Source organism: Comamonas sp. w2-DMI (assembly GCF_040187735.1).
Lineage (GTDB): Bacteria > Pseudomonadota > Gammaproteobacteria > Burkholderiales > Burkholderiaceae_C > Comamonas > Comamonas terrae.
Genome location: NZ_JBANEL010000003.1, coordinates 56,690 through 168,691, shown reverse-complemented (window position 1 = coordinate 168,691; position 112,002 = coordinate 56,690). Strand labels below are relative to the sequence as shown.

Annotated in this window: 102 protein-coding genes, 3 tRNA genes, 1 pseudogene and 1 riboswitch (1 of these 107 running past the window's edge); of the genes and pseudogenes, 40 read left to right on the top strand and 66 right to left on the bottom strand. The window is 66.4% G+C overall.

Annotated elements, in window-relative coordinates:
* The first annotated feature begins 80 nt into the window (after positions 1-80).
* Positions 81-1,472, top strand: coding sequence for an aminotransferase-like domain-containing protein (locus tag V8Z74_RS05245; protein ID WP_349708447.1), 1,392 nt, complete (start codon positions 81-83; stop codon positions 1,470-1,472).
* 402 nt (positions 1,473-1,874) lie between these two features.
* Here V8Z74_RS05245 and V8Z74_RS05240 read toward each other — a convergent pair whose 3' ends face one another.
* From V8Z74_RS05240 to tolB, 7 genes are all read right to left on the bottom strand, one after another.
* Positions 1,875-2,153, bottom strand: coding sequence for a hypothetical protein (locus V8Z74_RS05240; RefSeq protein ID WP_349708338.1), 279 nt, complete (start codon positions 2,151-2,153; stop codon positions 1,875-1,877).
* A 629-nt stretch (positions 2,154-2,782) separates the two neighbouring features.
* A complete protein-coding gene (locus V8Z74_RS05235) occupies positions 2,783-2,938 on the bottom strand; it encodes a hypothetical protein (RefSeq protein ID WP_349708337.1) in 156 nt (51 codons plus the stop codon).
* Between the two features lie 441 nt (positions 2,939-3,379).
* A tRNA-Lys gene (locus V8Z74_RS05230) sits at positions 3,380-3,455 on the bottom strand.
* A gap of 55 nt (positions 3,456-3,510) precedes the next feature.
* Positions 3,511-4,344: a tRNA threonylcarbamoyladenosine dehydratase gene (locus V8Z74_RS05225; protein ID WP_502879451.1), complete on the bottom strand. Its 834-nt coding sequence runs from the start codon at positions 4,342-4,344 to the stop codon at positions 3,511-3,513.
* Positions 4,344-5,105 carry a tol-pal system protein YbgF gene (gene ybgF / locus V8Z74_RS05220; protein WP_349708335.1) on the bottom strand — a complete coding sequence of 254 codons (762 nt, stop codon included), beginning with the start codon at positions 5,103-5,105 and terminating at the stop codon, positions 4,344-4,346. The genes V8Z74_RS05225 and ybgF overlap by 1 nt, the downstream gene beginning before the upstream one ends.
* Positions 5,105-5,632, bottom strand: coding sequence for a peptidoglycan-associated lipoprotein Pal (gene pal / locus V8Z74_RS05215; protein ID WP_349708333.1), 528 nt, complete (start codon positions 5,630-5,632; stop codon positions 5,105-5,107). The genes ybgF and pal overlap by 1 nt, the downstream gene beginning before the upstream one ends.
* A 60-nt stretch (positions 5,633-5,692) precedes the next feature.
* The gene (gene tolB, locus V8Z74_RS05210) at positions 5,693-7,012 is read right to left on the bottom strand and encodes a Tol-Pal system beta propeller repeat protein TolB (RefSeq protein WP_349708331.1); all 1,320 of its coding nucleotides are present in this window, start codon (positions 7,010-7,012) and stop codon (positions 5,693-5,695) included.
* A 351-nt stretch (positions 7,013-7,363) separates the two neighbouring features.
* Between tolB and msbA the strand changes: the two genes are divergently transcribed.
* Entirely contained in the window at positions 7,364-9,268 is a 1,905-nt protein-coding gene (msbA, locus tag V8Z74_RS05205) for a lipid A export permease/ATP-binding protein MsbA (RefSeq protein WP_349708330.1), read from the top strand.
* Positions 9,269-9,361: 93 nt separating this feature from the next.
* On the opposite strand, the gene V8Z74_RS05200 is transcribed toward msbA, so the two are convergent.
* The 6 genes from V8Z74_RS05200 to mltG all read right to left on the bottom strand — a co-directional run bounded on the left by V8Z74_RS05200 (position 9,362) and on the right by mltG (position 14,409).
* Positions 9,362-10,105 carry an ankyrin repeat domain-containing protein gene (locus tag V8Z74_RS05200; protein ID WP_349708328.1) on the bottom strand — a complete coding sequence of 248 codons (744 nt, stop codon included), beginning with the start codon at positions 10,103-10,105 and terminating at the stop codon, positions 9,362-9,364.
* Entirely contained in the window at positions 10,102-10,920 is an 819-nt protein-coding gene (locus V8Z74_RS05195; RefSeq protein WP_066470805.1) for a TatD family hydrolase, read from the bottom strand. Before V8Z74_RS05195 ends, V8Z74_RS05200 begins: the two co-directional genes overlap by 4 nt.
* A gap of 112 nt (positions 10,921-11,032) precedes the next feature.
* Positions 11,033-11,389: a PilZ domain-containing protein gene (locus tag V8Z74_RS05190; RefSeq protein ID WP_349708326.1), complete on the bottom strand. Its 357-nt coding sequence runs from the start codon at positions 11,387-11,389 to the stop codon at positions 11,033-11,035.
* 127 nt (positions 11,390-11,516) lie between these two features.
* Positions 11,517-12,572, bottom strand: a complete 1,056-nt coding sequence (locus tag V8Z74_RS05185) for a DNA polymerase III delta subunit-related protein (RefSeq protein WP_349708324.1) — start codon at positions 12,570-12,572, stop codon at positions 11,517-11,519.
* Positions 12,569-13,255 carry a dTMP kinase gene (gene tmk / locus V8Z74_RS05180; RefSeq protein ID WP_349708323.1) on the bottom strand — a complete coding sequence of 229 codons (687 nt, stop codon included), beginning with the start codon at positions 13,253-13,255 and terminating at the stop codon, positions 12,569-12,571. The genes V8Z74_RS05185 and tmk overlap by 4 nt, the downstream gene beginning before the upstream one ends.
* Positions 13,256-13,413: 158 nt before the next feature.
* Positions 13,414-14,409 (bottom strand): endolytic transglycosylase MltG, encoded by a 996-nt coding sequence (mltG, locus tag V8Z74_RS05175; protein WP_066470809.1) that lies wholly within the window; start codon positions 14,407-14,409, stop codon positions 13,414-13,416.
* Between the two features lie 45 nt (positions 14,410-14,454).
* Between mltG and ygfZ the strand changes: the two genes are divergently transcribed.
* Positions 14,455-15,426, top strand: a complete 972-nt coding sequence (gene ygfZ, locus V8Z74_RS05170; RefSeq protein WP_349708321.1) for a CAF17-like 4Fe-4S cluster assembly/insertion protein YgfZ — start codon at positions 14,455-14,457, stop codon at positions 15,424-15,426.
* Positions 15,427-15,586: 160 nt separating this feature from the next.
* On the opposite strand, the gene V8Z74_RS05165 is transcribed toward ygfZ, so the two are convergent.
* Positions 15,587-16,450, bottom strand: a complete 864-nt coding sequence (locus V8Z74_RS05165) for a YbgC/FadM family acyl-CoA thioesterase (RefSeq protein ID WP_349708319.1) — start codon at positions 16,448-16,450, stop codon at positions 15,587-15,589.
* Positions 16,451-16,489: 39 nt separating this feature from the next.
* Positions 16,490-17,422 (bottom strand): alpha/beta hydrolase, encoded by a 933-nt coding sequence (locus tag V8Z74_RS05160; RefSeq protein WP_349708443.1) that lies wholly within the window; start codon positions 17,420-17,422, stop codon positions 16,490-16,492.
* Positions 17,423-17,736: 314 nt separating this feature from the next.
* On the opposite strand from V8Z74_RS05160, the gene gbd reads away from it, so the two are divergent.
* Positions 17,737-18,873: a 4-hydroxybutyrate dehydrogenase gene (gene gbd, locus V8Z74_RS05155; RefSeq protein WP_349708317.1), complete on the top strand. Its 1,137-nt coding sequence runs from the start codon at positions 17,737-17,739 to the stop codon at positions 18,871-18,873.
* A 71-nt stretch (positions 18,874-18,944) separates the two neighbouring features.
* Here gbd and V8Z74_RS05150 read toward each other — a convergent pair whose 3' ends face one another.
* From V8Z74_RS05150 to V8Z74_RS05130, 5 genes are all read right to left on the bottom strand, one after another.
* Positions 18,945-21,440 carry an AI-2E family transporter gene (locus V8Z74_RS05150; protein WP_502879449.1) on the bottom strand — a complete coding sequence of 832 codons (2,496 nt, stop codon included), beginning with the start codon at positions 21,438-21,440 and terminating at the stop codon, positions 18,945-18,947.
* A 138-nt stretch (positions 21,441-21,578) separates the two neighbouring features.
* The gene (locus tag V8Z74_RS05145) at positions 21,579-22,688 is read right to left on the bottom strand and encodes a patatin-like phospholipase family protein (protein WP_349708315.1); all 1,110 of its coding nucleotides are present in this window, start codon (positions 22,686-22,688) and stop codon (positions 21,579-21,581) included.
* A 32-nt stretch (positions 22,689-22,720) separates the two neighbouring features.
* Complete coding sequence (locus V8Z74_RS05140) at positions 22,721-23,563, bottom strand: HDOD domain-containing protein (RefSeq protein WP_349708314.1); 843 nt, start codon at positions 23,561-23,563, stop codon at positions 22,721-22,723.
* 77 nt (positions 23,564-23,640) lie between these two features.
* Positions 23,641-24,882, bottom strand: a complete 1,242-nt coding sequence (locus tag V8Z74_RS05135; RefSeq protein ID WP_349708312.1) for an alpha/beta hydrolase family protein — start codon at positions 24,880-24,882, stop codon at positions 23,641-23,643.
* A gap of 96 nt (positions 24,883-24,978) precedes the next feature.
* Complete coding sequence (locus tag V8Z74_RS05130) at positions 24,979-27,357, bottom strand: Tex family protein (RefSeq protein ID WP_349708311.1); 2,379 nt, start codon at positions 27,355-27,357, stop codon at positions 24,979-24,981.
* Between the two features lie 174 nt (positions 27,358-27,531).
* Between V8Z74_RS05130 and V8Z74_RS05125 the strand changes: the two genes are divergently transcribed.
* Together V8Z74_RS05125 and V8Z74_RS05120 are read left to right on the top strand one after the other, a co-directional pair.
* Positions 27,532-28,584, top strand: coding sequence for a DUF72 domain-containing protein (locus V8Z74_RS05125; protein WP_349708310.1), 1,053 nt, complete (start codon positions 27,532-27,534; stop codon positions 28,582-28,584).
* 10 nt (positions 28,585-28,594) lie between these two features.
* On the top strand, positions 28,595-29,635 hold the full coding sequence (locus V8Z74_RS05120; protein ID WP_349708308.1) for a P1 family peptidase: 1,041 nt from the start codon (positions 28,595-28,597) through the stop codon (positions 29,633-29,635).
* Positions 29,636-29,756: 121 nt separating this feature from the next.
* Here the strand turns inward: V8Z74_RS05120 and V8Z74_RS05115 are convergent, their stop codons facing one another.
* Positions 29,757-32,252 (bottom strand): DUF1631 family protein, encoded by a 2,496-nt coding sequence (locus tag V8Z74_RS05115; protein WP_349708306.1) that lies wholly within the window; start codon positions 32,250-32,252, stop codon positions 29,757-29,759.
* Positions 32,253-32,300: 48 nt separating this feature from the next.
* On the bottom strand, positions 32,301-33,962 hold the full coding sequence (gene ettA / locus V8Z74_RS05110) for an energy-dependent translational throttle protein EttA (RefSeq protein ID WP_066470837.1): 1,662 nt from the start codon (positions 33,960-33,962) through the stop codon (positions 32,301-32,303).
* Between the two features lie 289 nt (positions 33,963-34,251).
* On the opposite strand from ettA, the gene V8Z74_RS05105 reads away from it, so the two are divergent.
* Together V8Z74_RS05105 and V8Z74_RS05100 are read left to right on the top strand one after the other, a co-directional pair.
* Complete coding sequence (locus tag V8Z74_RS05105) at positions 34,252-35,973, top strand: DEAD/DEAH box helicase (protein ID WP_349708303.1); 1,722 nt, start codon at positions 34,252-34,254, stop codon at positions 35,971-35,973.
* 209 nt (positions 35,974-36,182) lie between these two features.
* The gene (locus tag V8Z74_RS05100; protein ID WP_502879448.1) at positions 36,183-37,931 is read left to right on the top strand and encodes a M14 family metallopeptidase; all 1,749 of its coding nucleotides are present in this window, start codon (positions 36,183-36,185) and stop codon (positions 37,929-37,931) included.
* Between the two features lie 105 nt (positions 37,932-38,036).
* Here the strand turns inward: V8Z74_RS05100 and V8Z74_RS05095 are convergent.
* Positions 38,037-38,113, bottom strand: a tRNA-Arg gene (locus V8Z74_RS05095).
* Positions 38,114-38,515: 402 nt separating this feature from the next.
* Between V8Z74_RS05095 and V8Z74_RS05090 the strand changes: the two genes are divergently transcribed.
* The gene (locus tag V8Z74_RS05090; protein ID WP_349708299.1) at positions 38,516-40,120 is read left to right on the top strand and encodes a methyl-accepting chemotaxis protein; all 1,605 of its coding nucleotides are present in this window, start codon (positions 38,516-38,518) and stop codon (positions 40,118-40,120) included.
* A gap of 249 nt (positions 40,121-40,369) precedes the next feature.
* Here V8Z74_RS05090 and V8Z74_RS05085 read toward each other — a convergent pair.
* The 12 genes from V8Z74_RS05085 to aceA all read right to left on the bottom strand — a co-directional run bounded on the left by V8Z74_RS05085 (position 40,370) and on the right by aceA (position 53,335).
* A tRNA-Pro gene (locus V8Z74_RS05085) sits at positions 40,370-40,446 on the bottom strand.
* Positions 40,447-40,476: 30 nt separating this feature from the next.
* Positions 40,477-40,947, bottom strand: coding sequence for a MerR family transcriptional regulator (locus V8Z74_RS05080; protein ID WP_349708297.1), 471 nt, complete (start codon positions 40,945-40,947; stop codon positions 40,477-40,479).
* A 124-nt stretch (positions 40,948-41,071) separates the two neighbouring features.
* Positions 41,072-41,398, bottom strand: coding sequence for an integration host factor subunit alpha (locus V8Z74_RS05075; RefSeq protein ID WP_066470852.1), 327 nt, complete (start codon positions 41,396-41,398; stop codon positions 41,072-41,074).
* Positions 41,399-41,427: 29 nt separating this feature from the next.
* Positions 41,428-43,881, bottom strand: coding sequence for a phenylalanine--tRNA ligase subunit beta (pheT, locus tag V8Z74_RS05070; protein ID WP_349708295.1), 2,454 nt, complete (start codon positions 43,879-43,881; stop codon positions 41,428-41,430).
* Between the two features lie 161 nt (positions 43,882-44,042).
* Entirely contained in the window at positions 44,043-45,095 is a 1,053-nt protein-coding gene (pheS, locus tag V8Z74_RS05065) for a phenylalanine--tRNA ligase subunit alpha (protein WP_066470857.1), read from the bottom strand.
* Positions 45,096-45,210: 115 nt separating this feature from the next.
* A complete protein-coding gene (gene rplT / locus V8Z74_RS05060) occupies positions 45,211-45,570 on the bottom strand; it encodes a 50S ribosomal protein L20 (protein WP_066470859.1) in 360 nt (119 codons plus the stop codon).
* A 26-nt stretch (positions 45,571-45,596) separates the two neighbouring features.
* On the bottom strand, positions 45,597-45,800 hold the full coding sequence (rpmI, locus tag V8Z74_RS05055; protein ID WP_005795135.1) for a 50S ribosomal protein L35: 204 nt from the start codon (positions 45,798-45,800) through the stop codon (positions 45,597-45,599).
* Positions 45,801-46,019: 219 nt separating this feature from the next.
* Complete coding sequence (infC, locus tag V8Z74_RS05050; RefSeq protein ID WP_083526445.1) at positions 46,020-46,637, bottom strand: translation initiation factor IF-3; 618 nt, start codon at positions 46,635-46,637, stop codon at positions 46,020-46,022.
* A gap of 80 nt (positions 46,638-46,717) precedes the next feature.
* A complete protein-coding gene (gene thrS, locus V8Z74_RS05045; protein WP_066470868.1) occupies positions 46,718-48,649 on the bottom strand; it encodes a threonine--tRNA ligase in 1,932 nt (643 codons plus the stop codon).
* Between the two features lie 327 nt (positions 48,650-48,976).
* Positions 48,977-50,203 carry a cytochrome-c peroxidase gene (locus V8Z74_RS05040; RefSeq protein WP_349708440.1) on the bottom strand — a complete coding sequence of 409 codons (1,227 nt, stop codon included), beginning with the start codon at positions 50,201-50,203 and terminating at the stop codon, positions 48,977-48,979.
* Positions 50,204-50,334: 131 nt separating this feature from the next.
* Complete coding sequence (locus tag V8Z74_RS05035) at positions 50,335-51,801, bottom strand: metallophosphoesterase (protein ID WP_349708293.1); 1,467 nt, start codon at positions 51,799-51,801, stop codon at positions 50,335-50,337.
* A gap of 202 nt (positions 51,802-52,003) precedes the next feature.
* On the bottom strand, positions 52,004-53,335 hold the full coding sequence (gene aceA / locus V8Z74_RS05030) for an isocitrate lyase (RefSeq protein WP_066470870.1): 1,332 nt from the start codon (positions 53,333-53,335) through the stop codon (positions 52,004-52,006).
* 386 nt (positions 53,336-53,721) lie between these two features.
* On the opposite strand from aceA, the gene V8Z74_RS05025 reads away from it, so the two are divergent.
* Positions 53,722-54,636, top strand: a complete 915-nt coding sequence (locus tag V8Z74_RS05025; RefSeq protein ID WP_349708292.1) for a DMT family transporter — start codon at positions 53,722-53,724, stop codon at positions 54,634-54,636.
* On the opposite strand, the gene rraA is transcribed toward V8Z74_RS05025, so the two are convergent.
* Positions 54,633-55,184: a ribonuclease E activity regulator RraA gene (gene rraA, locus V8Z74_RS05020; protein ID WP_349708290.1), complete on the bottom strand. Its 552-nt coding sequence runs from the start codon at positions 55,182-55,184 to the stop codon at positions 54,633-54,635. The two genes, V8Z74_RS05025 and rraA, sit on opposite strands and share 4 nt — an antisense overlap.
* A gap of 323 nt (positions 55,185-55,507) precedes the next feature.
* Here rraA and V8Z74_RS05015 point away from each other — a divergent pair, with 323 nt between their 5' ends.
* Positions 55,508-55,807: an SWIB/MDM2 domain-containing protein gene (locus V8Z74_RS05015; protein ID WP_066470891.1), complete on the top strand. Its 300-nt coding sequence runs from the start codon at positions 55,508-55,510 to the stop codon at positions 55,805-55,807.
* A gap of 69 nt (positions 55,808-55,876) precedes the next feature.
* Here V8Z74_RS05015 and V8Z74_RS05010 read toward each other — a convergent pair whose 3' ends face one another.
* From V8Z74_RS05010 to V8Z74_RS04990, 5 genes are all read right to left on the bottom strand, one after another.
* On the bottom strand, positions 55,877-57,280 hold the full coding sequence (locus V8Z74_RS05010; RefSeq protein ID WP_349708289.1) for a sulfite reductase subunit alpha: 1,404 nt from the start codon (positions 57,278-57,280) through the stop codon (positions 55,877-55,879).
* Positions 57,277-58,389: an FAD:protein FMN transferase gene (locus V8Z74_RS05005; RefSeq protein WP_349708288.1), complete on the bottom strand. Its 1,113-nt coding sequence runs from the start codon at positions 58,387-58,389 to the stop codon at positions 57,277-57,279. Before V8Z74_RS05005 ends, V8Z74_RS05010 begins: the two co-directional genes overlap by 4 nt.
* An 82-nt stretch (positions 58,390-58,471) precedes the next feature.
* The gene (locus V8Z74_RS05000; protein WP_349708287.1) at positions 58,472-59,272 is read right to left on the bottom strand and encodes a DUF4198 domain-containing protein; all 801 of its coding nucleotides are present in this window, start codon (positions 59,270-59,272) and stop codon (positions 58,472-58,474) included.
* A gap of 152 nt (positions 59,273-59,424) precedes the next feature.
* Entirely contained in the window at positions 59,425-59,946 is a 522-nt protein-coding gene (locus V8Z74_RS04995) for a DUF2271 domain-containing protein (protein WP_349708286.1), read from the bottom strand.
* A gap of 25 nt (positions 59,947-59,971) precedes the next feature.
* Positions 59,972-60,643 carry a PepSY-associated TM helix domain-containing protein gene (locus tag V8Z74_RS04990; protein ID WP_349708285.1) on the bottom strand — a complete coding sequence of 224 codons (672 nt, stop codon included), beginning with the start codon at positions 60,641-60,643 and terminating at the stop codon, positions 59,972-59,974.
* Between the two features lie 493 nt (positions 60,644-61,136).
* Between V8Z74_RS04990 and V8Z74_RS04985 the strand changes: the two genes are divergently transcribed.
* The 8 genes and pseudogenes from V8Z74_RS04985 to V8Z74_RS04950 all read left to right on the top strand — a co-directional run bounded on the left by V8Z74_RS04985 (position 61,137) and on the right by V8Z74_RS04950 (position 68,516).
* Positions 61,137-63,329, top strand: a complete 2,193-nt coding sequence (locus tag V8Z74_RS04985; RefSeq protein WP_502879459.1) for a TonB-dependent receptor — start codon at positions 61,137-61,139, stop codon at positions 63,327-63,329.
* Positions 63,330-63,455: 126 nt separating this feature from the next.
* On the top strand, positions 63,456-64,136 hold the full coding sequence (locus tag V8Z74_RS04980) for a Fe2+-dependent dioxygenase (protein WP_349708283.1): 681 nt from the start codon (positions 63,456-63,458) through the stop codon (positions 64,134-64,136).
* A gap of 141 nt (positions 64,137-64,277) precedes the next feature.
* A complete protein-coding gene (locus V8Z74_RS04975) occupies positions 64,278-65,423 on the top strand; it encodes an alpha-hydroxy acid oxidase (RefSeq protein ID WP_349708282.1) in 1,146 nt (381 codons plus the stop codon).
* A 185-nt stretch (positions 65,424-65,608) separates the two neighbouring features.
* Complete coding sequence (locus tag V8Z74_RS04970; RefSeq protein WP_083526448.1) at positions 65,609-65,905, top strand: (2Fe-2S)-binding protein; 297 nt, start codon at positions 65,609-65,611, stop codon at positions 65,903-65,905.
* A gap of 159 nt (positions 65,906-66,064) precedes the next feature.
* Positions 66,065-66,777: pseudogene (locus tag V8Z74_RS04965) on the top strand (energy transducer TonB).
* Between the two features lie 24 nt (positions 66,778-66,801).
* Entirely contained in the window at positions 66,802-67,524 is a 723-nt protein-coding gene (locus tag V8Z74_RS04960; RefSeq protein WP_349708280.1) for a MotA/TolQ/ExbB proton channel family protein, read from the top strand.
* Between the two features lie 3 nt (positions 67,525-67,527).
* Positions 67,528-67,950 carry an ExbD/TolR family protein gene (locus V8Z74_RS04955; protein WP_349708279.1) on the top strand — a complete coding sequence of 141 codons (423 nt, stop codon included), beginning with the start codon at positions 67,528-67,530 and terminating at the stop codon, positions 67,948-67,950.
* 341 nt (positions 67,951-68,291) lie between these two features.
* A complete protein-coding gene (locus V8Z74_RS04950) occupies positions 68,292-68,516 on the top strand; it encodes a hemin uptake protein HemP (protein WP_066470939.1) in 225 nt (74 codons plus the stop codon).
* 100 nt (positions 68,517-68,616) lie between these two features.
* Here V8Z74_RS04950 and V8Z74_RS04945 read toward each other — a convergent pair whose 3' ends face one another.
* Positions 68,617-69,024, bottom strand: coding sequence for a GlcG/HbpS family heme-binding protein (locus tag V8Z74_RS04945; protein WP_066470944.1), 408 nt, complete (start codon positions 69,022-69,024; stop codon positions 68,617-68,619).
* Between the two features lie 189 nt (positions 69,025-69,213).
* On the opposite strand from V8Z74_RS04945, the gene V8Z74_RS04940 reads away from it, so the two are divergent.
* From V8Z74_RS04940 to V8Z74_RS04925, 4 genes are all read left to right on the top strand, one after another.
* Positions 69,214-69,903: a Bax inhibitor-1/YccA family protein gene (locus tag V8Z74_RS04940; RefSeq protein ID WP_066470952.1), complete on the top strand. Its 690-nt coding sequence runs from the start codon at positions 69,214-69,216 to the stop codon at positions 69,901-69,903.
* Positions 69,904-70,101: 198 nt separating this feature from the next.
* Entirely contained in the window at positions 70,102-70,461 is a 360-nt protein-coding gene (locus V8Z74_RS04935; RefSeq protein ID WP_066470954.1) for a hypothetical protein, read from the top strand.
* A 269-nt stretch (positions 70,462-70,730) separates the two neighbouring features.
* Positions 70,731-71,300: a DUF2325 domain-containing protein gene (locus tag V8Z74_RS04930; RefSeq protein ID WP_349708277.1), complete on the top strand. Its 570-nt coding sequence runs from the start codon at positions 70,731-70,733 to the stop codon at positions 71,298-71,300.
* Positions 71,297-71,449 (top strand): hypothetical protein, encoded by a 153-nt coding sequence (locus tag V8Z74_RS04925; RefSeq protein ID WP_349708276.1) that lies wholly within the window; start codon positions 71,297-71,299, stop codon positions 71,447-71,449. Before V8Z74_RS04930 ends, V8Z74_RS04925 begins: the two co-directional genes overlap by 4 nt.
* Before the next feature lie 51 nt (positions 71,450-71,500).
* On the opposite strand, the gene rlmD is transcribed toward V8Z74_RS04925, so the two are convergent.
* On the bottom strand, positions 71,501-73,012 hold the full coding sequence (rlmD, locus tag V8Z74_RS04920) for a 23S rRNA (uracil(1939)-C(5))-methyltransferase RlmD (RefSeq protein ID WP_349708275.1): 1,512 nt from the start codon (positions 73,010-73,012) through the stop codon (positions 71,501-71,503).
* Between the two features lie 215 nt (positions 73,013-73,227).
* On the bottom strand, positions 73,228-73,542 hold the full coding sequence (locus tag V8Z74_RS04915; protein WP_349708274.1) for a hypothetical protein: 315 nt from the start codon (positions 73,540-73,542) through the stop codon (positions 73,228-73,230).
* 229 nt (positions 73,543-73,771) lie between these two features.
* Between V8Z74_RS04915 and V8Z74_RS04910 the strand changes: the two genes are divergently transcribed.
* Genes V8Z74_RS04910 through V8Z74_RS04895 form a run of 4 tightly spaced genes read left to right on the top strand, consistent with a single transcriptional unit; the run spans position 73,772 to position 76,132 of the window.
* On the top strand, positions 73,772-74,305 hold the full coding sequence (locus V8Z74_RS04910; protein ID WP_066470961.1) for a GbsR/MarR family transcriptional regulator: 534 nt from the start codon (positions 73,772-73,774) through the stop codon (positions 74,303-74,305).
* A gap of 32 nt (positions 74,306-74,337) precedes the next feature.
* On the top strand, positions 74,338-75,216 hold the full coding sequence (locus V8Z74_RS04905; protein ID WP_349708272.1) for an NAD-dependent epimerase/dehydratase family protein: 879 nt from the start codon (positions 74,338-74,340) through the stop codon (positions 75,214-75,216).
* A 44-nt stretch (positions 75,217-75,260) separates the two neighbouring features.
* Complete coding sequence (locus V8Z74_RS04900) at positions 75,261-75,659, top strand: DoxX-like family protein (protein WP_349708438.1); 399 nt, start codon at positions 75,261-75,263, stop codon at positions 75,657-75,659.
* Positions 75,656-76,132, top strand: coding sequence for a DUF2269 family protein (locus V8Z74_RS04895; protein ID WP_349708271.1), 477 nt, complete (start codon positions 75,656-75,658; stop codon positions 76,130-76,132). The genes V8Z74_RS04900 and V8Z74_RS04895 overlap by 4 nt, the downstream gene beginning before the upstream one ends.
* A 22-nt stretch (positions 76,133-76,154) precedes the next feature.
* On the opposite strand, the gene V8Z74_RS04890 is transcribed toward V8Z74_RS04895, so the two are convergent.
* From V8Z74_RS04890 to V8Z74_RS04815, 16 genes are all read right to left on the bottom strand, one after another.
* The gene (locus tag V8Z74_RS04890; RefSeq protein WP_349708269.1) at positions 76,155-77,498 is read right to left on the bottom strand and encodes a sulfatase family protein; all 1,344 of its coding nucleotides are present in this window, start codon (positions 77,496-77,498) and stop codon (positions 76,155-76,157) included.
* Entirely contained in the window at positions 77,495-78,664 is a 1,170-nt protein-coding gene (locus V8Z74_RS04885; protein ID WP_349708267.1) for an ABC transporter substrate-binding protein, read from the bottom strand. The genes V8Z74_RS04890 and V8Z74_RS04885 overlap by 4 nt, the downstream gene beginning before the upstream one ends.
* A 45-nt stretch (positions 78,665-78,709) precedes the next feature.
* The gene (locus tag V8Z74_RS04880) at positions 78,710-79,543 is read right to left on the bottom strand and encodes an ABC transporter ATP-binding protein (RefSeq protein WP_349708266.1); all 834 of its coding nucleotides are present in this window, start codon (positions 79,541-79,543) and stop codon (positions 78,710-78,712) included.
* A gap of 146 nt (positions 79,544-79,689) precedes the next feature.
* A complete protein-coding gene (locus V8Z74_RS04875; RefSeq protein ID WP_349708264.1) occupies positions 79,690-80,478 on the bottom strand; it encodes an ABC transporter permease in 789 nt (262 codons plus the stop codon).
* Between the two features lie 12 nt (positions 80,479-80,490).
* Positions 80,491-81,336, bottom strand: a complete 846-nt coding sequence (locus tag V8Z74_RS04870) for an ABC transporter permease (RefSeq protein ID WP_349708263.1) — start codon at positions 81,334-81,336, stop codon at positions 80,491-80,493.
* 268 nt (positions 81,337-81,604) lie between these two features.
* Positions 81,605-82,474 carry a TauD/TfdA dioxygenase family protein gene (locus tag V8Z74_RS04865; protein ID WP_349708261.1) on the bottom strand — a complete coding sequence of 290 codons (870 nt, stop codon included), beginning with the start codon at positions 82,472-82,474 and terminating at the stop codon, positions 81,605-81,607.
* 188 nt (positions 82,475-82,662) lie between these two features.
* Positions 82,663-82,878: a TOBE domain-containing protein gene (locus V8Z74_RS04860; protein WP_066471886.1), complete on the bottom strand. Its 216-nt coding sequence runs from the start codon at positions 82,876-82,878 to the stop codon at positions 82,663-82,665.
* A 262-nt stretch (positions 82,879-83,140) separates the two neighbouring features.
* Positions 83,141-84,148 (bottom strand): LLM class flavin-dependent oxidoreductase, encoded by a 1,008-nt coding sequence (locus V8Z74_RS04855; protein WP_349708259.1) that lies wholly within the window; start codon positions 84,146-84,148, stop codon positions 83,141-83,143.
* Between the two features lie 3 nt (positions 84,149-84,151).
* Positions 84,152-85,129 (bottom strand): TRAP transporter substrate-binding protein, encoded by a 978-nt coding sequence (locus V8Z74_RS04850; RefSeq protein WP_502879458.1) that lies wholly within the window; start codon positions 85,127-85,129, stop codon positions 84,152-84,154.
* A gap of 257 nt (positions 85,130-85,386) precedes the next feature.
* Entirely contained in the window at positions 85,387-86,343 is a 957-nt protein-coding gene (locus V8Z74_RS04845) for an ATP-binding cassette domain-containing protein (protein ID WP_349708256.1), read from the bottom strand.
* Positions 86,344-86,477: 134 nt separating this feature from the next.
* Positions 86,478-87,341 (bottom strand): aliphatic sulfonate ABC transporter permease SsuC, encoded by an 864-nt coding sequence (ssuC, locus tag V8Z74_RS04840; protein WP_349708255.1) that lies wholly within the window; start codon positions 87,339-87,341, stop codon positions 86,478-86,480.
* A gap of 27 nt (positions 87,342-87,368) precedes the next feature.
* The gene (ssuD, locus tag V8Z74_RS04835; protein WP_349708254.1) at positions 87,369-88,556 is read right to left on the bottom strand and encodes an FMNH2-dependent alkanesulfonate monooxygenase; all 1,188 of its coding nucleotides are present in this window, start codon (positions 88,554-88,556) and stop codon (positions 87,369-87,371) included.
* A 12-nt stretch (positions 88,557-88,568) separates the two neighbouring features.
* Positions 88,569-89,621, bottom strand: a complete 1,053-nt coding sequence (locus tag V8Z74_RS04830; protein ID WP_066471894.1) for a sulfonate ABC transporter substrate-binding protein — start codon at positions 89,619-89,621, stop codon at positions 88,569-88,571.
* Positions 89,622-89,645: 24 nt separating this feature from the next.
* Positions 89,646-90,668, bottom strand: a complete 1,023-nt coding sequence (locus tag V8Z74_RS04825; RefSeq protein WP_349708252.1) for a sulfonate ABC transporter substrate-binding protein — start codon at positions 90,666-90,668, stop codon at positions 89,646-89,648.
* Between the two features lie 148 nt (positions 90,669-90,816).
* Positions 90,817-91,413, bottom strand: a complete 597-nt coding sequence (gene ssuE, locus V8Z74_RS04820; RefSeq protein ID WP_066471012.1) for an NADPH-dependent FMN reductase — start codon at positions 91,411-91,413, stop codon at positions 90,817-90,819.
* A 28-nt stretch (positions 91,414-91,441) separates the two neighbouring features.
* Positions 91,442-92,491: a sulfate ABC transporter substrate-binding protein gene (locus V8Z74_RS04815; RefSeq protein ID WP_349708251.1), complete on the bottom strand. Its 1,050-nt coding sequence runs from the start codon at positions 92,489-92,491 to the stop codon at positions 91,442-91,444.
* A gap of 142 nt (positions 92,492-92,633) precedes the next feature.
* Between V8Z74_RS04815 and V8Z74_RS04810 the strand changes: the two genes are divergently transcribed.
* The 4 genes from V8Z74_RS04810 (at position 92,634) to mnmC (ending at position 98,749) form a co-directional block, all read left to right on the top strand.
* A complete protein-coding gene (locus V8Z74_RS04810; RefSeq protein WP_066471018.1) occupies positions 92,634-92,906 on the top strand; it encodes an oxidative damage protection protein in 273 nt (90 codons plus the stop codon).
* Positions 92,907-93,237: 331 nt separating this feature from the next.
* Positions 93,238-95,784, top strand: a complete 2,547-nt coding sequence (locus tag V8Z74_RS04805) for a bifunctional diguanylate cyclase/phosphodiesterase (protein ID WP_349708249.1) — start codon at positions 93,238-93,240, stop codon at positions 95,782-95,784.
* A 41-nt stretch (positions 95,785-95,825) separates the two neighbouring features.
* Positions 95,826-95,926, top strand: a riboswitch (glycine riboswitch).
* 168 nt (positions 95,927-96,094) lie between these two features.
* Complete coding sequence (locus V8Z74_RS04800) at positions 96,095-96,760, top strand: trimeric intracellular cation channel family protein (RefSeq protein ID WP_066471896.1); 666 nt, start codon at positions 96,095-96,097, stop codon at positions 96,758-96,760.
* Between the two features lie 30 nt (positions 96,761-96,790).
* Positions 96,791-98,749: a bifunctional tRNA (5-methylaminomethyl-2-thiouridine)(34)-methyltransferase MnmC2/FAD-dependent 5-carboxymethylaminomethyl-2-thiouridine(34) oxidoreductase MnmC1 gene (gene mnmC, locus V8Z74_RS04795; protein WP_349708247.1), complete on the top strand. Its 1,959-nt coding sequence runs from the start codon at positions 96,791-96,793 to the stop codon at positions 98,747-98,749.
* Between the two features lie 172 nt (positions 98,750-98,921).
* Here mnmC and V8Z74_RS04790 read toward each other — a convergent pair whose 3' ends face one another.
* Positions 98,922-99,593, bottom strand: a complete 672-nt coding sequence (locus V8Z74_RS04790) for a pyridoxamine 5'-phosphate oxidase family protein (RefSeq protein WP_349708245.1) — start codon at positions 99,591-99,593, stop codon at positions 98,922-98,924.
* A gap of 96 nt (positions 99,594-99,689) precedes the next feature.
* Between V8Z74_RS04790 and V8Z74_RS04785 the strand changes: the two genes are divergently transcribed.
* Positions 99,690-100,484, top strand: a complete 795-nt coding sequence (locus tag V8Z74_RS04785) for an AraC family transcriptional regulator (protein ID WP_349708244.1) — start codon at positions 99,690-99,692, stop codon at positions 100,482-100,484.
* Positions 100,485-100,550: 66 nt separating this feature from the next.
* Here V8Z74_RS04785 and V8Z74_RS04780 read toward each other — a convergent pair whose 3' ends face one another.
* A complete protein-coding gene (locus V8Z74_RS04780) occupies positions 100,551-100,730 on the bottom strand; it encodes a hypothetical protein (RefSeq protein ID WP_349708243.1) in 180 nt (59 codons plus the stop codon).
* Positions 100,731-101,004: 274 nt separating this feature from the next.
* Between V8Z74_RS04780 and ku the strand changes: the two genes are divergently transcribed.
* From ku to V8Z74_RS04750, 6 genes are all read left to right on the top strand, one after another.
* Positions 101,005-101,889: a non-homologous end joining protein Ku gene (ku, locus tag V8Z74_RS04775; protein ID WP_349708436.1), complete on the top strand. Its 885-nt coding sequence runs from the start codon at positions 101,005-101,007 to the stop codon at positions 101,887-101,889.
* Positions 101,890-102,102: 213 nt separating this feature from the next.
* Positions 102,103-102,279 (top strand): DUF3606 domain-containing protein, encoded by a 177-nt coding sequence (locus V8Z74_RS04770; RefSeq protein ID WP_349708242.1) that lies wholly within the window; start codon positions 102,103-102,105, stop codon positions 102,277-102,279.
* A 14-nt stretch (positions 102,280-102,293) separates the two neighbouring features.
* Entirely contained in the window at positions 102,294-104,876 is a 2,583-nt protein-coding gene (gene ligD, locus V8Z74_RS04765; protein ID WP_349708241.1) for a DNA ligase D, read from the top strand.
* 189 nt (positions 104,877-105,065) lie between these two features.
* Complete coding sequence (locus V8Z74_RS04760) at positions 105,066-105,485, top strand: type 1 glutamine amidotransferase family protein (protein ID WP_349708240.1); 420 nt, start codon at positions 105,066-105,068, stop codon at positions 105,483-105,485.
* Positions 105,389-105,925: a DJ-1/PfpI family protein gene (locus tag V8Z74_RS04755; protein ID WP_349708239.1), complete on the top strand. Its 537-nt coding sequence runs from the start codon at positions 105,389-105,391 to the stop codon at positions 105,923-105,925. Before V8Z74_RS04760 ends, V8Z74_RS04755 begins: the two co-directional genes overlap by 97 nt.
* Before the next feature lie 4 nt (positions 105,926-105,929).
* Positions 105,930-106,634, top strand: a complete 705-nt coding sequence (locus V8Z74_RS04750) for a PA1136 family autoinducer-binding transcriptional regulator (protein WP_349708237.1) — start codon at positions 105,930-105,932, stop codon at positions 106,632-106,634.
* A 111-nt stretch (positions 106,635-106,745) separates the two neighbouring features.
* Here V8Z74_RS04750 and V8Z74_RS04745 read toward each other — a convergent pair whose 3' ends face one another.
* From V8Z74_RS04745 to V8Z74_RS04730, 4 genes are all read right to left on the bottom strand, one after another.
* Positions 106,746-107,546: an amino acid ABC transporter permease gene (locus V8Z74_RS04745; protein WP_349708235.1), complete on the bottom strand. Its 801-nt coding sequence runs from the start codon at positions 107,544-107,546 to the stop codon at positions 106,746-106,748.
* Positions 107,543-108,205 carry an amino acid ABC transporter permease gene (locus V8Z74_RS04740; RefSeq protein ID WP_349708234.1) on the bottom strand — a complete coding sequence of 221 codons (663 nt, stop codon included), beginning with the start codon at positions 108,203-108,205 and terminating at the stop codon, positions 107,543-107,545. The genes V8Z74_RS04745 and V8Z74_RS04740 overlap by 4 nt, the downstream gene beginning before the upstream one ends.
* Before the next feature lie 3 nt (positions 108,206-108,208).
* Entirely contained in the window at positions 108,209-109,111 is a 903-nt protein-coding gene (locus V8Z74_RS04735) for a glutamate ABC transporter substrate-binding protein (protein ID WP_349708233.1), read from the bottom strand.
* Positions 109,112-109,302: 191 nt separating this feature from the next.
* A complete protein-coding gene (locus V8Z74_RS04730; RefSeq protein ID WP_349708232.1) occupies positions 109,303-110,628 on the bottom strand; it encodes a hemolysin family protein in 1,326 nt (441 codons plus the stop codon).
* 306 nt (positions 110,629-110,934) lie between these two features.
* Between V8Z74_RS04730 and V8Z74_RS04725 the strand changes: the two genes are divergently transcribed.
* On the top strand, positions 110,935-111,738 hold the full coding sequence (locus V8Z74_RS04725) for a sulfite exporter TauE/SafE family protein (RefSeq protein ID WP_349708231.1): 804 nt from the start codon (positions 110,935-110,937) through the stop codon (positions 111,736-111,738).
* 7 nt (positions 111,739-111,745) lie between these two features.
* Positions 111,746-112,002 carry the beginning of a nitrite/sulfite reductase gene (locus tag V8Z74_RS04720; RefSeq protein WP_349708230.1) on the top strand. It continues 1,534 nt past the right edge of the window, so 257 of the gene's 1,791 nt are visible here — the first part of the coding sequence; its start codon is at positions 111,746-111,748; its stop codon lies off the right edge, out of view.

Sequence of the window (112,002 nt, the reverse complement as noted above, 5' to 3'; positions counted from 1 at the left end):
GAGTGGCGTTGCAGCACATCCGGGACATACTACGTAAAAGCAATTTCCATACATTGAGAGCAACACTGGGTTTGAAAGCCATGCAAGATGAAAGTTTGCCCCTCTGGTTGCCGCGATTGGCCAGGCATGGCGGACCTCGCTTCTTGCAGATTGCGGACGCATTGCAGGTGGCAGTGGCGAACGGATTGCTGAAACCTGGTGACCGTCTGCCTCCGCAGCGCCGGTTGGCGGCACAGTTGGAGCTCGACCTGACAACGGTCACGCGCGCGTACGACGAAGCCAGGCGCCGCCACTTGCTGGAGGGACGAGGCGCCCGAGGCACTTACGTCGCGGCGCCCAAGGTCGACTTGACAGCCATCCTCGATCTGAGCATGAACACACCACCACCACCGGCTGGCGTGGACTTCGACGACATGCTGAAGCAGGGTCTGTCTCGGGTGTTGATGAGCACGGAAGCTGAACTGCTGATGACTTACCACCTGGGTGGCGGAAGCGACTCAGACCGCAAGGCTGGAGCCCGATGGCTTGAGCCGATGTTCGGACCTCTGGATTCTCGGCAGATTGTCGTCTGTCCAGGCGCACAAGCAGCGATCGCCGCATTGATTCTTGCGCTGACGAAACCTGGCGATGTACTTCTGGCAGAGCCCGCAAGCTACCCCGGCTTGCGCGCCGCAGCAACGCAATTCGGCCGGCGCATCGTTGCAGTGGAAGCGGACAAGCACGGCATGGTCCCCGAGATGCTTGAGCAGGCGTGCCGCCGGCACAAGCCTGGGCTGGTCTACCTCAATCCGACGTTGCACAACCCTACCGCCGTCACCATGGCGGCACACCGGCGCAAGGAACTCGCCAGCGTCGCCAAGCGCTGCCAAATGCGCATCGTCGAGGACGATCCCTACTGGCTTCTTGCCGAGGCACCACCACCCCCTGTTGCCACGTTGGCCCCGGAACAGGTGTGCTACATCTCGACCCTTTCGAAATGCCTGACGCCCGGCTTGCGCGTCGCATTCGTGCTCATACGTGATCCGCACGAACGCGAACGCTTCCTGGACGCCCTGAGATCGTTCGCGCTGATGGCCGCGCCAATGACGGCCGCCCTGGCCACGCAGTGGATCCTTGACGGAACGGCTGACGAACTGATGGAAGGCGTGCGCAGGGAAGCGCGTCTGCGCCACCAGATGGCCAGGGATATTCTGGCGGGGCGATACAGCGGCGCCGGAGACGGCCTGCACGCATGGCTCGAGTTGCCGTCGTACTGGACTCCCTCACAGCTGGCACGCGCGGCCGACCGCGAAGGCATAGCCATTACCCCGGCGGAGGCATTCGCCACCGGTGCAATCAACGGCGTATCCGTGAATGCCATCCGGATCTCTTTGGGCAGCGTCAAGGACCGTGAACGCCTGCAGGCAGGCCTTCAACGGCTGTCTCATCTGCTTGCCCGACGGCCCGAGTCTTTCAGCGCTGCCGCGGTTTAGCGGCCTAGCTGCCCGAGGCGCCTCCTGCTCTTGCGGTGCAGGGTCAGCGTACGCAGACCGGAAGGGGAACCAGCATCGCCACCCACCACCTGGGCCGGTAAATACCTGCCCCCAAACAGGCTGCGAAGATCTGCAGAACATGTCTTCTCTCATCGGCATGCCGTGGCGAACACAGCGGCGCCCTCAAACTCGGCTCTGCAATCGAGGCAGTGAAAGCATTCCAGAGGAGAAATTTCGTCTCCCACGTGTGCGAATGTGTCCGCAAACCCCTTGAGATCCCAAGGGGAGGAGCATTAGCAATCACTTACGTAATGCGATGCCGATGTCTAAAAAGGCCTACAGGCGTCTCCACGCATGATGCCCCCCCCTAGAACGCAAGGCAGGTCACAGGGGTCTGCCTTCTCAACTGAAAGGAGCTAAGCGATGAATCAGCAAACCCATCAGAACCACACCAGCCAGCAACACCAGCAGAATCCCCACCAGAATCAGCCGGGACATCAGCAGCAGCCGCAAAAGCGCACTGACCAGCAACAGCAGCAGAACGCGAACCGCCAGCAGGCTGGACAGAACACCCAGAAACAGAATCAGCATTAATGCGTGATCCGGGCCGGCCTTGCCGAATCGGGGCCGGCTCTTCAAGGATTGATATGTCAACCCCAGCCATCTCTCAAAAACCACCATGCTCGGTGCCAGGCAAACCACCAGAGCGGAATCCGGCTTTCGAGAGTGGCAGCGTGCTATGGGCAGCGCCCCAGCGGCCGGCCTACCCAGGGGATGAGTATGGGGATATTGCCGGGAGCCCTATCCCGTTCAGAAACCAGACACGCCAGACGTCAGCGATCAGCCACCCCGGCAAGCCACACCGCAACACGATTGAGCCATCCCGCAAGGCCTGCAAGCAAAGCGAGAAGTTCTCTCCAAGCCACCGGGCAGCTGAAGCATTTCGCCTGGGGGATTCAACTATCAGTTTCCCGAGGCCAGGATTTCATTGGGCACCCGCATACCTATCGAGGGATGCGCAACGGCGGCGGGATCACTGCCGTACAGGCAAGGACGGCTAGCGGACTTCTCCCATCAGCTGGAATGGCAACACAGGGAGCTTGGGGCAGCCCGGGCAAGCATCGCAGAATTGGAAGCCATGCCGGGCAATCAAGCGCCTCTGCGCTGCCAGATCCCTGGAAAATAGGCCACGACAGACAAATTCCCGTTTCGCTCAACGCGCAAGATCTGTCATCCGCCAGCCCCAATCGGGGCATTACCTTGCAAAGGCGACTCTCAAACGAGCCGCCACTCGCAACTGTCCTGCCCGCTTACATTGGCGAACCGTCGCTCATCATGTACAGCCCGTCTCCGCCGGACCAGCGTTGCATGGTCGCTTGATCCGACGCACGCATGGAGTCACGCGTCGGCATGGCACATCCTGTCAGCATCCCGGCCATTGCTGCAATCAAAAGTAGCGCTTTCATGGAAACTCCTCGAAGTGAAGTCTTTCAGGCTATTCCTGCCAGCCAAGCGTCGTGTAATTTGTTGTTTGATTTGTCCTTCGACTACCCCATTCAAGCAACAGAGCGCTACGCTGAAGCCCGAAATTTCCGAAGCCACCCTCCCAGACCTTTACCAGAGAAAAGGAACAGGCCTCATGCGCCGAACACAACCATCACCGCAAGGCAGGACAGGAAAACTTCTGTGCCACTTCCCACCAAACCGGAAACTTCGCCCATATGTACACAGCCTCGGGCCCCAAACTTGTTCGTGCCGACCGGGCTACTCACTCCAGGCAATGACCGCCAGGCACATGCATCAAGACGCCCGCAGGAAGATGCAACCGGCGGGCTGAGTCACGGAACAGCAGACAAGAAAAAAGCCCTTGCGCTTTTGCACAAGGGCTTGATCCTTTCAGTATTCCTTGGTGGGTCCTGCGAGATTCGAACTCGCGACCAACGGATTAAAAGTCCGCTGCTCTACCGACTGAGCTAAAGACCCGACCTTCGCATCAATGAAGTGATTGCCTCATCAACGGAATGGCGTTATTGTAATACTATTTTTGCCCGCCCATGGACCTGCGGCTGATTTTTTCCATGATCCAGCCGGCCGCACACTGGCCGAAGGTAGCAGTCACCGCCACCGTGGAGCCATAGCCATGGCAGTTGAGCGTACCGTCGCCCTCGATCGCGCATGAGGCGTCGGGCGGTGCCACGGCTTCACGGCTGAAGACACAGGTCACATCCATGCGCTTGCCATCCTTGGGCGCACCATACTCCTTGCGCAGACGGTAGCGCAACTGGGCGAGCAGCGGGTCGTGCGTGGTCGCGCTCAGGTCGGCGATATCGACCAGATGCGCCAGACGCTTGCCCCCCGCGGCCCCTACGGAGATGAAGCACAGCCTGTTTTTCCGCGCATGGGCGGCCATCGCCGCCTTGGCACGGACCTGATCGCAGGCATCGACCACGGCATCGACGCCGCTTGGCAGCAGCGCGGGCCAGTTGTCGGCATCCACGAACTCGTCTATGCAAGTGACCTGGCAGGCGGGATTGATCTGCGCAATGCGCTCGCGCATGGCTTCGATCTTGGCTTGCCCGACGGTATCGGTCAGCGCATGGATCTGGCGATTGATGTTGGACTCGGCCACATGGTCCATGTCGATCAGCGTCAGCCGCCCCACGCCGCTACGTGCGAGCGCTTCAGCAGTCCAGGAACCCACGCCGCCCACTCCGACCACGACGACATGGGAGCCGCGGATGTTGGCTGCGCCCTGCACGCCATACAGGCGCTCCAGTCCGCCGAAGCGGCGCTGCAGATCGGCATCGCCCATAGAAAAAACAGCGCCTGGTTCAGGCGCTGTCATGCCGTTCTCGGTCAAGGTATCGGGCATCACTTCAGGGTCGCCAGCCGGCTCTTGGCGTTGGCTGCGGCTTCCGAGTTCGGATAGGCCTGGATCAGCTCTTCCAGCGTCTTGCGCGCTGCCTTGGCATCCTTGAGCTCCACCTGGCAGTTGGCGATGGACAAGGCAGCCTCGGGTGCGCGCGCGTGCATGGGCGCATTGGTCAGGATGGAGCGGAAGTTGCCGATGGCATTTTTGTAGTCGCGCGTGGCGTACTGCGAATTGCCCAGCCAGAAGCGCGCCGAAGGCGTATAGCCGCTCTTGGGCCACTGGCGCAGGAAGGCCGCGAAGGCTGCTCCCGCTTCCGGGAACTTGCCGCTGCGGAACTGCGCCAGGGCGTCCTCGTATTCGCGCTTCTCGTTGGGATCGGCGTTGAATTCCTGGCCGTCGACGTTCACCGGTGTGGGCTCGAACTGACGCAGACGCTCATCCATGCCCTTGGCCAGATCCTTCTGGCCCCGCTGCAGCTCCGCCGAGTCGCGCATGAGCTGTTCGTTCTGGCCGCGCAGCTTGGCCTGGTCGGCCTTGAGCATCTCGATCTGCGACTGCAGATCCAGCAGGCTGCGGCGCGTCTGCTCCTGGGACTGCTGCAGGCTGTCCAGGCGCTGGCGCAGCTCGATGATGGCGCGGCGCGCCTCGTCATCACCGAACAGGGCAGCCTGCGAACTCACCGCATAGCCGGCCAGGAGGCCGGCTGCCAGCAGCGGGCGCAGCGATACGTGACGAAGAATCAACGAAGCCTGCTTCATCATCAACGGTAGGAGATTTCAACGCGGCGGTTCTGGGCGTAAGCGTCTTCGCTATGGCCTTCGGCAGCGGGCTTTTCCTTGCCGTAGCTGACGGCTTCCATCTGGGCATCGTTCACGCCCAGCAGGCCCAGCGCACGGCGCACGGCCTCGGCACGCTTTTGCCCCAGGGCCAGGTTGTACTCGCGGCCGCCGCGCTCGTCGGTATGGCCTTCCAGTTGCACCTTGGAGCCGGTATGGGACTTGATGAACTTGGCATGGGCTTCGATCTGGGGCTGGGCTTCGGGGCGAACCACGTAGCTGTCGAAGTCGAAGTACACGATGCGGCTCACGCCCTGGGGACCGGCCTTGTCGGCAGCGGAACCGGTCAGGTCCACACCGGACACGCCGCTTTGCGAAGTGCCTGCACCGCCGGCGCCCTGGCTGGTCAGCGAGCCGTCAACGGGCTTGTCGTCAAGCTTCACGCCCGAGCTGCAACCGGCAACCAGAGCCGTCACGGCCAGAGCCAGGGAAAGACGTTTGAAGGTAATCATGGGATTTCTCCGATAGGTCCTTGCGGACATCACACTGTGTAGAGGGAAAGCAAAAAAGAATCAGCGTTTCTGGAACGGGCCCCAGTCGGGCTCGCGAATGTCTCCACCCTGCCCTGCCAGCCGCGCCTTGATCTTGCCGTCCAGCGTGGTGGTCATGAGCGCCTCGCGGCCGCCCTGGATGGTGGCGTAGACGATGAGTCGGCTGTTGGGCGCGAAGCTCGGGCTTTCGTCGGCCGTGGTGTCGGTGACGGAATTCACGGTTCCCGTGGCCAGATCCATGACCTGCAGCTTGAAGGCACCGCCGACGCGCGAGACATAGGCCAGCCACTTGCCGTCGGGGCTGATGGCTGGCGAGATGTTGTAGCTGCCGGTGAAGGTCACGCGCTCTGCGCCGCCGCCCGAAGACGAGACCTTGTAGATCTGGGGTGCGCCGCCGCGGTCGCTGACGAAGTAGATGGTGCGGCCGTCGCTGGAGAAGCAGGGCTCGGTGTCGATGCCGCTGCTTTGCATGAGGCGGCGCGGCTCGCCGCCCTGCGCGCTGATCAGGTACAGCTGGGAGCCGCCATCGCGGCTCAGCGTCACGGCCAGCGTCTGGCCGTCGGGCGACCAGGCCGGAGCGCTGTTGGAGCCGCGGAAGTTGGCCACCAGGCGGCGATGGCCGCTGGCCACGTCGTGCACATAGACCACGGGCTTGCGCGACTCGAACGACACATAGGCCAGTTGCGTGCCGTTGGGCGCCCAGGCCGGAGAAATGATGGGTTCGGGGCTGGACAGCGCCGACTGGGCATTCTCGCCGTCGGCATCGGCCACCCACAGGCGGTAGTGCGCACCCGCCTTGGTCACGTAGGCGATGCGGGTGGAGAAGATGCCCTTCTCGCCCGTGAGCTTTTCATAGATGTAGTCGGCGATGCGGTGGGCCACCAGGCGCAGGTCGCCCGTGGTGACGGCAAAGCCCTGACCACCCAGGTCCTGGCCGCGCACCACGTCCCACAGGCGGAAACGCACGTCGTAGCGGCCGTCGGCCAGGCGCGTCACGCTGCCCACGGCCAGCGAGTCGGCGCCCTTTTGCTTCCACATGGCAACGTCGGGGCGGGAGGATTCGTCCAGCTGGCTGCCCGAGGCATCCACGCCGCGGAACTGGCCGCTGCGCTCCAGGTCGGCCTGGATGATGGCGGAAATCTTCTGGGGCGACTGGCCCTCTCCCTTGAAAGGCGCAATGGCAATCGGCAGCTGGGTCAGGCCCACGCCCGTCACTTCGACCCTGAACTGGGCCAGGGCGGGGATTGCCGATGAAGATGCAAGTGCGGCCAGTACGGTGCGACGCGAGGCGCGCAATCCTGTGGCGCTAGGAGAGAGGGATGGTAGTCGTTCAACAGTCATTGGCAGCCATCAAAAACGTCGGGCAAGCCCGGCACATACACAAGCGCGCATGTTACACATACTGGATGCATCATGATGTAAGACTGTGCACAGTAGGGTGATCCATCAGGCCTTTGTCAAGTCGGACGGAATCCGCTTGCAGCAAGGGCCTGCGGCATGCGCGGGCAGACCGGATGCGGCTTTGGCGCGGCCATCGTGGCACCACACATTCCGGAGCCCTGGTGGCCGCTTTCATGAAACCGCATTGCGGTGCAACGCCTGAAAAGCCGCAAGCTTAGTGCTTCTGCGCGCAGCAGGCAAACGGCCCGGCCTGCGCAGCGCCGCCCGCCCAGCGCCTAGAATCTCGCGCTTATGCAAGCCACTTCGTCCACACCGCCCGAGCCGCCTCCTGAGGCTGCCGCCCCCGGCACGACCGCCAGTGCCGGCCCGGCGCCCCAGGCCGCCCCCCATATTCCGCATGCCACGGCGGCGTCCGACCTGCCGCTGGGCCAGCGCCTGAAGCGGCTGACGCCCTATTTCTCGGGCCAGCGCTGGGCCTGGGTGCTGGCCATTGCGGCCACGCTGGTGGGCGCGGCGACCGAACCGGCCATGCCGGCCCTGCTCAAGCCGCTGCTGGACAGCGGCTTCACCCAGGGCTCGCTGCCGCTGTGGACCGTACCGGTGTTCCTGATCGGCATCTTCATCATCCGCGGCCTGGCCCAGTTCGCCGGCCAGTACGCGCTGGCGCGCATCACCAACGACGGCATGCTGGCGCTGCGCAAAAGCCTGTTCGAGCGCCTGCTGGCGGCCGACATGGGCCTGTTCTCGCGCCAGTCGGCCTCCTCGCTCTCCAACACCGTGGTCTACGAGGTGCAGACCGGCGCGCAGCAGCTGGTGCAGGCCATGATGAGCATCTCGCGCGACGGCTTCACGCTGATCGCGCTGCTGGGCTATCTGATCTATCTGAACTGGCAGCTGACGCTGATCGTGGCCGTGATGGTGCCGGGCGTGGCCTGGATCATGAAGACGCTGTCGCGCCGCCTGTACCGCATCACCAAGTCCAGCCAGGAAGCCACCGACGAGCTGGCCTATGTGGTCGAGGAAAACGTGCTGGCCCACCGCATGGTGCGCCTGCACGGCGCCCAGGCCTCGCAGCAGTCGCGCTTCAGTGCCTTGAGCTCGCGCCTGCGCGGCCTCAATACCAAGGCCACCATCGCCTCGGCCGCCATGACGCCGCTGACCCAGGTGCTGGCCGCCGTGGCCCTGTCCGTCATTCTGTGCATCGCGCTGTGGCAAAGCCGCGAGGCTTCGGAGGCGGCCTCCAGCGTCAAGGATGTGACCGTGGGCAGCTTTGCGGCCTTCATCTCGGCCATGCTGATGCTGATCGCCCCCATCCGCCGCATGGCCGATGTGGCCAATCCCATCACGCGCGGCGTGGCGGCGCTGGAGCGCGGCCTGCACCTGCTCGAAGGCTCGGTCAACGAGCAAGGCGGCAGCTACCGGCCCGCCGCCAGGGTCAGCGGCAATCTGGCCCTGCACGACGTGACCGTGCAGTTCGGCGAGGACAAGGCTCCCGCGCTCTCGCACCTGAACCTCACGGTCAGGGCCGGCGAGGTGGTGGCCCTGGTCGGCCCCTCGGGTGCCGGCAAGACCACGCTGGTCAATCTGCTGCCGCGCTTTCTGTCGCCCACCGGCGGCCGGATTCTGCTGGACGGCGTGGACTTGCCCGAATGGGACCTGGATGCGCTGCGCCGCCAGTTCGCCATGGTCAGCCAGGACGTGGTCATGCTCAACGACAGCGTGGCCGCCAACGTGGCACTGGGCGCCGAGGTGGATGAGGACCGCGTCTGGGCCGCGCTGGATGCCGCCAACCTGAAGGGTTTTGTCCAGAACCTGCCCCAGGGCATGCACACGCTGGTGGGCCACAACGCCAGCCAGCTCTCGGGCGGCCAGCGCCAGCGCCTGGCCATCGCGCGCGCGCTCTACAAGAACGCGCCCATCCTGATCCTGGACGAAGCCACGTCGGCGCTGGACAACGAGTCCGAGCGCCTGGTGCAGGAAGCCCTGAATCGCCTGATGCAGGGCCGCACCACGCTGGTGATCGCCCACCGCCTGTCCACCATCGAGCATGCCGACCGCGTGGTGGTCATGGAGCGCGGCCAGATCGCCGAGCAAGGCACGCATGCCGAGCTGATGGCGATGGATGGCCTGTACGCGCGCCTGCATTCCCAGATCCGCCCGGCCGCCCGGCCCGGCGCCGCAACGAACAAGCCGTAGCAAGAATAGGAGCAGCTTGCGCACAAAGACAAAGGACTTCAGGGTTTATCCTCCCTGAAGTCCTTTTTTCATGAGCGCAAGCCGCTATGAAATTTACCAGCTACCGCGCGGCGCCTGGGTGCGGCGCTCGGCCTGCAAGGCCTTGTTCAGCAAGTCGACCATGTACCGGCGGTCCGCCAGCCTGGCGAAATCCACGGCCGTGAAGCCGCGCTGGTTGCGCAGCACCACATCGGCGCCCTCCTGCAGCAGCAGCCTGACCACGGCCTCGCTGCTGTACTGGGCGGCCAGCATCAGCGGCGTGGTGCCGTTGGGCGAGGCCGCGTCGATGTAGGCATTCTCCTCCAGCAGCAGCTTGACGATGTCCAGCGTCTGCGGCGTATCGGCGGAGGCCGCATAGTGCAGCGGCGCCCAGCCTTCGCGGTTCACGTCGGCCCCGCGCCTGATGAGCTCCCTGGCAATGTCCAGATGGCCCTTGATGCAGGCCATCATCAGCGGCGTCTCGTTCTGGCGCGATGCCAGGTTCACGTCCACGCCCGGCGACTTGAGCAGCACGTCGAACACCTTGAGCGCATCCTGGTGCAGGGCCGAGACCAGCCCCGGGCGCCCGCGCGAATCCAAGGTGTTGGGATTGAAGCCCCTGAAGATCAGGTTGATCATCAGGCTCACGTTGTCGCTGACCAGCGCGCGCGAATAATCGTCGTAGTCGCCGGACCAGGCCGCGCCCGGGAAACCGCCGACTCCCAGCGCCAGCGCGCCCAGGCGCAGCAGGCCCTGGCGGCGGGCAAGGTTTTGACGGCTCGACGTTCCTGCCGTGAACAAGGCCGCAGACGGCTTCATGCACTCCCTCCTGCAGTCACGCCCTTGAACAGGCGGTCGAAGTTGGCACTGGTGGCCTCGGCCACTTCCTCCACGGAAATGCCGCGCACCTGGGCAATCTGCTGCGCCACGAAGGGCACGTAGGAAGGATTGTTGGTCTTTCCGCGGTAGGGCACGGGCGCGAGATAGGGACTGTCGGTCTCGATCAGCAGGCGGTCCAGCGGCACGAAGGCCGCCACGTCGCGCAGGTGCTGGGCGCTCTTGAAGGTCACGATGCCCGACAGCGAGATGTAGTAGCCCATGTCCAGCCCGGCGCGCGCCACTTCGGCCGTCTCGGTGAAGCAGTGGAACACGCCGCCGGCCTGGGTGGCGCTGTCGGCCTCGCCGCATTCGCGCAGAATGGCCAGGGTGTCTTCCGAGGCGCTGCGCGTATGGATGACCAGCGGCTTGTGCGCGATCTGGCCCGCGCGGATATGGGTGCGAAAGCGCTCGCGCTGCCATTCCAGGTCGGCAACCGAGCGGCCGCCCTTGCGGTCTTCCATGCCGTAGTAGTCCAGCCCGGTCTCGCCGATGGCCACCACGCGCGGCAGGGCCGCCCGCTCGACCAGGTCCTGCACGCTGGGCTCGGTCATGTCCTCGGTATCCGGATGCACGCCCACCGTGGCCCAGAAGTTGTCATAGTCCAGCGCCAACTGGTGCACCTCGCCGAACTCTTCCATCGTCGTGCAGATGCACAGCGCACGCGTGACCCTGGCGGCGGCCATGGCCTCGCGGATCTGCGCCAGGTTGGCGCTCAGCTCAGGGAAGTTCAGGTGGCAGTGGGAATCTGTAAACATAGAAATTGGCCCCTCTGCGCGGCTGCGCCGCTTCCCCCAAGGGGACGGCATCTTCGCTGCGAGGCGGCTCCTGCTCGGCGCCTCTCGTATGGAGCGCGCCAGTATTGAAAAATCAGACGGTCTGTGTGGGTTTCTCTGAGCCCAGCGCCGTGCCCAGGATCTGCTCGATCTTGGCCTTGAGCTGGGCGGATTTCTCGTCCTTGGGGAACTGTATGCCCACGCCCTGGGTGCGGTTGCCGGGCGCGCGCTCCGGCGTTACCCATGCCACGCGGCCGGCCACCGGATAGCGCTGGGGATCGTCGGGCAGGGTCAGCAGCACATAGACATCATCGCCCAAACGGTAGTCGCGCTGCGTGGGCACGAAAATCCCCCCCTCGGCGAACAAAGGAATATAGGCGGCGTAAAGCGCTGCCTTTTCCTTGATCGCCAGCTGCATCACGCTGGGGCGGGGTGTGGAGGAAGCGTTCATAGGTGTAGCAAATTCGCAAGTGAAACCGGCTGGCCAGGACCTGTAGGTTAACAGCCTGCCGACAGGCCATAAGGCCGGATAAGGCCGGATACCAGACCGATCCAGGCCTGCAGGACCAGCTCCGCCTTCAGCGCGGCGACCTGGCCCGGGCGCGCTGGCCCGACAGCAGCACGCCGCGCGCCCTGGCCGCCAGGGCCTCCATCATCAGTCCGTTGTTGAACGGATGCTCGGCCGTGCGCGCCGCCTGCACCAGCTCGCGCGACCAATCGGCCAGCAGCGCCATGGACAAGGGCTTGCCCGGCAGGTCGGCCGGCGAGAAATAGCGCGCCGGCGCACCGCTGGCCAGCGCCATCAGGTCATGGCAGATCTTCTGCAGCGCGCTGACCGCATCGGGTGCGGAAAATGCAGCCAGCGCCGCCACGTCGCCCCTGGCCAGGTTGCGCGGCAGCTGCGACCAGGCAGCCACGCCCGCGCCTTCGCGGGCCAGGGCCAGCGCATCGCCCGGACGCCCGCCGGCGGCCTGCAGCGCCGTGGCTGCCATGGCGGCCTCCACGCCCTGCTGCGCCAGCCAGGCCTGCGCCTGATCCGCATCGGGCCAGGCCATGGTGTGGGTCAGGCAGCGGCTGCGGATGGTGGGCAGCAACTGGTGAGCCGCTTCGCTGGCCAGCACGAAGCGCGTGTCGCCCGGCGGTTCCTCCAGCGTCTTGAGCAGGGCATTGGCCGTGATGGCGTTCATCTGCTCGGCCGGGTAGACCAGCACGGCCTTGCCGCGGCCGCGCGCGCTGGTGCGCTGGCAGAACTCCACGGCATCGCGCATGGCCTCCACGCGGATCTCCCGGCTGGGCTTGCGCTTCTTGTCGTCGATTTCGGCCTGGGCCTTTTCGGGCAATGGCCAGCCCAGCGCCATCATCTGCACCTCGGGCATGAGCACGCACAGATCGGCATGCGCGCGCACGTCGATCGCATGGCAGCTGCCGCAATGGCCGCAGGCGCCCTGCTCCGTGGGCTGCTCGCACAGCCAGGCACGCACCAGCGACAGGCCCAGCGCGTACTGGCCCAGGCCCGAAGGCCCCTGCAACAGCCAGGCATGGCCGCGCTGGGCCAGCAGGCGCTCGCGCTGCGCCGCAATCCAGGGCGCCCGGGTTTCCGCAGGCTGCAGGTCCTGCTCCAGATCGGCGCTCATGCCTGCTCCCTGGTGTCCGCCGTCTTGGTGCCCACCATGATGGCCAGCCAGCCCTTGCGCACCATGGCCTGCACGACCTGCTGCCACACGGCATGACGGCTGGCGTTGGCGTCGATGCGGGCAAAGCGCGCGGGCGCTGCCTGGGCGCGGTCGGCATAGCCCCGTGCCACGCGGGCAAAGAATTCGCCGGGCTGGGCCTCGAAACGGTCCGGCACGCGGGCCGTGGCCAGGCGCTCGGCCGCCACGGCAGCGGGCAGGTCGAACCACAGGGTCAGATCGGGCTCGCGCAGCAGGTGCGGCTGGGGCGCGGTGCCGGTCTGCACCATGCGCTCCAGCGTGGCAAGCTGGCCCCGGTCGAAGCCGCGGCCCGCGCCCTGGTAGGCAAAGGTGGCATCGGTGAAGCGATCGCAGATCACCACCTCGCCGCGCGCCAGCGCCGGCTCGATGACCTGCACCAGATGGTCGCGCCGCGCGGCAAAGGCGATCAGGGCCTCGGTCAGCGGGTCCATGGCGTCGTGCAGCATCAGCGCGCGCAGCTTTTCGGCCAGCGGCGTGCCGCCGGGCTCGCGCGTCAGCGTCACCACTCGGCCCTGGTCGCGGAATGCCTGCGCCAGCGCCTCGATGTGCGAGGACTTGCCGGCGCCGTCTATGCCTTCGAAACTGATGAACAGTCCTGTTGTCATTTCAAAATCATCCATTCATTGCGCCGTGCGTTGCCAGCCACGCAAGCAACCGGCACGGCCCCTGCGACGCATGCGGGGCAAGGGCCCGGGCCGGCAGGCATCGCCGCCTGCTTCAGTGCCGCGAGAGCGGGGGGAGACGCGGACGGCTCAGGGGGTGCTCATTGCTGGCCGCGCTGGTAGCGGTTCACCGCCCTATTGTGCTCGTCCAGCGAAGCGCTGAAGTGGCTGGTGCCGTCGCCGCGCGCCACGAAGTACAGCGCCTTGGTCTGCTCGGGCTGCACCGCGGCCATGAGCGCGGCCTTGCCCGGCATGGCGATCGGCGTGGGCGGCAGGCCTGCACGGGTATAGGTGTTCCAGGGCGTATCGGTCAGCAGGTCGCGCTTGCGCAGATTGCCGTCGAACTTCTCGCCCAGGCCGTAAATGACCGTGGGATCGGTCTGCAGCAGCATGCCGATGCGCAGGCGGTTGCTGAACACGCCGGCGATCAGCGCACGATCGGAGGCCTTGCCGGTCTCCTTTTCCACGATGCTGGCCAGGATCAGGGCTTCCTCGGGCGTCTTCAGCGGCGTGTTGGCCGCGCGCATGGCCCAGGCATCGGCCAGGCGCCGGTCCATGGCATGCAGGGCGCGGCGCAGCACGGCCATGTCGGAGCTGCCCTTGGCATAGGTATAGGTATCGGGAAAGAAGCGCCCCTCGGGCACCACGCCCGCGCGGCCCAGGGCCGCCATCAGCGCTTCGTCGCTGAGCGTGGCGCTGTCATGGCGCAGGAACTCCTCGCGTCCCAGCGCCGCGCGCACCTGGCGCCAGTTCCAGCCCTCCACCAGGGTCAGCGCGCGCAGCGACTCCTCCCCGCGCGCAAGCTTTTGCAGCAGCACATAGGGCGTGAGGCCGGTGGTCAGTTCGTAGTTGCCGGCCTTGATCAGCCGGTCCTTGCCCGAGAAGCGGAACCAGGCATACAGCAGCCGGGCATCGACCTGCACGCCGGACTTGACCACATTCGCGGCCACGCCGCGCGGCGTGGTGCCGGGCTCGATCTCCAGCTCCAGCACGGGCTGGCTCAGCTCCAAGGGGTGGTTCAGCCACCACCATGCACCGCCGGCTGCGGCGGCAGCCAGCACAATCAACAACATCAGTGCTCGAAAAATGGCACGCACAACCTTGATCCATGAAAGCCTTGGACCGGCGATCATAATTCAGCCATGACCCAGACCCTGACGACGTCCTCCGTACCCGCTCTTGATGGCATTGCCCCGATTTCCCAGCTTGGCGTGATCCGCGCCGTCGGCGAAGACGCCGCCAGCTTTCTGCACGGCCAGCTGACGCAGGACTTCGCGCTACTCGACGCCCGGCATGCGCGCCTGGCCGCCTTCTGCTCCGCCAAGGGCCGCATGCTGGCCAGCTTCATAGGCTTCAGGCACGGCACCGACGAGATCCTGCTGGTCTGCGACCGCAGCCTGCTGGCGCCCACGCTCAAGCGCCTGTCCATGTTCGTGCTGCGCGCCAAATGCAGGCTCAGCGATGCCACGGCCGATTTCGCCCTGCACGGCCTGGCCGGCAGCGCAGCCGAGGCATTCCTTGCCGCCGGCACGGCTCCCTGGACCAGGACAACCGAGGCAGACGCCACCGTGGTCGCGCTCTACCCTGCCGCAGGCCGGTCCCGCGTGCTGTGGGTGGCACCGGCTGGCACGCCTGCGCCCCAGGGTCCGGCACTGAGCGAAGCCCAATGGCAATGGAGCGAGGTGCAAAGCGCCGTGGCCACGCTGTCGGCCCCGGTGGTCGACGCCTTTGTGCCGCAGATGCTCAACTACGAATCGGTGGGCGGCGTGAACTTCAAGAAGGGCTGCTACCCCGGCCAGGAAGTGGTGGCCCGCAGCCAGTTCCGCGGCACGCTCAAGCGCCGCGCCTATCTGGTGCATGCCGACCAGCCGCTGGCCGCAGGCCAGGAAGTGTTTGCTCCCGATGAACCGGAGCAGGCCACGGGCACCGTGGTGCAGGCCGCCGCAGCGCCCGGCGGCGGCTGGGATGCGCTGGTATCCATGCAGATTGCATCGGCCTCGCGCAATGATTTGTTTGCCCACGCCAAGCTGGCCGAAGGCCAGAGCGCCGATGTCACCCAGGGTGTGGCGCTGCAGGTGCTGCCCCTGCCCTACGCGCTGCTGGACGATATCTGATACAGCGACCTTCCTCGATCCAACCGTGAGGAAAGCGCCCGCGACGGCAGGCACCGCCTCTTTCGCCAGGGGCGCCGAGCAAGAGCCGCCTCGCGGCGGGGGTGCCTAGCCGAAGGCGTCGTCCCCCTGCCGAAGAGAGAGGGGGAAGGCGCAAAGCGCCTCAGGGAGTGAACACCTTTTTCATGGTGATGTGGGGAATGCCTGCCTCTTCATAGGGCTCGCCCACGGGCGTGAAGCCGGCGCGGCTGTAGAAAGGCTGGGCATGGCGCTGGGCGTGCAGCACGACCTCCTGGTCGCCGCGCTGGCGCGAGGCCTCGATCAGGCTGTCGAGCACCATGCGTCCCCAGCGTCCGCCGCGCACGCTGCGGTCCACGGCCATGCGCCCGATGCGGCCCACGCCCGGGCTGTCGCTGACCAGGCGGCCCGTGGCAATCGGCTGCTGCAGCCCGTTGAACACCACCGCATGGCGGGCCACGGTGTCAAACTCGTCGATCTCGATCTCGCGCGGCACGCCCTGCTCCTGCACGAAGACGGCCATGCGCAGGCGCTCGGCGTCGCGGCCCAGGTCGTTCCAGCTGCCCGAGCGCAGGCTCACCACGCTGCGGCCTTCCTCGAAGGCCGTGAGCACGTCGCGCAGTGCCTGGGGCACGGGCTTGGGCTGCTGCGTGGCGGCATCGGCAAACACATAGACCAGCTCCACGGTGTTGAGCAGCTGCAGGCCGCGGAAGATGCCGGCCTCGAACTGCAGCGAGGTATTGCCCTGCCTGATGCAGCGAATGCCCACATCCAGCACGTCGCCCAGCGTGGCCGAAGCGTGATAGGTGGTGCTGGCCTTCTTGACGAACAGCTCACCGCCCAGCGCCGCGAAGCTGCTCTCGTACGGCAGGGCCAGCTGGCGCCAGTAGCTGGTGACGGCCACGTCGGCATACATCAGGTAATGGGCATTGAAAACGATTTTCTGGGCATCCACTTCGGCCCAGCGCACCTCGATGCGCTGAAAGCAGCGAAAGTCTTCACGTTGCATGGTTGGGTTTCCTGTCGTTGGCAAAAAAGGGGGCGGTGTTCAGAGCGCAAACGCTTCACGCAGCGCCCGGGCCATGTCCGCATGGGCCTGGCGCGCCTCGGGAATCGCGCGGCCCATCTTCACGAACTCATGGGTCACGCCGCGGTAGATCTCGAGGTCCACGGGCACGCCCGCCATGCGCAGCTTGTCGGCGTATTCCACGCCCTCGTCCACCAGCGGGTCGCACTCGGCCAGACCTATCCACGCCGGCGCCACGCCTTCCACATCGGGCGCCAGCAGCGGCGCAAAGCGCCAGTCGTCGCGGTCCGCGGGCGTGTTCACATACTGGGCGAAGAACCAGCTGATCACGGCCTCGTCCAGCACCGGCCCGTGGGCGAAGCGGCGGTGCGAATCCGTGTCCTGGTGCGCCGTGGTGCCGGGATAGATCAGCAGCTGCAGCGCCAGCGGCAGGCCCGCGTCGCGCGCCTGGATGGCACAGGCCGCCGACAGCGTGCCTCCCGCGCTGTCGCCGCCCACGGCCAGGCGGCTGGCGTCGCCGCCCAGCCCGGCCGCATGGGCCGCCAGCCACTGCAGCGCATCCCAGGCATCGTTGTGCGCAGTGGGGAATTTGTACTCGGGCGCCAGCCGGTAGCCGAGCGACACCACCATGCAGCCGCCCAGGTGCGCAAGCTGCCGGCACAGCGCATCGTGGGTGGCCACGCTGCCCACGGTAAATCCGCCGCCGTGCAGGTACAGCAGCACGGGCAGGCCCGAAGCAGGCGCTTCGGCGCGATCCACGGGCGCATACAGGCGCGCCGGCAGCAAGGCGCCGTCGCGCACGGGAATCTGCAGCTCCTGCACGCGCGCCAATGCCGGCTTGAGGATCTCCAGCACGCCGGAGCCTGCCTCGTACGCCGCCTTGGCGCCCTGCGCACCCAGCAGGTGCATGGGCGTGCGCGCCGCGCGCTGCATCCGCACCACCACATCGCGCATGTTCTTGGTCAGGGCTTCGGGCAAGGCATGAGCGGCCTTCGGTTCGGCAGGCTGGGACACCGGGATTTCCTCGTTCAAAACAGAGCGTCCGATTTTGCCCGCAGCGCGGCCCCTGCGCGGAGCTCCGATTGACAATCCAGGCCTCTGCAATGCGGTCCTGTCCCCCATGCGACGTGGGATGCCGGCAGCAGGCCGGCTCTCAGGGTTTGCTTTGTTTGCGGTGCAGCATGCGGGGACTAGATTAAAAGCCCGGCCGGGCCGGGACCCTGCTTCCCCTGCCCGGCACCAGAAACTTTCTGCTTACCCGTATTGCCATGGCCTTCATCAATTACGTCACCCAGATCCAGTTCGACTTCGGCGCCGTGCGCCTGCTGCGCCAGGAGTGCCAGCGCGTGGGCATCGGCAAACCCCTGATCGTGACGGACCAGGGCGTGAAGGCGGCCGGGGTGCTGCAAAAGGCATTGGACGCCCTGGGCGATCTGCCCCATGCCGTCTTCGACCAGACGCCGTCCAACCCCACCGAGGCCGCAGTGCGCGCCGCCGCGGCGCTCTACAAGGAGCAAGGCTGCGACGGCCTGATCGCCGTGGGCGGCGGCAGCGCCATCGACTGCGCCAAGGGCGTGGCCATCGCCGCCACACACGAGGGGCCGCTGTCCTCTTACGCGACCATCGAAGGCGGCTCGCCCAGGATCACGGAGGCCGTGGCACCGCTGATCGCCGTGCCCACCACCAGCGGCACGGGCAGCGAGGTGGCGCGCGGCGCCATCATCATCGTCGACGACCACCGCAAGCTCGGTTTCCACAGCTGGCACCTGGTGCCCCGGGCCGCCATCTGCGACCCCGAGCTGACCTACGGCCTGCCGCCGCTGCTGACGGCCGCCACGGGCATGGATGCCATTGCGCATTGCATGGAGACCTTCATGGCATCGGCCTTCAACCCGCCGGCCGACGGCATCGCGCTGGACGGCCTGGCGCGCGGCTGGGCGCACATCGAACGCGCCACGCGCAGCGGCCAGGACGGCGAAGCCCGCCGCCAGCTCATGAGCGCCAGCATGCAGGGCGCCATGGCTTTCCAGAAAGGACTGGGCTGCGTGCACAGCCTGAGCCACAGCCTGGGCGGCATCAACCCGCGCCTGCACCACGGCACGCTCAACGCCATGTTCCTGCCCGCCGTGGTGCGGTTCAATGCCGGCGCCGACAGCGTGCAGCGCGAAGACCGCCTCGACCGCATGGCCCATGCCATGGGGCTGGCCAGCGGCAGCGATATTCCGGCCGCCATCCGGGACATGAATGCCCGCCTGGGCCTGCCCACGGGCCTGGCTGCCATGGGCGTGGAGCGCTCGCAGTTCGCGGCCGTGATCGGCGGCGCGCTCAAGGACCATTGCCACGCCACCAATCCGCGCCTGGCCTCGGCCGAAGACTACGAGCAACTGCTGGCCGACTCCATGTAAAGGAAAAAATGCTGCAAACGCTTTCCCATCAAGCGTTTGCAGCTATTGTTTTTAATAAAGCTCACCGTCTCTCAGGCGGACTCGCTGCCGGCCTCCCTGGCATTGCCGCCCTGCACCGTGCGCACCTGTTCCATCAGCTGGTCGGCCATGGTGCGCAGCAGCGCCAGCTCGTCCGCCGTCATCTCGCGCGGCTGGTCTGCCATGATGCAGAAGCTGCCCAGCACCTGGCCCTGCCGGCCCGTGATCGGCACGCCCGCATAGAAGCGCACCTGCCGCTGCTGCAGCACGGGGTTGCGCGCAAAGCGCGGGTCCCGCGCGATATTGTTGATCACCACCGGCTCCCGGCCGTGGACCACATAGGAACACACGGCCTGATCGCGCGCCATGCCGGCGGCCTGCGGCTGCTCCCGGTCGACGATGAACAGGCTTCCCGGCGTGTGCACGCGGTCCGCATCCACCCACGACACCTGTGCCCACGGCACGTGGAAGGCATTGGCCGCCTGCTGCACGGCATCGTGGTAGGTGGACAGCAGGCCGGCATCGAGCACGCCGCTGGCATGCAGCGCCTGCACCCGCTGCGCGTCGTCCTCGGGCAACGGCGCCGCGATGCCGCCCTGGTTGCCGTCGGCGACCTGCAGGGCGCTGACCCACAGCTGCAGCTCGTGCAGGCTGCTCACACAGGCGTGGGCGCCGCACTGGGCCGCGAAATCGGGCTCCTCGCTCCCCGCGCCGGGCGCAGCGGCATTCCATAGCGCCAGCACCACCTTCAGGTGCGGCCAGCGCTCCCGGATGCGCCGCACCATGCGCCGCGCCACGGGCTGCGGCCGCGCACCGAAGAGGGAGAGCACCAGCAGATCGGCCTGCGGCATGGCGCGCACCCATTCTGGCTCCAGGCTGGCGCCCGTGCTGTTCCACTCCATGCCGCGCTGCGCCCACTGAGGATCGACGGCCACCGCCCAGGTGGAGCAGCTCGCGCGATGGCCGTGCAGGTCCTGCACATGCGCGACCATGGCGGCGGCCAGCGCATCGACTTCCCAGCGCGCGCCCGCGCAATGGATGCGCAGGCGGGTGCCGCCTTCGGGCACCGCGCCCTCGGCGCCATAGTGCTCCTGCAGCTCCTCGATCAGCGTATCCATGCCGCTGGACAGGCGCAACCGGTGCTCGGCCGTGGCCGATTCCAGGTGTTGCTGGGCGGCCAGCCGCAGTGCCGGAATGGCCACCTCGTCATAGAAGCCCGCCACGGCGGCGGCCCGTCCCTCCGCGCCGGGCCTGGCGGCCACCCGGGACTGGATGTTTTCCAGCGCCATGGCAATGGCGTCATCGGTATCGTCGGCCAGCAGGCGCTGGTACAGCCGCTGCTGCAGTCCCAGCACGGGGGCGCTGCCCAGCAGCACCTCCATGAACTGCAGGGCCGGAATATAGCGCCCCAGCACCAGCAGGCAGACGGTGAGCGGCGTGGAGAGGATCAGGCCGATGGGGCCCCACAGCGCCGTCCAGAACGTGGCCGCGACGATGATGGACAGCGTGGACAGGCCGGTGCTGGCGCCATAGAGCCAGGGCTCGATCACGTTGTTGCTGACCAGCTCCAGCGCCAGGATCAGGCCCAGGGTCAGCAGCAGCATGTGCCATCCAGGATCGACCGCGAATGCCAGCGCCAGCGGGAAGACGGCCGAGATCATCGGCCCCACGTAAGGCACGAAACGCATCAGCGCGCCCAGCGCACCCCACAGGATGGCACCCGGCACGCCGATGAACCACAGGCCCACGCCCAGCGGCAGGCCGTAGCTGACGTTGACGATGAACTGCATGCGCAGGTATTTGCCAATGCGCTCGGAAGCCTCGTCCAACGCATCCGTGGCCACATGCAGATTGCCGCCCATCAGGCGCAGCAGCCGGTCGCGCAGGTCGTCGCGGTCCAGCAGGATCAGGATGACGAACAGCAGCACGATGCCCGCCGTGGTCACGGGCTCGGCCACGCGGCTGAGCCACTGCAGCATGCGCGTGGTGGGCTTGGACTCGGGCGTCTGTATCTCCACCTTCTGCACGCGCGGCGCCGCCGTGCCGCTGGTGATTTCCTTTTCCACGGCGTTGTAGGTCTTGACCGCGCCATCCCAGGCGCTGGGCATGTTGATGCTCTTGCGCAGCGAGCGCAGCTTGCCGCGGATGGTGCTCTGATAGGTGGGCAGGTCGGCGCTGAGCTGCTGCACCTGGCTGCCCAGATACACGCCCAGGCCCGCCAGCACGCTCAGCGCCAGCGCCACCACCACGATGGCCGAGGCCATGCGCGGCAGCCCCCAGCGGCGCAGCCGCGAGACGGCAGGGTCCAGCAGGAAGCCGAACAGCAGCGCCAGCGCCAGGGGAATCAGCAGTTCGCGCCCGAAGTACAGGCCGGCGATCACGATGGTGGCTATCAGCAACCCTACCAGCAGGCGCAGCGCGGGCACCATGCCGGCCAGTTGCGCCAGCGGCGCCAGCTCGGGTACGGGCAGGCGCGCGCGCCTTTCGGGGCCGCTCCATGGGGCGGCAGGCCTGGCGTTCTCGGAGGTGGGAGGCAGGGGCTCGGACATAGGCGGAAAATCACGAAAATGCTCGACGCTACCGCAGCAGCGGCCTCCATCATGCCGGTGTCCCTGCAGGACATAAGGCGTTGCATTCGCAACAGCCTGTCAGCCATCAGCCCGGCAGCCTGCCGCGCCAGGGCCTCCCTAGAGCGGCAGCACGCGCGACGGATCGGGCCGCTGCAGCCACTGGGCGAACTCGTCGGCCAGCTGGCGGCTGGCCGAGGTGGCCGCGTTCCAGGCCCTGGCACGCGCCGCATGGTCCGTACCGTAGTCCAGGAAATCGTGCCGGTCGGGCAGCTTGCCGCGCGGCAGGCCGGCCACCCAGGCCGGGTCCGGGGCCAGCACCACCATGGAGTCCAGGAATCGGCTGGCGCGGTGGCGCCAGCGCAGGCTTTTGTCGAGCCAGCCCGGCACGACGGCGCGCTGGAAATGCGGATACAGCACGATGCCGTCCCCGGCCTGCGATGCCGCATAGTCCAGATGCATGTGGTAGTCGGTGATGCCGCCGTCCCAGTAGGCGCCGCGCGGCGCGCCGGCGATGTCGTGCACGGCCTGCAGCACGAAGGGAATCGAGCAGCTGGCGCGCAGGGCCTGCATGAAATTGGCCTCGTCCAGCCGCGCCTGGCGCGTGCGCAGGTCCGCCGTGGCAAACGGCAGCCGGTGCGGCGCTTGCTGCGGCCCGTGCGGCGCGGTGGAAAACACCACGCGCTCCAGCCACCAGCCCAGCGCCGGCCGGTGCAGCGCATTGCTCATGAAGGCGCCCAGGTAGCCCAGCGGTGTGCGCCAGCCCGACTCGCGCGCCAGCAGGCCGCGCCCGCGCGCGGCCACCACATGCAGCCGGTAGCGGCGATGGGCCAGCACCTCCGCCACCCGGCCGCCATAGAAGTCCTGCAGGCTTTGCGCGAAGCGCTCGCTGACCAGCCAGGCCGGCGTGCGCCTGTGCCCGGCCGGCGGATCGAAGCGCTGGGCGATGTAGTCGCGCTCGAGCCGTGCCAAGGCCTGCTCGGGCTGGGCAAGACAGGCCGTGGCCATGCGCCAGGCGCCAATCGAGGCGCCGACCAGATCCACGGGCTGGTCGGACTGCGCCAGCCAGTGGCCGAAGATGAAGCGGTCCAGCGGGCCGAGGATCAGCCCCTTGGGCCCGCCCGCCGCAGCCGGTATCACACGGACATGGCCGGGCGCCAGGCCATGCCGGCGGATATGGTCCAGGGCCTTGGGGCCGGCATGGATGCGCAGTGCGGGGACATGACTCATGGGCGCCATTGTGCCGGCGCCGGGCCCGGCCGTCACAGCTGCACGTCCAGCCCGCCGGCCGCATGCCAGTCGATCGATGCCTGCCGCAGCACCATGTCGATGTCCATGCGCAGCGCCAGCCCCACTTCCGCGGGAAAGCTCACGGCCAGCTTGCGGTCGTCCCAGTTCGCGGCCCGGGCGCGCACGCGCCAGCAGGCCAGGTGCAGCACGCCCGTCAAAGGCTCGAACTGCGATTGCTGCATGGGCGCATGCAGGTGTAGCAGCGCCTGCACCATCAGGGGCGGCAGATTCCACGAGCCGGCCAGCGCCGCGCTGACCTGGCTGTAGCTGTAGCCGTACACCTGCATTTCGAGCCGCGCGCGGTTCGGATGCAGCACGGCCACCGTCTCGCCCAGGGCCGCCGCCCGCTGCGCGTCCGCGCCGTGCAGCAGGACCTCGCCCAGCCCGTGCAGCAGCCCCAGCGCATAGGCCGTGGCCGCAGGCGCCTGTACCGAGGCCGCCAGCGCGCGCGCCAGCTTGGCCACCTCCACGCTGTAGCGCCAGAAGTCAGGCAGTTCCAGCCCCTGCAGCCAGCCTGTGCCCAGACCCAGCGGCGCCTGCGCCACCAAGTCGCGCAGCTCCGCCTGACCCAGCACGACCAGGGCCTCGGGGATGCCGGACACGCGCTGCTCCAGCTGGTGCTCGGCGCGGTTGGCCGCGGCCAGCAGACGGGCTGCCAGCGCCGGATCGGTGGCAAACAACTGGTCCAGCCTGCGCATGCCGGGCTGCGGCGTGCGCAGCTCGCTCAGCAACAGCGCCACCATGCGCGGCTGGCTGGGCAGCGCCACCGGGGCCTGCAGCAAGGCGGACAGATTCAGAGGTTTTGCGCGGCTCATTCCCATGCACGGCCCGGGGCCGCCTTTCCTTTGCTCGATCAATACGGCGGCCTTCGCGGCCCCGGCGCCTGGCGCCTTTACGGTTTTTCTTCCCGTTGCAGCTGCACCGGCTGCCCCATGGCCAGCTGGCCCGCAATCCGGCGCGTCAGCGGCTGCAGCACGGAAAAATGGTCCGCGCCCTGCACCGAAACGCAATGCACATGCTGCGATTTGCGCGCTGCGCAGAGCGCTTCCAGGCTGCCGATATTGCTGGGGCGCCGGTTGCCCTCGATGATCCAGGTCGGGCTTTTGATGGCATGCAGCCAGTGCACGGGAGAGCGCAGCCGCATTTCGTCTGCGGGCAGCTGGCTCCACCTGACCGGCCAGCCATAGCCGCCCACCTCGTCCACCGGACCGAAGGCGAAAACGCCCTGCACCGGCAGGCCCGCCGTGGCGGTCAGCAGCGCCAGCGTGGCGCCCGTGCTGTGGCCGCCCAGATAGATGCGCGAGGCATCGACATAGGGCAGACGGGCCGCCTGCAGCATGGCGGCGGCCACATCCTGCACCTCGCCCCAGAAATATTCGCGCTGGCCGGGATTGTCGTTGCCGCCGCGCAGCGTGGGAAACAGCATGGCCATGCCGGCCTTGCGAAAGGCGCTGGCGCTCTGGTCGTCGGCCGCCGCGCCTTCGCTCCAGAAGTCGCCGAGGCTGTTGGTGTCGCCGCCGGTCAGCCACACCATCAGCGGCTGCTTGCTGCCGTCCCCGGGGTTGGGCGTCACGAACGCCATGAGCCGCAGCTCGCCGCTTTGGTAAGCCATGGGCACGAACAGCTGCGCGGGCGGTTGCGGCAGGGCCGTGGCAGCCGTGCGGGCACCGGGCAGCAGCGCGGCGGCGATCTGCGTGCTTTTGCCTTCGCGCGCCTGCATCAGGTTCTGCAGGCCGATGGCCCCCGTGGCGATCTGCTGCTCCACCGCCTTTTCGATCTGCGCCTGCTCGGCCGCACGCGCCTGGCTCTGGCGCAGGGCCGCTTCACGCTGCAGCCTGGCTTCCTCGTGCCGGCGCAGCGACGCCTCGTACCCGGCCATGGCCTCGCGCGTGATGCAGCGGCGGGCCATGTCGATGGCCAGGCCCTCTTCCTGGGCCTTGTTCAGCTGCGCCGGATCGAGCCTGACCGTATGGCAGACCGCATCACCGGCCGCGGCCGTTGCCGGCGGCCAGACCAGCGGCTGCTGCTGGGCTTCGGCCTTGTGCCTGACCCGGTCCAGCGACACCCAGCCGCGCGAAGTCATCTTGGCGCCGATGAGCGCCACCAGCAGCACCACGCCGAGAGCGGGCAGCATCCTGCCCGCCGCTCCTGTCCTGGCCTTGCGCATCCTCTTTCCCTCCCAACGGCCGCCTGTGAATGGATATGAATGGGCGGCGGCCCAAAGGGGTGATTATTTCTTGAGACCTTGCAGCTTGGCAAAGGCCGAGGCCATGGCGCTTTGCGGCTCGGGCTCGCCACGGCGCTGCGGCTGGCCATATGCGCCGCGGCCGCCGCCATAGCCGTTGCCCCGCCCGGCGCTTTCAAAGCGGTTCTCGCGCGGGCCGTCGCGCCTTGCCGGCGCCGCATCGAGCTTCATGGTCAGGCTGATGCGGTTGCGCGCCACGTCGACCTCGAGCACCTTGACCTTGACGATCTGGCCGGTCTTGACGACCTCGCGCGCATCCTCGACGAACTTGTGGCTCATCTGGCTCACGTGGACCAGGCCGTCCTGGTGCACGCCCAGGTCCACGAAGGCGCCGAACTGCGCGACGTTGCTCACCGTGCCTTCGAGGACCATGCCTTCCTTGAGGTCCTTGATGTCCTCCACGCCGTCGTTGAAGCGCGCCACCACGAAGTCCGGGCGCGGGTCGCGGCCGGGCTTTTCCAGCTCGCCCAGGATGTCCTTGATGGTCACGGCGCCGAATTTGTCGTCGGCGAACTGCTCGGGCTTGAGCGATTTCAGCACCTCGCCACGGCCCATGATCTGCTCGATGGGCTTGCCGGTCTTGACGATGATCTGCTCCACCACCGGGTAGGTCTCGGGGTGCACGCCGGTCATGTCCAGCGGGTTGTCGCCGCCGCGGATGCGCAAAAAGCCCGCCGCCTGCTCGAAGGTCTTGGCACCCAGGCCGGCCACTTCCATCAGCTGCTTGCGGTTCCTGAAGCTGCCGTTGGCATCGCGCCAGCGCACCACCGACTTGGCCACCGCGCCCGACAGGCCCGAGACGCGCGACAGCAGCGGCGCCGAGGCCGTGTTCAGGTCCACGCCCACGGAGTTCACGCAGTCCTCGACCACGGCGTCGAGCTGGCGCGCCAGCTCGCTCTGGTTCACGTCATGCTGGTACTGGCCCACGCCGATGCTCTTGGGGTCGATCTTGACCAGCTCGGCCAGCGGGTCCTGCAGGCGGCGGGCGATGGACGCCGCGCCGCGCAGGCTCACGTCCACATCGGGCATTTCCTGGGCCGCGAACTCGCTGGCCGAATACACCGAGGCGCCCGCCTCGCTGACCACCACCTTGTCGATCTTCCTGTCGGCCTTGGCGGCGATCTTGATCAGGTCGGCCGCCAGCTTGTCGGTCTCGCGGCTGGCCGTGCCGTTGCCGATGGCGATCAGGTTGATGTTGTGCTTTTCCACCAGCCTGGCGAGCACGGCCAGCGAGCCGTCCCAGTCGCGGCGCGGCTCGTGCGGGTAGATGGTGGCGGTGTCCACCAGCTTGCCGGTGCTGTCCACCACGGCCACCTTCACGCCGGTGCGGATGCCGGGGTCCAGGCCGATCACGGCGCGCTGGCCCGCGGGCGCGGCCAGCAGCAGGTCGCGCAGGTTGTCGCCAAAGACCTTGATCGCCACCTTTTCCGCGTCCTCGCGCAGGCGGCTGAACAGGTCGCGCTCGGTCGAAAGGCTCAGCTTCACGCGCCAGGTCCAGGCCACGCACTTGCGGATCAGGTCGTCGGCCGGACGCTTGGCATGGCTCCAGCCCAGGTGCAGTGCGATCTTGCCTTCGGCCAGGCTGGGCTGGCCGGGCTCGGGCTCCACCGGCTGCACCAGCTTGGCCTCGAGGATTTCGAGCGCCCGGCCGCGGAACACCGCCAGCGCCCGGTGCGAGGGCACGCGGCCGATGGGCTCGTCGTAGTCGAAGTAGTCGCGGAACTTGGCCACCTCGGGGTCGTTCTCGTTCTTGGACTCGACCTTCTTGGACCTGAGCAGGCCCTCGTCCCACAGCCATTCGCGCAGCTTCTGCACCAGGGCCGGGTCCTCGGCCCAGCGCTCGGACAGGATGTCGCGCACGCCGTCGAGCACGGCGAAGGTGGTCGAAAAATCGGGGCCCGGCTTGCCGTCGTCCAGCGTGGTGGCGGGCTGGCAGAAGGCCTCGGCCTCCTTGTGCGGATCGAGCGTGGGGTCGGCAAACAGCTTGTCGGCCAGGGGCTCGATGCCGAATTCCCTGGCAATCTGGCCCTTGGTGCGGCGTTTCTGCTTGAACGGCAGGTAGATGTCTTCCAGCTCCTGCTTGGTCGGCGCACCGGCGATCGCCAGGCGCAGCGCATCGGTCAGCTTGCCCTGCTCGTCGATGGCCTTGAGCACGGCCTCGCGGCGGTCTTCCAGCTCGCGCAGGTAGGTCAGGCGCTCGTCCAGCGTGCGCAGCTGCGTGTCGTCCAGGCCGCCCGTGGCTTCCTTGCGGTAGCGGGCCACGAACGGAACCGTGGCGCCGCCGTCGAGCAACTCCACGGCCGCACTGACCTGCTGCGGCTTGACATTCAGTTCTTGAGCAATCTGACCAATGATTTTTTGCATGCGAGGCGCCCCAGGGCGAGAAATCCGGAAAGCCGCCGAGTTTGCCATACCACCTGCACCCCGTCCGGTTTGCCCGGGCACTCAAATGCAACAGAAGCTAAAAACTATGTTTTTCATAGCTGCTTGCGCTTGATGGGTATACACAAAAGCCTTATTTCATTCAGAATCCCCGGCATGCAGGACGATTTGTTTGGCCCGGCTTCGCCCGAGCCTCCCAGGAAACCGCAGGCAGCCCCATCCGCCCTCCGCGCCCCCCGGCCCAAGGCCCGCAGCGGCGAGGTGGCGCTGGCGCCTGCGGCAGCCCAATACCAGGCGCTGGCCGCGCAGCTGCCGGCCAACCTGCGCATGGGCGTGTCCACCTGGTCCTATCCGGGCTGGGAAGGGCTGGTATGGGACGGGGCCTACGACGCCAGCGTGCTGTCCAAGAAAGGCCTCACGGCCTACCACCGGCACCCGCTGCTGCGCACCGTCTGCGTGGACCGCACCTTCTGGCGCCCGCTCACGGCCAGCCAGTACGCGGCCTATGCGGCCCAGGTGGATGCGGATTTCCGCTTCGTCGTCAAATGCCCGGCCGGCGTGACCGATGCGCAGGTGCGCGGCGAGGACGGCAAGGCGCGGGAAACCAATCCGGCCTTTCTGGACCCCCGCCTGGCCGTGGAGCATTTCGTCGAGCCCACGCTCGAAGGCCTGGGCGACAAGCTGGGCGTGCTGGTCTTCCAGCTCAGCCCGCTGCCCTGGGGCTGGCTCAGCCGTCCCACGCTGCTGCTGGAGCGCCTGGGCACCATGCTGGCCGCCGTGCGCGAGGCGCTGGCCGCCCGCCCGCAGGTCATCGTGGCCGTGGAGGTGCGCGACCCCGAACTCCTGATCGCCCCGCTGGCCGATACGCTGCAGGCCCATGGCGCCACTTTCTGCCTGGGCCTGCACGGCAAGATGCCGCCGATCGAGGTGCAGCTGCCCATCCTGCGCGCGCTGTGGCCCGGCCCGCTGGTCTGCCGCTGGAACCTGAACCGCATCTTCGGCGCCTACGGCTATCCGGATGCGCAGAAAAAGCACGATCCGTTCAACGAAATCCGCTCCGAAGACCTGCACACGCGCGAACTGCTCGCGCGTACCATCCGCGGCATCACGGGCGCGGGCCAGCCGGCCTTCGTGACCGTCAGCAACGATGCCGAAGGCTGCGCGCCCTGCTCGATCGCGCTGCTGTCCCAGGCGATTGCCGCACTGTAGAAAGCCCTTCATGACCGCCTCCCACACACTGCCCGCCAGCACGGCGGACCTGCTGGCCCACACCGGCCACATCGGCCTGGTGCAAGGCATATCGGCAGGCCATTTCACCGATGCGCGCCGGCCCACGGGCTGCAGCGTGGTGCTGTGCCCGCAGGGCGCGGTCGGCGGCGTGGACGTGCGCGGCGCCGCACCCGGCACGCGCGAGACGGATCTGCTGCATCCGAGCAACCTCGTGCAGCAGGTGCACGGCATCGTGCTGGCCGGCGGCAGCGCCTGGGGGCTGGATGCGGCCGGCGGCGCCGTGCGCTGGCTGGAGGAGCAAGGCGCCGGCCTGGATATCGGCGTGGGCCGGATTCCGCTGGTGCCGGCTGCCGTGCTGTTCGACGTGATGATGGGCGACATGCGCATACGGCCCAACGCCGCCGCCGGCTACGCCGCCTGCCAGGCCGCCGGCAAGCTGCGCCCGGCCGAAGGCAGCGTGGGCGCCGGCGCGGGCGCCGTGGTGGGCAAGCTGTTCGGCCACGGCCGCGCGATGAAGGGCGGCATCGGCACGGCCAGCTTCACCGTGGACGGCGTGACCGTGGGTGCGCTGGTGGCCTGCAATGCGCTGGGCGATGTCTACAACCCCTATACGGGCGAGCTGCTGGCCGGCGCGCGCCAGGCCGACGGCAAGGCCCTGCTCGATGCGCGCCAAGCCCTGCTGGCAGGCCAGGAGCCGCGCCCCGTGCTGGCGGGCAGCAACACCACCATCGGCGTGGTGGCCACCGACGCCCGGATCACCAAGGCCCAGGCGCACCGGCTGGCCGTGGTGGCCCACGACGGGCTGGCGCGCGCCATCAACCCCGTGCATACCATGAGCGACGGCGACAGCCTGTTTGCGCTGGGCACGGGCCAGTCCGGCAAACAGCTCGGCATGATGACGCTGAGCACGCTGGCCGCCGAAGCGGTGGCGGTGGCCACGGCACGCGCCATTTTGCTGGCCCGGCCCATGCCCGTGGCCGGCCAGCCAATCCTGCCCTGCGCCAGCGACTTGCGGCAGCCGGGGCTTTAGCGCGGCAGGTTTTTGCGCCGCAATGCATCAAAAACAGGAGCTGCCTTCGCATGCCAGCCCTGGATTTGCAATACGTATCGGCCTGAACCACAGCAACAGTGGGCGCAGACAGCTCCTGTTTTCACTCCAGGCTTTCGTCCTCGATGCGGCGCAGCTGGCCTTTGGCCACCAGCTTGTCGCGCATGCGCCGCGTCATCGACTGGGTGCTGCCATCGGCCGCCGTGAACAGGAACAGGCTTTGCTGCGGGCTCATCCAGGTCAGGCGCGTGCGCAGCTGCTGGCGCTCGTTGCACAGCTCCACCCAGGTGCCCAGGGGCCAGTCGCCCGCATCCGCGGCCGGGCCCGACGCCGCCGGCCCACCGTCCGCGCCGGCGATTTTCTGGTCCGGCCCGGCCTGTACGGCTGCTTCGGCTTGCGGCGCGGAATGCATCCAGCTCTCTGCCGAGCGCTGGCCTGAAGGCCGGGGCTGCCGCGTGCGCGCTCCCCCATTTCCCAGCGCGACGGCCAGCACCTCCTGCGCCTCGGCGACGGCCAGAGCCGCTTCAGGGGCAGGGCTTTCCTGCACCCGCGACTGCGCCAGCGGCGCGTGCTGCGTCTCGTGCGCGCCGTCCAGCGCGGCCAGCATGCTGGGCAGCAGGTCCAGCGCATCGGGCTGGCCGGGCGCTGGGGCCTGCCGGGCCATTCCCGCATCGAGCGCATCCTGGTGCAGGGCCGCCAGCCGTGCGGCCAGCGCGCGGATTTCCCATTCGGTACGGCCCACGCTCCGCAGCCCCGCCGCCAGCCGCGCCTGCAGCCGCGGCGCCAGGGCGGCCAGGCGCCGGGTGTCGGCACTGGCCTGGGGCGAGACGCTCCACAGCAGGCTGGGCACCAGGGCCAGATAGCCGCCGGGGTCGCTGTCCGGCAGTGCCTGGCCGCCAGCCTCCAGCCTTTGCGCATGGGCGATGACCTGTGCCCAGGGGCCGGTCACGAAGTCCAGCATGTCCTCGGGAACGCCTCTGGCACTGGGCAGGCGGCGTATGGCATGGGCGATGTGCGATGAATCGGGCGGCACGGCATCCGGCTGTACGCCATCCGGGAGAGAGAATTCCCGAGGCAGGGAGCGGCTCTGGCCTTGCGGCTGTCCGGGCTCTTCATCGGCAGCCACGCCATGGTCGGCGCCAGGCGGGCTCCAGCCGTCGCGCAGGTGCTGCAGCACCTGGGCAAATGCCTGCGCATCCACCGCGGGCCAGGCCGCCAGCTGCCTGGCGGCGGAGTCGGCCGTCTGGATGAATCTTGCAAATCCCGGCGCGGCCTCGTCGGCAAACCAGAGGCTGCGCGCCGTGAGCTCGTCGAGCAGCTGGCGCGCCGGATGCAGGCGGTCTTCGAAAAAACGGGCATCCTGCTCCACCAGCTGCAGCAGCGCAGGCTCGAGCAGGCGCAGCACCTGCTGCACGGACGGCAGCAGCTGTGCATCCTGCGCCATGTGCTCCATCATGCGCTGCAGGGTGCGTGCTGAACGGGACAGCCCGGCGGCAGCGGCGGGTGGACGGGATGGCAAGCCTGCCGCCCCCGGCCGGTGCAAGCCGGACGCCAGCGCCGCGGTCGAATAGGAACTGCTCCAGCCCGGACCCGGCTCCCCGGCCGCGGCCGGCATGGCGGCTGCTGTGCCGAACGCCGCAGCCTGGTTGAAGCCGCCCAGGAGGGAATGCACGGTGGACGGTTGCGCCGCTTCGGCCTCGGCCAGATGGCCGAGCATGGAATCGGTCAGCGCCTGGGGCGCGGTATAGCAGCTGTCCTCGATCCAGCGCGGATCGGACAGCAATTCCTGCAGCAGGCACAGCGTCAGCAGGCTTTCGCGTTGGGCCGCATAGGCACGGCTTTGCGCAACGGCATTGCCGTACTGCTCCGGCGCCTGCCAGCGCGCGCGCGAACCTGCAGGGTCGCCCTGCCGGCGCCGGGCCACGCTCGATGCCTGGGCGGGCGGCGCGGCATAGAGCGCCGGCACCACGCCGAGTTCGCGCAGCAGCTTGGCGGTGCGCGCATATTCGGAGACCAGCAGCGGCCCCAGGTGCTGTGCCATGGCTTCGAGCCAGCAATGGGCGTGCGCGGGCTCAACCTTGGCTGCGGCAATCAGCTGCACCCAGGCCTGCACATAGTTTTCCGGCCGCAGCGGATTGCTTTCGGGATGCACATAGGCCATGCCCTGGGCTGCGCTGACCAGCGCGTCCAGGTCCGCGAGCGCCAGCTCCACCATGGGCGCCACGGCCTGCTGCAGGCGCTGGCCGTCGAGCCAGCTTTGCTGCCGCGCCGCATCCTGCGGGCAGCCGCCGCAATCCAGCAGGCCGAAATCATCGGCAATGGCGGGAGAGGAAAAGGAAAATGGCTGCCTGGCCGATTGCGCCAGGGTTTCCAGCAGGGCCTGCGGATAGCCCTTGAGCAGTTCGCCCTGGTGCAGCCGCAGGCTGCGATGGGCATCGGCAAGAAGGCCGAGCCGCTCGGCATCCTGGATGGCGGGATCGGGCTGCTGCAGCGCATGCTCGATACGCTGCAGCAGACGCAGAGCCAATGTCTCGGCGCTGCGCACCGCCTGCACAAGGCAGGTGCGCAATACCGACACGGGAACGGGAGAAAGGCTCATAGGCGCCAAGAATACCCGCTCCAGCGCCGGCTGGAGACATTCTGATGCTTACTTCAACGCCTTGTAACGCACGCGCTTGGGGGCCGCGCCTTCTTCGCCCAGGCGCTTCTTCTTGTCGGCCTCGTACTCCTGGTAGTTGCCGTCGAAGAAGTACCACTGCGAATCGCCCTCGGCCGCCAGGATGTGGGTGGCGATGCGGTCCAGGAACCAGCGGTCGTGGGAGATCACCAGCACGGTGCCCGCGTATTCGAGCAGCGCATCTTCCAGCGCGCGCAGGGTTTCCACGTCCAGGTCGTTCGAGGGTTCGTCCAGCAGCAGCACGTTGCCGCCCTGGATCAGCGTCTTGGCCAGGTGCAGGCGGCCGCGCTCGCCGCCCGAGAGGTTGCCCACCTTCTTCTGCTGGTCCTGGCCGTTGAAGTTGAAGCGGCCGGCATAGGCGCGCGAGGCCATCTGGAACTTGCCGACGTTGATGATGTCCAGGCCGCCCGAGATGTCCTCCCACACGGTCTTCTCGTCGGCCAGCGCGTCGCGCGACTGGTCCACATAGGCCATCTTCACGGTCTGGCCGATCACGACCTCGCCCGAATCGGGCTTTTCCTTGCCAGCGATCAGCTTGAACAGCGTGGACTTGCCGGCGCCGTTGGGGCCGATGATGCCGACGATGGCACCGGCCGGAATGTTCATGCTCAGGTTGTCGATGAGCACGCGGTCGCCGAAGCTCTTGGTGACGTTGTGGAACTCGATGACCTGGGTGCCCAGGCGGTCGGCCACGGGAATGAAGATTTCCTGCGTCTCGTTGCGGCGCTGGTATTCGTAGTCGCTCAGCTCCTCGAAGCGGGCAATGCGCGCCTTGCTCTTGGCCTGGCGGCCCTTGGCGTTCTGGCGCACCCACTCCAGCTCCTTCTTCAGGGCCTTGGCGCGGGCTTCCTCGCCCTTCTGCTCCTGCTCCAGGCGGTTTTGCTTCTGCAGCAGCCATTCCGAGTAGTTGCCCTTGTAGGGAATGCCGTGGCCGCGGTCCAGCTCCAGGATCCACTCGGCCGCGTTGTCCAGGAAGTAGCGGTCGTGGGTGATGGCCACCACGGTGCCGCTGAAGCGGTGCAGGAACTGCTCCAGCCAGTCCACGGACTCGGCGTCCAGGTGGTTGGTGGGTTCGTCGAGCAGCAGCATGTCGGGCTTGGACAGCAGCAGCTTGCACAGCGCCACGCGGCGCTTCTCGCCGCCCGAGAGCTTGCCGACCACGGCATCCCACGGCGGCAGGCGCAGCGCGTCGGCGGCGATCTCGAGCTGGTGCTCCGAGTCGGTGCCGGCGGCGGCAATGATGGCCTCCAGCTCGCCCTGTTCCTTGGCCAGCGCGTCGAAGTCGGCATCTTCCTCGGCATAGGCCGCATACACCTCCTCGAGGCGGGCCTTGGCATTGTTCACCTCGGCCATGGCTTCTTCCACGGCCTGGCGCACGGTGTGCTCGGGGTTGAGCTGGGGCTCCTGCGGCAGATAGCCGATGGACAGGCCCGGCATGGGAATCGCCTCGCCCTCGAACTCCTTGTCCACGCCGGCCATGATCTTCAGCAGCGAGGACTTGCCCGAACCGTTCAGGCCCAGCACGCCGATTTTGGCGCCGGGAAAGAAGCTGAGCGAAATGCCTTTCAAGATCTGCCGCTTGGGCGGCACGGTCTTGGTCAGCTGATTCATCGAGAAAACGTATTGAGCCATGTACGAATTGCTTTGAGTTGCTTGAATTTACGCAAAAAAATGTGCCGCTTTGAGTGGCGAGCCAGCCATGATTATCGACGCATGCGACAATACCCTTCGCAACAGGCGTCCAGTTGCCTGTCGCAGCAGCACTTCAGCTGGGGACAATGGGTGGTTTCGGCAGACAACCGAAGCGGCCGCTCCGGGCTCCCACACACGAAACTTTATCTGCCTACAACTGGCCAGGCAGCCCCACGGGCCGCCATGACAGGCTGATACCCCGCGCCCAGGATTGGCGCAACTGATCACAATGACATTTGAAGAACTGAATCTGGCTCCCGCCATTCTCAAGGCCGTACAGGAACAGGGCTACGAAACCCCCACCCCCATCCAGGCCCAGGCCATTCCCCTCGTGCTGGCCGGCCATGACCTGCTGGCCGGCGCGCAGACCGGCACCGGCAAGACTGCCGCCTTCACGCTGCCCATGCTGCAGCGCCTGTCCGGCGGCACTGCACCCAAGAACCGCTTCGGCGGCAAGGGCATCCGCGCCCTGGTGCTGACCCCGACCCGCGAGCTGGCCGCCCAGGTCGAGGAAAACCTGCGCAACTACGCCAAGTACCTGGACATCAACTCCACCGTGATCTTCGGCGGCGTGGGCATGAAGCCCCAGATCGCCCGCATCGAAAAAGGCGTGGATGTGCTCGTGGCCACGCCGGGCCGCCTGCTGGACCTGGCCCAGCAAGGCTTCATGGACCTGTCCACGGTCGAGGTGCTGGTGCTCGACGAAGCCGACCGCATGCTGGACATGGGCTTCATCCACGACGTGAAGAAGGTGCTGGCCCTGGTGCCCCAGAACAAGCAGAGCCTGCTGTTCTCCGCCACCTTCAGCGACGAGATCCGCGAGCTGGCAAACGGCCTGCTGCGCAATCCGCAATCCATCCAGGTCACGCCGCGCAACACCACGGTGCAGCGCATCAAGCAGGTCATCCACCCGGTCGGCCGCGCCAAGAAGAAGCAGGTGCTGCTGCACATCATCCAGGAAAACAACTGGAGCCAGGTGCTGGTGTTCACGCGCACCAAGTTCGGCGCCAACAACGTGGCCGAATTCCTGACCAAGAATGGCGTTTCCGCCATGGCTCTGCATGGCAACAAGAGCCAGAGCGCCCGCACCCAGGCCCTGGAAGGCTTCAAGACCGGCGAACTGCGTGCCCTGGTGGCCACCGACATCGCTGCACGCGGTATCGACATCGACGAACTGCCCAACGTGGTGAACTACGAGATCCCCAATGTCTCGGAAGACTACGTGCACCGCATCGGCCGCACCGGCCGTGCCGGCCGCGAGGGCAATGCGGTCAGCCTCGTCTGCATGGACGAGGAAGGCTTCATGATGGACATCGAGCGCTTCACCAAGCAGGAAATCCCCGTGCAGGTGCTCGAAGGCTTCGGCCCCGACGAGGGCGAGAAGGCCGAGCCCATCGCCATGGGCCGCCAGACCATCTGGGGCGGCGCCGGCAAACCGCCGAGCCGTGAAGTCATGCAGGCGGCCGCCAAGGCCGCGCGCCAGGAAATGATGGAGCGCATCCGCACCAACAAGGCTGCCCAGGGCGATCGCGGCCGTGGCAACCGCCGCCCTGCCGAAGCCGGCGCCACCGACGGCGCCCAGGAAGAGCGCCCCCAGCGCCAGCAAAAGCCCCGCAACCGCTTCAACAACCAGGGCACGCCCCGCGGCGCCAACGGCCAGGGCACCGAGCGTGGCCACCACCACGGCCGTGGCGAGCAACGCGAAGCCCGTCCGCAGAACGATCCGCAGCGCGCTCCCAAGCGCGGCCCGCGCCAGTTCGGCGAGCGCAACTCGCGCTATGAAGACCAGCCGCCGCGCCCCGATGCCCATCTGGGTACCCAATTGGGCCATGCGCGCAGCAAGGCGCCGCGCGGCAACGGCGGCCAGCCCGACCCGATGCGCACCAGCGTGGATACCATGGCCGAACGCGGCCGTCGCGGCGGCTTCGGCCGAGGTGGCTTCGGCCGCTGATGAATCGCCAGGGAGGCTCGGACACTTCCCGGCTTCCCGATGAAGGGCTGCAATCATTGCAGCCCTTCTGCTTTTTTTCGCCCGCTTCTAGCTGTGGGCTGACAGCGACCCGCAAGGCTCCAGGGCTACCATGCCTGCCAAATATGCGAAGCTAGGCCAGGCTGCCGTTTCGGCCTGCTTTCCGGATCAGCTCTTTTCCTATTCGACCTATGACTCTGCCATCCACATCCGCGCCACCCCATGCCGTACGCCACGCCCGTGCATGGCGGTCGGGCGTCCTGCGGCTGACTGCAGTGGGGGCAGCCGCCCTGGTCACGGCCTGCGCCAACGTGCAATTGCCCCCCTGGCCCGGCAGTGCCCCGCAGCCCCAGGCAGCAAGGCCGGCCACACCGCCGCCGGCGCAGCCTGCCACCGGTGCGACGGCGCAGCCCGTGGTGCCGGCGCCGCAGCTCACGCCCCTGCCCTACAACCCCGCCATCGAGGCGCGCTTTCCCGACCCGGCGGTCCGCTACGACACGCCGGGGCTGAACAATCCGCGCCAGCAGTTCACCACCCAGGCCGAGATGTCGTCCTGGCTGCAGGCGCTGGCCGCCAGATCCCAGGGCAGCGGCACGACGCTGGGCCTGCTGAACATTGGCAGCTCCCAGCACGGCACGCCGATACAGGCCCTGGTCGCCACGCGCGCGGACAACATCCAGGCCTCCTCCCTCAACAGCAGCGGGCGCCCCACGGCCCTGCTGGTGGCGCAGCAGCATGGCGACGAGCCGGCCGGCGCCGAGGCACTGCTGGTCATTGCGCGCGAGCTCGCGCCCGGCGGCCTGCTGGCGCCATTGCTGCAGCAGATCAATGTGGTCGTCGTGCCCCGGGCCAACCCGGACGGAGCAGCTACCGCCAGCCATCTGACGGCCGACGGCACCGATCTGGCGCATGACCATCTGCTGCTCAGCACGCCCGAGGCTCGCGCCCTGGCCACGCTGGTGCGCGACTACCGGCCCGCAGCCGTCGTGGACCTGCATGAATACGCGGCAGCAGGCCAGTTCCTGCAGAAATACCAGGCCGTGCAAAGCTACGATGCGCTGCTGCAATACGCATCCACCGCCAATGCGCATGAATTCGTGACCAAAGCCGCGCGTGAATGGTATGTGCAGCCGGTGCGCAGCGCCCTGAGCCAGGCCGGACTGAGCAACGAGTGGTTCTACAGGACCAGTGCCCAGCCCGATGACAAGTCCGTCTCCATGGCCTCTCTGGTGCCCGACACGCTGGCCAACACCAGCAGCCTGAAGAATGCGGCCGCCCTCTTCGTCAGCAGCCGTGGCTCGGATCTGGGCGCCACGCATATCCAGCGCCGCGTGCACACGCTGGTGACCGCAGCCACCAGCGCCTTGCGCGCCACCGCCGAAAAAGCCAGGAACCTGAACCAGGTGGAAGAGTTCGTCGCACGCGATGTCTCCTCGCTGGCCTGCCGCCAGCAGCTCACCGTCCAGGCCGAGCAGACGCCCGAGCAGCGCAGCATCGCCATGCTGCAGGCCGGCACCGGCGCCGAGCAGCAGGCCCGCCTGGACTGGAATTCGTCGCTGCAGATCAAGGCCAGCCAGACACGGGCGCGCCCCTGCGGCTACCTGATATCCGCCGAGGCGCGCCAGGCCGTGGAGCGCCTGCGCCAGCTGGGCCTGCAAGTGCAGCAGATCGCCGAGCCCGGCCAGGTACTGGCCGACTCCTACCAGGAAGCTCGCCATGCCGGCAGTACCGCGGCGCTGGTGCTGACACGCGGCTCCCTCGATGCGCCGGCCGGCAGCTATTACCTGTCGCTCAACCAGCCCAAGGCCCATCTGGCGACCGCGGCCCTGGAACCCGATACGCCCTACAGCTATGTGAGCAAGGGGCTGATCGCATCGACCGCCGACATCGCCCGCGTGGTGGCCACACCTTCCGTGGTGTTCGACGAGGACGACGACTGAACCGGAATCTGCGCCCGCACCCCAGCCCATGCCGCGAATGCCGCATGGGCTTTTTTACGGCCCGGCCCCACAACGGAGGCCGGAAATGGCGGGAATTGAAAGGACTGGCCTGCCCGGCAGGGATCGAACCTGCGACCCACAGCTTAGAAGGCTGTTGCTCTATCCGACTGAGCTACGGGCAGATGTTTGAATGCACGGGGTTCTTCGGTTTCGCGAGCCCCTGCAGTGACGCGAAATGCGCTGCGATGCGCATTTGCCGGCCGGCCGTTTCCGGCGCGACGCCATTATGCACGGCATTTGGGCGGGCTTGCGCAATAGGCGCCTGCAGCCTGGCTGCTAAAGCAGGCCCGATGAAGCCCATCCAGCAAAAAGTGCTCAAGTCCGGCCTCTTTATGTCGATACATAAAGAGTTTCAACCGGTGCCCATGGCAGATGGATCAAGACCTTGCAGGCCTTGCCGCCCATGAATGCCCTCGCTTTCACCTTCGACCGACGCTCCCGGCCAATACGCGACTTTCCGTAGCCGCCGCATTGGCCGCCAGCGTCCTTTTGCAATTCATTTATCCAGGACAAGAGCACAGCGAATGAAATTCAATCAATGGCGCGTATCAACCAAGCTGTGGTGCACTCTCGGCGGATTGCTGGCAATGATGCTGGCAGTCTCGCTGTGGGCGCAGTACACCGCCGCCCAGGCAATGCAGGCCGGCATGCGCACCCAGGCCGACTACGATCACCGCATCAACCTCGCTCTTCAATGGAAAGGCGCCACCGAGACCACGGGCGAGCGCGTGCTCACCAGCAATGTCACGCCCGACGAGGAACTGACCGCGCTGATGGACGAGCGCGTCAAGGCCGGCGTGGGCATCAACTCCGAACTGCAGGCCCAGGTCGTCAAGCTGGCCCAGAGCGATGCCGACAAGCAGGCACTGGAGCGCATCGCAGCCGTGCGCGCCGAAGTGCTGGCCCTGAACAAGCAGGCGCGCGAGATCAAGCTGACGGGCGACATCACTGCCCTGCGCACGTTCATCAAGCAGCAATACATCGGCGCCATCACCCGCTATGTGGGCTCGCTGGAGGCCTTTGTGCAGCTGCAGCAGCAGCAACGCGATGCCGCCAACCTCCTCACCCAGCAGGCGCAGCAGCGCGCGGCCTGGCTCGCATGGGGGGTGCAGGGCGTGGTGCTGCTGGTGGGACTGGGCCTGGCGCTGGCGCTGACCCGTTCCATCACCCGCCCTCTGGCCGAAGCGGTGGAGCTGACCAATGCCATCGCCGAAGGCGACCTGACCGTGGCGGCCAACAGCCAGCGCCAGGATGAATTCGGCCATCTGCTGGGCTCCGTCTCCAGCATGGCGGCCCGCCTGCGCGGCCTGGTGACCGATGTGCGCGACAGCGTGCACTCCATTTCCACCGCCTCCTCGGAAATCGCCTCGGGCAACCATGACCTGTCCTCGCGCACCGAGCAGACGGCTTCCAACCTCGAGGAAACAGCCGCCAGCATGGAGCAGCTGACCGCCACCGTGGCCCAGGCGGCCGACACGGCGCGCCAGGCCACGCACCTGGCCGGCAATGCCGCGCAGGCCGCCCAGCGCGGCGGCACCGTCGTGGAATCGGTGGTCAGCAGCATGAGCCGCATCAGCGAAAGCGCACACCGCATCTCCGACATCATCGGCGTCATCGACTCCATCGCCTTCCAGACCAACATCCTTGCGCTCAATGCTGCCGTGGAAGCCGCGCGCGCCGGCGAACAGGGCCGCGGCTTTGCCGTGGTGGCCAGCGAGGTGCGGGCCCTGGCCCATCGCAGCGCCGAGGCGGCCAAGGAAATCAAGGCCCTCATCGGCACTTCCGTCGATGCGGCCCATGCAGGCGCCGAGCAGGTCTCCCAGGCCGGCCAGGTGATGGAAGACATCGTGAGCAGCGTGCGCAAGGTCTCCGACATGATCGGCGAGATCAGCGCTTCCTCCACCGAACAGCGCGACGGCATCAGCCAGGTCAACCAGGCCGTCAACCACCTGGACCAGATGACGCAGCAAAATGCCGCGCTGGTCGAGGAGTCGGCGGCCGCCGCCGTTTCGCTGCGCGACCAGGCCCAGCGCCTGTCGGGCATGGTGGCCGTGTTCAAGGTCAATGGCGCGGGCTCTGGCGCAAACGCGCTTTCCCGCACCGAGCCCCTGGCCGCCTTGCCGGCCTGATCCAGGGCATGGCCACCCTGGCCGCGCCTTCGGCAGATGAAAACATCTTTGTATGCCCGCTCTTGCAGCGGGCATTTTTGATTGCAAGGCCGCCCGACGGAAAACACCGCCTCCCACCTCACGGAAAGCATGGCGCGTGACGCAGCGCGATTTTTTGAAAAGGCTCGCCTGCCTCGGTTTTCGGCAGGCGGCTTGAGGCAAAGAAAAACGGGTTACAGAAAACTCTGTAACCCGTTGTCTTGGAATAAATGGTCGGCGTGGCGGGATTCGAACTCGCGACCCCTTGCACCCCATGCAAGTGCGCTACCAGGCTGCGCTACACGCCGAAGACTTAGATTATACACATCTTTCGGCACTCACAGCGAAAGCAGCGAGCGGATCTGCAGCAGCTCTTCGCGGATCTCCTCGGAGCCCAGTGCCGGCACCGCGCCAAAGCGCAGGCCCGCGAAAGCGGTCTCGCCGCCCCCGGCTTCCTGCGCCAGGCCATCCACCGGACCCGAAGGGCTTGGCAAAGCGGCTTCGCCCGCCGTGCCCGCCTGCGGCAGGGTGCCTGCAGCGGCGCGCGCGCTGACACCGGTTTCGCGCAGGCGGTTGCGGGCACCGCTGATGGTGAAGCCCTGCTCGTAGAGCAGTTCGCGGATGCGGCGGATCATCAGCACCTCGTGGTGCTGGTAGTAGCGCCGGTTGCCGCGGCGCTTCATGGGCTTGAGCTGCGTGAACTCCTGCTCCCAGTACCGCAGCACATGCGGCTTCACATCGCACAGCTCCGCCACCTCACCGATGGTGAAGTAGCGTTTGGCAGGAATGACGGGCAAGTGTGAAGCCATGGCGTTGCAGTCGGTATCGGCCCAAGAAAGCGCATTGTGATGCGCGCAATATAGCGCTCAAAGAAGGCAGACCTGAAACTTCATCCACAGCGAAGTAACGCCATGAAGCCCGGGCCCGCCGCCTTCAGGCCGCAGGACGGTCGCCCTGTATCAGCTCCTTGAGCTTGCTGCTGGCATGGAAGGTCACCACGCGGCGCGCTGCAATCGGAATCAATTCGCCCGTGCGCGGATTGCGGCCCGGGCGCGGCGCCTTGGTGCGGATCTGGAAGTTGCCGAAGCCCGAGAGCTTGACATCCTCTCCGTTCACCAGGCTCTGCGAGATCAGGTCGAAGAACGCATCCACCATGTCCTTGGCTTCGCGCTTGTTCAGGCCGATCTCGTCGAACAGCAGATCGGCCAGCTGCGCCTTGGTCAGCGCTGGGCTGTCGATGCTCTCTACTGCCAGTTCCATGGGACGATCTCCTTGTGGATTGAACATGATCAACGCAGGCGGGCTGCCACCCGCTCTTGCAGCTGCGCCAGCACCGCCTGCACGGCCTGCTCGATCTGCGCGTCGGCCAGCGTGCCTTCGTCGCTCATCAGCGTCAGGCGCACGGCCAGGCTCTTCTCGTCCTGGGCCAGGCTGCCCGGGGCGGCTTGCTCTCCGGCCTTGAGCTTCTTGGGCCGGAACACGTCGAACAGCGTGGCGTTGCGCAGAATGCCTTCCGTACTGGCCGCGAAGACCGCCTCCATGACCTGGGCATGGGTCACGGCCTCCTTGACCACCACGGCGATGTCGCGCTCCACGGCCTGGTGCTTGGCCACGGGCTGGAATACCGGCACATGGCGGGCCAGCACGGCGTCCAGCTCCAGCTCGAACATCACGGGCGCCTGGGGCAGGTCCCACTCCTGGCGCCACTTGGGATGCAGCTCGCCGACAAAGCCGATGGCCTTGCCGTCCAGCAGCACGCGGGCGCAGCGGCCCGGATGCATGGCCGGATGCTCGGCCGGCTCGAATGCAGGCTTGAGCGGCGCCAGCAGCGCTTCCACATCGCCCTTGACGTCGTAGAAGTCCACCTTGGCCTCTGCCCTGCCCCATTGCAGCTGGTCGGCCGCGCCATAGGCGAGACCGGCCACCCGCATGGGCTGGTAGAAGCCCTTGACGGTGGTGTCGGAGTCGACGACCGAGGCATCCTTGAAGAACACGCGGCCCAGTTCGAACACGCGCACGCGCTGGGCCTTGCGGTCCACGTTGAACTTGAGCACCTGCAGCAGCGAACCCAGCAGCGACGAGCGCATCACGCTCAGGTGGCTGGCGATGGGGTTGAGCAGCTTGACCGGGTCGGCGTTGCCGGCCAGCTCGGCCTCCCACTTGGCTTCGACAAAGCTGAAGTTGATGGTTTCCTGGTAGCCCAGGTCCGCCAGCTCGCGGCGCACGGCAAACGGGCTGCGCTGGTTCTCGGCACGCAGCTTGGGCGAAATGGGCGCCAGCGGCTTGGAAGTCGGCAGGTTTTCGTAGCCGATCATGCGGGCCACTTCCTCGATCAGATCCTCTTCCAGGTTGATGTCGAAGCGGAAGGTGGGCGCGGTCACGCTGATCACGCCCTCGCCGGCCACGGTCGCAGGCAGGCCCAGGCCGTTCAGGGCATCCAGGCATTGCTGCTGGGTCACAGGCATGCCGATGACCTTGGCCGCGCGCGCCACGCGCAGCTGCACCGTCTTGGGCGCCGGCATGTTGGGCTGCTGATCATGAATGGCGCCGACCTGGGTCTCGGGCGTGCCGCAGATCTCCAGCACCAGTGCCGTGATGCGCTCGATGTGCTCCACCGTGTGCTCGGGATCCACGCCGCGCTCGAAGCGGTGGCCGGCATCGGTCGAGAAGTTGAAGTGGCGCGAGCGGCCGGCCACGGCCTTGGGCCACCAGAAGGCCGCCTCGATGTAGATGTTCCTGGTGTCGTCGGACACGGCCGTGGCGTCGCCGCCCATGATGCCGGCCAGCGACTCGACCTGCCGGTCGTCGGCAATCACGCCGACCTTGATGAAGTCGTCGATCTTGATGGTGTTGCCGTTGAGCAGCTTGAGCGTTTCGCCCTCCCGGCCCCAGCGGACCTGAAGGCCGCCGTGGATCTTGTCCAGGTCGAAGATGTGGCTGGGGCGGCCCAGCTCGAACATCACGTAGTTGGAGATGTCCACCAGCGGCGACACGGAGCGCTGGCCGCAGCGGGCCAGGCGGTCCACCATCCACTGGGGTGTCTTGACCTGGGTGTTGACGTTGCGCACGATGCGGCCCGAAAAGCGCCCGCACAGGTCGGTGGCCTCGATCTTCACGGGCAGCGTATCCTGGGTGGCGACGGCGGCTGCGGGGAAGGACAGAGCCTTCAGCGGCGTGCCGGTCAGCGCCGACAGCTCGCGCGCGATGCCGTACACCGACAGGCAGTGCGCGAGGTTGGGCGTGAGCTTGAGCGTGAACAGCGTGTCGTCCAGGTTCAGGTACTCGCGCACGTTCCGGCCCAGGGGCGCATCCAGCGGCAGCTCCAGCAGGCCGCCGTGGTCGTCGGCAATGCCCAGCTCCTTGGCCGAGCACAGCATGCCGAAGCTCTGGACGCCGCGCAGCTTGCCCACCTTGATCTTGAACGGCTTGCCGTCCTCGCCCGGCGGCAGCTCGGCGCCCACGGTGGCGCAGGGAATGCGAATGCCCACGCGCGCATTGGGCGCGCCGCAGACAATGTTCAGCAACTCGGGGCCGCCGACATCGACCTGGCAGATGCGCAGGCGGTCGGCGTCCGGATGCTGCACGGCCTCCTTGATCTCGCCGACCACGATGCCGGTGAAAGGCGGCGCCACGGGCTCCATCTCTTCGACCTCGAGGCCGGCCATGGTCAGGGTGTCGGCCAGCTCTTGGGTGGTCAGCTGCGGGTTGCAGTACTCGCGCAACCAGGATTCGGGAAATTGCATAGTCAGACTCTTTGGCGTTCATGCCGGCGCTGGCGGCGCAGCCCGGCTGTATGGCGATCTTGCTTTCAAAAGAGGAGCTGGCTGCGCTTAATATTTCTGGTTTTCAGGTTGTTTTATTTTGAAAACCAGTGATATCAAGCGCTGGAAGCTCACTTTTTCAATTACTGAAACTGCGACAGGAAGCGGATGTCGCCATCGAAGAACAGGCGCAGGTCGTTCACGCCATAGCGCAGCATGGTCAGGCGGTCGGGGCCCATGCCAAAGGCAAAGCCGATGTATTTCTCGGGATCCAGGCCCATGTTGCGCACCACGTTGGGGTGCACCTGGCCGGAGCCGGCGACCTCGAGCCAGCGGCCGGCCAGCGGTCCGCTCTGGAACTGGATGTCGATCTCGGCCGACGGCTCGGTGAACGGGAAGAAGCTGGGGCGAAAGCGCAACACCAGGTCGTCCTGCTCGAAGAAGGTCTTGCAGAAGTCGGTGAACACGACCTTCAGGTCCTTGAAGCTCACGTTCTCGCCGATCCACAGGCCTTCGCACTGGTGGAACATGGGCGAATGGGTGGCATCGCTGTCCACGCGGTAGGTGCGGCCCGGCGCGATCACGCGGATCTCGGGCATGCCCTGGCCGGCGTCGATTCGGTTGCGGTATTTCTTCACGTGCTGCACGGCATGGCGCACCTGCATGGGGCTGGTGTGCGTGCGCAGCAGATTGGGCGCATGCTGCGTGCCGCCTTCCACGTAGAAGGTGTCGTGCATGGAGCGTGCGGGATGGTCTTCCGGCGTGTTGAGCGCCGTGAAGTTGAACCAGTCGGATTCGATCTCGGGGCCTTCAGCCACGTCGAAGCCCATGGAGCCGAAGATGCCTTCGATGCGCTCCAGCGTCAGCGACACGGGATGCAGGCCGCCCGTGCCACGGCGGCGGCCGGGCAGCGTCACGTCCAGCACTTCGGCCTTCAGGTGGGCCTCCAGCTCGGCATCGGCCAGGGCCTTGCGGCGGGCCGTCAGCGCAGCCTCGATGGCCTGCTTGGCCACGTTGATCGCGGCGCCGCGCGACTTTTTCTCTTCGACGGAAAGCTGCGCCATGCCCTTCATGAGCTCGGTCATCTTGCCCGACTTGCCCAGAAACTGCGCCTTCGCATTTTCCAGATCGGCAGGGGTATGGGCTTGCGCAAACAGCTGCTGCGCGCTTTCGACCAGAGAATCCAACTCGTTCATATCGACTCTTTATCGATTCTTGAAAATAAACAAGGGCTAGCGCCTTTTCAAGCCCTAGCCCTTGCTGTTTGTGCACCAGCAGCTACTGAATCAGGAGTAACTACCGATCGTGACCTTAGGCAGCCAGCTTGGCCTTGACTTGGTCGACGATGGCTGCAAAGGCAGCCTTGTCGTGCACGGCGATATCGGCCAGCATCTTGCGGTCGATTTCGATCGCAGCCTTCTTCAGGCCGTTGGCGAACTGGCTGTAGGTCAGGCCCAGTTCACGTGCAGCGGCGTTGATACGGGCGATCCACAGCTGACGGAACACGCGCTTCTTGTTGCGGCGGTCACGGTAGGCGTATTGGCCAGCCTTCATCACCGCCTGCTTGGCGACGCGGAAGACGTTACCGCGGCGGCCGCGGAAACCCTTGGACAGGGTCAGAACTTTTTTGTGACGGGCACGGGCCGTTACACCACGTTTGACGCGAGGCATGAGTTTTCTCCTTGTTCGTCAGTGAATTACAGGCCGGCCGAGGGCAGCATCTGTGCAATGGAGCCCATGTTGGTCTCATGCACGTTCACTGCACCGCGCAGGTGGCGCTTGTTCTTGGTGGTCTTCTTGGTCAAGATGTGACGCTTGAAGGCTTGACCGCGCTTGACGGTGCCACCGGGACGAACGCGAAAACGCTTCTTCGCGCTGCTCTTGGTCTTCATTTTGGGCATGTGAATGCTCCTGTTGATTGTGCTCGTGAGGCGGTGCGCAACTCTGCGCACACTTCGCTAGCCACCGAGGCACTTGTGCACCCGCCCGAAGGCAGGTGTTTTGCAGGCAAGCCTGCAAATCCTGTCCAGCGGAGACTGCTCCCCGCTGCGCTGCAAACCGCAGCAAAACAAAAGTGGGCCGCTTGCGCAACCCACTCTTGCCTTCAAGGCAGACAGCGATTATGCCTTATCTTCGGCCACCGGTGCAGCATCGCCCTGCGCCTTGCCGCCGGCCGCAGGCTTCTTGCTGCGCGAAGGCGCGATCATCATGATCATCTGGCGGCCTTCCAGCTTGGGGAACTGCTCCACCTGGATGGAATCCGACAGGTCGTCGCGCAGGCGGTTGAGCAGGTCCAGGCCCAGCTGCTGGTGCGTGATCTCGCGGCCGCGGAAGCGCAGCGTGACCTTCACCTTGTTGCCATCGGCCAGGAAACGGCGGATGTTGCGCAGCTTGATGTTGTAGTCGCCATCGTCGGTGCCGGGACGGAACTTGACTTCCTTGATTTCGATGACGGTCTGCTTGGCCTTGGCCTCGGCAGCCTTCTTCTGCTCTTGGTACTTGAACTTGCCGTAATCCATCAAACGGCAGACCGGAGGATTGGCCGTAGCGGCAATTTCCACCAGATCGACATCCAGCTCGCCAGCCATGCGCAGCGCTTCCTGCAGCGGCACGATACCCAGCGGCTCATTGTCAGGACCAGACAGACGCACTTCAGGCGCCATGATTTCTCGGTTGAGGCGATGCTTGCGCTCTTCACGGTGGCGCCGATCGCGAAATTCAGTAGCTATGGTTTTCACCCTTGGATTGAAATGGCTACAACAGCGTAGCCGCTTGCGCGCAATGCGCGCAACCGGCTCGCCACAAAACTGTCTTTGTATCAGGCCTTGGCCGCGATGTCCTTGGAGAGCAGTTCGATAAACGCATCAACCGACATCACACCGAGGTCTTTGTTACCCCGGGCGCGCACTGCAACCGCACCAGCTGCCTTTTCCTTGTCGCCTGCAACCAGGATATACGGCAGCTTCTGCATCGAATGCTCACGTATTTTATACGTAATCTTTTCGTTGCGCAGATCGGTCACCACCCTAAGGCTTTGATTAGGCAATGCTTTTTGCAGCTTTTGCGCCACTTCCTGGGCATAGTCGGCCTGGGCGTCGGTGATGTTGAGCACGGCCGCCTGCACGGGTGCCAGCCAGGCGGGCAAGGCACCCGAGTGGTGTTCGATCAGGATACCGATGAAGCGCTCCAGCGAACCCAGGATGGCGCGGTGCAGCATGATGGGACGGTGGCGTTCGCCGTCTTCGCCCACGAATTCGGCATCGAGCCGCTCGGGCAGATTGGGGTCCACCTGGATGGTGCCGCACTGCCATTCGCGGCCCAGCGCATCCTTGAGCGTGTACTCGATCTTGGGGCCGTAGAAGGCACCTTCGCCGGGCAGGTATTCGAACTCGCAGCCCGAGGCGCGCAGGCCTTCGGCCAGCGCATTTTCGGCCTTGTCCCAGGCCTCGTCGCTGCCGATGCGCTTTTCGGGGCGGGTGGACAGGCGGTACAGGATGTCGGTGAAGCCGAAGTCCGCATAGACCTTCTGCAGCAGCGAGGTGAAGGCCGTCACCTCCGCCTGGATCTGGTCTTCGGTGCAGAAGATATGGCCGTCGTCCTGCGTGAAGGCGCGCACGCGCATGATGCCGTGCAGCGAACCGGTGGGCTCGTTGCGGTGGCAGTTGCCGAACTCGCCGAAGCGCAGAGGCAGGTCGCGGTAGCTCTTGATGCCTTGCTTGAAGATGATGATGTGGCCCGGGCAATTCATCGGCTTCAGGGCATATTCACGCTTTTCCGATTCGGTCGTGAACATGTTCTCGCGGTACTTGTCCCAGTGGCCGGTCTTCTCCCACAGGCCCTTGTCCAGGATCTGCGGCGCCTTGACTTCCTGATAGCCGTTGTCCTGATAGACGCGGCGCATGTACTGCTCGACCTGCTGCCAGATGGCCCAACCCTTGGGATGCCAGAACACGGTGCCGGGCGAGTGCTCGTCGATGTGGAACAGATCCAGCTCGCGGCCCAGCTTGCGGTGGTCGCGCTTCTCGGCCTCTTCGAGCATGGTCAGGTACTGCTGCAGCTCGTCCTTGCTGGCCCAGGCCGTGCCGTAGATGCGCTGCAGCATCTCGTTGCGGTGGTCGCCGCGCCAGTAGGCACCGGCCACCTTCATGAGCTTGAAGTGCTTGAGCTTGCCGGTGCTGGGCACGTGCGGGCCGCGGCACAGGTCCTCGAAGCTGCCTTCGCGGTACAGGCTCACATCCTCGTTGCTCGGAATGCTGGCGATGATCTCGGCCTTGTAGTTCTCGCCCAGGCTCTTGAAGTAGGCCACGGCTTCGTCGCGCGGCAGCACGCGGCGCACCACGGGTTCGTCCTTGGCGGCCAGTTCCGACATGCGCTTTTCGATGGCAGCCAGGTCTTCGGGCGTGAAGGGGCGCTTGTATGAGAAATCGTAGTAGAAGCCGTTCTCGATCACGGGGCCGATGGTGACCTGCGCGTCGGGGAACAGCTCCTTGACCGCATAGGCCAGCAGGTGGGCGGTGGAGTGGCGGATCACATCCAGGCCGTCGGCATCCTTGGCCGTCACGATGGACAGCGGCATGTCGCGATCGATCACAAAGCTGGTGTCCACCACCTTGGCTTCGTCGCCGGTGCCGACCTTGCCGGCCAGAGCGGCCTTCGCAAGGCCTGCGCCAATCGATGCGGCGACTTCGGCCACGGAAACCGGACCGGGATATTCGCGCTTGGAACCGTCGGGAAGAGTGATTTGGACCATGTCTTTCAATCTCGCGTCATGGGACGCGCCTGTAGAAAACAAAATGCGCGGACTGGCCGCGCAAACTCGTGAATGGAATCGGATTGTGTAAACGGCCGCGCCTGCAAGGGTGCGCGGACCAGCACCTCAGGCGGTCGGGATGGCTCCCGTCAAGCTCTGCGTTCGCGGTGTCATAACCTAGGTGCCTTTCGTCCCTGTGTCTGCGCCAAGCCGGCAAAGCAGGCGATTGCCGATCGCCACTGCTTCCTGGATTGGCAGGTGAATTTCGAGATTTTAACGCGCGTTGCAGATTTGTTGCGGCTTGCGGACTTTTGTCGTCACAGCGCCCTACCTGGCCTTGCGTATCGCCTTCGGTTGCCCGCGCACATCCGGTGGCATGAGTGCCACATAGCGCTCGTCGGTCAACGTGCGCAGGAATGCCACCAGGTCGTCCATCTCGGCATCGGTCAGCGCCTCTGGGCTGCCCGGCTTGCGGTTGAGCGGAGGCGAATTGACATTCACGTTGTCGTGGAACTCCGGCGCTATATCGTCGAATGATCCGCCCTTGCCGAACCAGCGCGCGGGATCGGTGCCGCGCGTGTTGTAGAACTCCATCACCTCGCGCAGCGAATTCAGCGCGCCGTTGTGCATGAAGCTCTGGCGGATGGCCACATTGCGCAGGCCCGGCGTGCGCACATAGCCGCACCACTGCTCGGGCTCGGGCCACTGCAGCTTCCTCGCGGTCTGGCACAGGCCGTGATCGAAATGCCGCGGATTGCGGTTTTCGGTCAGCCGCTTGTTGCGCGGCGCCGCCAGTGCCTCGTAGCCGAAATCCGTGAACAGCGAGCGCTCCGGGCGCGAAGCGGTTTCGGACACGGCATGGCATGAAGCACAGTTGCCCTTGTCCGGATTCTTGAACAATGCAAGACCGCGCAATTCCGCTGCATCCAGCATTCCTTGGCCGCGGATGAAGCGGTCGAACTTCGACGTGAACGGCGACAGCTCATCGGACTGCAGATAGGCCTGCAGCGAGGCACCCAGCGCCTCAAACAGCTTCTGCGGATCGCTCTTCACCTTCTCGCCGAACCGCGGCACGAGCATCTGGACGACGCCATTGCGCCGCAGGTGGGCGAGCAGGTCTGCCGCGCTGCGGTTGTTCATCTCGCGCGGGTTGAGCAGCGGCGCACTCACCTGCTCGGCCAGCGAGTCGCTGCCCGCATCCGCCATCAGGCCACCGAAGAAGGACGGCACGAGGGCGTCGTCGTCCTGATAGAAATACCGGCGCGGCACATAGCGCGCATACATTAGCGAAGGCGCGGCGCGCTGGCCGAACTGCCCTGCCCGGCTGCCCCGAGCCGTTCCCGGGCTTGTCTCGCCATGGCGCAATCCGCGCCGCAGGTCCGGACCGAATGCACGCGCCGGATCATGGCAGCTGGCACAGGAGGTACCCTGCGGCTGCGACAGGCGCGTGTCATGGAACAGCTGCCGCCCCAGCGCGACCAGTTGCGGATCGGGCGAGAACCTGGCCTGCGTGGGGTCGTAGCGCTGGGCGACCTGCGGTGTGGCTGCGATCATCGCCACCACTTTCACGCCAGCTCCGGGAGCAAGCCAGACCTGCGTTTCAGGCACGCGCTGCGCCTGCGCGAAGGCACAAAGCGCCGCCAGCGCAATGGCGGCGCACCATTTCAACAACAACCGGCCGGACATCAGGGCGTCAGGAAGCCGGTCTTGTCGCAGCCCAGCGCATAGCCTTCCTGCAGGCACGTGGCCAGCAGCTTGCCGTCGGCCGTGTAGGCCTTGAAGCTCCAGCCGGTCGAAGGCTTGGCGCGATGCTCCATCAGCAGGAAGCCGAAGCTCGCATGGTGCGAGATGTGGTCGATGATGGCGCCCGGTGCCGGCACCACATCCGCACCCAGCGGGTCGGGCAGCGCCACGTCGAGGTTGTCGCCTGCCGTGCCGCTCACGATCGTCGCGGTCTGCCCGCTCTTGAAACTGATGGCCTGGAAGTCATGCACGTGGCCGTGCAACGCCAGGTTCACACCCGGCGGGTAGTAGGCCTGGGCATAAAGGCTGGTCATCACGGACTGCATGAACGGATTCGCCTGCGCGGGCTTGGCGCCAGCGATCGGTGCGAATGCAAGAATCGGGTGATGGTTGGTGAAGATGCTGTTGGCCACGCCGCCCTTGGCAGCCAGGGCCGCAACCTGCTGGAACTGCTTCTGATAGATGGCGAACTGCGTGTCTTCCGGCTTGAGCGCAGCCTTGCCGTTCTTGGCCGAATCGAAAACGATGAACTGCGAGTCGCTGCCCAGCTTCACGGCGTAGGGGTCGCTGTAGTTGGCCGTCGCATCGTTCATCGCAAGGTCGCAGGACCGCGCGCTGCTGAACGGCTGCGGATCAAGAAAGCGGAACCAGCCCTGACCGGCGCGCGCGCACTCCTCGTGGTTGCCGCGCACCATGACCCACGGCGCCTTGGCCAGCAGCTTGGCCGCTGGCTTGAACAGATCGGCCTGCCAGGTATCCCAGCCATAGCCCCAGGGGCTGTTCCTGCAGCCCGCCACATCGGACGGACAGGCATTCTCGCGGTAGTGGTAGTCCCCCACGTGCAGCACCAGGTCGGGATTGAAGGAGGCAGCGGCATTTGCCACTTTCTCGAACGGCCAGGCATTCGCATCGCTGCAGGCCTGCCATGCGTTGTCGGCTTTCTTCAGGCGGCAGCCGCTGTCGCCCAGCACGACGATGCGCTGCGGATCAGCCTTGGGCAAGGGCAGCGGCTGGCCGGCAACACTCACGGCCTGCGCCTTCGCAGGCAGGGTCTGCTCGCATACGCTGACCGGGAAAACCGACGGCTTGGAATCGTCGGGGGCACTGGCCGTGGGCCGCTGTGCCGGGCTGCCGGGCGCCACGCGCAGCGCCATGCGCGAGACATTGCCATCCACCGAAATCTGCGGGCAGGCGGCTTGTGCGCCATCGGCCGCGGGCGGCACGTAGCTGGTGATCACGCGCGCAATGGCTTCGTTTTGGGTGCCGACCAGGACAAAGGCCGACTGGATGTAGTCCGAGCGGCTGGCTTCGTCGGGCTCCGAGCCCCCGCAACCGTGCAGGGCCAGCAAAGCAGCGGCAGAGACCAGCGTGAATCCGCCAAGGCAAATCGTGCGTTGTTGTTGGTTCATTGAATGTTCCGTGAAGCTTGGGCTTCAGCTCTCTTTTCTGAAGCCCACGGAGCTTAGGAACAGTTCATGACGCGCTGGTGACGGCGGCGCCACCGCACCGCGGCCACACGGCATTGGCCGATGCCGGAAATGGCAAGGCCACGGAAACCCGTGGCCTTGCCGCACTGTTCACGAGGCGCCATTGAGCGCCTCATGCCCGTCCTCAATGGAACTGCTCTTCCTCGGTCGAACCGGTCAGCGCCTTCACGCTGGACGAGCCGCCCTGGATCACGGTGGTCACGTCGTCGAAGTAGCCTGCGCCCACTTCCTGCTGGTGCGACACGAAGGTATAGCCTTGCTCGCGGGCGGCGAACTCGGGCTCCTGGATCATCTCCACATAGTGCTTCATGCCTTCGCCGCGGGCATAGGCGTGGGCGAACTTGAAGGTGTTGTACCAGTTGCTGTGGATGCCGGCCAGCGTGATGAACTGGTACTTGTAGCCCAGCGCGGACAGGTCTTCCTGGAACGAGGCGATCTGGCTGTCGTTGAGGTTCTTCTTCCAGTTGAACGAGGGCGAGCAGTTGTAGCTCAGCAGCTTGCCGGGGCAGGCGGCATGCACGGCCTGGGCGAATTCGCGGGCAAAGCCGATGTCGGGCACGCCGGTCTCGCACCACACCAGGTCGGCATAGGGCGCATAGGCCACGCCGCGGCTGATCGCCTGCTCCAGGCCGTTCTTGACGCGGTAGAAGCCTTCCTGCGTGCGCTCGCCGGTGAGGAAGGGCTTGTCGTTCGCATCATGGTCGCTGGTGATCAGGTTGGCCGCCTCGGCGTCGGTGCGAGCCAGCACGATGGTGGGCACGCCCATCACGTCGGCGGCGAAGCGCGCGGCGATCAGCTTCTCGACGGCTTCCTGGGTGGGCACCAGCACCTTGCCGCCCATGTGGCCGCACTTCTTCACGGCGGCCAGCTGGTCCTCGAAGTGCACGCCGGCAGCGCCTGCGGCAATCATGTTCTTCATCAGCTCGAAGGCGTTGAGCACGCCGCCGAAACCGGCTTCCGCATCGGCCACGATGGGCAGAAAGTAGTCGATGAATTCCTTGTCGCCAGGGTTGATGCCGCGGCCCCACTGGATTTCGTCGGCGCGCTTGAAGGTGTTGTTGATGCGGCGCACCATGGTCGGCACCGAGTCATAGGCGTACAGCGACTGGTCGGGATACATGGTCTCGCTGGTGTTGCCGTCGGCGGCCACCTGCCAACCCGACAGGTACACGGCCTCCAGGCCCGCCTTGGCCTGCTGCATGGCCTGGCCGGCGGTGATGGCGCCGAAGGCATTCACATAGCCTTTCTTGGCGCCGCCGTTCACCAGATCCCACAGCTTCTCGGCACCGCGCTGGGCCAGCGTGTATTCGGGCTGCAGGCTGCCGCGCAGGCGCACCACGTCGGCGGCGCTGTAGCCGCGCTTGACGCTTTTCCAGCGAGGGTTCTGCGCCCAATCCTTTTCGAGGGCGGCGATTTGCTGTTCACGGCTCAGTTGCTGGTTCAGAGATTGCGGCATGTTGTGCTCCTGAAGTGTTGAAACAAGGTGACTTGGTGTTCGTCCTTGGGATCAAATTTAAGCGAAGCACGGCACCCGCTCAACTCTTATGTCTTATAAAAGACTAAAAATTTAAATTAGTAAAATCAAATACTTGCAAATTAATTCCTCAATATGAAATCATTTTTCTCATATCGAGAAATTTTGATGCGTCGCAACATCTTCATATTTCATAATAAGAAATTGCATGCAGATTCTGTGAAATACCCGGCCCCTGCCCTCTGAAGGCCTGCCATGCAACTTCGATGCAGGCGCAAGGCCGGTACCGCGTGACGCCCGCATGGCGCAAAAAGGAATGCGCCGCCTTCCCGTTATGCTCTCTTGCCCTTTTGCCGCGTCCATTCTTCATGAATCCTCCAAGTCGCTTTCTTGCCTATTGCTGTCTGGCCCTGAGCATGTCCCTGGTCGGAAGCTATGTCGCCCTGTCCAAGCCGCTGGCCGCCGTCTTTCCCGTGGCACTGCTGGCCTGGCTGCGCTTCGGCATAGGCGCCATCGCCATGCGGAGGTGGGTCAGGCGGCCGGCCGGCGAGGCACCGTTGTCCCGGCAGACAAAAGTGCTGCTGTTCCTGGAGTCGTTTTTCGGCAACTTTCTTTTCACGCTCTGCATGATCAGCGGCGTGAGCATGACCAGCGCGGTCACGGCCGGAGTGACCATGGCCGCCATTCCGGCCGTGGTGGCGCTTCTGAGCTGGCTTTTCCTGCGCGAAAGCGTGACGGCAAGAACCTGGTCCGCCATTGCGCTGGCCGTGCTGGGCATCGGCCTCAATGCCTGGAGCAAGGGCGATCAGGCGCAGCCGGCACCGGCTTCTATGGGCGCCAATCCTGCGCTGGGCCAGCTGCTGCTGATTGCCGCCGTACTTTGCGAGGCAGCCTACGCGGTCATCGGCAAGAAGCTCACGGCCAGCGTCAGCCCCAAGCGCATCACGGCGCTGATCAATCTCTGGGGCTTCGCGCTGTCCACGCCTGCGGGCCTGTATCTGGCCTGGCAGTTCGAATTTACGCAGGTGGCCGCGCCCATCTGGGGTCTGCTGCTGTTCTACGCGCTGGCGGCCTGCGTGTGGACGGTATGGTTGTGGATGACGGGATTGCGCGTCATTGCGGCCTCCCAGGCCGGCATCTTCACCGTGCTGCTGCCCATCAGCGCCGCGCTGGTCGGCATGCTGGCCCTGGGCGAGTGCATCGGTCCCACCCAGTTCCTGGCCTTCGGCATTGCACTGGCCAGCGTGGCCATTGCCACCTGGCCCGTGCGCGGCAGGCGCTAAGCGCTTGCCTGCAGCAGATTGCGGGTGGCGACGATGACGCCATCCGCATCCGCATACAGCCATTCGCCGGGGCGCACCGGCACACCGCCGATGCTGACCGCCACATCGCGCAAGCCCTGGTTCTGCTTGTGGGTGGGCATGGGATTCAACGCCAGCGCATACAGCCCCAAAGGTGTGGCGCCTAGCTCGGCCACGTCGCGCACGCAGCCATAGACCAGCACGCCGGCCCAGCCGTTTCTGGCCGCAGAGGCTGCCACATTGCCTCCCACCAGAGCCCGCCGCAGCGAGCCACCACCATCCACCACCAGGACCCGGCCATGGCCGGGTTCGGCCAGCACCGTACGCACCAGGCTGTTGTCGTCCAGGCACTGCACCGTGCTCACGGGACCCGCAAAGCTCGCATGGCCGCCATAGCTGCGAAAGATGGGCGGCAGCACGCGCAACGTGCCGCTGTCGTCGTTTACATGGCCATCGCACAGGTCGCAGGTGCTGAAGTGCAATGGCCGGACTGTGTTCTCGCCGCCAGCCTGGCTCGCAGATGAATTCATTCATGCCTCCGTTTTCAATGGCCGCTAGTATGCCGCGCAGGCCCTGCAGGACCGATCCCGGCGCGGCGTGGCCTGCTGTCTCCGCCTGTCAGCACCCTGCGGGCAATGCCGCTTTGCAGGCAGGCCGGTTCCTACAAAGAGCATCTTTTTCACCACAGTCTCCCGTGTAAACCCCCAGAAAAGGCCTCGGAGCAACAAATCGAGGCAAAAAAAACGAGGTTCTAGCTTGGAAGAGCGTTTTTTTGCCATTAGCATCAGCCTGCCAGTGGATAGCAGCCGTTTATCGCTGGTGAAGAATCCACTCCCAATTAGGAACAAGCAACATGGCAACTGCAAAGAAGGCAACTACTGCAACCGCGGCTCCTGCAAAGAAGCGCACTCCCAACGCAGCCTTCATGAAACCCCTGACCCCCAGCCCGGCCCTGGCTGCCGTGGTCGGCTCCGAGCCCCTGCCCCGCACGGAAATCATCAGCAAGCTGTGGGTCTACATCAAGGCCCACAAGCTGCAGGACGCTGCCAACAAGCGCATGATCAACGCCGATGCCAAGCTCAAGGAAGTGTTCGGCAAGCCCCAGGTTTCCATGTTCGAAATGGCTGGCCTGATCGGCAAGCACGTCAAGTAAGCACAGCGCACGCCGACGCAAAAAAGCCGACATGCAGTCGGCTTTTTTCATGTGGACGCCGCCAGCGCGTCAGTACACGTCCCGGCGATACCGTCCCTCATGGACCAGCGCCTGCACGCCGGCATCGCCCAGCACCAGCCTGAGCGCCCGGTCCACGCCCTGCCCCATGCCCTGTTGGCTGCCGCACACATAGATGGCGGCGCCGCGCTGTACCCAGGCCTTGAGCTGCTCCTGCTGCTGAAGCAGGACATCCTGCACGTACCTGGCGCCATCGCCGTCGCGTGACCAGGCCTGGTCCAGCCTTTGGAGCCATCCCTCGCGCAGCCATTGGGCAAGCTGCTCGCCGCAGAACGCATCGTGCCGCGAGTTGCGCTCGCCGAAGACCAGCCATTGGTCGCCTCGCCCCGCGCGCACGCGCGCCTTGAGATGGCCGAGCAGGCCGGCCAGGCCCGAGCCGTTGCCGATCAGGATCAGCGGCCGCTCGCGGTTTTCCCCCAGCCTGAAGCTGCTGTGCTGGCGTATCGACAGCGCCAGGGAATCGCCCACCGCCATGCCTGCGCACAGCCAGCTCGAGGCCAGGCCGGGCGTACCGTCGTCACGCAGGCTCAGGCGCACCAGCATCTGCAGGCTGCCGTCTTCCACGATGGAGGCGATGGAGTAATCGCGCGGCCTGTCCGGATCGGCCGGCACCGCCAGCGATGCCAGATCGCCGGACTGCCATGCCGGCAGGCGGCCGGAAACAGGCTCCCACTCAAGCAGATACAGAGGCCCGCCCTGGCTGCCGGGGTTGAGCAGCGTGCGCCGCTTCAGGATGAACGGCTCGCTGGCCGGCGGCAGCAGCCACTCATCCTGTGCCGGCAAGGCTTCGGCGTCCTGCCCCAGCCACGCCTGCCGGAGTTCGTTGACCCGGCCTTGCCAGGCCTGCAATGCCGCGCGCTCCATGTTGTCCACGCAGATCAGGTCGCCCTCCGCGCCCTGTGCCAGCAGCCATTCATGCACCTGGATGCCGAAGCTGCAGAACTGGCGGTACTCGCGGTCGCCCAGCGCCAATACCTGGCAGCGATGGCCGCTCAGATCCTGCGCGCCCGCCAGCAGTTTCTGGACGAAATGCAACGCATGGTCGGGCGCATCGCCCTCGCCCGTGGTCGAAAGCATCCACAGGCTGTGCGGATGGCTGCGCAATACCGCGCCATCCAGCCGGTCGACGGGCAGCAGAGTGACCCGAAAGCCGCTGCCCCCCAGCATCCTGGCCGCCGCACGCGCCAGGCCTTCGGCCTGCCCGGTCTGGCTGGCAAAGACCACCAGAACGGGCGGCCCCTGCACATGTCCCGCCAGTTCCTCGCTGTCATGCGTGAAGGCCAGGCGGCGCTGGCGCGCCATCCAGCCCGTGCGCAGGCACAGGGCCGCATACGCTGCCAGCAGCGCCGCGGCACCCGACACGCGCGCAGGCGTCAATACCCAATCCAAGCTCATGATCCGAAACAGGCCCTCCAGGCCGAAGAAATGAGCGGGCCGGCTGCAGCGCCCGCATTGCGCTTTGGCGCCGCATGCGCATGGAGCACCGCGGCAATCGCATGTTGCTCGGCAAACGCCAGCCCCTCTTCAGGGCCCAGCACGGTCAGCACCGTGGCCAGGGCATCGGCATGCATGCACTCGGAGTGGAACACGGTCACGCTGGCCAGGTCGTGCGCGACGGGGTATCCCGTGCGCGGGTCCAGCGTGTGCGAATAGCGCCGGCCGTCCGCTTGGAAGTGATGCCAGTAGTCGCCCGAAGTGGCAAGCGCGCCGGTACGCAAGCCCACGACCAGCGGCGCATACCCGCGCGTGGCCTGGCCGCCGATCTGCACCTGCCAGGGCGTGCCGTCCGGCTTGCTGCCCCAGCCGCGCAGCTCGCCGCCGATCTCGAACAGACCGCTGGCCCAGCCGGCCTGCTGCAGGCGCTGCGCCACCCAGTCCACGGCAAAGCCCTTGGCGATGCCGCAGAAATCGAGTTCCACGCCGCCGGGCTGCAGCAAGGCCTGGCCGGGCAACCAGTTCAGGCGCGCATGGCCGGCCTGCGCCATGGCGGCGGCAACGGCCGCCGCTTGCGGCTTGATAGCAGCCGGCCTTTGCTCCGCCTGCGCCGCAGGCCCGAAACCCCATAAGGACACCAACGCCCCCATGGTCGGATCCAGGGCTGCGCCGGACTTTCTCGCCCAATCCAGCGCCGCCTGCAGCACCTGCGTGAACTCGGGCGGCAGGTCGAGATAGGTCCCGGCCGCCGCACGGTTGTAGCGCGTGATCAGTGAATCCGGCTCCCAGTTGCTCATCTGGGCGATGACCTCGTCCAGCACGGCCTGCACCAGGGCCTGGACCCCGTCCAGCGGCAGATAGCCGGGATTGGGCAGGCGCAGCGACCAGGCGGTTCCCATCGTGTGGCCGGCCAGCCGGTGGATGCTGGAGTCCTGCTGCAGCTGCATGGCGGCCGGCCGCCAGCCGCCGGCGGAAAAGTCGGCGCCGGCCGTGCCCGCAGCCGTCTCCACGGCCACCCGGGGCAGCTTCCAGATATCGGCCGCATAGCGTATGCGCGGGGCTTGGCTCATCTCGATTCCCAAAAAACCTGGCGCCCCGGACCAGGGGCGCCGAACGCAAGCCGCCGCACGCCATGGCGGCGGCTATTGATGGTCAAGGAAGCACTTCCAAGGTGGCCACATAGCCCAGATGGCGCTCCTTGGCCTGCGCCACGCTGGTCCTGTTGTCCTTGGCATCGGTGCTGAGCCAGAACAGGCCCGGGTGCGGGAATTTGACCTTGAGCACGCCCTGCGCATCGGTCCTGAGCTTGATGGCGTTCACGCCGTCGCGGTAGCGGATGCCGTCGGCCACCAGCTCCACTTCCAGGTCGGCGGCAGGCTTGCCGTCCAGCAGGAAGGCAAAGCGCGCTTCCTCGGTGCTGACCAGGTCGTTGGGATGGGTGATGGGCTTGAGCTCCAGGCCCTTGCCCGTGACGGCCAGCGCCGAAGGCTTGCCCACGGAGACGAAGGTCTCCATGCGGCGCACGTTTTCGGTGATGCGCACATCCTGGGCGTCGGCCGGAATCTGCTTGAGGATGTCATCGACAGAGCCGCGCAGCCGGCGCATCTGGCCCTTGCCGTCCTTGTAGCCGCCCATCACCCCATTCATCAGCATGCTCACGCGGTAGGTGCCGGTCTTCTCGGGCTTGAAGTCGAACACGCTGCGCAGCTCGCCCTTGACGGCATTCTTCATTTCCACCGCGGCGCCATCGGGACCGGTCACATGCACATTGTCCAGCGCCAGGGGACGGTGGTTGAAGAAGAACACGTCGTTGGACACGGCGGCATCCACCGTCACCCACTCGGGACTGGACAGCACGGTGCTGGAAGGCTTGAACCACAGGTCATGCGCCTGGGCACCCAGCGCGGCCAAAGCCAGAGTTGCGGCAGCGATGGCACGGGTCTTGAATTTCATATCAGGTCCTCGGAACAGAAAGGGTTGTCAAAGGCTCTACGCCAGTGCGTGAGCCTGCAAACGGGGGTGGCCCGGCAGAGGGCAAGGGCCCAAGCCGTCCGCGCAGTCCTTCTTCCGACAGAAGGGGGCACAGCCGCTCAGGCAGTGGTTTTTCAAGGCTTGATGTCGAGCTTGATCTGGCCCAGCTCCTTGCTGCCCTGGGCCGACAGGCTGGTGGCCTGCTTGGCTGGCCACTCGAAAGGCACGGACACCAGTTCGCGGCCGCCCACTTCGCGGGCGGCTTCCACCATCAGCTTGTACTGGCCGGGCGCCAGCCTGGGCAGCGGATTCCTGCCTTCGGAATAGCTCAGCGTGTGTGCGCCCACGGGCTGGGTGGCCTGGCTCACGCCATCCACGGGCATGGTCAGCTCGCGTCCCGTGCGGCGCCACCATTGGCGCATGTCCTTGAGCCACTTGGTGCCCTCCGCATCGCGCTTCTTGATGTCATACCAGACGGACAGGTTGGCGGCCACGCTGCCGTCGGCCTTCTCCAGCCAGACGGCGACATAGGGCTTGTGGTATTCGGCTACCTGCAGCTGCGGCACCGTCACCGTCACATCCATGCCGCCGGCGATGGCCGGCAGGCCCACCACGGCACTCAGGGCCACCGAAGTCTTGAAAATCCTTTTCGCCATTTTTTTCTTCCTTCACTAATTCCACTCAGTGCACCAGCAGCAACGCCAACAGTGCCGGCAGCACCAGTCCCAGGCCCACCATGGGCCAGGTCAGCGGGCGGCGCCCGGAATGCATCTTCAGGATCAGCAGCCCCGTGATGCAGAACACCAGGCACCCCACCGCAAATACGTCGATGAACAGGCTCCACGCCCCGCCCGTGTTGCGGCCCTTGTGCAGATCGTTGACATACGAGATCCAGCCGCGGTCGGTCTTTTCGTATTCGACGGCGCCATCCTTCAGATCCACGCGCAGCCAGGCATCGCCGCCCGGGCGCGGCAGGGGCACATAGGCCTCCTCCTCGCTCCACTCCACGGCGCGATGGCTGGTGCTCACCTTCATCTGGGCGGCTATCCAGGCCTGCACCGAGGCAGGCAGCTCGCTGCCGCCCGTCGCGCCCAATGCCTTGGCGTCTTCTCCCGGTTCCTTTTGCTGCTCCTGCGCGCGCCGGAGTTCCTGCAGCAGGCTCTCGGGCAACTGCTGCTGCAGCGACTGCACGCTGGGCTTGCTCTCGATCTGTCCGGCATGGTTCAGCGTGATGCCAGTGAAAGCGAACACCAGCATGCCGATCAGGCAGATTGCCGAACTGATCCAGTGCCATTCATGGAGTTTTTTGAGCCAGTACGCCCGCTGGGGCGCGTTGGAGGAAGCCGCCGTCATTGAAAACCTTGCAAAAAGAATGCCGCCTGAGTCCCGGGGACCGGCACCGCACGCCGGGCCGAGAGAACTGAGCCAGCCCCGACGCGCGCAACGATGCGCGGCGCTTCCCACCGGACGTCCGGACAGCCGGCGACGTAACGGCCCAAAAGCTGCGGACCTGATACCAGCCCAGTAGCTGCGCCAGCGTCGGCAGGGGGGATTCTAGAGGTTTGCAAGCTAAATGCATCTCACTTTTATTTACTTTACCTTGTCGAAACAAAGGTCTGCGCGAGCCGCAGCAAGCCCTCCAGGCCGGCCCGATATCTGTTGCCCCAGGGACACAACCGGCGATTTTCACCCATTTTTTGCTAATGAAATCAAGAATTATTATCAATAGCAACTAGAATCCGCTCGCTGTTTGAGTCAACCCGTCTCCTTTTTTACAAGCATGTCGAAGAACAAATCCAACCCAATCGAAAGCAACGGTCCGCAGTTCGAATTGACGCAGATCGTGATGGCCGTCGGCCTGACCCTGATGGGCGCCAATGCCATGGCCCAGGAGGCCACCCTGTCCACCGTGCAGGTGGAGGCCGCCACGGACAATCCCTTCAAGCCCCAGACAGCGCCTCAGGGCAAGTTCACCGCGCCCCTGATCGACACGCCCAAGACGGTGCAGGTGATCAATGAGGAAATCATCAAGCAGACCGGTGCCACCAGCCTGCAGGAAGCCCTGAAATCCACACCCGGCATCACCTTCGGCAACAGCGAAGGCGGCAACCCCTCGGGCGACCAGCCCTTCATCCGCGGCATGGACGCACAGTCGAGCACCTTCGTGGACGGCATGCGCGACATCGCGGCCGGCACGCGCGAAGTGTTCAACGTGGAATCGGTGGAAGTGATCAAGGGTGCCGACTCGGCCTACGCCGGCCGCGGCGGCGCCGGCGGCTCCATCAACATCACCACCAAAAAGGCCAGGAACGAGAACTTCATCTCCGGCGACGTGGGCCTGGGCACCGACAACTACAAACGCGCGACGCTGGACCTGAACCGGGTGCTGAGCGAAGGCGTGGGCTTTCGCCTGAACGCCATGGCACACGATGCCGACGTTCCCGGCCGCAACGGCCCCGAGAACAAGCGCTGGGGCATCGCCCCCACCGTGACCTTCGGCATGGGCACGCCCACCGAAGTCACGCTGTCCTGGCAGCATCTGCAGACGGACAACATTCCCGATGGCGGCGTGCCCTATCTGTACAGCAGCACCGCCATGGCCGGCCTGCCGGGCGGCAGCACCGTGCGCCCGACCTACGGCAACAACCGCGAAAACTGGTACGGCCTGTACAACCGCGACTACGAAAAGGAAAAGAGCGACCTGTTCACGGCCACGGTAGAGCACAAGTTCACCGACACCAACAAGATCCGCAACAGCCTGCGCTACAGCAAGACCCGGCAGGACTATGTCTGGACCCAGCCCGACGACAGCAAGGGCAACGTGCTCAATGGCTATGTGTGGCGCCGCGGCAATGCACGCCTGTCCGAAACCACCACGCTGCAGAACGTGACCGAATTCACCGGCAAGGAACAGACCGGCTCCATCGGCCACAGCTATGCCTTCGGCCTGGAGCTGTCCAAGGAGAAGGCCGATGTCCGCTCCACCGCCATCCAGAGCACCAACACCGCCTGCAACTCGGTTTCCGATCCCTGGTGCACCACGCTCAGCGACCCCAGCGGCGCCAATGCGGCATGGAGCTTCCCCTGGGCCCTGCCTGCGCAGTCCACGATCAACAAGATCGACACCGTCGCCCTGTATGGCTTCGACACGCTGAAGCTCAACGAGCAATGGCTGGTGAATGCGGGCCTGCGCGTGGACCACTACAAGCTCTCCGCATCCGGCCCGGCCGGAGGCCGCGGCGCCAGCGCCTATCCCGCCTATGACCTGAGCCGCAGCGACACGCTGTTCAACTACCAGCTGGGCGTGGTCTACAAGCCGGCACCCAACGGCAGCATCTACGCCAGCATCGGCACCTCCTCGCGTCCCGGCGGCTCCACGCTGGGCAACGGCAGCGAAGACCTGACCACGACCACCGATGCCCTGGCCAATCTCAAGCCCGAGAAGACGCGCTCCATCGAGCTGGGCACCAAGTGGGATCTGCTGGACAAGAACCTGGGCCTGACCGCCGCCATCTTCCGCAACAACGTGACCAATGTCCGCATCACCGATGCCACCGGCACCTACATGGGCGGCGACAAGGTGGTCAACGGCCTGGAGCTGGGCTTCACCGGCCGCATCCTGTCCAATCTGAGCGTCTTCGGCGGCTATACCTACATGGATAGCGAGCAGAAGAACATGGGTATCGGCAACGTGGCCAACGGCCGTCCGTTCATCAACACGCCCAAGCACAGCTTCAGCCTGTGGACCAGCTACAAGCCCATGGCAAGGCTGACCCTGGGCCTGGGCATCTACGCCCAAAGCAGCGTCAACCAGGGCTATGCAGTCTCCACCGTGGATGGCGGCATCGTGACCAAGGGCGCTGCCGGCTATGCCCGCTACGACGCCATGCTGGCCTACCAGATCAACAAGAACCTGGCCTTCCAGCTCAATGTCTACAACCTGGGCGACAAGGTTTACTACAGCGGCGTGCGCTCGCCCCATTACGCCAACATGGCCCCCGGCCGCTCGGCCGTGGCTTCGCTCAAGTTCACGTACTGAGCATGAGCCAGAGGCCTGCGCCCTTGATCCGGCGCAGGCCGGCCAGTCGGCCCCGCCGCCCTTCAGGGCCTGCGGGGCTTTTTTGCATGCAAACTTCACGTCCATGCTGCAAGGAGAATCCCGCCCATGATGCTACGAATACCTGCTCTGCTCACTGCCGAGGAAGTGCGCCAATGCCGCCAGGCACTGGAGGCCGCCAGCTGGCAGGACGGCCGTGCCACTGCGGGCCCGGTGGCCGCCCAGGTCAAGAGCAATCTGCAGCTGCCGCTGGACAGCCCGGTCGGCCAGCAAATCGGCGACCTGATCCTGGACCGGCTGGGGCGCAATCCGCTGTTCATGTCGGCCGCGCTGCCGCTCAAGGTGCTGCCGCCGCGCTTCAACCGCTACGAGGGGGGCGGCACCTACGGCAACCATATCGACAACGCCTTCTTCAACATCCCGGGCACGGCCATCAAGGTCCGCACCGACATCTCGACCACGGTATTTTTCAGCGATCCCGGCGAATACGAGGGCGGGGAGCTGGTGGTCGAGGACACCTACGGCCAGCAGAGCGTGAAGCTGCCCGCGGGCGATGCCATCGTCTACCCCGGCACCAGCCTGCACCATGTCAGGCCGGTGACGCGGGGCGTGCGCCTGGGCAGCTTCTTCTGGACGCAGAGCCTGATCAAGTCCGACGAGCAGCGCCGCCTGCTGTTCGATCTGGACCAGTCCATACAGCAGCTGGGCAGCGAATACCCCGGCCACAGCCGCATCGCCGCGCTTTCGGGGACCTATCACAATCTGCTGCGGATGTGGGCGGAGAGTTAGCCCTCTGCACGGATTTGCCGCTTTCCATGCAAGGGAATCGCCGCGGCGCGGCCGGCGCAGCCCCTGCCTGCCATCTCTGGGCGAGGCATGCCTGCTTGGTTGCCGCGCCACCACTTTGATCATGATCGAGAACGCACTGCGATGAATTCCACCCCTCTCAACACTCTTGGCACGCCGGTGGAGCCGCCGTTGCAGCGCATTCCCGCGGATATCGCCAGCCTGGCCGACTATGCCCGGCGGGCCCAGAAGCACATCGAAGCCCATGCCTGGGCGCATATCGAAAGCGGCGCCGAGCAGGGCCTGACGCTGACGCGCAACCGGGCGGCGCTGGAGCAGCTTTTGCTGCTGCCCGAGCCGCTGGCCGACCTGTCCCGAGCCAGCACCGCGCAGATGCTGCTGGGCCAGCGCCTGGAATGGCCGGTGCTGCTGGCGCCCGTGGCCTACCAGCGCCTGGCCCATCCGGAGGGCGAGCTGGCCGGCGCGCGTGCCGCCATGGCCATGCGCACCGCCATGGTGGTCAGCACCCTGTCCAGCTATTCCCTGGAGGACATTGCCCAGGCGGCCTGCGGCGCAGCGGCGGAACTGGGGCGGCGCGCGCCACTGTGGTTCCAGCTCTACAGCCAGCCCGAGCGGCAGCACACGCTGGCCCTGGTGCGCCGCGCCGAAGCGGCGGGCTACCAGGCGCTGATGTGGACGGTGGACGCCAGCATCAAGCGCTCCAGCTATCCGCTGCCCGCCGGCGTGGAAGCGGCCAACCTGCGCGGCATGCCCCAGGCGCGGCAGACCAGCGATCTGATGAGCGAGCACATCTTGTTCGGCACGCCGCTGGCCGCACAGGCGCCAGGCTGGGACGAGCTGCAATGGCTGCGCGGCCAGACGCAGCTGCCGCTGATCGTCAAGGGCATTCTGTCGCCGCGCGCGGCGCGCCGGGCCCTGGAGCTGGGGGCCGATGCGCTGGTGGTCTCCAACCATGGCGGCCGCGTCCTGGACTCTGCTGTCTCCCCTGTCGAGGTGCTGGCCGACATCCGCACGGCCGTGGGCCCCGATATGCCGCTGCTGCTGGACGGCGGCATACGCCAGGGCACGGATGTCTTCAAGGCCCTGGCGCTGGGCGCCAATGCCGTCATGATCGGCCGGCCCCAGTTCCACGGCCTGGCCGTGGCCGGCATGCTGGGCATGGCCCATATGCTGCATGCGCTGCGCGCCGAGTTCGAGCTGGCGATGGCGCAGATGGGCTGCGCCCGCCTCGAGGAGATAAGCGCCGACAGCCTCAGGCGCACGGCCTAGGCACGCCCCCGCGGGCCCGCACGCTCATGCTCTTCTATCCGGAGCGGCCCGCGCAGATGCCATGTGGCCTTGTCGGCTTTGCAAGCCAAATCCCCTGAAGTTCTTGTGGCTGCACTGCAAATGCGATGGATTCTCATTTATAATCCCGCTATCGCATCAATAGCCAGCCACAACTGCTTGTAGCCATGATCGTCTGTGTTTGCCGCCGGGTTTCGGACCGAGAGATAGCACGCCACGCGCATGCGGGCATGAGCTTCGACGAAATCCAGTTCGAGTTGGGAGTTGCCACGCAATGCGGCCGCTGCGAAAGCTGTGCACGCGATGTAGTGGCCCAGTGCTGCGCCAGCCACCCTGTTGCAGCCATCCACAACGAAGCGCATCACGAGGCGTCCCCGGGTCTGCAGACGATTCAGCTTGCCGACAACATCCTGGAAAGCAAAGCATGGCCCTCACCTTCCTGTCCGCAGTCCTTGGCAGCCTGATTCTCGTCATGGTTTGCGCCTGGTGGATCTTCCGGGACTGATGCACACTTTCATACCTGTGTCGTGACCGGTCCCGAACTTATCCGCCGCCTCGCTGTCCAGCGCCCCCGTCTCCTGTGACCGGCCCCGCCGGCCCGCGCTGACAGCCCCCGCCTTCTTATGTCCCAGTCTGATCGTTTTACTCCCGCCGGCGGCACCAGCCGCAACATGGCGGTGGCCGGTGTGGTGGTGGCTGCGCATGCGGCCGCCCTGTGGGCCATGCAGCACGGCTTCGCCCAGCCACATCCTCCGGAAGTCATTGTTCCCGCCGAAGTGATTGCCGAGTTCGTCGCGCCGCCCGCCCCCGAACCCAAGCCGCCCGCACCGCCGCCGCCCAAGCCCCCGGCTCCGGCCCCCAAGCCGCAGCCAGGCCCAAGCCGGTGGAGAAGAAGGCCGCGCTGCCCAAGGCCATTGCCGATCCCACGCCGTCGCCCACGGCCCCCCGGGGCGCCATCGACGATGCGCCGCAGGAAAAGACGCCGCCGGCTCCGCCCGCGCCAGCCACGCCTCCCGCTCCGCCCGCGCCCCCGGCCCCGCCGGCTGCGCCCAAGATGGAGCTGCCCTCGAGCAACGCCGCCTATCTGAACAACCCCTCGCCCGCCTACCCCTCCGTGAGCAAGCGCATGGGCGAACAGGGCAAGGTTTTCCTGCGCGTCTACATCAACGAGCAGGGCCAGCCCGAGAAGATCGAAATCAAACAGTCCAGCGGTTACGACCGGCTCGACGAAGCCGCCCTCAATACCGTGCGCCAATGGAAATTCGTGCCGGGCAAGCGCAACGGCGTGCCCGAAGCCATGTGGCACATCGTCCCCATCAACTTCGTTCTCAAATAAACCAAGCAGTTCTCAGGAGTACCCATGGAATCCCAATTCGGCATTGCCCACGTCTGGACGCAGGGTGACTTCGTCACCCGCACCGTGGCCATCATCTTGCTGGCCATGTCGGTGGCCTCGTGGCTGGTCATTCTCATCAAGGCCCTGGACATCGTGAAGTTCAAGAAGTACGCCAAGAGCGCCCAGGACTTCTGGCACAGCCCCGACCTGGCCTCCGGCATGGACAAGCTCGGCGACGACAAGGCCAATCCCTTCCGCCATGTGGTGCTCGAAGGCCGCGAGGCCACGGCCCACCACCGCAAGACCAGCGCCCATCTGCATGACACGCTGGACATCAGCGACTGGGTGACCCGCTGCCTGCGCAACGGCATCAACGAATTCACGGCCCGCCTGCAGTCGGGCCTGGCCATTCTGGCCTCCGTGGGCTCCACCGCCCCCTTCATCGGCCTGTTCGGCACGGTCTGGGGCATCTACCACGCGCTGGTGGCCATCGGCGTGTCGGGCCAGTCCAGCATCGACAAGGTGGCCGGCCCCATCGGCGAAGCGCTGATCATGACGTCCCTGGGCCTGGCCGTGGCCATTCCCGCCGTGCTCGGCTACAACGCCCTGGTGCGCGGCAACAAGAGCATTCTCAATGCACTCAACAGCTTTGCCCACGACGTGCACGCCTACTTCGTGACCGGCGCCCGCGTGGCCGTGGACGGCCAGATCTCGGGCAATGTGCTGCCCCTGAAGAAAGGCGCATAAGCCATGGCATTCGGAACCCTGGACGAAGACAGCGGCGACGAGGTGATGAACGAGATCAACATGACGCCCCTGGTGGACGTCATGCTGGTGCTGCTCATCATCTTCATTATCACCGTGCCCGTCATGAAGCACTCGGTCAACGTGGATCTGCCGCGCGCCAGCAACCAGCCCGAGGACATCAAGCCCGCCACCGTGCGCCTGGCCATCGGCGCCGACGGCAAGTACTTCTGGAACGGCGAGTCCATCAGCGACGAACAGCTGGAGGCCAACCTCAAGACCGAAGCCGCCAAGGACCCGCAGCCCGATCTGCACATCCAGGGCGACAAGGAAGTGCGCTACGAGCGCGTGGCCCAGGCCATGGCCGCGGCCCAGCGCGCCGGCGTGCGCAAGATCGGCTTCGTGACCGACCCCGTGGCTGCCAAGTAGGCGAAGCGAACGCAGGCCTTCAGGCCCGCCCTTGAGCAACGGCCCTTCGGGGCCGTTTGCTTTTGCAGGGCCCGTGCCTGCTATGCAAATGCAAGCATCTGCCGCCTGCCTTTCCTAGTTTTCATGGATCTATCGTTACGGAGTGCATATATATCCTGCGCCTGCAGCTCTTCTTTCAATAGCAGGCTCGCCGGCTTGTCGGTTTTCCCGCAGCCACCCGGCTTCGCAGCCCCTCTCCGCCTCCCGTGCGCCACAAACCCGTAATGAGAACAGGTATCACTTGCCTTTTAATTGAGAATTGTTATCATTCACGAAACTGATTTCTCAAAGGATTCTTCTGCATGTCTGCATCCATTGCCGGGACCTCACAGCCAACCCCACGCACTTCGGCCATGGCAGCCACCAGCCCGACCGGCGCTGCCGCGGGCGCCCTCCCCGCAGCTGGCACCGCCGGCGTGGACAGCGCCCTGCTACTCAACGGCCAGAAAGCCGTGACAATCGTGCACAACGGAACGCCCTACCGCCTGCAGGCCACCAAGCTCGGCAAGCTGATCCTGACCAAGTAGCCATCCTGCTGCCGCCAAAAGAAAACCCCTGCACAGCTCGCTGGCAGGGGTTTTGTCTTGCACCCGTTCCGGCCTGCCCGGAAGGCCGGATCGGTGCGGATTACAGGCCCAGGGCGGCGATGCCGGCGCTGGCCACTTGCGCGTCCTCGTTGGCCTTCACGCCGGAGACACCCACGGCGCCCAGGCACTGGCCGTCCTTGATGATGGCAACGCCGCCTTCGAGCAGGCCGTCCACGGTGGGAGCGCTCAGGAAGGCAGTACGGCCGTTGTTGATCATGTCCTCATAGCCCTTGGTGTCGCGGCGGCCCAGGGCGGCCGAGCGTGCCTTGGCAGGCGCGATGTGGGCCGAGATGGCGGCGGCGCCGTCCAGGCGCTGCAGCCACAGCAGATGGCCGCCGTCGTCCACGATGGAAATCGTCACGGGCCACTTGTTCTTCAGCGCCTCGGCTTCCGCGGCCGCTGCAATGGCTTTCACATCGGCCAGTTCGAGTTCATGCTTGGTCTTCATCAGTAAAAGGCTCCGTTGGATTGTCAATGCGCCGAGCATAGTAGCTGGCTTGCGCACGAATTAGATGTCATGTGCAAAACATTCCATCCCAAAACTGCCGCTTTCCACCGGGGTATTGAAAGGTGCGTACAGGCCCCCACCTAGAATGTTACTGTTTCAATCCACAATTCCTGAAGGAGGAACGGCCACATGAATGATCAAGTCACCACACTGGGCTCTGGCTACGGTGTCTCGCAGCAAGAGCGCAACCGGGTACTGCGCAACACCTACTGGCTGCTGGCACTCAGCCTGCTGCCCACGGTGCTGGGCGCTTGGCTGGGCGTGGCCACGGGCATCACCCGCTCGCTGACGGGCGGCCTGGGCCTGATCGTCTTCATGGTCGGCGCCTTCGGCTTCATGTTCGCCATCGAGAAGACCAAGCATTCGGCCGCGGGCGTACCCGTGCTGCTGGGCTTCACCTTCTTCATGGGCCTGATGCTGTCGCGCCTGATCGGCATGGTGCTGGGCTTTTCCAACGGCGCCTCGCTGATCATGACGGCCTTCATGGGCACGGCCGGCGTGTTCTTCGTGATGGCCATGCTGGCCACCGTCATCAAGCGCGACCTGTCGGGCATGGGCAAGTTCCTGTTCGTCGGCGCCCTGGTGCTGATGCTGGGCGCCGTCATCAATGTGTTCGTGGGCTCCACCGCGGGCATGATGGCGATCTCCATGCTGGCCATTGGCATCTTCTCGGCCTACATGCTGTACGACCTCAAGCAGATCATCGACGGCGGCGAGACCAACTACATCAGCGCCACGCTGGCCCTGTACCTGGACCTGTTCAACGTGTTCCAGAGCCTGCTGGCCTTGCTGGGCATCATGGGTGGAGAGCGCGACTGAGCTCCTGGCCGATGCCGACAAAAAGGCCCCGGAATCCGGGGCCTTTTTTCATCGCCGGGCCGCCCCAAGATGAAAAGCGACTCCCTGGGGGGCTGCGACCACACGAAGTGAGTGGGCGTGGGGGCCATTTTTCTTGGCCGTTTTTTTTTTGCACGCCGGGCTCAACTTCCGCCGCCGCCAGCCGATACTCCAGACAAGATGAAGCCACACCACCTGCCCCGAACCCTTGCCATCTTGCTGCTGCCCGCCGTGCTGGCCGGTTGCAAGATCGAAGATGTGCCAGGCCTTGGCCCCGATCCGCGCACCGTGGCGCGCGAGGCCGAAGCCAAGGCCGTTGGCGGCGCCTGCCGCCACGCCATGCGTGGCCTGGAGGACTGCTACGTGCTCAATCCCAAGGCGCCCAAGGCCCTGGTGTTCGCTGGCTGGAAGGACATGGACGAATACATGCGCGCCAACAAGATCGAGGGCGTGCCCTCGGTGCTGAGCCAGACGGCGCCCGACACCCGACGCCAGGACGCCGAAGCGGCGCCCCAGTCGGCGAACCGCAGCCGCAGCTAACACGTCAGCCTTTGCAGTGTTCAAGCCGTGGTGCCTTCCGGCCCACGGCTTTTTGCTTTTCGGCTTCCGCCTGGCCGCCCGCCGGGCGGGACAAGGCATCCTCCTGAGCGCGTCGCCCCAACGATCGCGGACCGGCACAAATCAGTTCTGCCGAGATGGATTTTCAAATAGAAATAATTCTCATTTATAGTTCTTCCTGAAGGCAGAGCACCGCTCTGCATGCCCTTTTTGCCGGCCCTGGGCAGGCTGCCATGCAAGGACAAGACCACGTGCCATACGACGACATCGACCCACGGGTGCTCGAACACAATGCCTTGCTGCACTTCTACGCCAAGATGCAGCGGCGTTGCACCGGGCAGATGCAGGCCCAGATGCGGGAAATCGAGCGCCTGCAGGCTCTGGTCGTGCGCCTGCGCGGCCAGCTCATTGCCGGGGAAAGCACATTGGCCTGGGAACGCGAAAACCGGCTGACGCTGGCCTCTGCGCTGGCAGTCCGGGCCTTGCGCCCGATGCTGGCCGTGTCCGGGCAGCCGCCGCACGCGGGGCCCGCCCTGCGGCCCGGCCCCGGCGGTGAAGCGCCGCCGGCTGCGGACGCCATGCCCGCCGCCGATGACCCTCAATTGTTGGAAAACAGCCTGCGCGCGGCCGATCTCGTGATCTGCCAGAGCGGCTGCATCAGCGCCGGCGCCTACTGGCGTGTGGAAGATCACTGCAAGCGCACGGGCAAGCCCTGCGTGCTGGTGGCGCAGCCCGATGCCCTGCGCATTGTCCGCGTCCATCGCGCCGGCCCGGACGGACAGGTGGTGGCAACACCGGCCTGCATCGGAGACCTTCCATGACGCGCCCCGCCTCGCCGGAGCAGGGGCAAACTGCCCGGCCCCCCCGCCTCTGCCGGTTCAGGACCTGGCTGGGCCTGGCCATCTCGGCCGCAGGCCTTTTCGCGCTGTGCGACATGGCCTGGAACGGCAGCAAGGCCCTGGCGTTCTGAGAAGCGCCCTGGCCGGCGCTACACCCCGGGTGCAGTCTTTCCTGCCCTGGCTCAGGCGCGCTCGAACACGGCCATGCTTTCCACGTGGGCCGTGTGCGGGAACATGTTGACCACGCCGGCGGCCACGCAGCGGTAGCCGGCTTGGTGCACCAGCAGGCCCGCGTCGCGCGCCAGCGTGGCGGGGTTGCAGCTGACGTAGACGATGCGCCGGGGGAATTGCCAGCTCTCGTGTCCCTCCGGCAGGGAGGGCAGCGGCGGCTGCTCGGCCGCGGGCTCGTCGCCTGCCGCGGGCTCGGGGCGCCTGGCGCCGATGCGGATCTGGTGGATGTCTGCCAGGGCCTTGGACAGCGCAAAAGCACCTTCGCGCGGCGGATCCACCAGCCACTTGTCGGCATGGCCGTCCGCGATCAGCATGGCCGGCGTCATCTCGAACAGGTTGCGCGCCACGAAGGCCGTGGGCGCGAGCCTGTCGCCCTCGGCGCGCCGGGCATTGTTGGCCGCGTAGTTCTCGTGCGAGCGCTGCACCAGCGTGTCCGAACCCTCGATGCCCAGCACCTCGCGGGCCATGGTGGCGATCGGCAGCGTGAAATTGCCCAGGCCGCAGAACCAGTCGATCACGCGTTCGCTCTTTTGCGCATCCAGCAGGCGCAGCGCGCGCGTGACCAGCACGCGGTTGATGTGCGGGTTGACCTGGGTGAAGTCCGTGGGCTTGAACGGCATGGTGATGCCGAAGTCCGGCAGGCCGTAGGACAGCTGCGGGCCACCCTGCTCCATCCGATGCACGGTGTCGGGCCCCTTGGGCTGCAGCCACCACTGCACGCCGTGCCGGGCGGCGAATTCGCGCAGGCGCTGGCGGTCGCCGTCGGACAGCGGCTCCAGGTGGCGCAGCACCAGGGCCGTCACCTCGTCGCCGCAGGCCACCTCGATCTGCGGGCAGGTCTCGCGCGCATCCAGGCTGGCGATCAGCGCGCGCAGCGGCATGAGCATGGCGTCCACATGGGGCGGCAGGATCTTGCAGACCTCCATGTCGGCGATGTAGCGGCTCTTGCGCTCGTGAAAGCCCACCAGCACCTTGCCCTTCTTGGCCACATAGCGCACCGACAGGCGCGCGCGGAAACGGTAGCCCCAGGCCGGGCCTTCGATGGGGCGCAGCAGCGTCTCGGCCCTGACCTTGGCCAGGTGCCAGAGGTTGTCCTCGAGCACGCGCTGCTTGATGGCCACCTGGGCGGCCACGTGCAGGTGCTGCATCTTGCAGCCGCCGCAGGCACCCGCATGCAGGCCGAAGTTGGGGCAGCCGGGGGGCACGCGCTGGGGCGATTCGCGGTGGATTTCGGTCAGCGTGGCCGCTTCCCAATTGTTCTTCTTGCGGTGGGTGTTGGCGCTGACGATCTCGCCGGGCAGGGCGCCGTCGATGAAGACGACCTTGCCGTCGGGCTTGCGCGCCACGCCCTGCGCGTCCATGTCCATGGACAGCACTTCCAGCCAGCCCTCGGGCAGCGGGGAAGCGTCAGGCCGGGCATCGGGCAGGGTTTCGGGAATTTTGTTGTCGCGGGGTTCACTCATGGTGGCCCGATTGTCTCAGGCCGCCCCGCATCCCAGAGCCGGCGCGGCAAAAAACCTGCGGCTGCGGCGGATTGGCAACCGATGGCGCAGCCCGAGGCGGCAAGCGGCGCTTGCCGCTCTCTTCGTTTTTGATAGCTTGCTGCGCAGGCTACAGGCTGGAAAAAGCCATTTTCAATTACGTGATCCAGCAGGGACAAGCGCCAGCTGCTACGGATTCAGAAGCGCTGCTCCTCGCGTGCGCGGCGCTGGCGTTCGGTACGGGCCTGGGCGAGCTGGGCGCGCTCGGCAATCAGGTTCACCTCGGTCGCGCAATTGAATTCATCCAGCGAGAACACCATGGTGGCGCCGGGCGCAAGCCGGGGCACGGTCAGGTGCAGCGGCAGCGACAGATCCACGGGCGCGCGGTTGGAGCGGTAGATCAGCTCGTTGTCGGGCGCATAGACAAAGTAGCAGGCGGCCGACGCGGCCTGCGCCAGCGCACAGGCCGACAGCAGCAGGGCGGCACGCAAGGCGGTGGCAGCAGCAGTCATGTCTCTCCCTTTCTCCGATTTCTGCGTTGAATGGGCGCCATTATGGTTCAGCCCCGCACGGGCCGCGCAACGGCCGGCGGAGCGGCCCGGCCTTGGCGAGAGGGGAGATTTCTTTTGCCTGAGAAATCATTCATCGCGAAACTCCTGTGCCTCATGCACTCTTCACCGAATCTCCCTGATTTGAAATTTCTGTATTGACAGAAATTTCAAATGCCGCAACACTGGCCGCATGCAACTGAGTCCCATCGCCCGACGCTTTGTCCACCACTGGGGTGACATGGGCAACGCCTGGGGCGTGAACCGCACCGTGGCGCAGATCCATGCGCTGCTGTTCTTCCACGGCCGGCCGCTCCATGCCGAGGAGATCGGCGAAACCCTGGGCGCGGCGCGCTCCAACGTCAGCACCAGCCTCAAGGAGCTGCTGGCCTGGAAGCTGATCCGCGCCAGCCGCCGCCCCGGCGACCGGCGCGACTACTTCGAGACCTCGGCCGATGTCTGGGAACTGCTGCGCACCATCGTGCGCGAGCGCAAGCAGCGCGAGTTCGATCCCACCTCGGCCCTGCTGCGCGAGCTGATCGCCCAGCCCGACTTCGAGAATGAGACACCCGACACCCAGGACCGCGTGCACGAAACGCTGCGCCTCATGGATTCGCTGGGCGTCTGGACCGACGAGATGCTGCGCCTGTCGCCCGCCACGCTGGACAAGATCCTGCGGCTGGGCGCCAGCGTGCAGCGCTTTGTGCGCGGCGGCGAGACGCGCTGACGCGGCCTTCTGCATCTGCGAAAGGAAAGACCATGCGTATCCTGATCTGCGGCGGCACCGGCTTTCTGGGCCGCCATGTCGTGAATGCCCTGATACAGGCCGGCCACGACCCGGTGGTGCGCAGCCGCCACTCCGACCCGGCGCTGGATTTCGCCCATGCGACCGACGCAGAGGCCTGGCGGCCTCACCTGCAGAACGTGGATGCCGTGGTCAACGCCGTGGGCGCACTGCGCGACACGCCCGCCCAGTCGCTGGACATGCTGCACACGGCCGCGCCCATGGCGCTGTTCGACGCCTGCGCCCAGGCCGGCATACGCCGCGTGGTCCAGGTTTCGGCCCTGGGCGTCCATGAAGGCGACACGCGCTACGCCAGCACCAAGCGTGCGGCCGACGATCATCTGCTGGCGCTGAACGCGGCCGGCCGCCTGCATGGCGTGGTCGTGCGCCCCAGCGTCATCTTCGGCGCCGGCGGCGCCAGCACCGAGCTGTTCCTGGCCCTGGCCCGGCTGCCCGTCCTGCTGCTGCCCCAGGCCGTGCGCGACAGCTTCATACAACCCGTGGCCGTGCGCGACCTCGCCGATGTGCTGGCCCGCCTGGCCGCGCAGGATGCGCCCACCGGTGTCGTCAACCTGGGCGGTCCCGAGCCCGTGGCCATGGGCAGCCTGATTGCCAGCCTGCGCGCGCAGATGGGCCGGGCGCCGGCCCGGGTGGGCCATCTGCCGCAGTGGGCCAGCGTGGCCAGTGCCAAGGTCGGCGACCGCATCAGCGCCCTGCCCTGGTGCAGCGAAACCCTGGCGCTGCTGCAAAACAGCAATGTGACCGATCCCCAGACGCTGGCGGACCTGCTGGGCCGCCCTCCCGTGCCGCCGCAGCGCCTGTACGCCACCTTGCCCAGGGAGCGCAGATCGTGAGTCCAATCCAGAACCTGCATGGTGCCAGGGCGGCCGTCGCTCCCATGCACCGCGCCATGCACGCCAGCCTGGTAGTGGTCTGGCTGGGCACGGCCCTGGTCAGCGCCCTGGATTTCTGGGGATGGTCCGGCCTGGAGCACGAAGGCGCACGCCTGCTGGCCGCCAGCGGCATTGCCGATGCGCGCTGGCAGGCGGCGCTGATCTGGGGCGGGCTGCTGGCCGACCTGGCCGTGGGCCTGGCCCTGGCCTTCAGGCCCGGCCGCGCCAGCTACGGTGCCGCGCTGGCCCTGATGGCCACCATGACCGTGGCGGGCACGGCGCTGCAGCCCCTGCTCTGGCTGCACCCGCTGGGCCCGCTGCTCAAGAACCTGCCGATCGCCGCCATGCTGTGCTTTCTGGTGCAGGCCGGCCGCACTCCCTCTGCCACCAGAGAAAATCCATGAATACCTATCTGCTGCTCAAGACTTTGCACATCGTCTCCAGCGTGCTGCTGGTCGGCACCGGCCTGGGCTCGGCCTTCTACATGTTCTTTGCCAACCGCAGCGGCTCGGTGGCGGCGCAGGCCGTGGTCACGCGGCTCGTCGTGCGGGCCGACTGGTGGTTCACCACACCCTGCATCTTCATCCAGCCGGCCACCGGCATCGCCATGGCGCACATGGCAGGCTGGCCGCTGTCCACGCCCTGGCTGGCGCTGTCGCTGGGGCTTTATGCGCTGGCCGGCGCCTGCTGGCTGCCCGTGGTCTGGCTGCAGGTGCGCATGGCCGCCATGGCAGCCCAGGCCCACCGGCAGGCAGGCGCCCTGCCCGCGCTCTACCTGGCCTACCAGCGCCGCTGGGAAACGCTGGGCTACCCGGCCTTCCTGGCCATGGCAGGCACCTATTTCCTCATGGTGAACAAGCCGGCGCTCTGGGGTTGATTCCCGCTGCGCCGGCCCGGGCTCACAGCTCGCGCCGGGGCTTCTGCGGCGCGTAGCGGTCGGCCTGGATGTCGGGCGTCACGCCGTGCGTGAACACCTCTTCGGTGATGGGCAGGAACTGGGCGTTCCAGGCCTCCCACTGGCGCTTGAGCGACTCGAAGACCTCGGGATGCCGGTGGCGCAGGTTGGCGCGCTCGCGCGCATCGTCCTCCACGTCGAACAGGAATTCGTTGTCGTTGATCTTCAGGTATTTGAAGGCGCCGGCACGCACCGCGCGCTGCTCCTGCGCCTTGTAGCGCCAGAACAGCGTGCGCGCATACGGCGGCGCCCGGCCTTCGAGCACGGGCAGCAGGTTGTCGCCGTCGGGCGCATGGTCCGCATCGGGGGCCACGCCGGCGGCCGCCAGCAGCGTGGGCAGCCAGTCCATGCTGGCGGCGACCTGGCTGCTGACCTGGGGCGCGATGCGCTGCGGCCAGCGCAGCAGCGTGGGCACGCGTATGCCGCCTTCGAGCAGCTCTGTCTTCTGGCCCGTGAACGGCCAGGTCTTGGAAAAGCGCTCGCCCCCGTTGTCGCTGGTGAAGACCACGATGGTGTTGCGCTCCAGGCCCTGTTCGCGCAAGGCCTCGAGCACCTGGCCCACGGCCTGGTCCAGCGAGCGCACCATGCGCGCATAGGTGGCGAGATTGCCGCCGTCGTAGTGGAACAGGTCCTTGAGGCTGCGCGAGATCTCTTCGTCCTCCGGCCCCACCCAGGGCCAGTGCGGCGCCGTGAAGTGCAGCGACAGCAGGAAGGGCTTGCCCGTGTCGCGGCGCCCGTTCTTGCCCTGGATCCAGTCCACGGCCTCGTCGGCCAGCAGCTGGGTGTAGTAGCCCACGCGCTCCACCGGCACCTCGCCCTCGTACAGATCGCGCGGCACGGCCTCGCCCACGCCGGGCTTGTGCGTGAAGTAGTCGATGGCGCCGCCGTAGTTGCCGAAGAAGTGGCCGTAGCCGCTCTTGAGCGGACCGAAGTGCGGCAGGCTGCCCAGGTGCCACTTGCCGATCAGCGCGGTGTCGTAGCCCGCATCCCGCAGCAGCGAGGGCAGCGTGGGATGCCCGGGCGGCAGGCCATGCACATGGGCCTGGCGCACCAGCGGCTCCTCCAGCCCGCCGCGCAGCCGGTACTGGTAGCGGCCCGTGATCAGCGCGAAGCGCGTGGCCGAGCAGACGGCCGAGTTGGCATAGGCCTGGGTGAAGCGCACACCCTGGGCGGCCAGCGCGTCCAGGTGCGGGGTCTGGTAGTCGGCCTGGCCGTAGACGCTGAGATCCGCCCAGCCCAGGTCGTCGGCCAGGATGAAGACGATGTTGGGACGCTGATCGCTGCTCATGCCGCGCCTTTCTTGCCCGCGGCCTGGGCCAGGGCCTTGCCGTTGGCATCGGTGGCGCGCCACTGCGCCTGCAGCTTCAGGTCCTGCAGCGCCTGCTGCACGAAGGCCGGCGCCAGCCAGGCATTCACGTCGATGCTGCCGCGCACCAGGCCCAGACGCTTGCCGTCGTCGAGCACGCCCTGGTAGGCGGCCTTGAGGCCGTCGTCCAGCAGCGGCGAGAAACGCTGGTTCAGGTCGTCGCCCGCGAGTTCCTCGCGAAAGCCGATCTCTGGATTGCCGCTGGTCTCGGCATACAGGCGGATCAGTTCCTCGCGGTGCGATTCCTGCGACGCCCATTGCGCCGCCCGCACCAGCTGGCTGGTCACGCGCTGCAGCAGCGGGGCCTGGCCGGTGGTGAACTCCTGCGTGGCCAGCATGCCCGAGCTGATGGACAGGTCGCGCCCCTTGCCGCGCGTGCTGATGGGAATGCCCACCCCCTTGTCGCGCAGCACGAACAGGTCTGAGCCGCCGAAGGTGGCGTCCAGCTGCCCCGCCACCACGGCGGCCTTGGAGCTGGGCCAGTCCATGTTGATGAGCTTGACGTCCTTTTCCGTCAGGCCCGCGCCGGCCAGCAGGTGGTCGAACGGGCGCTGGTAGGCCGTGCCCTTGAGCACCGAGATCTTCTTGCCGCGCAGGTCGGCCACGGTCTTAATGCCGGAGCCCGGCGCCGTGGCCAGGTAGCTGCCCGTGCCGCGCCCGGTGGCGGCGATGAAGCGCGTGTCCAGGCCGCGCGCCTTGTGGATGACCGAGGCCAGGTCGCCCAGGAAGACGATGTCCAGCTGCCTGGCCGACAGCGCCTCGGCCACGGCCGGGCCCGCGCCGCGGAAGAAGTGCCACTCGACCTTGATGCCGTCGCGCGCGAACTCCTGCTCCAGCCATTTGCGGGCGTGCAGCACCGCTGCCGAGCCCGCGCCCGGGCTAGGCTTGCCGGCCGTTCCCAGATCGGGCGAGCCCAGCCGTATCACCCTGGCCGTGGCCTGGGCCCGCGCCACCCAGGGCGCGGCACCCGCGGCCAGGCTCAGGGCCAGCAGGGAGCGGCGTGTGATGGCGCCGGCAGCGCCGGACACGCGGGCAGGTTCGGCAACGCCGTGCGAGGCGGCAACAGAGGTCAGCGATTCATGGTTCATGGGAAATCTCTGTGAAGGTTTTTGAAAGAAAAAAATGGAGAAGGCTCAGACCGCGAAGCGCCAATGCACAGCAGGCAGGTCCGTGGGCAGGTCGGCCGGCAGCAGCTGCGGCGCCTCGGCCAGGCCTGCGGGAGAAAACTCGCGCAGCACCTCGTCCCTCACGGCGGCAAAGGCCGCCGAGGCACGCTCGCGCGGCTGGGCCAGCGGCACGGGCACGGTGCGGCGTATGCGGCCGGGCCGCGGCTCCATGACCACCACGCGCTGGCCGAGGTAGACCGCCTCCTCCACGTCGTGGGTCACGAGAATCATGGTGATGCCCTCCTGCTGCCAGATGCGGCGCAGCTCGTCCTGCAGGTGGGCGCGCGTCATGGCGTCCAGCGCGCCGAAGGGCTCGTCCAGCAGCAGCACGTCGGGCCGGTTGACCAGGGCGCGCGCAATCGCCACGCGCTGCGACATGCCGCCCGAAAGCTGGTGCGGATAGGCCTGCTCGAAGCCCTGCAGCCCCACCAGCGCGATGTGCTCGCGCACGGCCTGCTCCTGCGCGGCCCGGGGCAGGCCCGCGTTGAGCAGGCCCATGGCCACGTTCTTCTCCACCGTGAGCCAGGGAAACAGCCGGTGCTCCTGGAACACGATGCCGCGCTCCAGGCCCGGCCCGGCCACGGGGCGCCCGCCCAGCAGCACCTGGCCTTCGTACTCGCTCTCCAGCCCGACGATGAGGCGCAGCAGCGTGGACTTGCCGCAGCCGCTGGAGCCCACGATGCTCACGAACTCGCCGGCGGCGATGGACAGGTTCACGTCCTGCAGCACGGGCAGCGCGCGGCCCTCGACTTCATAACGTTTGTTCAGCCCCCGGATTTCCAGGGAATCGGCATGCGCCATCTTGTTCTCTCTTTCATTCATCGATCAAACGTCGTACGCGCCCTTTGAGCCCGCACGCTCCATCCCAGAGACGCCGAGCAAGGGCCGCCCCGCAGCAAGGGCGTCGTCCCCCTTCCAGGGGGAAGGCGCGCAGCGCCTCAGGGGGTTCAATACCTCGGCCAGGCCAGCAGGCGGCGCTCCACCGCCACCAGCAGGCTGTTGAGCGCAAAGCCCACCAGGGCGATCACCACCACCCCGAACAGCACCAGGTCCATCCAGAAATGCTCGCGCCCGTCGATCAGGGTGTTGCCCAGGCCCTGGCCCGAGGCCAGCAGGTACTCGGCGCCCAGCGTGGCCAGCCAGCCGTAGATCACCGCCAGCTGCAACCCCGTGAAGATGGAGGCCGCGGCCGCCGGCAGCACCACGCGCGCCAGCATCTGCCAGCGGCTGAAGTCCAGCACGCGCGCCACTTCCACGTATTCGCGCGGCACGCTGCGCACGCCTTCGAAGGTACCCAGCACCACCGGGAAGAAGGCCGCCATGGCCACGAAGGCCACCTTGGCCGCATCGCCGATGCCGAACCACACCGACAGCATCGGGATCCAGGCGAACAGCGAGATCTGCTTGAGGGTGTGAAAGCTGGGCCCAAGCAGCCGCTCCGCCCGGCGCGAGGCGCCCAGCAGCGCTCCCACGGCCAGGCCCGCGGCGCTGCCCAGGGCCACGCCCCAGAGGCAGCGCCACAGGCTGGCCGACAAGGCCTGCGCCAGCGCGCCGCTGCGCACCTGGTCCACGGCCCGGCGCCAGACATCGAGCGGGGAGACCAGCAGGGAAGAATCCGTCCAGCGCGCATGCGCGGCCCAGGCCCAGACGCCCAGCAGCAGCAGGGGAAGAATCCAGCCGCGCAGCCGGCGCGGCACCAGGGTGAAGGGGTTGGGGAACGAGCGGGTCGTCGCCATGGCAGTCCTCCTTCAGAACCCCGTGCGGCGCCAGCGCAGCAGCCGCGCCTCGGCCAGGGCCAGCAGCCGGTCCAGCGCAAAGCCCACGGCCCCCACGGCCACCACGGCGGCCAGCACCACATCGAGCTGGAACAGCTGGCGCCCGTAGACGATGAGAAAGCCTATGCCCTCGGAGGACGCCAGCAGCTCCACCACCACCAGGGCCAGCCAGGCATGGGTGAGGCCGTAGCGCAGCCCGTTCCAGATGGCGGCCGTGGCCGCGGGAAACACCACGCGGCCCAGCAGCTGCCGGCGCGTGAAGCCATAGACGCGCGCCACCTCCACGAAGCGCTGGGGCACGCCCTGTATGCCCTGGCAGGTATTGACCACGATGGGCACCAGGGCCGCCTTGGCGATCAGCAGGAACTTGAGTTCCTCGTCAATGCCCACCAGCAGGATCAGGAGCGGCAGCCAGCCGATCACCGGCACCTGGGCCAGCGCCTTGAACAGCGGGTACACATAGTCGCGGAAGGTGGCCGACAGCCCCAGGCCTATGCCCAGCGGCAGCCCCAGGGCCAGGGCTAGGCCAAAGCCCGCGGCCACGCGCTGCATGCTGATGCGCAGATGACTCCCCAGCTCGCCCGAGGTCCACAGCTCGGACAAGGCGGCCCACACCTGGGCCGGCGCGGGCAGCACCTGTTCGGGCACCCATTGCCTGACGCTGGCCAGCTGCCACAGCGCGAGCAAGGTCAGCGGAAACACCCAGGCGGTCAGCCAGGCCCGGCCCAGGCGCTGCAGCGGGCCGGATGACAGCCGCAGCGGCAAGCGCTGCAGCGCGGGCATGGCGCGCGAAAGAGAGGAGACAGCGTAAATCGACATTCCTTCAGAACCTTTTCCGCCGTGGACGCAGCTTGCTGGCCACGGCTTTTTTAGAATCAAAAAGAATTTAATTTAGTTTTCTTATAACGATAAATGGTAAATAGCAATATGCATGGACAAAGATGTTTCGCGCGGAAGCTACTGCCGGAAAGTTATGAGAAACCTGCTCGCAAGCTTGCTACCAAAGCGTTTCAAGCTATTGATATGAAAGCAAAAAGGGCGTGCATGGCACGCCCTTGGGATTTTTCTCCGGTTCTATCCAGACCGTTCAGAAAGTCTTGTCCACGGTGATGGTGATGCGGTGCAGCTTGCGGTGCTGGGGAAAGAAATCGCCCACGGCATAGTGCTGGGTGGAGCGGTTGTCCCATACCGCCAGCGTGCCGGGCTGCCAGCGCAGTCGCGCCTGGAACTCGGGAACCTGGGCCAGGCCGAACAGCTGGGCCAGCAGCGCATCGCTGTCGGCGCGCTTGAGCCCCTTGATGTGGCTGGTGAACGTGGGATTGACGTAGAGGATCTTCTTGCCCGTGACCGGGTGCACGCGCACCACCGGGTGTTCCACCGGCGGATACTTGGCCCGCGCCGCGCGCAGCTCTTCGCCGCTGGCGTCCTTGCGCAGCAGGTATTCGGTCCAGCCGCTGATCTCCCAGGTATGCACGGCCGTCAGCGTCTCCAGGTAGGCCTGTTGCGCGGCCGGCAGGCTGGCATAGGCGGCCGTGAGGCTGGCCCACAGCGTATCGCCGCCATGGGCCGGAATCACCTGCGCATACAGGCTGGTGCCCAGCGGCGGGTTCTCGCGCCAGGTGATGTCGGAGTGCCAGTTGCTGGCCGCGCTGGGACGCTGGGCCGTGCTCTCCACGATCTCGATCTCGGGCTGGTCCTGCAGCCGTGGAAAAAAGGCCTTGACCTCGGCCACCTCGCCGAAGCTGCGCGTGAAATCCACCTGCTGGCGCGGCGTGAGTTCCTGGTCGCGGAAAAACAGCACCTCGTACCGGGCGAGCGCGGCGCGCAGCTCGGCGCGCGTGGCCTCGTCCAGCGGCTGGCGCAGATCCAGCTCATGGATGACCGCGCCTATGGTCGGCGTATAGGGCTCCACGCCGAACCGGGTGAACGCGGCCGCGTGATCGTTGGGGTGGGACATGGTCAAAACCTTTTATGGAATGGAGCTGGAAGGCAGAGCACTGGGCGCCATGCATAAAACCGGCGCGACCCAGGCGCGGGACAGCCAGCAAGGGCCTAGGCGGCCCCGCCGCCCCGCAGCGTGGGCTGCCCCAGCAAAGGCTGGCGTCCCCCTTCCAGGGGGAAGCAGTGCAGCCGCTCAAGGGGTAGTCAAAGTTTCGCGATCGACACCTCGGTCGACTTGACCAGCGCCACCACCTCCGAGCCCGGGGCCAGGCCCAGTTCGTCCACGGAGCGCGTGGTGATCACCGAAGTCACCGTGCCCCAGGGTGTTTCCACATCGACTTCCGAGACCACGTCGCCGCGGATGATTTCGCGCACCTTGCCCTTGAACTGGTTGCGCACGTTGATGGCTTGAATGGACATGAGCTTCTCCTGGAAAGTCCGTTGATTGAATGAAAGCAGCAGTGCAGGCGCACCGATGACTTTCATTCTGGAAGCCATGCGTCAAAACTCAAACAAATAAGAAATAGATTTTTTATACCCAAAACATCTAACAAAAAAGGCGGACGCGCTCTGCAGCCCCAGGGCTTGCAGAACGCGTCCGCCTTTGGCGGCTAACGCTTTGAAAACAATAGCTATCTACGCCTTTGCATCAGGCACTGGAAGCCATTTCCGCTTCGATCCATCAGGCCTTGCCGGTGCGGCGCAGCACCTCGGGCATGACCTCGTTGGCAATACGGCGCATGGAGTCATGCACCAGCTTTGAATCCAGCACGCCGAAGTTCTGCAGGAACATCACGTGGTCGATGCCCATCTCGCTCAGGCCCACCAGTTGGTCGGCCACGGTGCGCGGCGAGCCGAACATGCCCAGGCCGGCGCTCACCACGGTGTCATAGGTGCGGCGGGTGTCGTAGAACAGGCGCGTGTCCAGGTACAGGTTGAAGGCCTGCTCCGCGTTCAGCTTGGCCTGCGCATCGGTCTCGGCCACGTGGCAGTGGAAGGCCAGCACCGCGCTGCCCTCGCCCGGCGCGCCGGACTCGCGGTAGCCCTTGCGGTAGTCCTCGACCAGGCCGCGGATCTCCTCGAACGAGGTCAGGCACGAATACGGCAGCGAGAAGATGTTGCGGCCCTGGCGGCCCACGTGGTAGGCGGCCTCGCGGCGCTGGATGGCGACGTGGATGGGCAGCCTGTCCTTTTGCAACGGCTGCACGTTGAGCGCCACGCCCGGCAGGTCGTTGTACTTGCCCTGGAAGTGCACGGGCTCGCCGGTCAGCGCCTGCACCACGACCTGCAGGTTCTCGTCGAAGCGCTCGCGCTTTTCTTCGGGCGAGACGCGGTGGCCCTCGAACTCGTGGCGCAGGTAGCCCGAGCCCACGCCCAGCGTGAGCCGGCCGCCCGAGAGCATGTCCACCATCGCGTAGTCCTCGGCAATGGTCAGCGGGTTGTGGATGGTGATGTTGGACACCGCCACGCCCAGGCGGATCTTCGTCGTCTCGCGCGCCAGCGCGGCCAGGAACACGGCCGGGTTGGGCACCGAGCCGCACTCGTGGAAATGGTGCTCGGCCACGAAGAAGGTGTCGTAGCCCAGCGATTCGGCCAGTTTGGCCTCGGCGATCACCTGCTCGTAGAGCTGGGCCACCGAGCGGTGCAGCGAGGGATGGTGGTCCTGGACGGAAAAGATGGAATAGCGCATGGATTAGCTCACCTGCCGGATGCGTTCGATGTTCTGCGCACCGAACTGCTGGTTGAAATTCTGGTAGCTGGTTTCGAGCGCCGCGATGAACGGCGCCTTGTCGACCTGCTCGACCACGGCCATGCCGTGCTGCTTGAGGTTGCGCACGCCCGACTGCTCGTCAGCGGCCACGCGCTGGCGCATGGCCAGGGCCCCGGCGCGCGCCGCGGCGCGGAAGGCTTCCTGGTCGGCCCTGGACAGCTTGCCGAACAGCGCCGGCGACACCAGGAACAGCGCGGGCGAGTACAGGTGCTGGGTCAGCGACAGGTACTTCTGCACCTCGTAGAGCTTGGAAGCCTCGATCACCGAGATCGGGTTGTCCTGCCCGTCCACCGTGCGCTGCTGCAGCGCCATGAAGGTCTCGGGCCAGTTGATCGGCGTGGGGCTGGCGCCCAGCCCCTTGAACGCCGCGATGTGCATGGGATTTTCCTGCGTGCGGATCTTGAGGCCGCGCAGGTCCTGCGGCTGCACGATGGGCCGCTTGTAGTTGGTGATGTGGCGAAAGCCCCCCTCGCCCCAGGCCAGCGCCACCAGGCCGCGCGCCGGAAAGCGCTGCAGCATCTCGGAGCCGATGGCGCCGTCGAGCACGGCATGGGCGTGCGCGTAGTCGCGGAACAGGAAGGGCAGGTCGAAGATGGTGACCTGGGGCACGAAGTTGCCGATGGCGCCGGTGGACACCAGGGCCAGGTCCTGGCTGCCCAGTTGCACGCCCTCGATCATCTCGCGCTCGCCGCCCAGGGTGCTGGAAGGGAACTGCTGGACGCCGAAGCGGCCCTCGGTCAGGCGGGCCAGCTCCTGCGCAAACGCGGTGGCCGCCGCGCCGAACTGGGAGTTCTGCGGCAGCGGATAGCCGAGCTTGAGCTGGATGGCGGCCGGCGCAGCGGCTGCCCGGCCGGGAAGGGAAAGAGCAAAGGGAAGAGATGCGGCAGCGGCCGATGCCATGAAGGCACGGCGGCCATGAGAAGTGGGCGAATGCACGCGAAGAATCCTTGGTGAGCCCCGGACCGGGAACTGCGGGCACCAGGGGCCGCGGCCGCTTCATGGGCCGGCCCCCCTGGCAACGGGAAGCCCAGGATTCTAAAGCCCGGCGCCGCACGACCCGGCGCCCGGCCCGCGGCGTGATGGAACGCTTTCCAAAAAAGAGCAGCCGGCGCTTGCCCATCAAGCGCTGACTGCCGTTTTCATGCCATCTGCGGGATTCACACCGCCCAGCGCAGCCCATGGGCCGGCACGCCGGGCCAGGCGCCGCGGCCGTCATCCTGGGCCGGTGCATCGGGCTTTTGCAGCACGCGGTTCAGGATGCGTTCCTCCAGCGCGGCAAAGGCCGGGTCGCCATGCGAGCGCGGGCGCGGCAGTGCGATGGTTTCGTCCAGGGCGATGCGGCCGTCCTCGATCAGCACGACGCGGTCGGCCAGTGCCACGGCTTCCTGCACGTCGTGGGTGACCAGCAGCGCCGTGAAGCCATGGCGGCGCCACAGGCCTTCGATCAGCCGGTGCATCTCGATGCGGGTCAGGGCGTCGAGCGCGCCCAGCGGCTCGTCGAGCAACAGCAGGCGCGGCTGGTGGACCAGCGCCCGGGCCAGGGCCACGCGCTGGCGCTGGCCGCCCGAAAGCCGGGCCGGCCATTCGTTCTCGCGGTCTGCCAGGCCCACCTGGGCCAGCACCTCGCGCCCCTTTTCCCGCGCCGAGGCCGGCAGGCCCAGCGTCACGTTGTCCAGCACGCGCAGCCAGGGCAGCAGGCGCGCGTCCTGGAACATGATGCGCGTGTCGTCCCGGGCATCGGCGGCGTCGGCTCCGTCGATGCGCACCTGGCCCGTGCTGGCCGTCTCCAACCCTGCCACCAGCCGCAACAGGGTGCTCTTGCCGCAGCCGCTGCGGCCCACGATGGCGATGAACTCGCCGGGCCGCACATCGAGCTGCACCTGGTGCAGCACCTCGCGCTCGCCGTAACGCTTGCTCAGTGCGCTGGCCTGCAGGTGCACGCCCGACACCAGCTTGCGCCGCACGGCGCGCTCCTCGCGCTCCGCCAGTTCGGCCTGGCGCCTGGTCTCCAGGGCCTGGATTTCCTCCCACGAGGACTCCCAGGTCACCAGGGGAAAGCTTGCATTCAATGCGCCGGCCACGGCCCGGCTGAAGCGGCTTGTCAATGGAGTCATTGCAGTTCCTATTCTTTTATCTACGTAAAAGCGCGCAGCCTGAAAAACTGGCGTACCCCATCGGCGGCGGCCGGCAAGGGCCGCCCCGCCGCAAAGGCCGCCGTCCTCCTCCCAGGGGGAAGCCGCGCAGCGGCTCAGGGGGGCGTCGCATAACTCGGGTGCCAGCGCAGCCACCAACGCTCCAGCGAGCGGGCGAACATATCCGCCAGCTTGCCCAGCAGGGCATAGAGCAGGATGCCGACCAGCACCACGTCGGTCTGCAGGAACTCGCGGGCGTTCATGGTCAGGTAGCCGATGCCCGACTGCGCGGAGATGGTCTCGGCCACGATGAGGATCACCCACATCAGGCCCAGCGAGAACCGCAGGCCCACCAGGATGGACGACAGCGCGCCCGGCAGGATGATGTCGCGGTACAGCTGCCAGCGCGTGAGGCCGTAGCTCCTGCCCATCTCGATCAGCCCCGGGTCCACGTTGCGTATGCCGTGGAAGGTGTTGAGGTAGATCGGAAAGAACACCGAGACGCTGATCAGGAACAGCTTGGCCGACTCGTCGATGCCGAACCACAGGATGACCAGCGGGATCAGCGCCAGCGCGGGAATGTTGCGCACCATCTGGATGGTGGAATCCAGCAGGGTCTCGGCCCAGCGCTGCGAGCCCGTGAGCAGGCCCAGCGCCAGTCCCAGGCTGCCGCCGATGGCGAGGCCGGCCAGGGCCCGGCCGGCGCTGACCTTGACATGGGTCCACAGCTCGCCCGAGACGGCCAGTGCCCAGGCCGCGCGCAGCACGTCCAGCGGTGCCGGCAGCACGCGGGTGGACAGCCAGCCCTGGGCCGACGCCACCTGCCAGGCCGCGATCAGCGCGAGGGGCACCAGCCAGGGAACCAGGCGCAGGCCCACGCTGCGCGCCAGTCCGGTGGACAGGTGGATGGTGGTGCGGGCCAGGTCTGCGCCCTTGATCGCATCCGCCTGCTTCAGGCCTGCGGTTTGAACTTCACTCATGCAAAAAACTCCTTGCGTCTGGCCGTATCAGCTTTGCGAAACCCGCACCGGCTCGCCCTGGACGACGCCCGGCGAGTACAGATTGGCCACGGTCTCGCCGAACGGGCCGCCCGCGTTGCCGCCGGCCAGCTTGTCGCGTACGGCCAATGGCAGCAGCGGGAACACCAGCTCGGCAAAGCGATAGGCCTCCTCCAGATGCGGGTAGCCCGAGAGCACGAAGGTGTCTATGCCCAGGTCTGCATATTCCCGGATGCGGTCGGCCACGGTCTGCGCATCGCCCACCAGGGCCGTGCCCGCGCCGCCGCGCACCAGGCCCACGCCAGCCCAGAGATTGGGGCTGATCTCCAGGTCCTGGCGGCTGCGCTTAGTGCCGCCCGCGTGCAGGGCCGCCATGCGGCGCTGGCCTTCGGAGTCCATGCGCGCGAATGCGGCCTGGGCCTGGACCACGGTCTCGTCCTGCACCTTGCTGATCAGGCGCTCGGCATCGGCCCAGGCTTCCTGCTCGGTCTCGCGCACGATCACGTGCAGGCGGATGCCGAATTTCACGGTACGGCCGTGGCGGGCGGCTTTCTCGCGCACATCGGCGATCTTCCGGGCCACTTCGGCGGGCGGCTCGCCCCAGGTCAGGTAGGCGTCGACCTGTTCGGCCGCCAGCTCGTGCGCGGCCGCCGAGGAGCCGCCGAAGTACACCGGTGGATACGGCTTTTGCTGCGGCGGAAACAGCAGCCTGGCACCCTTGACCGTCAGATGCCTGCCCTCGTAGTCCAGCGTGCCGCCCTCGTGGCTGCGGGCCAGGATCTCGCGCCAGATGCGGATGAACTCGGCCGACTGCTCGTAGCGCTGCGCATGGTCGAGGAATACGCCGTCGCCCTCGAGCTCGGCCTGGTCGCCGCCGGTGACCAGGTTGATCAGCAGGCGCCCTTCGGAAAGGCGGTCGAAGCTGGCCGCCATGCGCGCGGCCAGGCTGGGCTGGTGCAGGCCCGGGCGCACGGCCACGAGGAACTTGAGCCGCCGGGTGACGGGGATCAGGCTGGAGGCCACCACCCAGGGGTCCTCGCAGGAGCGCCCGGTGGGGATGAGCACGCCTTCGTAGCCCAGGCTGTCGGCGGCGATCGCCACCTGCTTGACGTAATCGTGGCTGAGCTGGCGCGCGCCCTGGGCCGTGCCCAGGTAGCGGCTGTCGCCATGGGTGGGAATGAACCAGAAAACCTGCATGCTTGCTTCTCCTTAGACCTGGGGTCCGCCAATGGGGGTGGAGGCGGCCAGGCGCGCGAATTCCGCGGCCGAGGGCTGCCAGACGATGTCGGCCACGCGCACCTGGCGCGGTATCAGGCCGAGACGAAAAAACGCATCGGCCACGCGCTGCTGCTCGGCCACGATGGCCGGGCCGATCAGCCCCACGGGCGAGCTGGGCCGCCGGGCGATGAAGCGGCTCACCACGTTCGCATCCAGCCCGCTGAAGGCCGCGATCAGGCTCACGCTTTCCTGGCGCGAGGCCTGGGCGAACCGGTCGGCGCGCGTCAGCTCCTCGAACAATGCCTTGATCACCTGCGGATGGCGCTCCACCACCTCGCGCGAGGCCAGGTAGAAAGAGTTGTTGCCCGACAGGCCTTCTCCGTTGGTCAGCACGCGCGGGCGTATGGCCAGCTCGGTGGCCGCGTAGAACGGATCCCAGATGGCCCAGGCATCCACGCTCTTGCGCTCGAAGGCGGCGCGCGCATCGGCCGGCGCCAGGTAAATGGGCTGGATTTCGCTCCAGGCGATGCCGGCCTTGTCCAGCGCCCGCACCAGCAGGTAGTGGGCGCTGGAGCCTTTTTGCAGCGCGATGCGCTTGCCCTGGAGGTCGGCCAGGCGTGTCAGCGGCGAGTCGGCCGGCACCAGGATGGCCGAGCTCTCGGGCTTGGGCGGCTCCGCGCCCACATAGCGCAGGTCCTTGCCCGCGGCCTGGGCGAACACGGGCGGCGAATCGCCGGTCAGCCCGAAGTCCAGGCTGCCGGCCGACAGCGCCTCCAGCAGTTGCGGCCCGGCCGGAAATTCCAGCCAGCTGATCCTGGTCTGCGCAAAGCGCTTTTCCAGCACGCCATGCTGCTTGAGGATGACCAGGTTGACGGCGGATTTCTGATAGCCGATGCGCAGCTGCGCGGGCGCCTGGGTGACCGGTACGGACTCGGCGCGCGCAAAGTGGTCGGCCAGCGTCCAGGCAAAGGCCGTGGTGCCCAGCAATTGCAGGGCCTGGCGGCGCCCGCGCTGAAAACGGGGAATGCTCGGTGGTTGGGGCATGGTGTACACCTCTTTGATGCTGTCTCAGCGGCTGGCCAGCAGGTCCACGGGGGCCGCGTGCAGCAGGTTGAGCTTTTTGGGAATGAGCTTGAGGTCGAAGAAGGTGTCGGCGATCTGCTGCTGCTCGGCCAGGATCTCGGGCGTCACGGCGGTCGTGCCGAAGCGCGCACGGCTCAGGTACAGCGCGGTCACGGCGGTCTCCAATCCCAGCACCTGCGCCAGCTCTGCCGCGGCGGCGGCCTGGTTCCTGGAGGCCCAGAGATCGATGGCGTTGAGCTCCTCGATGGCGATGCGCAGCACGTCGGCATTTTTGGTGGCGAAGTCGCGCGAGGTGAAGTAGTAGGCCCGGTTGTTGACCACGCCCGTGGCATCGGCCAGCAGGCGCGCATCCAGCGATTTCTGGGCCGCGGCCAGGAACGGGTCCCAGATCAGCCAGGCATCGACGGAGCCGCGTTCGAAGGCCGCACGCGCATCGGCCGGGGCCAGGAAGACGGACTGCACGTCGCCGTACTGCAGTCCGTGCTTTTGCAGCAGCTTGACCAGGAAGTACTGCACGTTGGAGCCCTTGTTGTAGGCCACGCGCTTGCCCTTGAGGTCGGCCACGCTGCGGATCGGCGAATCCTTGGGCACCAGCACGGCCTCCAGCGCGGGACGCGGCACCGTGGCGCCCGCGTAGACCAGCGGCGCGCCCGCGGCCTGGGCGAAGATGGGCGGCGCCTCGCCCACGTCGCCGAAGTCGATGGAGCCCACGTTCAGGGCCTCGAGCTGCACGGGCCCGGCGTTGAACTCGATCCAGCGCACGGACACGCCCAGCGGCGCCAGGCGCTTTTCCAGCGTGCCGCGGTTCTTGAGCACCGACAGCCAGCCCTTCTGGTGGCCCACGCGCAGCACGCGCGGGCCCGCGGCTGCGGTGCCCTGGCCCTGGCCCCAGGCCGCGCCCGTGGTGGCCAGCACGGCGGCGGCCGCCAGCGAGGTCTGCAGCCATCGGCGGCGGGCCGGCACGGCCGGTGCGGAAGCGGAGAGATCGGAAATGTGGAATTCGGTCATGGTGCTTGCCTGTTTGCGTGGCGGGCAGGAAATCAGGGCAAAAGTTCCCCATGCGCCCCATTCATGGGCGCTGCCTGCTATGAAAATTGGAGATCAAAAACGGGCGGCTGCGGTGTGCGCGGCGATGGCGCACCGGCCGGCAAAGGGATCAGACGCTACATCGCACGTCGGCAAAGGCGACGTCTTCGAATTCCGTGGCCGCACTCCAGGCCGCGTTGCGGCGCAGGTCGCCGGCCAGCAGTTCGGCGGCATCCTCCACGCGCTGGGCAATATCCGCCGCCAGGCCGTAGCCGCCCTCGGGCAGCAAGGGCACGCCCTGGTCGGTGGCGTAGATGCCGGGCAGGATGTGGCGGGCCCCCAGCGACTGCAGCACGGGGCGCAGCGCATAGTCCAGCGCCAGCATGTGGTGCGGGCTGCCGCCGGTGGCCAGGGGCAGCACCAGCTTGCCCTTGAACGCGGTCTGCGGCAGCACGTCCAGAAAGACCTTGAGCAGGCCGCTGTAGGCAGCCTTGTAGACCGGCGTGGCCACCACGATGGCATCGGCCCGGGCCACGCGCTCGGTGGCCTCGCGGACGGTGGCGGACTGGAACTGCGCGCCCAGCAGGGCCGCGGGATCCAGCCTGGCCAGCTGCAGCACCGGCTCGACGGCCGCGCCGTGGGCCTTGAGCCGCAGCGCCGTGGCCTCGAGCAGGGCCGTGGAGCGCGATGGCTGCGTGGGGCTGCCGGCAATCAACAAAATGGACATGGTGGTGGGCTCCGCCGGTGCTGCAGTCTTACTTCTTGGCGTAGATCTGGTCGAAGCTGCCGCCGTCGGCAAAGTGCGCCTTGTCGGCCGCGGCCCAGCCGCCGAAGGCCTGGTCGATGGTGAACAGTTCCAGCTTGGGGAACTGCGTGCTGAACTCGGCCGCCACCTTGGCATCCGTGGGGCGGTAGAAGTTCCTGCCGGCGATACGCTGGCCCTCCTCCGAATACAGGTACTTGAGATAGGCCTCCGCCACGGTGCGCGTGCCCTTCTTGTCCACCACCTTGTCGACCACGGCCACCGAAGGCTCGGCCAGGATGGACAGCGAGGGGGCGACGATCTGGAACTTCTCGGGGCCGAACTCCTTGAGCGCCAGATAGGCCTCGTTCTCCCAGGCCAGCAGCACATCGCCCAGGCCGCGCTGCACGAAGGTCACCGTGGCGCCGCGTGCGCCCGTATCGAGCACGGGCACGTTCTTGTAGAGCTTGGTGATGAAGTCCTTGGCCTGGGCCTCGCCGCCGTACTTGCGCTTGGCGTATTCCCAGGCGGCCAGGTAGTTCCAGCGGGCACCGCCCGAGGTCTTGGGGTTGGGCGTGATCACCTGGATGCCGGGCTTGACCAGGTCGTCCCAGTCCTTGATGCCCTTGGGATTGCCCTTCTTCACGAGGAAGACGATGGTGGAGTTGTAGAGTGCGCTGTTGTGCGGCAGGCGCTTTTGCCACTCGGGCTTGACGCTGCCGTTCTTGACCAGCGCGTCGATGTCGCCGGCCAGGGCCAGCGTGGCCACGTCGGCCTCGATGCCGTCGATGATGGAACGCGCCTGCTTGCCCGAGCCGCCGTGCGACTGCTTGATGCTCACGTCCTGGCCGTTCGTGGCCTTCCAGTGCTTGGCGAAGGCCTGGTTGTACTGCACGTACAGTTCGCGCGTCGGATCGTAGGACACATTGAGCAGCTGCACGGCCGCCTGGGGCGCGGCCGGAGACTGCGCCCAGGCCGGCAATGCGGGCAAGGCCGACAGGGTCAAGCCGGCAATCAGGCTGGCGGCAACGGGAAACTTGATAAAGTGGCGGCGATTTTTCATGAGACCGTGTTCTTTGAATGAATGGATAACGGATCCGTGTTCCGTTGCTCTGCATTCTTCAATCTCGCTCTTAAAACTCAAACCAATAAGATTTTAGTTTGTTATAACCAAAACATCTGAATCACTGACAAGGACTGCATCGATGGCACGTACTGTTCACTGCATCAAGCTGGGCGTTGACGCCGAAGGCCTGGACTTCCCCCCCTACCCCGGCGAGCTGGGCAAGCGCATTTATGAAAACGTTAGCAAGCAGGCCTGGGCCGACTGGCTCAAGCACCAGACCATGCTGGTCAATGAAAACCGCCTGAACCTGGCCGACGCCCGCGCCCGCCAGTACCTGGCCCGCCAGATGGAAAACCACTTCTTCGGCGGCGGTGCCGACGCCGCGGCGGGCTATGTCCCGCCCAGTGCGTAATACAGCACAGCACGTCAGAAAGGGTTTTTCCAAAAACCACTTCTTCGGCGGCACCGCCGCTCCAGCAGGCCAGGTGCCGCCGGGCGCATAACCGACGGTTCGGTACAGACGGAACCAGGCTGCGCCGCCCTTGCAGGGCCCCATGCCGAAAGGCCTGGGGCCTTTGCTTTTGCAGAGCGCAAGGACGACGCGGATGCATGCCCATCTTTCTTTTTCCGAATGCCCGTCAGTTGCGATACATTTTGCAAACAAAGTGCCGGACGCCTGCACCCTGGCTGCATGCGCTGATGGCCCCGAAACCCTTGTCCGGTCATGGGCCCCGGAATAGCGCATGCCGCAACTTCGTCTTTCACTTCGCACGGCGGTCACTCTCCCGTTCATCGCGGTCTTCGCGCTGACGGTCGGGCTGCTGTCCTTCTGGCAGCAGCGCCAGGTGGACAAGCTCATCAACCAGGAAAGCCTGCGCCTGCTCGACGCGATCACCATCGCCTCGCGGCACCAGCTGGCCGAATACCTCGAAACGCCGCTGCAGGTGCAGCACGCCGTGGCCGACGCGCTGGCGCGCGACGGGGTGTACCGGCCCGGCGACATGCGCCCCCTCTACCGCCATCTGATCCGCGCCTTCAGCGAGCTGTATGCGCAATACGACCAGATCAGCGTCATGGGCTTCGGCGGCGTACGGGGCGAGTATGCGGGCGTGCGGCGCGAACGCGACGGCACCTACCGCCTGATACTGCAGGACGACAGCACACAGGGCATGATGCGCGTCTTTCCCGGGCTGGAACCGTCACCCGACGCCCTGGGCTACGCCGGCTACGATCCGCGCATCCGGCCCTGGTACAGCCATGCGATCGCTGCCGAGGGGCCGCGCTGGTCGCCCATCTACACGGTGGCCGGAGACCGCGGCGACGTGACGCTTTCCGCCGCCACCGCCGTGAAGACGCCCGAAGGCGTGGTCGGCGTCGTGGCGGCCGACCTGCGCCTGAGCAGCATGAACCGCTTTCTCCAGGCGCAGCCGCTGCGCGGCAACGGCTTCATCGCCATCGTGGATGCACAGGACTACCTGGTTGCGCATTCGCTGCCACGACCCATACTGGCGCAGCCGGGCAACGCCTTCCAGTCGCCGTCACGCCTGCCGCTGACGCAGTCGCCCGAGCCTGCGCTGCGCACCGCGGCCCGCTGGCTGGAGGCGCATCCGGCCACGGATGACACCCCCCTGCACCTGAGCTTTGCCGAAGAGGGCCAGATCTACCATGGCCAGATCACGCCGTTTCGCGACACGCGCGGCATCGACTGGCGCATCGTGGTGGTGCTGCCCGAATCCGATCTCGTGAGCAGCATACGCAGCGACAGCCGCACCGCCCTGACGGGCGCCATCGTGCTGGCCCTGCTGGGGCTGGCGCTCGGCCTGTGGTGGCTGCAGCGGGCCATACGCCCCATCCTGGTGACGGCCGACGCCGCCCACCGGCTGGCCGGCGGCGACTGGGATGCCGCCAAGGCCCTGGCCCCCACGCGGATGGTCGAGATCTCGGCCCTGGTGGGTGCCTTCAACCATATGGCGCAGCGGCTGCAGCAATCCTTCGAGCACATGCGCACGCTGGTGCAGTTCGACACCCTCACGCACCTGCTCACGCGCGCCGGCCTGATCCAGCGTGCCGACGCGGCCGCCATCGCAGCCGGCAAGCCCTGCCACGCGGCGCTGTGCCTGCTGGAGCTGCAGAACTTTCGCAGCATCCGCGACGACGTGGGCCACAGCACCGCCGAACAGTTGCTGCAGGCCGTGGCCGAGCGCCTGCGCACGCAGCTGCCGCGCCAGGTGCTGCTGGCCCGGCCGGCCAGCAACGAATTCGCCATCGTGTGGCTGGAACAGCTCGACACGGAGCAGCTGCAGCAGCGGAGCCTGCAGGTGCTGAACATGTTCGCGCAGCCGTTTTCCGTGGGCGAGGACGATATTCTCCTGCGAGCCTGTGCCGGCGGGCTGTCCGGCGAACTGCTGCCCGGCGCCCTGCCCGACTGGCTGCGCAACGCCAGCATCGCGCTGGGCGAGGCAGAGCGCGGACCGCGCCGCTATGTGGCCTACGAGCCCGCGCTGGCGCAGCGCATGCTGGGGCGCACGCAGCTGGCCATGGAGCTGCGCCAGGCGCTGGACAAGCACGAGCTGGCCGTGCACTACCAGCCCGTGGTGGACCTGGCCACGGGACACATGCGCGGCGCCGAGGCCCTGGTGCGCTGGCACAGTCCCACGCGCGGCATGGTCCCGCCCGGCGTTTTCATCGCCGTGGCCGAGGAGTCCGACCTCATCCTGCGCATAGGCGGCTGGGTGCTGCGCCAGGCCGCGCACGACATTGCCGCGCATCTGGACCGGCTGCCCCGGGATTTCGAGCTGCATGTCAATGTCTCGGCCCGCGAGCTGATCCAGTCCGACTTCGCCACGACGCTGGAGCGCGTCCTGATCAGCAGCGGCCTGCCCCCGCGCATGCTGACGCTGGAGCTCACGGAATCCATGCTGCTCGAAGGCAACGATGCCACGCTGCAGCGCATCGGCGCCATCAAGGCATTGGGCGTGAAGATCGCGATTGACGACTTCGGCACCGGCTATTCCTCGCTGGCCTATCTGAGCCGGCTGCGCTTCGACTGCATCAAGATCGACCAGAGCTTTGTGCGCAAGCTGCCGGCCTCCCAGCCGGACACGGCCATCGTCACCGCCGTGCTGCGCATTGCCGAGGGCTTTGGCGTGCAGGTCGTGGCCGAGGGCGTGGAACTCGAGGCCCAGGCACTGCTGCTGTCCAGCCTGGGCTGCAGGCGCGCCCAGGGCTACTGGTTCGCCAGGCCCGGTCCGCTGGCGCAGATGCTGGCCTACCGCTCGCCATGGAAATGAGGCCGGCCGGCGGAAACCGCCCGCCGATTGGCTAGAATTGCGGCTTTCCTGCGGGAGAGCGGAGCGCCTGCCACACAAGAAGGCTCCCGCCGAAGGCGCAAACTCCCATAATCGCTCAGGCACGAAGTACCGCAGGAAGGATTCGCCAACTGGAGAGCAGCCCGCGGCCAAGACCTGCAGGGCTCACCGAAGGGGCAAGTGCGCAAGGGCTTGTGCATGCAACTCTCAGGTAAAAGGACAGCGGGAGAGGCGCGCCACCCATCCAGCTGCCACTGCGCCGGATGCCGTGGCCTTTCCCATCGGGGCCGTCATGCTTCCTTCGATTTCCTTGCTGGATTCTTTCCAGTCCTCCCAATTCACCGTCATGCTGGTGATCTACCTCGTGGCCATCACCGCCGAAGCCATGGCCGGCGCGCTGGCCGCTGGCCGCCGCAACATGGACATCTTCGGCGTGGCCGTGATTTCCTTCGTCACCGCGCTGGGCGGCGGCACCATCCGCGACATGGTGCTGGGCCACTACCCGATAGGCTGGACCCAGCACCCCGAATACGTCTACCTCGTCATCTCCTTCGGCCTGCTGACCACGGTGATCGCGCGCCACATGTACCGGCTCAAGCAGGTGTTCCTGTTCCTCGATGCCATGGGCCTGATCGCGTTCTCGCTGATCGGCTGCAACGTGGCGCTGGAGCTCGGCTACCCGACCGTGGTGGTGGTCATGGCCGGCATGATCACCGGCATCAGCGGCGGCATTTTGCGCGACGTGCTGTGCAATCAGGTGCCCGTGGTGTTCCGGCGCGAGCTGTATGCCAGCGTCTCGCTCACCGTGTGCCTGCTGTTCCTGTCGCTGCGCGCGCTGGAGGTGAGTTCCAACATCAGCACCGCCGTGTGCTTTGCCGGGGGCCTGGCCTTTCGCCTGGCGGCCATACGCTTCAAGTGGCGCCTGCCGGTGTTTTCCTATCAGCAGCGCTGGGAATGAGTGCGCCGCGCGGCCGAACTTCCGTCACCCATGTCCGAAACCATTGAATGGTTGCCTGACGGCACGCCCTACAGCCCCCGTTTCGGGGACCGCTACCACAGCGAATTCGGCGGCCTGGACCAGGCGCGCCACACCTTCTTCGGCGGCTGCGGCCTGCCGCAGGCCTGGGCCGGTGCGCCGCAATGGCGCATCCTGGAAACCGGATTCGGCTTCGGCCTGAACTTCCTTGCCACCTGGGCCGCCTGGAAGGCCGATCCCCTGCGGCCGCGCCTGCTGCATTTCGTCTCGGTCGAGGCCTATCCCGTCTCGGCCGAAGACATGCGGCGCGCCCTGCCAGACGATGCGCAACTGCGTCCTCTGGGCCAGGCGCTGGCCGCCCAGTGGTGGGGCCTGCTGCCCGGCGTGCACCGGCTCTCGTTCGAAGGCGGCCAGGTGCTGCTCACGCTCTACATCGGCGATGCGCAGACCATGCTGCGCAAGCAGCAGCTCATCGCCGACAGCGTGTTCCTCGACGGTTTTTCGCCCGGCGCCAATCCCGACCTGTGGAGCCCGGAGGCCCTGAAGACCGTGGCCCGCCACTGCCGCCGCGGCACACGGCTGGCCACCTGGTGCGTGGCCGGCGAGGTCCGGCAAGGCCTGGCGCGGCTGGGCTTCGAGGTCCGCAAGGTGCCCGGCGTACCGCCCAAGCGCCACAACCTGCAGGCCTGCTTCAACCCGCAGTGGGAGCCCCGCCAGCGCGATGACGGCTTGCCACCGCCCGTTGCGGCCCCGGCACGCTGCCTGGTGCTAGGCGCCGGCCTGGCCGGCGCCGCGGCGGCCGCCAGCCTGGCGCGGCGCGGCTGGCAGGTCACCGTGCTCGACGCCGGCGATGCGCCGGCCAGCGGCGCCTCGGGCCTGCCGGCTGGCCTGTTCTGTCCCCATGTCTCGCCCGACGACAGCGTCCTCTCGCGCCTGTCGCGCAGCGGTGTGCGCACCAGCTTGCAGACCCTGCAGCAGCTGACCGGACGCCAGCATCTGGAAGCCGGCGTGGACTGGGCGCACAGCGGCGTGCTCGAGCACGACCTGAACCAGCCGGCCGAGCTGCCGCCCGAATGGCTGGGCCAGGAGTCCGCCGGCCGGCAATGGAGCCTGCCCGCCATAGCCGGCCAACTGGCAGCGGCCCGCCTGCCGGGCGACAGCCGGGCCGTCTGGCATGCGCAGGCCGGCTGGGTACGCCCGGCGCGCCTGGTCCGGGCGCTGCTGGCAGCGCCCGGCATCCGCTGGCAGGGGCAGGCGCAGATAGCCCGCCTGCGGCAGACCGCCACATCCCTTTGGCAAGCCCTGGATGCGCAGGGCCGTGAGCTGGCGCAGGCCGAAATGGTGGTGCTGGCCCTGGGCCCGGCCACGACAGGCCTGCTGCTGGCCAGCGGCCTGGATGCGGGCCAATGGGAGATGCAGCCGATCCGCGGCCAGGTCAGCGTGGCCGGGCACACGCCCGCCACACTGGCAGCCATGCCGCCGTTTCCGGTGAACGGCCACGGCAATCTGGTGCCTGACTTTCCGGCATCCGACTCCGGGCAAGGCCCAGGCCGGCAGTGGGTGATGGGTTCCACCTTCGAGCGCGACGTCACCGCGCTGCCGCCTTCGCCGCAGGAGCAGCGCAGCGCCCATGCGAGCAATGCCGACAAGCTCGCCGCATTGCTGCCCGCCTGCCGGCCCGCGCTGGATGCCTTCTTCGATGCGCCGCAGTTGCCGCAGACCTGGTCGCGCGTGCGCTGCGCGGCCTATGACCGCATTCCCGTGGTCGGCCCGGCGGGCCGGCATGCGCAGGACCTGCCGGGACTGTGGGTGCTGAGCGGCCTGGGGTCGCGCGGCCTCACGCTGTCGCTGTTGTGCGGCGAACTGCTGGCCGCGCGCGTGCATGGCGAGCCCTTGCCGCTGGATGCCAGGCTGGCCCAGGCCCTGGGCACGCAGCGCATGTGGGCACGGCTGCGGCACAAGCCGTCCTGAACCACATCTTCGATAGCACTGAACGCATGCTGGGCGGCCTTTTCCGGTGGTTCTATCCGTTTTTTTGGGGCCCCTGCCGCCCTGCGCCCAGCCGGCTGTTGCTCACCGGCAGCCTCCGGCCCGCAAGCCGGGGCTCTGGCGCGACAAGGTTTCCACGCGCAGGAGTCCAGATTCAATAAAGATCCGTGCGCACTGCATGGGCATAGTGCTCGTTCGCCTGCGCGGCCTGGCCGGCTGCAAGCGAGCCGCCGTGCAATCGCGCCAGGCCCGCCATTACATCGCCCACTGTCGGCAGCAGGCCGGGATCCAGGCGGCTGTTGACGGACCATAGACCGGCGCGATGGAGGGCGCGGCCGCAGTGAAACAGCACTTCGTCAATCCGGACCACGATCGCGGTTTTGGGCACCTTGTGGCCTTCGCGCAGCTCCTGCAGCAGCTCGCTGTCGGTCGATATCCGGCCACGGCCGTTGATGCGAAGGAAGAGGTCCAGGCCGGGAAACAGGAACAGCATCGCCAGGCGGCTGTCCTGCTGCAGGTTGCGCAGCGAAGCGATGCGGTTGTTTCCCGGCCAGTCTGCAAAAACCAGCGTCTGCGCATCCAGCACCCGAACAAAGCCAGGAGCACCGCCGCGCGGAGAGGCATCCAGGCCCGCGGCATCTCCCGTGGCCAGGCAGAAGAATGTGGCCCTGGCCAGATATTCCCGATGGAAATCCGCCAGGTAGTGAAGTACGCCGTTGCGGATACGCTCGGTCGGCGGATCGTATAGCGCATCGAGGTCCACCGCCTCCGGCCCTTGGGGCCGGGATGGTGCCGGAGGGGGAGAGAAATAATCAGGGGAAGGCATCAGCAAATCCATGGTGGAGGTACAGGTTCGCAAGCGTATGCCTCTTCGGCATGGCGGCTATAGAATTTATTGGACAAAAAATATCTCGAATCCGCCATGCCTGATCTCATGAGCGCACTGGGCGCCTATATGGACTCCGCCGAAGGCCCTTGCGTGGTCGCGGCAACCCGTGTGCTCGATCGGGAGCTGTCTTCCGAGATGCACCGGCATGCGCGCGGCCAGTTGTTCGGCTCCATCAAGGGCCTGATTTCCGTGCAGGTCGATGACGGTGTCTGGATTGTTCCGGCCATCCATGCCGTATGGCTTCCGCCGCACCAGGCCCATTGCGGGCGTTCCCATGGCCCTTATCACGGCTGGAGTGCCTATGTCGCGGAAGCGGCATGCGCCGACCTGCCGAAGCGGCCGTGCACCATCCGGGTGTCCGGCCTGCTGCGCGAAGCCGTGTTGCGCCTGGCCGGCTTCCCGCCGGGGGAGCCGCCGAGCGAGGCGCAGTCCCATGTATGCGCCGTTGTTCTGGACGAGATCCGAAGCCTGCCGGCCGAAGCGTTTGGACTGCCTTTGCCCCGGGACACCCGCCTTCAGCGCATAGCCCGGGCCTTGATGGCCAATCCGGCCGATGCACGGGACATCGAAAGCTGGGCGGATTTCGGTGCCCTCAGCTCACGGACGCTGAGCCGCCGGTTTGTGGCCGAGACAGGCTTCAACTTCACCGCCTGGCGCCAGCGCGTGCGCCTGCTGCGCTCCCTGGAAATGCTGGCCGAAGGCATGAGCGTCACGGCCATTGCCATTGATCTCGGCTACGCCAGCGTCAGCGCCTACATAGGCCTTTTCCGCCGTGTCTTCGGTGAAACGCCCGCCAGCTATCGCCTGCACCTGCAAACGAAGGCGTAGCGGCGCCCAAGCCATCAGGCCGCTAGCCGGCAGCCGTGCCTCCATGCGGCTGGATGGGCAGACACTTCATTCGGCCGGGCCAAAGCCGAAATGGCTGCCGTGGCCTGGCGGCAACGGCGGCTCTTCATCCGTGCGGCCATTGCTTCGCCCTTTCTTGGCAACACGGGCCGGATGCGGGCTGGTTTGGCGCGGTCCGATGTCCAGGTCCTGAATCAGCGACTGCAGCGCAAGCAGGCCATGGGCCATGGCCTCCCTGTAGGTCGACACACCCGAATCCGCCCGCTGCAGCTCCTTCCATCGGCCCTGGCCGCGTTCGCTGAGGACCCAGACAAAGGAGCCGGCTGCGGGCTCACAGACGTGGACGGCGATTTCTCGAAGTCTGCTGCTCATCGGCACAGCATAGGAGATTTCTCCAGATGCCCGTTTGCCCCCGCCTACCAGGCTGGCATGGTCGGGCCTACAAACGGCGACTCCCGGGCCGGCGAGACTGGAATTTCACGGTCAATATGGAGATTTCGGCATGGCAAGTGGAAGTCGCACCCTCTGGAACGGCGCTATTACCTTTGGCTTGGTACACATTCCCGTGGGCCTTCATACCGCCGCCACCCAGGAAGGCATCAATTTCGACTGGCTGGACAAGCGCACGCTGGACCCGGTGGGCTACAAACGCGTCAACAAGCGAACCGGCAAGGAAATTGACAAGCACAACATCGTCAAGGGCGTCGAATACAAAGAAGGCAAGTACGTCATCATCGACCCCGAAGAAATCGAGGCGGTATTTCCCAAGACTACCCATACCATCGAGATCGAACGCTTCGTCGACGCCGCCGAGCTGCCCTTCATTTACCTTGAACGTCCCTATTTCGTGGCGCCGCTGGACAAGAGCGACAAAGTCTATGCGCTGCTGCGCGAAGCCCTGATTGCCACGGGCAAGATCGGGCTGGCCAAGGTCGTCATTGCCACGAAGCAGCACCTCGCCGCGCTGGTGCCTTCCGGCCCGGCCCTGGTGCTGAATCTCCTGCGCTGGGGCGATGAGGTCAGGACCCTGGACAGCCTCGAATTGCCTCCTGCGGGGAAAAAAGGCGTGACCTCCGCCGAACTCAAGATGGCCCGGCAGCTGATCGATGAAATGTCAGGCGAATGGGATCCGGACGACTTCAAGGACGAGTTCCGGCTGCGGGTCATGAAGCTGGTGGAAAAAAAGGCCAGGGCCGGCAAAGCCAAGACAGTGATTCAGCCGCAAGAGCAGGCACCGGAAAGTGCCAAGGTGATCGACTTGACCGCCTTGCTGAAAAACAGCCTCAAGGGAGGGAAAGCCCCGGCAAGGGCAAAAAGCAAGACGGCCCCCAAAAAGGCGGCCAGGAACGCCAATGCCAAAAAGGAGTCCCGGAAAAAAGCCGCCTAGCGGATCTCGGGGCGCATTGCATGCCCATCCGGGCCCCCATGCCGTTCGTCCCGGCCGCAAGGCCCTTGCGCATGGCGATATCGGCAAATGCTCACGACAAGAGCCGGCACGCAGGAAGCTTTCCCGGCCCCTGGTCTGGGACTTCGGCTCCCCCTGCGCCTACAGCCATGCCGCGGTTCCAGGGCTAAGCTGAAGACCCGATGGGAGTTTCGTATGCATGAAGACCACACCACGACGAAGCCTGAAGGCGCATGGATCCATCTGGAAATGGAGCATGAACTGCGTGACTGGACCTGGGCACTCGAGTGCTCGGAGGACCGGCTGCGCGAGGCCGTTGCCGCCGTCGGCAACGGCGCGGTTCAGGTACGAGAGTACCTTGAGCACCGCTGACGGAAAAGCCTCGCATGGCAGCCACCGCAAAGGCCCAGAAGGGCCGGGACGACAGCAAGCCAAAGAAGGCACGGCCGCACAGCAGGCCCGACCCTCTGCGGGCGTACAGGCAAAAGCGCGACTTCTCTCAGACGCCCGAGCCTGCGGAAGGCGGGCAATCGAGCCCGGCGGGCCTTCAATACGTGATCCAGAAACATTGGGCCAGCCGCCTGCATTACGACTTGCGCCTGGAGCTGCAGGGGACGATGAAAAGCTGGGCCGTGCCCAAGGGGCCCAGCTACGACCCAGCGGACAAGCGCATGGCAGTGCAGGTCGAGGACCACCCCATTTCGTACAACACCTTCGAAGGCGAGATTCCTCCCCGGCAATATGGCGCAGGCCAGGTGATCGTTTGGGACAAGGGCTGGTGGGAGCCTGTGGGAAATGCGGAAAAAGGCTACCGCCAGGGCAAACTGAAGTTCGTTCTCCACGGCCACAAACTGCAGGGACGCTGGGCGCTTGTGCGCATGCAGGGACGCAGGAACGACAAGCAGCCGGCGTGGCTTCTGGTCAAGGAACATGACGAATTTGCCCGCCTGGCCTCGGAATTCAGCGTCGTCGACGCCCTGCCCGACAGTGTCTCTGCCCTGCCTCCGGCTGCGGCCCCCCGGACGCCGGGCATGGTCCAGGCCGACCGCGGCGCCCTCCCACCGGTCGCTGCCAAGGCCTCTCCCCTGCCTGAACGCCTGAAGCCCCAGCTGGCCACGCTTGCCGATGCGCCGCCAGCCGAACCGGCGCAATGGCTCTGGGAGCTCAAATTCGACGGCTACAGGCTGCTGGCCCGCATCGACAAAGGCTCCGTTCGCCTTTTCACGCGCAATGGCAATGACTGGACGGACAGAATGCCCGGGCTGGCAGCGGACCTCGCGCGCCTGCCCATCGAGTCGGCATGGCTGGATGGGGAAGTCCTGATGTTCGACAGCCAGGGCCGCCCGGACTTTCAGGCGCTTCAGAATGCATTCGACGGCCCATCGACACGCGGCCTGGTGTATTACCTGTTCGACCTTCCCTACGCGCAAGGAAAGGACCTGCGGCAGCTGCCTGTGGTCGACAGACGAGAGATGCTTCGCGCACTGGTGGGTCGTTCGGAATCCTCCGCCATTCGATTCAGCGAAGCATTCGAGGCCCGCGCGGAGGATCTGGTGGCTTCGGCCTGCCGGCTGGGATTCGAGGGCGTCATAGGCAAGCGCAAGACAGCGCCCTATGCATCCCAGAGGACTGCTGACTGGATCAAGCTCAAATGCCACCACCGACAGGAGTTCGTCATCGGCGGCTTTACCGATCCGCAGGGAACCCGCGTCGGCCTGGGCTCGCTCTTGCTGGGCGTCCATACCGACAAGGGCGCCTTGCGCTATGTGGGCAACGTCGGCACGGGCTTCACGGATCGTTCGCTCGCCGACCTGCACAGAAAGCTCAGCAGGCTGGCCTGCGGCAGCAACCCGTTCAGCAATGCAGGCGCCACGCCAAAGAACGCCCATTGGGTCCAGCCCAGGCTTCTGGCCGAGGTGTCCTTTGCCGAATGGACCCAACAGGGAAAGATCCGCCATTCCGTATTCCACGGCCTGCGGGACGACAAGCCCGCCACCGCGGTGGTCCGGGAACGCGCCAGACACCTGCCCGCAGCGCAGGACGCTCCGGCCGCGGGTCAGCAGCCCGGCCCCCTGAAAGTGACGCATCCGGAGCGGGTCGTCGATCCGGCAACAGGCGTGAAGAAACTCGATGTGGTGCGCTACTACGCCCGGGTGGCGCCGTTGTTGATGGAATACGTAAAAGACCGTCCCGTTGCGCTGCTGCGTGCACCGGACGGCGTGGAGGGCCAGCGCTTCTTCCAGAAGCACCTGGATACCGGCTCCATGGACGGTATCGAGGAGCTGGATCCGGCGCTGCATGAGGGGCACCCGCCTCTGCTTGCGATCGCGTCTCCCCAGGGGCTTTTGGCGGGTGCCCAGATGAACGTCATCGAATACCACAGCTGGAATGCCCGAAAAGACCGGATCCTGCGGCCTGACCGGATGACGTTCGACCTGGATCCGGGTGACCAAGTCCCCTGGGAGCAGGTGCAGGAAGCGGCCCAGCTGGTCCGGGTGCTTCTCCAGGAGCTCGGCCTTGCCGCATTTCTGAAGACCAGCGGAGGCAAAGGCCTGCATGTCATCACGCCGATCAAGCGCCTCCATGACTGGGAGACCATCAAAGGATTTTCCCGGGCATTGGTTCAGCACCTGGCATCCACCCTTCCCCAACGCTTCGTGGCAAAGAGCGGGCCGCGCAATCGCGTGGGCAAGATCTTTGTGGACTATCTGCGCAACGGATTCGGGGCAACCACCGCATGCGCCTGGACGGCACGCGCCCGGCCGGGCATGGGCATATCCGTTCCCGTTGCCTGGAGCGAACTCGATTCGCTGACAAGCGGCGCGCATTGGACGATCCGTACGGTGGAGCAGCGCCTCGCAATCGGCAACTCGCCCTGGTCAGGCTATGCAAAAGCTGCGACCAGCATCACCGGCGCAATGAAGAAGCTGGGCTTTCGACCCGCCAGGCCACACGATGCCAGGCAATGAGTGCTCGAGTGAAGCTGGCTTTGCAGGCCGCGCATTGGACATGGCACGATTGCTCACCCGTTGGAGCCAGGCACGGCCCTGGCCGAGCGACATGGCAGTGCCGCAGATTGAGGGATTTCCCCTCACCTGCAAGTCTGGCCGTACCTCCACCATAGGCTTCGGTTTCACCCAACTCCAGGAGCTCACGGCATGTCAGATGATCTCAGCAAGCAACCCAGTCCCGACCCGGCGGAATTCAACGCCTACTTTCCCTCCCCCTACTCGCTGGGCGAGTTCACCAGCCCGACGACGCCCATCGACGGCGCCGAGTACCCCGACGCCTACCAGGGCAGCCGCAAGGTGCTCGTGATCGCGGCGGACGAGCGCTACCTGCCCACGGATACCGGCAAGCTGTTCTCCACGGGCAACCATCCGGTCGAGACCCTGGTGCCCATGTACCACTTGCACCAGGCCGGTTTTGGCATGGAGGTGGCCACGCTGTCCGGCAACCCGTCAAGTTCGAAATGTGGGCCATGCCGACACAGCAGCCGGAGATCACGGAGCTGCACCGCAGCTACCTGCCCCAATTCCTGCAGCCGCGCAGACTCTCCGACATCGCCGACACCCTGAACGGCGATTCGGACTACCTGGCGGTGTTCATCCCGGGCGGGCATGGCGCCCTGATCGGCCTGCCGCAGAGCGAGGCCGTATCCAAGGTGCTTCGCTGGGCCATGGACCACGACCGGCATGTGATCTCCCTGTGCCACGGTCCCGCCGCGCTGATTGCCGCCGGCGCCTTCGGCCAGCCCTCCCCCTTCAGCGGATATGCGATCTGCGCCTTTCCCGATGCGGCGGACCGGCAGACCCCGGCGATCGGCTACATGCCCGGCGGGCTGACCTGGTTCTTTGGCGACCGGCTGCGCGCCCAGGGCGTCAACATCCTCAACAGCGACATCACGGGCGCCACCCACCAGGACCGCAAGCTGATCACCGGAGACAGCCCCTTCGCCTCCAATGCGCTGGGCAAGCGCGCCGCGCGGGCCCTGCTGGACGCAGTGGCACCGGGCTGAGCCGATGCAAGAGCTGGTGCGCACCGTTGCCGCCATCGAGGGCAGCACGAACCTGGGCGCCCTCGCCAGGGCCGTGCGCGCCTTCGCCGCTCCGCTGGGCTTCGACCGCTTTGTGCTCTACTCCTCCCAGCCTTCCCGGCAGGAAGTGATCGAGCATGTGCACTGGGCCGAAGGCGACTGGTTCGGCAATGGGGCGCCGGTGGATGCCAAGGCCTATCTGAAGTCCTGCCCGGTCAACCACCACATCCTGGAAACGGACCGCCCCTTTTTCTGGACCAAGCGCGGCGAACCGGGCACGCAAACCTACCGCGTCGTACCCAGTCCGCGCGGGATCGGCATCCATGGCTGGCAGGTGCCGGTCTTCGGGCCCTCGGGACTGATCGGGGCGATGAGCTTTGGCGGCCGCCACGTCGACGACTCCCTGGCCACCCGGCTGGCACTGACGCTGATAGGCCAGGCGGCCCTGAGAAAAGCCATCGCGCTTTCGGCGGCCGCCCGCCAGGCCCGGCCGTCGCAGCTGACCCCGCGCGAACAAACGGTCATGCGCTGGATGGCGGCGGGCAAGCGGCAGGCCGAAACGGCCGCCATCATGGGGCTGTCGGAACGCACCATAGAAAACCACCTCCGGCGCATCCGGCTGCGGCTGGGCGCGACGACCACGACGGAGGCCGTCCGCATGGCCATCAGGTCCGGGGACATTGCATCGTGATGCAAGAGCACGGCTCTCGCCGCCGACCGGATGCGGCCGAAAAGGTGGTGGCCACGGCCAGCGGCATTTCCCAGGGAGGGTGTCACCCACATATGGGCTGCCGGAGAATGGTCAATGCACCGGCTGGCCGAGCCGTTTGCTCGCCCTTGATATGGCGTAGTTCACGAGGCAGTAAAGCGCCGCAACAACGAGGTACACGGGCACCAGCGCATGGTAGTTGGCAATGAGCACCTTGGCGTTCTGCATGAGTTCGCCGTAGGTGACGACGTAGCCGAAGGTGGTGTCCTTGACCACGATGACCAGTTGCGCGACCAGTGCCGGAACGATGTAGCGAACGGCCTGCGGGAAGACGACGTGGAAGAAGACCTGGGACTCGGTCAGCCCCAGGCTTCGCCCGGCATCGGCCTGGCCGCGGGGAACGGCAAGCACGCCCGCACGGTATACCTCGGCCACCACGGCGGCCGTACTCAGGCTGACCGGCAAGGTCAGCATCCAGTAGGTGCTCAGCTTGATCCCGATCGACGGCAGCACCAGAAAGCACACATAGATGAGCAGCAGCGTCGGCGTGCCGCGCAGGAACTCGATGACCGCGATGCTCGGCCAGCGCACCAGCCGCGTGCGTGCCAGGCGCCCCACCAGCAGCACCAGCCCCAGGGCCAGCGCGATGGCGGCGGCCATCGCCGCCGATGCCAGCGTGCCGAGCAGGCCTTTGGCCAGAAAGGCCCAGGTCGTCGGCCAGGCGAAGAATTCCCAGAAGGGAGCATCGAGCTGCCCTGCGGAATGGAACCTGAACACGATGCCCGCGGCGAGCAGGAGCAGCACGGCCGCGGCGATCGCGCTCATGGCCCGTGCCAAGGTCCGGGCCCGGGGGCCCGGCGCGCCAAACAGGATGTCTTCCAGAGTGCGGCTCATCGCAGTATCCGCACCTTCTTTTCCAGGACGGCGCCAGCCCAGGCAATGAGCAATCCGGTCGCCACGTACATCGCGGCGGCCACCGCGAATGCGGCCATGCCGGCTGCGGAGTCGTTGGCGATCTTGGATACGAGGGCGGTGAGTTCACGGCCCGGAAACGGCACCTGCGACGCCAGCGAAGTCGACAGCATCAGCGCGATGAGCAGCGAGGTCATGGGCTGCACCACCGCACGCAATGCCTGCGGCAGCACCACCGCAGAGATGATCTGCATGGGCCGCATGCCCAGGCTGAGCGCGGCCTCGATCTGGCCGCCGGCAATGGTGTTGATGCCCGAGCGCAGGTAGTCCGCCGTGAACGCGGAACAGACCAGCGTCAACGTCAGGATCACGCTGGGCTCGTAATCAATCACGACCTCGAGATCGGGCAGCGCGAACACGATGAAGATCAGCAGCGCCACGCTGGGAATGTTGCGGAAGATCTCGACATAGCCGGTCAGCACCCAGCGCAGCGGCGGCAGCGGCAGCAGCCGCAGCACCGCCACGGCCATGCCCAGCAGGAACCCGGGCACGAACGACACCACGGTGAGCTTCCATGTCAGCAAGAGGGCCTGCCAGAAGGCAGGCCCATGGTCGGCCAGGAGCCTGGAGACCGCCTCCATCGCTTACGGGATGGCTGGCGGCGTCGGAACGGCCGTGCTGCCGGTGCGCTGCCCGATGGATATGGTCCAGAGCTTGGCCCAGGTGCCGTCGGCTTCCAGCTTCTTCAGGAAGGCATTGACGAAGGCCACGCCGTCCGAACCCTTGGGCAACCCGATGCCGTAGGGATCCTGTTCACCGAAAGGCGCCCCAGCCAGCCGTGCGTTGCTGGCGCCGAGGCTCAGCGTGTTGAGCAGCAGCGTGTAGTCGGTGACGTAGGCGTCCACGCGTCCCTGGCGCAGGGCATCGAGGGACTCCTGGTGCGTCTGGAATTCCTGTACGACAGCCTTGGGAGCGTACTGCGCGAGTATCGCCGGCCCCGTGGAGCCCGCCTGCGTGGCGACCTTCTTGCCTGCCAGATCGGCGTACGACTGGATCGACTTGTTGTTCGCCTTGACCAGTACGCCGGCCTGCGAGGCGTAGTAAGGGCCGGCGAACGAGATTTTCTCGGCGCGCGCGGGCGTGATGGAGTAGGTGGCGATCACCATGTCCACCTGATTGTTGATGAGCACCTGCTCGCGGGTGGACGAGGTCACCTGCGCGAACTGGTACCTGGCCCCGTCGCCCAGGATGTAGCGCGTGAGGAGTTGGGCCAAGCCGGCGTCGAAGCCGCGGATCTTGCCGTCCTTCTCGTTGAGCAGCGAGAAAAGATTCGAGGTTTGTACGCTGCCCAGGCGCAGCGTGCCGGCCTGCTTGATCTTGCTGGCCCAGGTGCTCGCGCGAACAGTCGCGGCATCGGCGACGGGGCCCTGCGCAACCAGGGCGTCAAACGCCGCCGCATCGATGGGCGCACCCTGCGCGAAAACCGATCCGCCGGTCAGGATCGCCAGGGCCGCCACGGTGGACTTCAGAATGGATTGGATCGACATGCGGTCTTCTTGGATGGTCTGTGACGAAAATCAATATACAGCAGCATCGGAAATGCGGAGCGCGCGGCGCCCGCGCGGGCCGCCATGGTGCGCACGATCCGGACTTCTCCGGCGATGCCCGGCCGGCCCTCCGGCCGCGCCGAAACAGGCTTGCGGCTCCACCGGAATGTGCAGCGGACATGCCGGCAGGCTTATTTCCCCACGAACGGCAGCTCTGCCGTCTGCGGGACGGGAATGCGGCTGGCCAGCACCTTGTCCAGCGTCTTGCCGTCCATGTCCACCACCTCAAAGCGCCAGTCTTCCCACTCCACGACATCGGCTTCGTTGGGCATGCGGCCCAGCAGGAACATGATCATGCCGCTGAGCGTGTGATAGCGGCCGCGCTCCTCCTCGGGCACGGCATCCAGGCCCAGATGGTCCTTGAGCTCGGGAACGGGAATGTGGCCGTCCAGCAGCCAGCTGCCGTCCTCGCGCTGCACGGCCCAGCTGGACTCCAGGTCGCGCGGCTGGAATTCGCCCGTGATGGCCTCGATCAGGTCCTTGAGCGTGACGATGCCCTGCACTTCGCCGTACTCGTCGATGACGAAGGCCATGTGCACATCCGACGTGCGGAAGTTGTCCAGCAGTTCCATGCCCGTGATGGTCTCGGGCACGTACAGCGCGGTCTGCAGCGGCTGGTCCCTGAGCTCGCGGCTGCCGCCGGATGAAAGCACGGCGCTGGCCAGCCACTGGCGCGCATTGAGCACGCCCACGATGTTGTTCATGTCGCCGCGGATCACCGGAAAGCGCGCATGGTCGGCCTGCTCGATGCGCCGCAGATTGGTCTCGAAGCTGTCGTCGATGTCCAGGCACACCACGTCGCTGCGCGGCACCATGAGGGAGCCGATCTGGCGGTCATCCAGCCGGAACACGTTGCGCACCATGGTGTGTTCCTGGGATTCGATCACGCCGGCCGTGCGGCCCTCGACCAGCATGGCGTGGATTTCCTCCTCCGTGACCGCGTTGACCGCATCCTCCTTGACGCCGATGACCTTGAGCAGGCCGCGCGTGGATGCCGACAGCAGCCAGACGAAAGGCTTGGTCGCCAGCGCCAGGAAGTTGATGGGGCGCGAGATCAGGCGCGCCAGCGCCTCCGGATGGGTCTGGCCCAGGCGCTTGGGCACGAGCTCGCCCACCACGATGGAGAAATACGTGATGAACACCACGACCAGGATGGTGGACAGATAGCCTGCGTACTGCGCGCTCAGGCCCATGGCGATCATCCAGTCCTTCAGCGGGCCGGCCAGGGCCGACTCGCCCACGATGCCGTTGAGCACGCCGATGGAAGTGATGCCGATCTGGATGGTGGAAAGAAAGCGCGTCGGGTCTTCGCCCAGCTTCACGGCCGCAGCTGCGCCGCTATCGCCCTCATCCACCAGTTTTTGCATCCGGGTCTTGCGCGCTGTCACCAGCGCGATTTCGGACATGGCAAAGACGCCGTTCAGGCAGATCAGGGCGAAAAGTATGGCTATTTCCATAGTCAGGCACCCGCGTTATCCGATGGGTTTGCTGGCGCCTCGGTCATTGAACAAGGTTTGATTCTATGAAAACCCTGGTGCCGCCAGGCGTTTTCATAGGCAGGCGTCAGCCAGGGAATTGCCGCCCCGGCCGCCTGACAAGCCGATCGCAGCCCACCGCGGCGTGCCCCCAGCAGGCGTATGTGAGCACCTCCTGCCGCCATCCGGCCTGCACGGATCCGGCAAAGGAGCAAATGCATTTTCAGATATATATGAAGGACAAAATAATCGTTTGTTTTTATAAGGGGCCCCTCTACAGTTCGCCCCATGCACGATTTCGCGTTCATCTTTGCTGGTTTTTTCGTGGGCCTGATCGTCGGCCTCACGGGTGTGGGCGGCGGCTCACTGATGACGCCTGTGCTCATCTTTTTCTTTGGCGTCAAGCCCTATCTGGCCGTCGGCACCGACCTGCTGTTCGCGGCCTTCACCAAGATGGGCGGCACCGTGAGCCTGGCCCGCCAGCGCCTGGTGCCCTGGCGCGTGGTCGGCCAGCTGTGCCTGGGCAGCATCCCGGCGGCGCTGCTGGCGCTGTGGGCGCTCAGGGAGCTGGGCCCGGCCAGTGCGCAGGCCCAGCACATCATGACCACCACGCTGGGGCTGGCCCTGCTGCTGACGGCCAGCGCCACGCTCTACAAGGTAGTGGTGTTTTCCCACAAGCGCCAGCGCGAGGAACACGGCCGCCGCACCGGCAGCGGCCCCGATGCGCTGCGCCCGCGACACTGGAGCCTGCCCGTGCTGCTGGGCGCCGTGATCGGCACGCTGGTCACCTTCACTTCGGTCGGCGCGGGCGCCATCGGCGTCACCGTGCTGCTGCTGGTCTACCCGCTCCTGCCGCTGCCGCGCATCATCGGCGCCGATATCGCCTACGCCGTGCCGCTGACGCTGCTGGCGGGCCTGGGCCACGCCACGCTGGGCTCCGTCGACTGGCCGCTGCTCGCGCAGCTGCTGGCAGGCTCGCTGCCCGGCATCTGGCTGGGTTCCCGCCTGGTCACCCGTACGCCGGAGCGCCTGATCCGTTCGCTTCTTTCCGTGCTGCTCGCCTGGGCGGGCGCCAAACTGGTTTTGATCTGACCCCACCATGTACCAATACACAGAATTCGACCAACAATTCGTCAAGCTCCGCGCCCAGCAGTTCCGTGACCAGCTTGAGCGCTGGCAGCGCGGAGAGCTGACCGACGAGCAGCTGCTGCCGCTGCGCCTGCAAAACGGCTGGTACATCCAGCGCTACGCGCCCATGGCCCGCATCGCCGTGCCGTATGGTGAGATCAGCAGCGCCCAGCTGCGCATGCTGGCCCGCATCGCCCGCGAATACGACAAGCCCGAGCCCGAGCTGCT

Excerpts from the sequence above, each read along its gene's own strand:
- V8Z74_RS04995 (WP_349708286.1), bottom strand. The coding sequence starts at position 59,946 with ATGGCGAAAAGGATTTTCAAGACTTCGGTGGCCCTGAGTGCCGTGGTG.
- rraA (WP_349708290.1), bottom strand. The coding sequence starts at position 55,184 with ATGAATTCATCTGCGAGCCAGGCTGGCGGCGAGAACACAGTCCGGCCA.
- V8Z74_RS04735 (WP_349708233.1), bottom strand. The coding sequence starts at position 109,111 with ATGTCGATCCAATCCATTCTGAAGTCCACCGTGGCGGCCCTGGCGATC.
- mnmC (WP_349708247.1), top strand. The coding sequence starts at position 96,791 with ATGTCCGAAACCATTGAATGGTTGCCTGACGGCACGCCCTACAGCCCC.
- tolB (WP_349708331.1), bottom strand. The coding sequence starts at position 7,012 with ATGACTGTTGAACGACTACCATCCCTCTCTCCTAGCGCCACAGGATTG.
- ybgF (WP_349708335.1), bottom strand. The coding sequence starts at position 5,105 with ATGATGAAGCAGGCTTCGTTGATTCTTCGTCACGTATCGCTGCGCCCG.
- V8Z74_RS05125 (WP_349708310.1), top strand. The coding sequence starts at position 27,532 with ATGCAGGACGATTTGTTTGGCCCGGCTTCGCCCGAGCCTCCCAGGAAA.
- V8Z74_RS04785 (WP_349708244.1), top strand. The coding sequence starts at position 99,690 with ATGCCTGATCTCATGAGCGCACTGGGCGCCTATATGGACTCCGCCGAA.
- V8Z74_RS04860 (WP_066471886.1), bottom strand. The coding sequence starts at position 82,878 with ATGTCCATTCAAGCCATCAACGTGCGCAACCAGTTCAAGGGCAAGGTG.
- V8Z74_RS04985 (WP_502879459.1), top strand. The coding sequence starts at position 61,137 with ATGGCCGTCGGCCTGACCCTGATGGGCGCCAATGCCATGGCCCAGGAG.
- V8Z74_RS04900 (WP_349708438.1), top strand. The coding sequence starts at position 75,261 with ATGCACCGCGCCATGCACGCCAGCCTGGTAGTGGTCTGGCTGGGCACG.
- pheT (WP_349708295.1), bottom strand. The coding sequence starts at position 43,881 with ATGCAATTTCCCGAATCCTGGTTGCGCGAGTACTGCAACCCGCAGCTG.
- V8Z74_RS05145 (WP_349708315.1), bottom strand. The coding sequence starts at position 22,688 with ATGAGTCATGTCCCCGCACTGCGCATCCATGCCGGCCCCAAGGCCCTG.
- V8Z74_RS04740 (WP_349708234.1), bottom strand. The coding sequence starts at position 108,205 with ATGGAGGCGGTCTCCAGGCTCCTGGCCGACCATGGGCCTGCCTTCTGG.
- V8Z74_RS05080 (WP_349708297.1), bottom strand. The coding sequence starts at position 40,947 with ATGGCTTCACACTTGCCCGTCATTCCTGCCAAACGCTACTTCACCATC.
- ettA (WP_066470837.1), bottom strand. The coding sequence starts at position 33,962 with ATGGCTCAATACGTTTTCTCGATGAATCAGCTGACCAAGACCGTGCCG.
- V8Z74_RS04725 (WP_349708231.1), top strand. The coding sequence starts at position 110,935 with ATGCACGATTTCGCGTTCATCTTTGCTGGTTTTTTCGTGGGCCTGATC.
- V8Z74_RS04810 (WP_066471018.1), top strand. The coding sequence starts at position 92,634 with ATGGCACGTACTGTTCACTGCATCAAGCTGGGCGTTGACGCCGAAGGC.
- V8Z74_RS04855 (WP_349708259.1), bottom strand. The coding sequence starts at position 84,148 with ATGCGCTATTCCATCTTTTCCGTCCAGGACCACCATCCCTCGCTGCAC.
- V8Z74_RS05090 (WP_349708299.1), top strand. The coding sequence starts at position 38,516 with ATGAAATTCAATCAATGGCGCGTATCAACCAAGCTGTGGTGCACTCTC.
- V8Z74_RS04980 (WP_349708283.1), top strand. The coding sequence starts at position 63,456 with ATGATGCTACGAATACCTGCTCTGCTCACTGCCGAGGAAGTGCGCCAA.
- V8Z74_RS05075 (WP_066470852.1), bottom strand. The coding sequence starts at position 41,398 with ATGGAACTGGCAGTAGAGAGCATCGACAGCCCAGCGCTGACCAAGGCG.
- V8Z74_RS05025 (WP_349708292.1), top strand. The coding sequence starts at position 53,722 with ATGAATCCTCCAAGTCGCTTTCTTGCCTATTGCTGTCTGGCCCTGAGC.
- V8Z74_RS05135 (WP_349708312.1), bottom strand. The coding sequence starts at position 24,882 with ATGCTGCCCGCTCTCGGCGTGGTGCTGCTGGTGGCGCTCATCGGCGCC.
- V8Z74_RS05140 (WP_349708314.1), bottom strand. The coding sequence starts at position 23,563 with ATGAGCCGCGCAAAACCTCTGAATCTGTCCGCCTTGCTGCAGGCCCCG.
- V8Z74_RS04755 (WP_349708239.1), top strand. The coding sequence starts at position 105,389 with ATGCCGACACAGCAGCCGGAGATCACGGAGCTGCACCGCAGCTACCTG.
- V8Z74_RS04805 (WP_349708249.1), top strand. The coding sequence starts at position 93,238 with ATGCCGCAACTTCGTCTTTCACTTCGCACGGCGGTCACTCTCCCGTTC.
- msbA (WP_349708330.1), top strand. The coding sequence starts at position 7,364 with ATGCAAGCCACTTCGTCCACACCGCCCGAGCCGCCTCCTGAGGCTGCC.
- V8Z74_RS05160 (WP_349708443.1), bottom strand. The coding sequence starts at position 17,422 with ATGCGCGATGTGGTGGTGCGGATGCAGCGCGCGGCGCGCACGCCCATG.
- V8Z74_RS04815 (WP_349708251.1), bottom strand. The coding sequence starts at position 92,491 with ATGAAAAATCGCCGCCACTTTATCAAGTTTCCCGTTGCCGCCAGCCTG.
- V8Z74_RS05225 (WP_502879451.1), bottom strand. The coding sequence starts at position 4,344 with ATGCCCGATACCTTGACCGAGAACGGCATGACAGCGCCTGAACCAGGC.
- V8Z74_RS04905 (WP_349708272.1), top strand. The coding sequence starts at position 74,338 with ATGCGTATCCTGATCTGCGGCGGCACCGGCTTTCTGGGCCGCCATGTC.
- V8Z74_RS05200 (WP_349708328.1), bottom strand. The coding sequence starts at position 10,105 with ATGAAGCCGTCTGCGGCCTTGTTCACGGCAGGAACGTCGAGCCGTCAA.
- V8Z74_RS05165 (WP_349708319.1), bottom strand. The coding sequence starts at position 16,450 with ATGCAACGTGAAGACTTTCGCTGCTTTCAGCGCATCGAGGTGCGCTGG.
- V8Z74_RS05010 (WP_349708289.1), bottom strand. The coding sequence starts at position 57,280 with ATGAGCTTGGATTGGGTATTGACGCCTGCGCGCGTGTCGGGTGCCGCG.
- V8Z74_RS04800 (WP_066471896.1), top strand. The coding sequence starts at position 96,095 with ATGCTTCCTTCGATTTCCTTGCTGGATTCTTTCCAGTCCTCCCAATTC.
- V8Z74_RS04945 (WP_066470944.1), bottom strand. The coding sequence starts at position 69,024 with ATGAAGACCAAGCATGAACTCGAACTGGCCGATGTGAAAGCCATTGCA.
- V8Z74_RS05195 (WP_066470805.1), bottom strand. The coding sequence starts at position 10,920 with ATGTTTACAGATTCCCACTGCCACCTGAACTTCCCTGAGCTGAGCGCC.
- V8Z74_RS05115 (WP_349708306.1), bottom strand. The coding sequence starts at position 32,252 with ATGAGCCTTTCTCCCGTTCCCGTGTCGGTATTGCGCACCTGCCTTGTG.
- V8Z74_RS04950 (WP_066470939.1), top strand. The coding sequence starts at position 68,292 with ATGTCTGCATCCATTGCCGGGACCTCACAGCCAACCCCACGCACTTCG.
- V8Z74_RS04885 (WP_349708267.1), bottom strand. The coding sequence starts at position 78,664 with ATGAACCATGAATCGCTGACCTCTGTTGCCGCCTCGCACGGCGTTGCC.
- V8Z74_RS04955 (WP_349708279.1), top strand. The coding sequence starts at position 67,528 with ATGGCATTCGGAACCCTGGACGAAGACAGCGGCGACGAGGTGATGAAC.
- V8Z74_RS04780 (WP_349708243.1), bottom strand. The coding sequence starts at position 100,730 with ATGGCCCATGGCCTGCTTGCGCTGCAGTCGCTGATTCAGGACCTGGAC.
- V8Z74_RS05005 (WP_349708288.1), bottom strand. The coding sequence starts at position 58,389 with ATGAGCCAAGCCCCGCGCATACGCTATGCGGCCGATATCTGGAAGCTG.
- V8Z74_RS04960 (WP_349708280.1), top strand. The coding sequence starts at position 66,802 with ATGGAATCCCAATTCGGCATTGCCCACGTCTGGACGCAGGGTGACTTC.
- V8Z74_RS05040 (WP_349708440.1), bottom strand. The coding sequence starts at position 50,203 with ATGATCGCAGCCACACCGCAGGTCGCCCAGCGCTACGACCCCACGCAG.
- ku (WP_349708436.1), top strand. The coding sequence starts at position 101,005 with ATGGCAAGTGGAAGTCGCACCCTCTGGAACGGCGCTATTACCTTTGGC.
- thrS (WP_066470868.1), bottom strand. The coding sequence starts at position 48,649 with ATGGTCCAAATCACTCTTCCCGACGGTTCCAAGCGCGAATATCCCGGT.
- V8Z74_RS05100 (WP_502879448.1), top strand. The coding sequence starts at position 36,183 with ATGACTCTGCCATCCACATCCGCGCCACCCCATGCCGTACGCCACGCC.
- V8Z74_RS04730 (WP_349708232.1), bottom strand. The coding sequence starts at position 110,628 with ATGGAAATAGCCATACTTTTCGCCCTGATCTGCCTGAACGGCGTCTTT.
- rlmD (WP_349708275.1), bottom strand. The coding sequence starts at position 73,012 with ATGAGTGAACCCCGCGACAACAAAATTCCCGAAACCCTGCCCGATGCC.
- V8Z74_RS04845 (WP_349708256.1), bottom strand. The coding sequence starts at position 86,343 with ATGACTCCATTGACAAGCCGCTTCAGCCGGGCCGTGGCCGGCGCATTG.
- gbd (WP_349708317.1), top strand. The coding sequence starts at position 17,737 with ATGGCCTTCATCAATTACGTCACCCAGATCCAGTTCGACTTCGGCGCC.
- V8Z74_RS05130 (WP_349708311.1), bottom strand. The coding sequence starts at position 27,357 with ATGCAAAAAATCATTGGTCAGATTGCTCAAGAACTGAATGTCAAGCCG.
- V8Z74_RS05120 (WP_349708308.1), top strand. The coding sequence starts at position 28,595 with ATGACCGCCTCCCACACACTGCCCGCCAGCACGGCGGACCTGCTGGCC.
- V8Z74_RS04915 (WP_349708274.1), bottom strand. The coding sequence starts at position 73,542 with ATGACTGCTGCTGCCACCGCCTTGCGTGCCGCCCTGCTGCTGTCGGCC.
- V8Z74_RS04745 (WP_349708235.1), bottom strand. The coding sequence starts at position 107,546 with ATGAGCCGCACTCTGGAAGACATCCTGTTTGGCGCGCCGGGCCCCCGG.
- pheS (WP_066470857.1), bottom strand. The coding sequence starts at position 45,095 with ATGAACGAGTTGGATTCTCTGGTCGAAAGCGCGCAGCAGCTGTTTGCG.
- V8Z74_RS04850 (WP_502879458.1), bottom strand. The coding sequence starts at position 85,129 with ATGGCATCGGCCGCTGCCGCATCTCTTCCCTTTGCTCTTTCCCTTCCC.
- V8Z74_RS05245 (WP_349708447.1), top strand. The coding sequence starts at position 81 with ATGCAAGATGAAAGTTTGCCCCTCTGGTTGCCGCGATTGGCCAGGCAT.
- V8Z74_RS04890 (WP_349708269.1), bottom strand. The coding sequence starts at position 77,498 with ATGAGCAGCGATCAGCGTCCCAACATCGTCTTCATCCTGGCCGACGAC.
- V8Z74_RS05105 (WP_349708303.1), top strand. The coding sequence starts at position 34,252 with ATGACATTTGAAGAACTGAATCTGGCTCCCGCCATTCTCAAGGCCGTA.
- V8Z74_RS04760 (WP_349708240.1), top strand. The coding sequence starts at position 105,066 with ATGTCAGATGATCTCAGCAAGCAACCCAGTCCCGACCCGGCGGAATTC.
- V8Z74_RS05015 (WP_066470891.1), top strand. The coding sequence starts at position 55,508 with ATGGCAACTGCAAAGAAGGCAACTACTGCAACCGCGGCTCCTGCAAAG.
- ygfZ (WP_349708321.1), top strand. The coding sequence starts at position 14,455 with ATGACCCAGACCCTGACGACGTCCTCCGTACCCGCTCTTGATGGCATT.
- V8Z74_RS04925 (WP_349708276.1), top strand. The coding sequence starts at position 71,297 with ATGACGCGCCCCGCCTCGCCGGAGCAGGGGCAAACTGCCCGGCCCCCC.
- rplT (WP_066470859.1), bottom strand. The coding sequence starts at position 45,570 with ATGCCTCGCGTCAAACGTGGTGTAACGGCCCGTGCCCGTCACAAAAAA.
- V8Z74_RS04880 (WP_349708266.1), bottom strand. The coding sequence starts at position 79,543 with ATGGCGCATGCCGATTCCCTGGAAATCCGGGGGCTGAACAAACGTTAT.
- V8Z74_RS04875 (WP_349708264.1), bottom strand. The coding sequence starts at position 80,478 with ATGGCGACGACCCGCTCGTTCCCCAACCCCTTCACCCTGGTGCCGCGC.
- V8Z74_RS05235 (WP_349708337.1), bottom strand. The coding sequence starts at position 2,938 with ATGAAAGCGCTACTTTTGATTGCAGCAATGGCCGGGATGCTGACAGGA.
- V8Z74_RS04940 (WP_066470952.1), top strand. The coding sequence starts at position 69,214 with ATGAATGATCAAGTCACCACACTGGGCTCTGGCTACGGTGTCTCGCAG.
- V8Z74_RS05150 (WP_502879449.1), bottom strand. The coding sequence starts at position 21,440 with ATGTCCGAGCCCCTGCCTCCCACCTCCGAGAACGCCAGGCCTGCCGCC.
- ssuC (WP_349708255.1), bottom strand. The coding sequence starts at position 87,341 with ATGAGTGAAGTTCAAACCGCAGGCCTGAAGCAGGCGGATGCGATCAAG.
- V8Z74_RS04910 (WP_066470961.1), top strand. The coding sequence starts at position 73,772 with ATGCAACTGAGTCCCATCGCCCGACGCTTTGTCCACCACTGGGGTGAC.
- pal (WP_349708333.1), bottom strand. The coding sequence starts at position 5,632 with ATGATTACCTTCAAACGTCTTTCCCTGGCTCTGGCCGTGACGGCTCTG.
- V8Z74_RS04865 (WP_349708261.1), bottom strand. The coding sequence starts at position 82,474 with ATGTCCCACCCCAACGATCACGCGGCCGCGTTCACCCGGTTCGGCGTG.
- V8Z74_RS04770 (WP_349708242.1), top strand. The coding sequence starts at position 102,103 with ATGCATGAAGACCACACCACGACGAAGCCTGAAGGCGCATGGATCCAT.
- V8Z74_RS05035 (WP_349708293.1), bottom strand. The coding sequence starts at position 51,801 with ATGAACCAACAACAACGCACGATTTGCCTTGGCGGATTCACGCTGGTC.
- V8Z74_RS04990 (WP_349708285.1), bottom strand. The coding sequence starts at position 60,643 with ATGACGGCGGCTTCCTCCAACGCGCCCCAGCGGGCGTACTGGCTCAAA.
- ssuE (WP_066471012.1), bottom strand. The coding sequence starts at position 91,413 with ATGTCCATTTTGTTGATTGCCGGCAGCCCCACGCAGCCATCGCGCTCC.
- V8Z74_RS04895 (WP_349708271.1), top strand. The coding sequence starts at position 75,656 with ATGAATACCTATCTGCTGCTCAAGACTTTGCACATCGTCTCCAGCGTG.
- V8Z74_RS05000 (WP_349708287.1), bottom strand. The coding sequence starts at position 59,272 with ATGAAATTCAAGACCCGTGCCATCGCTGCCGCAACTCTGGCTTTGGCC.
- V8Z74_RS04870 (WP_349708263.1), bottom strand. The coding sequence starts at position 81,336 with ATGTCGATTTACGCTGTCTCCTCTCTTTCGCGCGCCATGCCCGCGCTG.
- V8Z74_RS04935 (WP_066470954.1), top strand. The coding sequence starts at position 70,102 with ATGAAGCCACACCACCTGCCCCGAACCCTTGCCATCTTGCTGCTGCCC.
- V8Z74_RS04790 (WP_349708245.1), bottom strand. The coding sequence starts at position 99,593 with ATGCCTTCCCCTGATTATTTCTCTCCCCCTCCGGCACCATCCCGGCCC.
- rpmI (WP_005795135.1), bottom strand. The coding sequence starts at position 45,800 with ATGCCCAAAATGAAGACCAAGAGCAGCGCGAAGAAGCGTTTTCGCGTT.
- V8Z74_RS04830 (WP_066471894.1), bottom strand. The coding sequence starts at position 89,621 with ATGCCCCAACCACCGAGCATTCCCCGTTTTCAGCGCGGGCGCCGCCAG.
- ssuD (WP_349708254.1), bottom strand. The coding sequence starts at position 88,556 with ATGCAGGTTTTCTGGTTCATTCCCACCCATGGCGACAGCCGCTACCTG.
- aceA (WP_066470870.1), bottom strand. The coding sequence starts at position 53,335 with ATGCCGCAATCTCTGAACCAGCAACTGAGCCGTGAACAGCAAATCGCC.
- V8Z74_RS05240 (WP_349708338.1), bottom strand. The coding sequence starts at position 2,153 with ATGGTGGTTTTTGAGAGATGGCTGGGGTTGACATATCAATCCTTGAAG.
- V8Z74_RS05185 (WP_349708324.1), bottom strand. The coding sequence starts at position 12,572 with ATGAGCGCCGATCTGGAGCAGGACCTGCAGCCTGCGGAAACCCGGGCG.
- V8Z74_RS04975 (WP_349708282.1), top strand. The coding sequence starts at position 64,278 with ATGAATTCCACCCCTCTCAACACTCTTGGCACGCCGGTGGAGCCGCCG.
- V8Z74_RS04970 (WP_083526448.1), top strand. The coding sequence starts at position 65,609 with ATGATCGTCTGTGTTTGCCGCCGGGTTTCGGACCGAGAGATAGCACGC.
- V8Z74_RS04825 (WP_349708252.1), bottom strand. The coding sequence starts at position 90,668 with ATGACCGAATTCCACATTTCCGATCTCTCCGCTTCCGCACCGGCCGTG.
- V8Z74_RS04750 (WP_349708237.1), top strand. The coding sequence starts at position 105,930 with ATGCAAGAGCTGGTGCGCACCGTTGCCGCCATCGAGGGCAGCACGAAC.
- tmk (WP_349708323.1), bottom strand. The coding sequence starts at position 13,255 with ATGACAACAGGACTGTTCATCAGTTTCGAAGGCATAGACGGCGCCGGC.
- ligD (WP_349708241.1), top strand. The coding sequence starts at position 102,294 with ATGGCAGCCACCGCAAAGGCCCAGAAGGGCCGGGACGACAGCAAGCCA.
- V8Z74_RS05190 (WP_349708326.1), bottom strand. The coding sequence starts at position 11,389 with ATGAACGCTTCCTCCACACCCCGCCCCAGCGTGATGCAGCTGGCGATC.